The sequence below is a fragment of the Nocardia alni genome (assembly GCF_019038435.1).
GTDB classification, from domain to species: domain Bacteria; phylum Actinomycetota; class Actinomycetes; order Mycobacteriales; family Mycobacteriaceae; genus Nocardia; species Nocardia alni.
The window spans coordinates 1-113,658 of the sequence record NZ_JAGPOX010000003.1; the positions used below are offsets into that span (position 1 = coordinate 1).

Below are 113,658 nucleotides of genomic sequence, written 5' to 3' on the forward strand. Positions count from 1 at the left end.
GGACGGGCGGGCGCCGCACCCGCGACCTCCCAGCGCACCCCGTAGTCACGACCCAGTACGGCCGCGATCGCGGACTGCACCGCCTCCAAGTACTTCGGATTCGACAGACGCTGTGCCAGCGGGGCGTGCTGATGTGCCAGCACGACGGTGTCCCCCTCGAGCCGAGCCACCGACGCCCCCGACAGCAGGGCGTGCACGGCCGCGCCGAATTCCCGCACCTTGGCGCGGATATCGCCCCAGGCGGCCTCGACCTGATGCAGCGCGGCATCTCCGGAGGGGCCACCGGATTCGGCCGCGTCTCGCGCAGAGTCGGCGATGGGTTCCGGAGCCGGTCCGGATTCGGATACGGGCGGCGCATCCACCGGCGAAGCGGCATCCACGGGCGGCATGTCGTCTGCGGGCGGTGCGGTCTCGGCGGGCAACACGACAGCCGGATCCGATATGCCCGCGTCCCGATCGGCGGCGCCTCGGATATCAGAATCCTCCGCCGGGGTCTCGTAGGCCACCGGGTCCTGTGGCGCGACTCCGTCTTCCGCCGAATCATCGTGCCGCGCAGCATCATCGGACGCCTCCACCGCGGGCGTTCCCGGCGCGAAGGCGAACTCCGCCGGAGCCGGAGCCATCGCAGCATCCGAATCCTGGTGCCGCGCGGTTGATTCCGTATCGTCGGACGTGCCCGATTGCGCCAGAGCGGGATTACCGCCGGACTCCTCGGTCTCGATGGCTGCGGGCGAGACCTCGGAATCGGGCTGTACACCGGATGATTCGGAGCGGGACGCCTGAGCCCGCTGGGCCGGATGCGGGCGCTGCTCCCCCAGCTGTGCGGCGTTCGAGCGAGCCGCGCCGGTGGCGCCGTCCGCCGCTGCCGTATCGGTGGACGCGGACGCCTGTGATCCCGGCGCCGATTCGGGCGCGACCGGGGCCGATTCCGGCGCGACCCGGGCCGATTCGGATGCCGCCGGGGCCGATTCCGGCGCGGCGGCCGGATGCTCCCCGGCCGGGCTCCCTGGGCGACTCTCCCGTATCGCCGCCAGGGCTTCCGCCCCTCGCCGCCGGGACGAACCCGACGGGGACCCGCTCGGCGCGGGCGCGGCGGGAGGCTGCTCCTCGGGCGCCGGGGCCGGATGCGGCGGACGGGAGGCACCGGGCGCGGCCGGGGCGACCACCCCGCCCGCCACGCGGCTCTCCAACCGCTCCAGGCGCTGCAGAGTGGCGGATTCGGTATCGGAGGCCCCGGGCAGCAGCATGCGCGCGCAGACGACCTCGAGCAGCAGGCGAGGAGCCGTCGCGCCGCGCATCTCCCCCAGGCCGGTATGCAGCAGGTCCGCGTACCGGGCCAGCGCGGCCGGGCCCACCCGCTGCGCCTGATCGCGCATGCGCTCGAGCACATCGCCCGGACCGGTGACCAGATTGCGCTCGGCCGCGTTGGGCACCGCGCGCAGCAGGATCAGATCGCGCATGCGCTCCAGCAGATCGCCGGCGAACCGGCGCGGATCGTGCCCGGCCTCGACCACCCTGTCCACCGCGCCGAACAGCGCGGCGCCGTCGGCCGCCGCCAGGGCCTCGACCGCATCGTCGATCAGGGCGATGTCGGTGACACCCAGCAGCGACAGCGCACGGGGGTAGGTCACGCCCTCCGGACCCGCACCGGCCAGCAGTTGGTCCAGCACGCTGAGGCTGTCGCGCGGCGAACCGCCGCCCGCGCGGATCACCAGCGGGTACACCGCCTCCTCGACCGGCACGTGTTCCTGTTCGCAGATCTTGCCCAGGAGCCCGCGCATGGTCGCGGGCGGGAGCAGCCGGAACGGGTAGTGATGGGTGCGCGAGCGGATGGTCGGCAGCACCTTGTCGGGTTCGGTGGTGGCGAACACGAAGATCAGGTGCGCGGGCGGCTCCTCGACGATCTTGAGCAGCGCGTTGAAGCCCGCGGTGGTGACCATGTGCGCCTCGTCCACGATGAACACCCGGTACCGCGATTCGGCCGGGGCGTAGAAGGCGCGATCGCGTAGCTCGCGGGTGTCGTCCACGCCGCCGTGACTGGCGGCGTCGAGCTCGATGACGTCGAGATTGCCGGGCCCACCCGGTCCGAGGGCCACGCAGGAGGAGCAGACACCACACGGACGCGAGGTGGGCCCCTCGGCGCAGTTCAGCGAGCGCGCGAGGATGCGGGCCGAGGAGGTCTTACCGCAGCCGCGCGGGCCGGAGAACAGGTAGGCATGACTGATCCGCCCCGTGTCCAGGGCGGTACTGAGGGGCTCGGTGACGTGCTCCTGCCCAACCACCTCTGCGAACGTTGCCGGTCGGTACTTCCGGTACAGAGCCACGGCCCGAGGGTACCGGCGAGCACCGACAGAGTCGGCGGTGACGGTGGAATGCGGCGATCGACCATCGCAGGCGCGCCCGATCCGACCATTGCGTCGCAAATCGCGGGCTACAGAACAAGGATTCCTCGGACCCGTTCATCACCGGCGCTACGAACTCCCGGGGACAACCGCGGGGCAAACTAATTCGAAATACAATCAAACGTCACCGAATACCAAGCTCAAACCAGCCGTCGCAGTAGTTAACAAACTGCATGCCCGTTTTATAGGGAAAAAGCAGGATATAACGATCTTGTCAAGCGATTGGCATCAAAGGCAATCGACTGGCTAACGTAGGTCTCGGCAACTTCGGTAGCCAAACCTTCATCAGGTTGGTGGCCCCGGTCGGTCCCTCATCCCGACCGGGGCACAACCTGGACCCCCATAGCACGCAGCGGGAGTTCATGCATCCCTCGTCGCGCTCCCGCCAGAAGTCCCGGAGGAAATGTCGACCGTGCAGTCGTGTGACGACATCGCCACCGCGTTGCTCTCGCATACCGAGTTCGCCGGAGATCCCGCCGCCGCCGGTCTGCTGAGCAGGGCGATCAGCCCGCAGGATTTCGCGCTCAACCGTGCCTCGCTGCCCGTCTCCGCGGCGGCGGACCCACGCACCGCCGCAACCATTCTCGAACTGCTCGAGCGCGGCCAGGTGCCGACGATGGCGGCCATTCGCACCCTGATCGTGCAGAACGAGGTCCGCGCCGAGGCCGAACGCATCGAACGCCTCGGCCGCCGGGCCCAGCGCAGCATCGACGAATTCGGCCGGGTGCTGGCGACCATGACCCACGAATATTGGGCCGAGCACGGAATCGGCCCGACCCGCCGCGACATCCTGCAGGCCGAACCGATGCAGGAGCTCATCCGCGAGCAGGTCGGCGATATCGCGCCCGGTGCGGTGAAACATCTCTGGGTGATCGAACGCGCGCAGCGGGCCGGGTGGATCGCCTTCAATCCGCTGCCCCGTTCGCTGTGCGCCGGGCGGCGATTTCATTCGGCGAAATTCGGCAACCGCGTTTCACAACGTCCGGTCAACGCGATCGGCACGATGGTCGCCGGATTCCTGCAGGAGTACCAGTCCGAGCACGATCGCCCGCCGCGCTGGTCGGTGCTCGCGCACGACCTGCGCGACGATCGCGGACGCCGGGTGTTCAACGACACGGCCGATACGCGCGCCCAGCAGCAGTGGCTGGTCACCGCCGAATGGCTGGCCCTGTGTGACGACCTGCCGGTGCCGGGGCCGCGCGGGCTGCGGGCATTGACGCGCAAGACCAAACGCAGGTCACCCGGGCTCGGATAGAGCCGCTGTGCGCATTCGGTAACTTCCATGCAACGCTTTGCCTCTGGAAGGAGCCACCCGTGCCCTCGACCATCGACCCCGCTGCCACCGCCTGGCTGCTGGCCAGCACCGCATTGGTGCTGCTCATGACGCCCGCCCTCGCGGTGTTCTACGGCGGCATGGTGCGCTCCACCGGCGTGCTCAACATGCTCATGATGAGCTTCGTCGCCATACCGCTGGTAACCGTCGTATGGCTACTGCTGGGCTACACGCTGGCCTTCGGCCCGGACGCCGGTGGCGGGGTGATCGGCAACCTCAGCCATATCGCGCTGACCGGTATCGATCCCGGCACCGTGCACAGCGTCGGTCCGCACGGCGGAATCCCCGAACTGCTGTACGTCACCTTCGAGTTGACCTTCGCCATTCTCACCGCGGCACTGGTCAGTGGCGCGATCGCCGATCGGGCCAAATTCTCCGCCTGGATGGTCTTCGTACCGCTGTGGACGCTGCTGGTGTACGCGCCCATCGCGCACTGGGTGTGGGGTCCGCACGGCTGGCTGGCCTCGTTCGGCGCGCTGGACTTCGCGGGCGGCATGGTGGTCGAGATCGCTTCCGGCGCTTCGGCATTGGCCCTGGCACTGGTGCTCGGCCCGCGAGTCGGGTTCAAGCTCGACGCGATGCGGCCGCACAATCTGCCGTTCGTGCTGCTGGGCGCGGGCATCCTGTGGTTCGGCTGGTTCGGGTTCAACGCGGGATCTGCTTTACAGCCCAACGGTATCGCCGCCGCGGTATTCCTCAACACCCTCGTCGCCGGATGCCTGGGCATGCTCGGATGGCTTGCGGTCGAACGGATTCGCGATGGTCGTCCCACGACGTTCGGTGCGGCGTCGGGCGCGGTGGCCGGCCTGGTCGCGATCACCCCGTCCTGCGGTTCGGTGAACACTCTGGGCGCTGTGGTCGTGGGATTGGTTGCGGGCGTGGCGTGTTCGTTCGCGGTCGGCTGGAAGTTCAAGGCGGGCTACGACGATTCACTGGACGTGGTGGGTGTGCACTTCATCGGCGGAATCGCCGGCACACTGCTGATCGGCCTGCTGGCCAACCGGGTGATGACCGGCGGTGCGCGCGGGCTGTTCTACGGCGGCGGTGCGGTGCAACTGGGCAAGCAGGCCGTCGGCGTGCTCGTGGTGGCGCTGTGGGCCTTCGCGGTGTCCTTCGTACTGGGCAAGATCATCGACCGCGTCATGGGCTTCCGGATCACCCGGGAGGACGAGGTCGCGGGCATCGACTTCGCGCTGCACGCCGAGACCGCCTATGTCGAGGGCGTGCACGGTCACGCCCCACGCGGGCTGTTCGGTCCGCACAACTGAGACGGCTCACACCGATTCCCTCTTGCGCGTTCATAGGTTAACAGCGTTACTATAACGTCGTTAACCTAACTGGACCGGGGGCTGCCATGTTGACCCGCATCGCATACTTCTCGACCCGCTACCCGCGCACGATCCTGCTCGCGGCGTTGGTGCTGGCCGCGTTCTGTGGATTGTTCGGCGCATCGGTGTCCGCACATCTGAAATCCTCCGGATTCACATCCAACGACGCCGAATCCACGCGCGCGGCGCAGGTGCTCGCCGAGGACTTCCACGGCGCACAACCGAATCTGGTGCTGCTGGTCCGCTCCGACGGCGGCGTCGACGACCCGGCGGCACAGCGGGTGGGCGCCGAGATCGCCGATCGACTCCAGGGCCGCGCCGACGTGGTCGGCGTCCGGTCGTACTGGACGAGCCCCGCGACCCTCCGCTCCGCCCTGCGCAGCACCGACGGTCACAGCGGACTGGTCGTCGCCTACCTCACCGGCGGTGACGACGCCGCCCAGAAGGCCGCCGGAACCATCGCCGAACAGTTCGCCGGGCTCGCCACCCCCGGGATCACCGTCCGGGCAGGTGGCATGGCGGCGATCTACCACGATGTGAACAACCAGATCACCAAGGATCTCGCGCTGGCCGAGGGTGTGGCGATCCCGCTGACGGCGATCGTGCTGACGCTGGTGTTCGGCAGCGTGATCGCCGCGGCGCTGCCACTGGCCGTCGGCCTGTTCGCGATCGCGGCCACGCTGGCGATCCTGCGTGGCTTCACCATGATCACCGACGTGTCGGTCTACGCGCTGAACATGACCACCGCACTGGGCCTGGCGCTGGCCATCGACTACAGCCTGTTCATCGTCAGCCGCTACCGCGAGGAACTGCGAGGCGGGCGCGCGAATCGGGACGCGGTGGTGCGGGCGGTGCAGACCGCCGGACGCACCGTGCTGTTCTCGGCGCTCACGGTGGCGCTCGCGCTCGCGGTGCTGAGCGTGTTCAACCTGTACTTCCTGAAGTCGTTCGCGTATGCGGGCGTCGCGGTGGTGGTGGCCGCCGCGGCGGCGGCGATCGTGCTGCTGCCCGCGGCGCTGGTGCTGCTCGGCGAGCGGGTAAACGCCTGGGATGTGCGGGCCGCGGTGCGCCGCCTGCTGGGCCGCCCCGCGCCTGTTCCGGTCGCGCCCGAGCGGTCGCGCTGGTACCGGACGGTGAGCTGGGTGATGCGGCACGCGCTGCCGGTGGCACTGGTGATCATCGCCGCGCTGCTGGCACTCGGATCTCCGTTCCTCGGCGTGAAATTCGGCTTCCCGGACGATCGGGTCATGCCGGCGGGCTCGGTGAGCCGGGCGGTGGGCGACGAGCTGCGCGCCCAATTCCCCGCGGCCGACGCCGGTTCCGGCACGACGATCGTGCTGCCGGGCTATTCCGGCGACGCGACGACGTATGCGGCGACGCTGTCGAAGGTCGACGGGGTTTCGGCCGTGCTGTCCGACGCGGGCGTCTACGTCTCCGGCGCCCGCATGGCGCAGTCGCCGCCCGGCATGCGCAGCAGTTCGGGCCAATACCTCAGCGTCACAACGACGATGGATCCGTATTCCGCGGCCGGGCAGCGGCAACTGCGCCGGCTGCGCGCCGTGCCCGCGCCCGCGCCGACGCTGTTCGGCGGTAACGCCGAGATCGATGCCGACGGCCTGCATTCATTGGCCGACCGGCTGCCACTGGCGGTGGCGCTCATCGCGCTGTCCACGTTCGTGGTGCTGTTCCTGTTCACCGGCAGCGTGGTGCTACCGATCAAGGCGATGCTGATCAACACGCTGTCGCTGACCGCGATGTTCGGCATGATGGCATGGCTGTTCCAGGACGGGCATCTGTCGAACCTGCTGGGCTTCACCGCGACCGGCTATCTGGTGCCGACGATGCCGATTCTGATGTTCTGCCTGGCGTTCGGCATGTCGATGGACTACGAGGTCTTCCTGCTGTCCCGCATCCGGGAGGCCTGGCTGGCCAGTGACAATTCCGAGCGCACCGCCGCGGACAACACCCGGTCGGTCGCGATCGGCGTCGAACGCACCGGGCGCATCGTCACCGCCGCCGCCGCGTTGATGGCTATCGTCCTGGGAGCCATGGTCTCTTCACAAGTGTCGTTCATCCAGATGTTCGGTCTCGGTCTCACCCTGACCGTGCTCGCCGACGCCACCGTCATCCGCGGGCTGCTCGTGCCCGCGCTCATGCGCCTGCTCGGTACCGCCAACTGGTGGGCGCCGCGGCCGCTGCGGCGATGGCACGAAAGATTCGGCTTCCACGAGGAATTCGCGACCCCGGCGCCCGAACACGTGCCGGTGGCTGTGCCGTGATGGCCCCTCGACGCCCGCGCTCGGCCCGCGGATCCGGTGCGCAGCTGCGCGAGGAGATCCTCGACGCCACCCGGGAACTGCTGGCGCGCACCGGAAATGCCGAGGCCGTGTCCATCCGCGAGGTGAGCAAGCTGGTCGGGGTCAGCGCGCCGTCGATCTACCGGCACTTCGCCGACAAGGACGCGCTCATCGATGCGACGGTCGCCCAGGTCTTCGAAAACCTGGACGCCGCAATGGGCGCCGCGGACGATCCCACGCGCTCGCCGATCATGCGGCTGCGCGATCAGGGCATGGCCTACGTGCGGTTCGCGCTGGCATATCCCGAGCAGTACCGCCTGGCCTTTCTGCCGACCACCGGCCGCTCCAGTGAGGTGGATCGGGTACTCGGCAGCGGCGCGGTCGTGCGATTCACCCAGACCGTCCGGGACGCGATGGATGCCGAACTCATCACCCCCGGCGATCCCACTCCGGTGGTGCTGGAGCTCTGGGCCACCGCGCACGGCCTCGCCATGCTGCTGATCAGCAAACCCGCTCTGCCGTGGGGAGATACCGACGTCCTGATCGAGCGGGTGCTGGGCGCCGCCTGCGTCGGGCACGTGATGCTCGACATCCTCGACGACGTACTCGGCGGCGAGGGCCCGGTGCCGGATCCGGAGCAGGCGGCGCGGTGGCTGGCCGGTCTGCGCACAGGGGATCCGGCGGGTTAACTCACGTCGCCCGGTACGGCGCTCCAGGTATTGCACTTCTGCACACGGTCGTTGACCTGCCCCGTGTAGTACCAGTCGCCGTAGTGCTGGCTGGTGCCATGGTCGTGCATGTCCACCTGCTGCAGTTCGTCTCCGCGCTCGTACTGATCCTTACGCACGTAATCGGTCTCGTCGTTGGTGTACAAGCCGGCGACGGTGGAGGATCCCACGAACATCCCCCCGAAGCACTGAGCCTCGAGTTCCAGCCGGCGAGACAGTTCCAGCCCCTTGTCCGACTCGGCGCCGGCATCCTCGCGCTGGGAATCCTCCTCGTCCATGATCCCGCTCATGGCCTGAACGTGGTGGCCGTACTCGTGCGCGAAAATCATCATGTAGATGTACCAGCGATCACCGTACGTGTCGGTCTGGATGTGATCCAGCGGCATGTAGATGGTGTTGTTCGCCGAGCAGTACACGGCGGCCCAGCTGGGATTGCCGCCGCTACAGGGATTGTCGGTGACCTCGGACTCGTGTGCCGGAGCCGAAATGGCGGGGCTGAAGAACGGCAGATGCTGCGCCGCCATCACCGGCTGCCACATCTTGTCCAGGCACGCCCTGGCCGCCGTGAAGAAGGCCGTGGCCGCGGCCTCGTCGGTGACCCATTGCGGGAGGCTGCATCTGATATTGGGCAGGCCGCTGTTCGCATTGCCGAACAGCGGATTGTTCGCCGTGGCCTGCACCGGCTGCGGTCCGGCGGGCGCGGTGGTCTGTTCGGCACTGGTCTCGGCGCTCGAGGACGTCGATGTGGAGGCCGCGTCGGATGTCGTTGTCGGGAAGGCCGATTCCGAGCTCGGGAAGGACGGGTAGGTGAAGCTCGGCGTGACGGTGTCCGCCGTCGTCGTCGAACTGCCGCCGCCCTGGATGGAGGCGAAAACCACCAGCGCTCCGACCAGGCCCAGCACGCCCAGCACCGACAGCACGGCGATGATCGCACCGCCGCCTCCGCCACCGGAAGTCGGTGGTCGTCCATAGAATCCGGGCGGCGGCAGAGGCGGAAGACCTTGGGGCCCACCGGGATATCCGGGAGGGGGTAGCGGCGCACCATAGGGCGGACGCGGTCCTGGCGGGATGGGCTGTCCGTAGCCGGGCCGCCCCTGCTGCCCCGGATAACCGGGTTGGCCGGGATAACCGGGCTGGCCGCCGGGCCCCGGCTGGGGACCGTATCCGGGCGGACCACCAGGGCCGGGTCGGGGACCACCGGGCGGTGGACCGTACGGCGGGCGTCCGGGCGGCGGATAGCCGGGGCCCGGCGGATACGGAGGCTGGCTCATGACTCGATCAATTCACTCGGACGGCAGGGCGGTGAAAGAGGTTGCGAGCCGCGAGTCGCGACGCACCGTGATCCACCGGCTGTTGTGGCACAACGTATCCCGGCCGTGCACGAACGGGCGCGATGACACCGCGCCCACAGGGTGATAAAGGCTCACTCCCCCGTGCCCCCGTTTCCATCAATGTGTTCTACAGCCGATGCCGAACAATACCAAGGTGTCTATGCTGTTGCCTCATGCGGATTTTTCGGGGGGTCGCCGTAGGCGGCTTGTTACTGGTCCTCGCCGGTACGCTCGCCACGGCGGCAGGTGCGCAGGCGCCGGCTCCATCTGTCGGCACGGCGATCAAAGCCGACGTGAAACTTACCAGAGATGGGAACCTTCAGGTCGCCGAATCGGTGACCGTACCAGCGGGCGGGCAGTTCCACATGGCGCTGCCGCTACGGGTCGCGCTGGGCGACAACGGCGAGCGCCGGTTCAAGGTCACCGACATCAGCAGTACCGGGCCGGGTTCCGCACAGGTGAACGGCGATCTGTTCACTGTGGACGCACCGCCCGGATCGTCCTCGTTCAAGTACACCGTGCACAACACCGTGAGCGAGTCGCCGGGGACACAGCTGTTCCGCTGGGACGGCATTCTGAACTCCGATGTGAGCACCTTCGACGCCACACTGATCAGCCCCAGTTACAAAATGGGCATCACCAGCTGCACGGTGGGCCCGCAGGGCACGACGCATCACTGCGACGCCAGTATCGAACCCGACGGGGTGCTGTCCCTGCACGAGACGGGTCTGGCCAAGGGCGACGTACTCGACCTGATCCTGCAACTGCCGCCGGGGACCGTACCCGCCAACGCAGATATCACCGACGGCAATTCCAGTGGCCCGTTCGCGCTCACGCCCGCCGCGCTCACCGCCTTCGGCGTCCTGATCGTGGCGCTCATCGCGTTCGGTGGCTACGTGATGTGGGCGCGACGCCTGGATGCCGCGGCGCTGTCGACGACAGAGGTCGTCGATCCGGTGCGCCGCAAGGGAAGTAAGGCCGAGTTCGTCTCCCCCGACGGCGTGCTTCCGGGCACGGCCGGACTGCTGCTGGACGGCGCGGTCGGCGCCGGCGCGCTCGCGGCGACCGTGGTGGATCTCGCTGTGCGCCGGTACATCTGGATCACGCCGGTGAGCGATTCCGATTGGCGCGTCACCCGGGTCAACCCGGCCGACGACAATCTGCGCGACTACGAGCGCGAGATATATCGGGCGGTGCTGCCCGACGGCGTCGAGTCGGTTCTGATGTCCGAACTGCGCGCACCCGGACGGGTCGCGATCGGACCGGCGCGCACCGCGCTGCGCGCCGATGCCCTCGAACGCGGCATCCTGGCCGACCGCAAGAGCCGTGGCCTGGCGTTCTGGCTGGGCGCGATACTCGTCGTCGGCGGCATCGCCGCGACCATCGCGCTGGCCCTGTCCGGTGGATACGCCCTGGTCGGTGTGGCGATCGGAATCGGCGGCCTGGCCCTGCTGCTGGGCCCGGTGTACCTTCCGGCGCGCACCGCGGCCGGACGCGCCCTGGCGACCAAGGTGCGCGGCCTGCAACACGGCTTGGACGCGCTGCGGGCCGATCAGGTGCCGCCGGCCGAGCAGCAGCCGGTGTTCTCCCGCGGGCTGCCGTACACGATCATCGGCGGCCGGGCCGACAACTGGATCCGGGTGTTCCGCGAGCTGAGCCTGGCCGGGCCGCAGCCGGGGCTGTACTGGTTCGGCGGATTCGAGCGCGATGCCGATCTGACCCGATTCGCCGGGCATTTCCCGTATTTCGCCACCGCGCTGGAGGGTTTGTTCACTGCGGCGTGACGGCTGCGCGGTCCGGGTGAGCGCGCAAACCATCCAGGATGATGTCCATCATCCGCGCCACCGCGTCCTCGTACGGTTCATCCGGGAAGACGAAGATCTGCAGGGTCATCAGCCGCGCGATCTCCATGGCACCGATATCCGTGCGCAGATCGCCCTCGGCCTGCGCCTGCGCGGTCATGGCCTCGACATGCTCGGCGACCCGGCCGCGTATCTCGGTCAGCGCGGGATCGCTGCGCATATCCGCGTGCAGCGTGGGTTCGAGGGCCGCCGCCATCGCACCCAGCCGTAATCCCGCGCACTCGCGCAGGAACCGGCACAGCGTCGGCCAGGCCCTGCTCTCCTCCCTGCGGGCGATAGCGGCCAGGTCGGCCAGGCCGGATAGATAGGCGTGCGCCGCCGCACTGATCAGCGCACCGCGATCGGGAAACCGGCGGTACAGCGTGCCGACGCCGACGCCGGCACGATCGGCGATCTCCTTCATGGACACCTCGACGCCCTGCTCCCGAAAGACGATCTGCGCCGCCGCGACGATCTGGTCACGGTTATTGCGCGCGTCGGCGCGTAAGCGCTCGGACATCCTCACCTCCGGAACGAGCGGTAAACAAGTGGACGAAATTCCTCCGCTTACTGTACCGTCGAATAAGCGGACGAAATTCGTCCGCTTGCTCTGGAGGTGTGAAATGGGCAGCAGCGTACTGATCTCCGGCGCCGGCGTCGGGGGCTCGACCTTGGCATATTGGCTGGCGCTGCACGGATTCGCGGTGACCGTGGTGGAGCGCGCCGCCGGGCAGCGCTCCAGCGGTAACCCGGTCGATGTCAAGGGTCCGGCGGTCGCGGTCGCCGAGCAGATGGGCATCATGTCGCAGTTGCGGGCCGCGGCGACAACCGTGAACCGGCTCACCTTCCTGGACGTGACGGGGCGTGAGCGGGCCGCGGTGAGCACATCGGCATTTCAGGACTCCGCGGGCGAGCGTGAGGTGGAGATCGCACGGGCCGACCTCGCCGCGATCCTGCTGGCGGCCGCGCGCGACCACGCCGAAATCCGCTGGGGCGACACGATCACCGGACTCACCCAGACCGGCGGTGGCGTCGAGGCGACCTTCGAACGGGGCGCCCCCGCACATTTCGATCTCGTCGTCGGCGCCGACGGGTTGCATTCGACCGTGCGGCGGCTGGCATTCGGCCCCGAATCCGAATTCGTTCAGCACATGGGCATGTTCGTGGCCACCCTGCGGGTCGATCGCCTGATCGCCGACGATCGCACCGTGGCAATGGTCAACCTGCCCGGCCGAGCCCTGGCCGTACACCCGACGACCGGTATTCCGATGGCGGCGTTCATGTTCCGGCATCCCGCGGTGCCCGGCTTCGACCATCGCGACCTCGCCCTGCACAAGCGCCTGGTCACCCAGGCGTACGCCGGACAGCTCGGCGGGTACGAAGAATTCGTCGACCAGGTGAACGCGGCCGAGGACCTGTATTTCGACTCGGTCAGCCGGGTTCGGTTGCCGCACTGGGCGAACGGCCGCATCACACTGGTCGGCGACGCGGCCTCGAGCCTGTCGCTGTTCGGCGACGGCTCCACGCTGGCGATCGCGGGCGCGCACACGCTGGCCGAGGAACTGGCCCGCACACCCGGCGATACCTCCGGCGCGCTACAACGCTACGAACAGCGCCACCGCGAGCTGGTCGCCTCGAAGCTGCGCGGGTTCGCCGTCGCGGGCCGGTTTCTGGTGCCGAGAACGCGTACGGCCATCGCGATGCGCAACACCGCGACACGTCTGCTGCGTCGTTAGGCGCGCCCCGCCGAACGCGTGGCCCGGCGCATGGCCGAGAGCGGATCGGCGTAGAAGACGCTCAGCGAGGTGACCCCGGCGGCATGCTCCTGGACCCGGCCGCCGAAACGGCTGATCCGCAGATCGGCGGGCGGCAGGGCGGTGTTCTTCGCGAATGCCTGTGCCACCCGGTCGACTCCGGGACGGTACCCGGTGAATGCCTGGCCGCCCAGCACGACCCGATCCGGATTGAACATGTCGCGGATCAAAGCGGCTGTGCGGCCCAGAATTTCGGCGCGCTCGAGCAGCAGTTCGCGCGCGGGCTCCGATCCGGACTCCGCGGCCCGATACAGGTCGGCGATCACCGGGCGGCGCGGCGCCTCCCGCTTGGGCACGATGCCCGCGCGCATGGCGCGCCCGAGCAGCGCGGCCTCACCCGCGGTGGCCTCCAGGCAGCCGGTCCGGCCGCAGGTGCATTCGACCGACGAGCCGGTGGGCAGGTGTGCGATCGAACCCGGGCCGCTGGCCGGGGTGTGCACGCGATCGTGCAGGGTGACCGCGATACCGGCGGTCTCACGGACGTAGATGTAGAGGCTGCTGCCCGGACGCTGTTCATCGCCCGGCCCCAGCAGCAGTTCGGCCGCCGCCATCGCCTCCACGTGTGCGGAGACCGAGACCGGCAGGTCCAGGACCGCGCCGAAGACCGCGGCGACCGGTGCGCCCTGCCAGCCGAGCCGCGGATGATCGACCACACCGGTGGCGGCATCGACCCGCCCGGCCAGCGCGACCCCGGTCCACAGCGGGCGGCGGCGCGGCAGGCGATCCAGGAAGGCCTTGGCGCTGCGGGCGATGATGGTCAGCGCGGCGTCCTGGCCGACCTGCGGGGTGGCGATCTCCAGACCGCCCAGGATGCGGCCGGACAGGTCGGCGGCGATGATCCTGGTCACCGTCGCGCCGATGTGCACACCGATGGTGGCGTAGGTGTCGGTATCGACTTCGAACGGTATGCGCGGGCGGCCGACCGCGCCGGATGCCGTGCGGTCGGCGCGTTCTCGCAATAGTCCGACCGAAAGCAGCGACGACACTTGGCGATTCACTGTGGCTATACTCAAACCCGTTGTCTGCGCGGCAGAGTCACGGAAGATCGGTCCACGTGTCGCGGATCGGAGCACCGCGGCCGCCGGGTTGTCGGCGATGCGCAGTTCCGGGGGCACCGCGGGCCGCGCGGCGCCACGGTTTTGATTGGCGCCACGGGTCTGTACAGCGGTGGAAGAGGAGGACGGACGCTCGAGGGTGGGGCTCGTCATAATACGGAATCCTTGTTGTGGTCCCGGGTCGCGGGACAGATCTGTCGAGGATCGAACAAGGCAGCCGGAAGGGCCCGAAACTGTCGAAACAGGGCGTGGAGCGGTTCTCAGCTGCGCGACCGAGAGCAACACAGCTCCCGCTGTCGCGGCAGCCGGACGCCGAGCGCGACGGTCATGTACGTGACCTCTGCGGCATTCGGTCGGCTGGGGGACATGGTTCAGAACGTTATCATCCCATGTCCGAAGGACGCCAGACCGGTCGGTCTGCATGCATTTCGCTCAGTGTGATTCGAACCTGCGCCCCGGGTCTGCGGGTGGCGCAATGGCCCGCCGCACCCCTGTCTACCGCAGGCCAGGGCCGAACAGTGGGCGGCGCAATCCCGGGCGCGTCCCGGCGCCGCCGCCGCGGGCGCCCGCCGCGCCGCGACACCCCCGATACAGTCACAAATCGCAGGTCAACGGCGGAAGGAGAGAACGTGACGCCGCAACCGGTGCCGCTGTCCCCACCCGTACGCCGGGCCGATCGGGCCCGCCAGGTCGCCGATGTGCTGCGCCAGCAGATCCACGGCGGAGCCTTCGATCACGCCCTGCCCGCCGAATCCGAACTGGCCGCGGAGTTCACGGTCTCCCGCAACACGATCCGCGATTCCCTCGCGCTGCTGCGGGACGAGGGCCTGATCGATCGCGCGCCCAAGGTCGGCACCCATGTGGCCCAGCGCAAGTACGAACACGGTCTGGACGCGCTGCGCGGTCTCAAAGAGACCCTGCGCGGTCACGGCGAGGTGCGCAACGAGGTACGGGTCGCGACACATGTGACGCCGCCGCCCGCGGTCGCGCGCCGCCTGCACCTGTCGCCGGGCGAGCAGGCCGTCTATATCGAACGGCTCCGCTACCTCGGCGATCTGCCGCTGAGCCTGGATCTGACCTATCTCGTGCCCGATATCGGGGATCCGGTGATCGCCCGCGACCTCGAGTCCAACGACGTGTTCGCGCTCATCGAACAGATCGCCGGCGGCCCGCTCGGCTCGGCCGATCTGGTGCTGGAGGCGATCACCGCCGACCCACACTCGGCCGCGGCGCTGCAGATGCCCGAGGGCGGTGCGCTGTTGCTACTGGAACGGCTGACCCGACTGGAGGACGGGCGTCCGGTGGATCTGGAGTACATCCGTCTGCGCGGCGACCGGATCACCATGCGCGGCAGCCTAGTTCGACCATCCGAAACCAGCGATTGGAGGCTGATCTGAATGGCCCTGGTGAACCAGCGAACCGACGTCCCGGTGACGATCGACGAATCCCTCTGTATTCAGGGCTGCACCCTGTGTGTCGAGATCTGCCCGCTCGATTCCCTGGCGATCAACCCCGATAACGGTAAGGCGTACATGCACGTCGACGAGTGTTGGTACTGCGGCCCCTGTGCTGCCCGCTGTCCCACGGGCGCCGTCACCGTGAATATGCCCTATTTATTGCGCTGATCGAGGAAAAACATGAAGTACCGCCATCGCTTTACCGTGGCGATCGCCGTTCTGGCACTGACGGCCGCGGGCTGCTCGCTGGACAACGCGACCTCCGGCAATACCGTCCGGGTCATCATCGGTTATCAGTCCAAGACCATCAATACCGTCACCGCGGGCACGCTACTGAAGGCGAAAGGCTTTCTGGAACAGCGCCTCGCTAAGATCACCGCCGGCGGCGGGCCGAAATATCAGGTCGAGTGGCAGGATTACGACACCGGCGCACCCATCACCGCGCAAATGGTCGCGGAGAAGATCGATATCGGCTCGATGGGCGACTATCCGCTGCTGATCAACGGCTCACGCACCCAGGCCGACTCGCATGCGCGCACCGAATTGGTCTCGGTCACCGGTTATCAGCCGCGCGGCTCGCTGAACATGATTGTGGAGAGCCAGGATTCGCCGATCAGATCGGTGGCAGACCTGGCCGGTAAGAAGGTGTCGTCGAGCGTCGGCTCGGCCAGCGACGGGCTGCTGCGGCAGGCGTTGAGCCGCAGCGGAATAAATCCCAAGTCGGGCGTCGAGGTGCTCAACCAGCAGCCGCAGATCGGTGCGTCGGCGCTGCAATCCGGCCAGGTGCAGGCATTGTCGCAATTCGTGGCGTGGCCGGGTCTGCTGGTATTCCAGAACAAGGCGAAGCTGCTCTACGACGGCGCGGAATTGAATGTGCCCACCTTTCACGGCGTGGTGGCCCGGCGCGATTACGCGACACAGCATCCCGAGGTGCTCGATGCCTTTTTACAGGCGCAGCTGGACGCCACCGACTTTTTGCATCGGCAGCCGCTGCAGGCGGCGAAACTCGTCGCCGACGGCTCCGGACTGCCGGAGGAGGTCGTCTACCTGTACAACGGGCCGGGCGGTATCTCGTTCGACGCCCCGCTGAAGCCGCAGCTGATCCAGGCGCTGAAGGGTGATCTGCCGTATTTGAAGTCGATCGGGGACTTCGCCGACCTGAACATCGACGGGTTCGCGAACGACGCGCCGCTGCGCAAGGCCTACACCGAACGCGGCCTGAATTACGACACCGCGGTGGCGAACTTCACCGATCCCGCGCCGATCACCGGCACCGACCCGATCACCGGCAAGCCCGTGACCGATCCGGCGTCGGCCTCGGAACTCTGGCTGGACGGACAGGACGCCACGCAGCCGTACGCCGACCCGACCAGCCTGCTGCGCGCGGTGAAACAGGCTCAGGCACAGGGCAAGAAGGTGCGCGCGGCGTATGTGCCCGACGCCGAACTGGGCACGCGGTGGTTCGCGGACAAGGCGCTGTGGGTGCGCGACGGGAGCACCTATCTGCCGTTCACCACGCAGGCCGCCGTGCAGCGGTACCGCACACAGCATCCCGGCGGGGTTCCCCTGTCGTACGAGCAGGCGGTCGGGGAGGTCGGAGCGTGAGCGGAGCGAACCCATCAATACAGCGCGCCTCGCGCACGACGGAGCCGAGCGCCAGCGAGGTGCAGTCGTGAGCGAAACCGCTGTACGCCCCGCACCGGGCGCCGACACGATTATCCCTGCCCCTACCCTGGAGAAGGATCCGGCGAGCGCCGAATTCCCCTCGCCCGTAACGGCCCCCGGCACTCGGGCTCGCAAATGGCAGTCCAGGACCATCCGCCTGGCCGCCGTCGTCGGAGCGATCGTGGTGTGGCAGGTGCTGACCGCCGACCATATTCGGCTCTGGGTGCGTTTCGACACCCTCCCGACGGTGACCCAGATCCTGCGCGCCTTCGAACATCAGCTCGGGACCCAGACGTACTGGCTCGATCTGGGGCAGTCGCTGATTCGTATTCTCACCGGATTCGTCCTCGCGGCCGCCTTGGGCGTGGTATCCGGTGTGGCGCTGGGCCGTTCGCGGCTGGCCGCCGATATCCTCGGGCCGCTCACCGAACTCGCCCGCCCGATCCCGGCGATCGCGATCGTGCCCGTGGCGATCCTGATGTTCCCCACCGACGAGGCCGGGATCGTGTTCATCACCTTCCTGGCCGCGTACTTCCCGATCATGGTGAGCACACGGCACGCGGTGCGGGCACTGCCGACGATCTGGGAGGACTCGGTGCGCACGCTCGGCGGCGGCCGATGGGACGTGCTGCTGCGGGTGGTATTGCCCGGCAGCCTGCCCGGTGTGTTCAGCGGCCTGTCGGTCGGCATCGGCGTCGCGTGGATCTGCGTGGTATCGGCCGAAATGATCTCCGGTCGTCTGGGTGTCGGGTACCGCACCTGGCAGGCCTACACGATCGTGGACTATCCGGGCGTATTCGTCGGCATCATCACCATCGGCCTGCTGGGCTTCGGCACCTCGGCCGCGGTGGAACTGCTCGGCCGCCGCGTGACGCGCTGGCTGCCGCGCGCGGGCGAGGTGGCGAAATGAACGCACTCGAACTGCGGTTGGACCGGGTCGAGCTGTCCTACGCCGGTCCCGCGGTCCTGACCGAGCTGACCCTGGAGGTCCGCCCGGGCGAAATCCTGGTGCTCACCGGACCATCGGGCTGCGGCAAGTCGACGGCGTTACGGGCGCTGGCCGGGCTGCTGCGGCCGCGATCGGGCCGGATACTCGCCGACGGCGCCGAGATCACCGGGCCCTCGCGCGATCGGGCGATGGTGTTCCAGGACAACGCGCTGTTGCCTTGGCGCACAGTACGATCCAATATCGAGCTGGCGCTGAAGCTGCGCGGCGTGCCGCGGGCCGGGCGGCGCGAACGGGCGCAGCGCTGGATCGAGGAGGTCGAGCTCACCGGCTTCGGCGATTACCTTCCGAAGAACCTCTCCGGCGGCATGCGCCAGCGGGTCCAGCTGGCCCGCGGGCTGGCCGGCGCCCCGCGCGCCGCACTGATGGACGAACCGTTCGGCGCGCTGGACACCCCGACCCGTGCGGCCATGCAGCGCCTGCTCCTGCAGACCTGGCAAACCCACCCGGTCACCGTGGTTTTCGTGACCCACGATGTGGACGAGGCACTGCTGCTCGGCGATCGAGTCGCGGTGCTCGGCGGCGGCGCGCAGGGACTGCGCACGCTGCTGGAGGTGCCGCAGCCCCGGGCCAGTGGCGTCGATCGGTCCGCCGCTCGCGCGGAAATTCTTGCCGCACTCGGGCATTCGGATGATCGAGCAGCCTGAGATCCATCCCCCTTCCAGGAGTGTGCCGATGAATATTCCCGACCTTGCCGATACCCTCCGGCTCGATTGCGATGTGCTGGTGATCGGCGGCGGCACCGCGGGCACCATGGCCGCCCTGACCGCCGCCGAACGGGGCGCGAATGTGCTGCTGCTGGAGAAGGCGCACGTACGCCACTCCGGCGCCCTGGCGATGGGCATGGACGGGGTCAACAACGCCGTCATCCCCGGCAAGGCCGATCCGGAGGACTACGTCGCCGAGATCACCCGGGCCAACGACGGAATCGTCAACCAGCGCACCGTCTATCAGACCGCGACCCGCGGCTTCGCGATGGTGCAGCGGCTCGAGCGCTACGGGGTGAAATTCGAGAAGGACGCCTACGGCGAATACGCGGTCCGGCGGGTGCACCGTTCCGGTTCCTATGTGCTGCCGATGCCCGAGGGCAAGGACGTGAAGAAGGCGCTGTATCGCGTGCTGCGGCAACGCAAGATGCGCGAGCGGATCCGGATCGAGAACCGTCTGATGCCGGTGCGGGTGCTGACCGAGGACGGCCGCGCGGTCGGCGCCGCCGCATTGCACACTCGCACCGGCGAATTCGTCGCGGTGGGTGCGAAGGCGGTGATCCTGGCGACCGGTCCGTGCGGGCGACTGGGTCTGCCGGCCTCGGGCTATCTGTACGGAACATACGAGAATCCGACGAATGCGGGCGACGGATACTCGATGGCATACCACGCCGGCGCCGAATTGTCGGGCATCGAATGCTTCCAGATCAACCCGCTGATGAAGGACTACAACGGACCTGCGTGCGCCTACGTCGCCAACCCCTTCGGCGGCTACCAGGTGAACGCGCGCGGCGAGCGGTTCGTCGACTCCGACTATTGGTCAGGCCAGATGATGAGCGAGGTCAAACACGAGATCGAATCCGCGCGCGGCCCGATCTATCTCAAGGTCTCGCACCTGCCCGACGAGACGCTCACCGCGCTGGAAGGGATTCTGCACACCACCGAGCGGCCCACCCGAGGCACCTTCCACGCCAATCGGGGCCACGACTACCGCACTCACGACATCGAGATGCACATCTCCGAAATCGGCTTGTGCAGTGGGCATTCCGCATCGGGGGTGTGGGTCGACGAACATGCCCGCACCACCGTGCCCGGACTGTACGCGGCCGGTGATCTGGCCTGCGTACCGCACAACTACATGATCGGCGCCTTCGTCTTCGGCGATCTGGCCGGCGAGGACGCCGCCGCGAGCTGCGCCGATGTCGCGGTACCGCAGGAACTTCCGGCGGACCAGCTGGCCGCGGCGCATGAACTGATCTACCGGCCGCTGCGCAATCCGGACGGCCCGCCGCAGCCACAGGTGGAATACAAGCTGCGCCGCTTCGTCAACGACTATGTGGCGCCGCCCAAGACGGCGACCAAGCTGTCGCTCGCGGTCGAGACGTTCGAGCGGATGCGCGCGGAGATCACCGCCATGGGTGCGGACACGCCCCATGAGCTCATGCGGTGCGCGGAGGTGAGCTTCATCCGCGACTGCGCGGAGATGGCGGCCCGATCGTCACTCACTCGCACCGAATCCCGCTGGGGCCTCTATCACGAACGGTCCGATCTGCCCGAACGCGACGACGCGCAGTGGAACTATCACCTGAACCTGCGCAAGCGGCACGACGGGACGATGGAATTCCTGAAGCGGCCCGTCGCACCGTATTTCGTCCCTGTGCCCGAATTCTCCACGCAGCCGAGCGGCGCGGACACCGTCGTGCCGGTCGCGCAGCCCGACCTCGTCACGGGTCCGGCACGCACCGCCTCCAGCGGTACCGTGCGCACTCGAGCCAAGGACGTCGCCGCAGCGCCGGTGCGCACCGCGCCGCGCATTGCGCAACTGCTGAGCCTGGATTCGCCGACGGTCGCAGAGTTGACGTCGTATCTCGAGGATCCGGATCCCCGGGTGCGCGCCACGGCGGTATCGGCGCTGACCGAAGGGACCCCCGAGGGGTTTTCCGAATCGCTCATCGCCGTGCTGGCCGACCCCGACGGCGCGGTGCGCGCCGCCGCACTCGCGGGATTGCGAGAATTGGTCGAGATCCTCCCCGCCACAACAGGTTTGGCCGACCACGCCGACTCCGTCGATCCACAGGTGCGCGCCGGAGTGGTGGATCTGTTGCGGGCGTTGCGATCCGGCTCGGCGGACCTGTTCGGCAAGGCCGTGACCGACACCGATCATCATGTGCGGATCGAGGGTGTGCGGGCGTTGGTATCCATCGACGACTGGAGCACGCTCACGACCGCGGCACACGACGAGAACCGCGAGGTCCGCATCGCCGCCGCCCTCGGCCTGGCGACCATCGGGCACGGCGGCGCGGATACGGTCCGGGCCCTGACCGTCGATCGCGATCCGCTGGTGCGGGCCGCAGCGCTGAGTGCTCTCGCGCGACTCGGCGGACCACAGGACGCGACCGCGCTCACCGCGGCCCTGGCCGATTCGGCCTGGCAGGTGCGCGAGGGCGCGGTCCGTGGATGGGCCGGTCTAGGGCCGGTCCTCGCGGCCGATCCGCTGCACGGGGCGCTGGCCGATCCACATCCCGATGTGCGCAAGGCCGCCGTGCTGACGCTGGGCGCCTGGCCACGGGACGAGGGCGCGCGCACCGCGTTACGACAGGCCGTCACCGATTCCGACGCCGATGTGCGCGCCTATGCGCGCCGCGCACTGGAATAGCCGGACCTGCGCATTTACCAGAACTCTAGCCTGCGTGTCATCCACAGACTGCCCTCAAAGTCGCGGGGTACGCTACCGCGCGGTATTCATTAGCCTTGCTAGGAAGCTTCCGGACCTAGGAGACACGCATGACCGGGAAACCCCACCGCATCCGGCGCGGCGCCGTCTTGGCCGCGACGTCGATCGCGCTGGGCGCCGCCGCCCTGGCGCCGCAGGCCGCCGCGGCGCCACTGCCCAGCAATCCGGTCGGTGCGCTGAACTACACCGTCGATGTGAACCAGCCCGGCGCGAGCCCGGGGTACATCTACTACACGACCGGTATGAGTGCGGCGGCGTTGATACCGGGATTGGGGGAGGCGCTGTCGGGTCTGCCCCAGGCTCAGCAGGCCAACGTCGTCATGGATGCCTCCGGGCACGAGGTCTGGCGCTATACCCCGCCCAAGGGACAGGGCGTGTCGAATTTCCGCACCCAGACCTATCAGGGAAAGCCCGTGCTCACCTGGTGGCAGGGCGACACGATCGGCGGGCACGGCTCGGGCACCGACTACATCGCCGACGAGCACGGGCATATCTTCGAAACCCTCGACGCCGGTAACGGATTGACCTCGGACGCGCACGAATTCCGATTGACCCCCGACGGGCGCGCGCTGATCACCTCGTACCGGGAGATCGACGGCGTCGACCTGAGCTCGATCGGCGGCCCGAAGAACGGCAAGATGTACGACACCGTCGCCTCGGTGGTCGACGTCGCCACCAAGAGGGTGCTGTTCCAGTGGAGCGCGGCCCAGCACGTCCCGCTGACCGACACCACCTCGGCCAGTTCGTCGCCCGGTTCCTCGGTCTACGACCCCTACCACATGAATTCGATCGCCCTGGATCCCCAAGGGAACCTGCTGATCTCGATGCGCGACACCTCAACGGTGTACGACGTCGACAGACACACCGGAGCGATCAACTGGCAGCTCGGCGGTAAGCGTTCGACCTTCGCACTGGGCCCCGGCGTCGAATTCGCCTTCCAGCACGATGCCGAATTCGCCGGCCCCGATACCGTACGGCTGTTCAACGACAACTCCAGCGGTGAACAGACCCTGGGTGTGTCCAGTGTGCAGTGGATCCACCTGGATCCCGCCGCGCACCGGGCGACCCTGGTGCGCAATCAGGTTCACCCGGACAACCTCGTCGCCTTCGCGATGGGCAACGCCCAGGCCCTGCCGAACGGCAACACCCTGGTCGGCTGGGGCATGGCGCCGCACATCTCGGAATTCTCCCCGTCCGGCGCGCTGGTCTACGACGTCGCACTGCCACTGGGCACGTATCGCGCCTACCTGGAGAATTGGGCGCCGAGCCCGGCCTGATTCAGCGGACGGGTTCGGCACAGGCGTATGCGAGCACCGAATCATCGCCGTTGGACGGAAGTTTCGCGCAGTGCCACTCGATCCACCGGTCGCGGTCATCATCGCTCGCGGTGATCAGGGCGAAGCCGATCTGGCCCCGTGCGGAGAGCCGGGCCAGGTCGGCGCATCGACAGCGCCTGGATCCAGAGCGCGCCCGGCGGCTTGTCGATGCCGTCGATGCCGTCGGGATCGAAGGCGAGCGCCAGAACCGCCACCGGACGCCCGCCGGCGCCTTACGCGGCGCGCACGTGCGTCAGGCCCCACTCGCGGGCCAGCAGGCGATGTGAGGCGAGGCGATCCTCGTGCCGGTACGCGACACTGGTCACGACCAGCTCGTCCGCACCGGTCAGCTGCTGCAGCGAGGTCAGCCGCTCGGCCACCGCACCGGAAGTGCCGACGAACTGGGTGCTCACCCGATCCTCCACCAGCTTGCGCTGCTGATCGGTCAGCGGCGCCGCGGTATCCGGGTCCTGATAATGCGCCGCGCCCGCCCCGCTGCGAATGCTGTACACCCAATGCCCGTAGGTCGAGGCCAGGTGTTCGGCCGTCGCACGGTCCTCGGCGACGACCACATCCGCCGAGACCACCACGTACGGCCTGGGGTACCGCTCCGAGGGGCGGAACGACTCCCGATATGCCGCAACGGTTTCCAGGATGGTGCCGGGCGAGACGTGATAGTTCGCCGCGAAGGGCAGTCCCAGACGTCCGGCCAGCCGCGCGCTCTCGCCACCGCTGCTGCCGAACAGCCACAGCTCCACCTGCGCACCCTCGCCCGGAATCGCGTGCAGTGCGACACCTTCGGGTGTCCGGAAGTCTCCGGCCAGCAGTGCGCGGATCTGCTCCACCTGTTCGGTGTACTCCACCGGCCGGGCGCCGGGCAGCGTGAGCGCGGCCAGACTCGCCGACAGCCGAGAGGTGTCCAGCATCTGTCCGGGCTTGAACGGCGGCGGGATCACCACACCCTCACGCACCTCGACGGGTCGATCCGGAATGCGCACCGGGGGCACCCCCGCCGACCGGAACTGATCGGCGCGATGACCGGATCGGCCCAGCCCCAGATCCACCCGCCCCGGATACAGCGCATCGATCGTCCCGAAGGCCTCCACCACCGAGGCCGCGGTGTGATGACCCAATTGCACGGCCGCCGAACCGATCCGGATGCTCGTGGTGGCGGCGGCCACCAGGCCGATCAGCGTGGCCGGCGCCGCGCTGGCGACCTGCACGAAATGGTGTTCGGCGAGCCAGAAGCGCCGATATCCCCAGGCCTCGGCGCGCTGGGCCAGGTCGATGGTGTTCCGGATGGCCTGCTGCGGTGTGGATCCCGCGCTGACCGGGGACAGATCCAGGACGGAGAGCGGAATGGTCATGACACGGGTACTCCTTCGCTGCTGTGGCGTTCGGGCATGGCGAGCTCCCGGACCGCGCCCGGGACCGCCGCGAGCAGTTCGCGGGTGTACTCGTGGCCGGGATGCTCGAACAGTGTTGCGGTGTCGGCGGTTTCGACGATTCGACCGGCGCGCATGACCGCCACTCGGTCGCTGACCCGGCGCACCACGGCCAGATCGTGAGAGATGAACAGGTAACTCAGGCCCAGCTCGCGCTGCAGTCCTTCCAGCAGATCGAGGATCTGCGCCTGCACCGAGACGTCCAGGGCCGATACCGGCTCGTCGAGCACCACCAGGTCCGGCCGCAGCGCCAGGGCACGGGCGATCGCCACGCGCTGGCGCTGCCCGCCGGACAGGGCCGCGGGCCGCCGATCCCGCAGCTCCGGCGACAGGGCCACCTGCTCGAGCAGTTCGGCCACCCGCTCGCGGCGATCACCGATTCCGAAGGCCCGCAGGGGTTCGGCGATACTCTGCCCGATACTCACCGCGGGATTCAGCGAGGCGTACGGGTTCTGGTAGACGACCTGCACGCGGCGCCGGAATTCGCGCAGCGCACCGCCGCGCAGCCCGGTGACGTCCCGGCCGTCGAGGGTTATTCGGCCCGCGTCGGGCCGCTCCAGCCGCGCCAGGATTCGGGCGGTCGTGGTCTTGCCCGAGCCGGATTCGCCGACCAGCGCGAGGGTTTCGCCGCGATCGATACGCACTGTGACCTCGTCGACGGCCGCGAGTTCGGTGCGCGGGCCGACCCGGAACGTCCGGCGCAGGTTCGTGGCCGCCAGCAGGGGCGTCGCCGTCGGCGGGCGCGGCGGCCTGGGCTCGGCGTGCAGGGTAGGCACCGAATCCAGCAGTCGCCGCGTGTATTCGTGCCGCGGATCGCCCAGCACCTGTGCGGTGGGGCCGGATTCGACGATCTCACCGCGGCGCATCACCACGATGCGATCGGCGCGATCGGCCGCCACGCCCAGATCGTGGGTGATCAGCAGCACCGCGGTACCGGATTCGGCGGTACGCGCGGCGAGATGGTCCAGGATGCGGCGCTGCACGGTGACGTCCAGGGCACTGGTCGGCTCGTCGGCGATCACCAGCTCCGGATGGCAGGCCAGGGCGATGCCGATCAGCACGCGCTGGCGCTGGCCGCCCGACAGGTCCTGTGGATATTGCCGCGCACGCAGTTCCGGCCGATCCAATCCGGCCGTGGTGAGGATCTCCACCGCCCGCGCCTTCCCCGTGCGCCGGGTCGCCAGGCCGTGGATGCGCAGTGCCTCGGCCACCTGATCGCCCACCCGCAGCACCGGATTCAGCGCCGTCCCGGGATCCTGCGGTACGAAACCGATTCGGGCGCCGCGTATCGCGCGCACGGTGCGCGCCGGCGCATTGTCGATTCGCTGCCCGGCGAAGGCGATTCGCCCGCCCGTGATCGTGCCCCCGCCCGGCAGGCCGAGCACCGCGTGCGCGAGAGTCGATTTCCCCGAACCCGATTCACCGACCAGGGCGACGGTCTCCCCCTGCGAGACCGTCAGCGACACTCCCGCCACGGCCGGGATCGGCCCGCCGTCGCGGTATTCCACGCGCAGATCCGCCACACGCAGCAGCGGCTCGCCCGCGAGCGATGCGGCGCTCATCGGTCACCGTCCCTGGCCAGGGCACGGCCGAGCCGTTGCGCGGCCAGCACCACCGCGACGATGACCAAGCCCGGCAAGGTGGTCATCCACCAGGCGACGGCCAGATAGTCCCGCCCGCCGGAGATCAGCGAACCCCACTCCGGCGTGGGCGGCGGCGCGCCGTACCCGAGGAAGCTCAGCGACGACACCGCCAGCACCGCCACACCGAACTCGATGGCGGCCAACGCCGCGACCGGCGCGTACGCGGTGCGCAGCACATGGCGGATCAGCACCGCGGGCCAGCGCACCCCCGAGGCGAAGGCCGCCTCGACATAGGGTGCGCGCCGCACCCGCACCACCTCGGCCCGCATGACCCGCGCGAAGGTCGGCACCAGCGCGACGCCGACCGCGATCGCGACATTGCGGGTGCCGAATCCGAGCGCGGTGACCAGTACCAGTGCGCTCAACAGCTCCGGAATCGACAGCAGCACATCGATGATCCGCATCAGCGCCGCGTCCACCACACCGCCGAGCGAACCGGCCAGCAGGCCCACCAGCGCACCGGCGATCAGGCCGATCGCGACCGCGGCAATCGTTGCGGTGAGGGATAATTCGGTGGCGTGCACGACCCTCGTGTAGAGATCGCGACCGAGATTGTCGGTGCCGAACCAGTGCCGCGCACTGGGCGCACGCAGCTTCTCCTCCGGAATGCCATGCAGCGGATCGCCTCCGGCGAACAGCGACGGGGCCGCTGCCCAGCCGAGCACTAGCAGCAGAAAGGCCGCGGCAAGTACGGTGAACCCGCTGGCACGCACACTCTTACCGACCCGCGCCGGATCGATGCTCAACACGTCACGAAACTCGCGACGTGCCGTCAAGACCGAATCACTCATCGCGGCACAGTTTCTCGATGAAGATCCCGTTCGCGGGCCACCGCGTTCGACTGCCGCGGCACCCGCTTGCGGCCGAGGTCCCGCGCCACACGGGGATCCACGATCGGGTGGATCAGGTCGACGGCGAGGTTGACGATCGCATACGCCAGCGCCGTCAGCATGACCACGCCCTGGACGACCGGAATATCCTCGGCCAGTACGGCCGTCTGCGTCAATCGCCCGATCCCGGCCCGCGAGAACACCGTCTCCACCACTACCGACCCGGCCAGCACCGTACCCACCCACACGCCGGCGACCGCCAGCGTCGGCGCCAGCGCGGGCCGCAGTACATGGCGCGTCTGCACCCACCAGCGCGAGGCGCCCTTGGCGAACGCCACCTCGACGAAGGGCTGACGCCATGTACCGATCAGACCGCTGTAGAGCACCTGCGCCATGACGGCGCCGACCGGTATCGCCAGCGTCACCGCGGGCAGCACGGTCCCCCGCAGTCCGGTGCCGCCGAATGCCGGAAAGAGCCGCAGCCGGAACGAAAATAGCTGTAGCAGAAGCAATCCCACCCAGAACGTGGGCGCGGAGGCGCCGATCGGCGGCAGCGCGGTGAGCAGCCCGCGCAGCCATTTCCGCTCGGTGTAGGCCGCGGCGAGCGCCAGCGCCCCGCCGAAGATCACCGCCAGGCACAGTGCCAGCGCGGCCAGCGCCAGCGTCGAGGGCAGTGCCTCGCCGAGCGCCCCGGTGACGGACTCACCGGTGCTGAACGAATGCCCCAGATCGCCGTGCACGGCATGCTCCAGCGCTGTCCAATACTGTTGCCACACCGGCTTGTCCAGCCCGTAGCGGGCCCGCATCGCGGCCACCGCGGCCGGATCGACGGGCACGCCCGGATTCGCGCCGGCCGCCAGCGCGACCGGATCCGCCGGCAGCAGGTACAGCACACCGAACGACACGGTGAACGCCGCCCACAACACCGCGATCGCCTGCGACAGCCGCGAGATCACATATCGGGCCGTGGAGCTCACCGCACCGCCCCCTCGGCGAGGTATCGCTCGAGACCCAGCGGCCGGCTCTTGATCCGTTGCCGCAGAACCGGAGCCACCTCGCCTTGGAACAGCTCGAGGCTGTCGCGATGCTGCGCGGGGGTGAACCCGTCGCCGTCGGCGGCGAGATGAATCACCTCGTGCCCGAATCGCTCGTGATAGCGCAACACCTTCTCCAGCACCTGCTGCGGACTGCCGATCAGTGCGGAGCTCCGGTCGACGAAGTCCTCGACGGAGTCGAACACGATCGGCAGATCGTGCTTGCGCGCCACGGCCTGCCGGGCCTCGAAGATCGGCCGATACGCCCGCACCGCCGCCTGCGAATCCCGAGCGACATGGAACCCGGCCGTCCCCGCCCCGATCAGCGCCTCCGCCGGGTCGTGGCCGTGCTCGGCCCACCGCTCCCGATAGTGGTCGATCAGTGCGGCATAGGGCTCGATCGGATGCGTCACATTGGCCGAGAACAGCGGATCGCCGTACCGCGCGGCCAACTCGACCGACTCTCGGCTGGTCGCGCTGCCGTGCCAGATCCGCAGTCGCCGCTGCAGTGGCCGCGGCAGCGCCTTGGCCTCGGTGAGCGAGGGCCGGAACCGGCCGACCCAGGTGACCTCGTCACTGTCCCACAGCCGCCGGAACAGCTCGTACCCTTCGCGATTGCGCTCCCACTGATCCTGCGCGGTGACATGGAACAGCTTCGCCTGTGCCGCACCGTTGCCCTTGCCGATGATCAACTCCAGCCGGCCGCCGGACAGGTTGTCCAGGGTCGAATAGTCCTCGAATGCCCGCACCGGGTCCAGCAGGCTCAGCGTGGTGACCCCGGTGAACAGCGCGATCCGCGAGGTCACCGCGGCGATGTGGCTGAGCACCACCGGGGGTGCGGCGGAGATGAACGGATCCTCGTGCCGCTCACCGACGGCGAAGCCGTCGTAGCCGAGTTCCTCGGCCAGCCCGGCAGTCTCGACTACCCGGCGAAGGCGCTGCGCCGGGCTCTCGACGGCGCCGGTCACCGGGTCGGGTTGATGCGTGATGAGGGTCAGCAGCAGGAATTTCACGTGACCACCTCCTCGGCCGGGCCGTGCGCCTCACAGGACATGGGACAGAAAGGCCTTCGTGCGCGGATGGGTGGGGTGGTCCAGCACCTGGCCGGGCGGCCCCTGCTCGATGATCGTCCCGGAGTCCAACAGCACCACGGTGTCGGCCACCTCCCGGGCGAATCCGATCTCGTGCGTGACGATCACCAGCGTCGAACCGTCGCCGGCCAGTCCGCGAATCACATCGAGCACCTCGCCGACGAGTTCGGGATCCAGCGCCGAGGTGGGCTCGTCGAACAGCACCACGTCGGGACGCAGTGCCAGGGCCCGCGCGATCGCCACCCGTTGCTGCTGCCCGCCGGATAGCCTGCGCGGATACTCATCGGCCTTGTCGCCCAGGCCGACCCGCTCGAGCAGCCGCACCGCCTCGGTCTTCACCGCCGTGCGCGCCCGTCCCTGTGCCGAAACCGGGGCCAGGACAACATTTTCCAGCACGGTCAGATGCGGGAAGAGGTTGAAGTTCTGGAATACGAAGCCGATTCGCGCACGCTGGCGCAGGATTTCGCGCTCGCTCAGTTCGTGCAACCGCGCACCCTTGCGGCGGTAGCCGACGAGTTCGCCGCCCACCCGCACGGTGCCCGCGTCGACCTTCTCCAGATGGTTGATGGTGCGCAGCAGGGTCGACTTTCCGGATCCCGAGGGACCCAGGATCACCGTCACCTCGCCCGGACGCACCGCGAGATCGACACCGCGCAGCACCTCGTGACCGCCGAAATGTTTTCGGACGCTGCGTAATTCGACGGCGAATTCGGATTTCGACTGTCGGCTCATCACCGCTCCCCCGTGACGCTCGCACCGGTGACACCGGCGGCGCTCGCACCGGTAACACCGGCGGCGCTCGCACCGGTGATCTCCGCGATCTTGCCGCGCACCCGCTGCCAGGGCGTCGGGGGCAGTTCACGCGCGGCGCCCTTCGCGAAATGCCGTTCGATGTAGTACTGCGCGACGCTCAGCACACTGGTGAGCACGATGTACCAGATCGTCGCCACCATCAGCAGCGGCACCACCCGGCCGTTGCGGCCGTAGATGACCTGGACCTGGTAGAACAGCTCCGCGATCGCCATCACCGAGACGATCGAGGTGCCCTTGAACAGGCTGATCACCTCGTTGGCGGCATTGGGCAGAATGCCCCGCATGGCCTGTGGCGCGACGATGGTGAAGAACTGCCGCCGCCAAGGCAACCCGAGCGATTTGGCCGCCTCGATCTGCCCCGAATCCACCGAGATGATTCCGGCGCGGATGATTTCGGCGGCGTAGGCGGCCTGATGCAGCGCCAGCCCGATGACCGCCGCGGTGAAGCCGCTGATCACCCCGTTCACATCGAAGCTGAAAAGGGCCGGCCCGAACGGAATCCCGAACGACATCCGCTTGTACAGGTAGGCGATGTTGAACCAGAACAGCAGCTGCACGATCAGCGGGATGGACCGGAACGCCCACACGTAGACCCACGCGATCACCTGCAGCACCGGGATTTTCGACAATCGCGCGATCGCCACCCAGATGCCGATCAGAAATCCGAACAGCGTGCCCCAGAAGGTCAGCTCCAGGGTCACCCGCAGCGCGGCCAGCACCGCCCGCGCGGTGAAGTATCTGCCGAACGTGGGCCAGTCCCAGCCGGGATTGGTGACCAGGCCGTGCGCGAACTGCGCCACCAGCACCAGGGTGACCACCGCCGCCAGCCAGCGCCACGGGTGCCAGGTCCGCGCGAGGCGCAGCTCCTGCTCGCCGGCGTCCGGGGACACCGGAGCCTCGACGGCGGCCGCGGTACTCATGCCGTACTACCCATCCGCTCGCTCATGAAATCCTCCATCGATACGCGCGGCTCGAAGATCGGGAGCCTCATCAGCCGATACGGCGACCACCCTGTCGACGCTAGAACCGCGGGGCCGCGATGTCCGCACTCCCGCTCAGCGTGAATTCAACTGTTGGCATGCGGTTTTCCCATCGATCACCGGGAAATCGCCGACCGCCCGTTCTCATATGTACACATATGTTCGCAATACTCTAAGGTGAACACCGTCGTTCCAGAGTCCCGTATGCCGAGCCCCGAGGAGTCCGCACATGAAAGACCTCGACGGACGCCTATGCCTGATCACCGGCGCAGCCAGCGGCATCGGCCGGGCCACCGCGGTGGCGGCCGCGGGCGCGGGCGCCCAGCTGTTCCTGACCGACATCGCCGCGGACGGCCTGGAGCAGACCGCGGAGCTGGTGCGGGCCGCGGGTGGCCGGGTGCTGGACGCGCGGGCGCTGGACATCCGCGACTACGACGCGGTCACCCTGTGGGCCGAACGAATTCACGACCAGTACGGCAGCCTCGACGCGGTGATGAATATCGCGGGCATAGCTATCTGGGGCACCGTGGAGAACCTCGAGCATCGCCATTGGCGTTCGGTCATCGATGTGAACCTGATGGGGCCGATCCACATCATCGAGAACTTCCTGCCACCGATGGTGCGCGCGGGGCGCGGCGGACATCTGGTGAACGTGTCCTCGGCGGCGGGCCTGCTCGCGCTGCCGTGGCACGCGGCCTACAGCGCCAGCAAATTCGGCCTTCGAGGCATCTCGGAGGTGCTGCGCTTCGATCTGGAGCGCCACGGCATCGGGGTGAGCCTGGTGGTTCCGGGCGCGGTACGCACGCCGCTCGTGGGCTCCGCGCAAATCGTCGGCATCGATCGCGACGATCCCCGGGTGCGGCGGCTGACAAGCCGGTTCGAGGGGCACGCCGTCGCACCGGAGAAGGTCGCCGAGCGCATCCTGGACGGCGTGCGGCACAACAGATTTCTCGTGCACACCTCCGCCGACATCCGGATCGGCTACTGGTTCGCCCGCAAGTTCGCGCTACCGTACGAGAAAGTCATGCGAACGGCGAATCGGCAGTTCAGCCGGGTACTCGAGGCACAACAGCGCACACCTCACGACACGACCCCGGAGCCAGCAAACCCTGGCGATGGATAGTTCGCTACGTTATTCCACGGCTTTTAAAATCTATTCCAGTACTTTTTAATCTATTTCTGCGCGACGCAGACCACGAAGTGACGCTGCTGATAGACCACGCCGTGGTTGGCGTCGGTGCACGTGTTCACGTCCGAGGTGCCGTGGTTGATCGACTGCACCCGAACCAGTCCGGGCGCCGAGTCGCTGCAATCGACCGGGGTCGCCGAACCGCCGGACATCGACATGCAACGGCCGACCTCCCAGTCGGTATCCATGCACAACTTGTCCCGCGCGCCGCCGGGCAGAGCCTGGGTGATCGAGCGGTCCGAATCGCTCGGGCACGAACTGCCTCCGCCCACCGTGCTGCTCACCCGATAGGCCGAATCCCCACTGCCACAGTCGGCGGCGGTGCCGGAGGCGCTCACGCAATCACCCGCACCGACCGGCGCCGCCGCGGGCGCGGGCGCGGTGCTCCGCTGATTCGCGTTGCTGTTGACCATGCCGGGTGTGGTCGGGGTGGTGGGCGCCGACGTGGTCGGCTTGGTGGTGGGCGTCGCCGACGTGGTGGTCGGCTTCGTCGTGGTCGGCTTGGCGGTGGTGGCCCGCGGCCGCTGCCCGGGCATCGTGAGCGTCGCGGGCACGCGGGGAACCGGGGCGGCGAGAGTCACCGTCGCCGTCGAGGTCGTCGCGGCGCTGACGCTGGTGTTGTGCGGGTGATGACCGCTCATCGACAGCGCGGCAAAGATCAGGCACGCCATCGCGAGTCCGGAGGCAACTACGAAGCCCCCCAGAATGACTCCGGCGTGGGCACGGCGACGCGGCACGGACAGATCCTCCAACAGCTGTAACCCCTCGGACCTGAAATCACTGGATCCGAAATCTGAACACACGTGTTTTGCGAACCCTTAGTGCATACACCAGTCGCACCCACTCGCGCGAATTGTGAAGCCCCGCATTTTTACTCATTCGTGACCCGGTTTGATCACACATAACAGTTCTGCAACGATACGAGCGCGGTATCACCATTTCGTCCGAACTGTCATAAAGCTTCCGACGCGATAGAGTGATCTGCCGTCCGGCCCATCCGTGCCGGTCGTCTGCTTCTGAAGGACAGCGCATGAAGTTCGGCAAGTTCGCCGCAACCGCTTTGCTCGCGGTTGCGACGGTGGGGATCGCCGCAGGGACGGCGAGTGCGAACCCACCGGTGTCGACTCCCCCCGCCCCCACCAAACACATCGCCAAGGACATCTCCGCCACCGGAGTCGATCACGGCGTCACGTATCACGCCACGTTGTCGGATCTGTCCCGCAAGCTCACCACCACGGTGACAGGCGGACGATTCGTCATGGCCCAGAACGGCACCGAGATCGATCTGAAGTCTGTCAACGGTGCCTCCCTCGCCAAGGTGCCGCTGACGTACAAGCTCGACGGCAGCACGGTTCACGTCGCGCAACAGATCAGCGCCGACGGCCACCAGCTCGTGCTGCAGCCCAAGGCGAGCGCCAAGGAGATCGGCTCGCTGCAGCCGGTCGACAAGATGGCCGTGCTCACCCAGCAGATCAACAAGAACATCGTCGGCGTGGTCGCCGGCGGCGTCATCGGCGGTCTCATCGGCGCGGTCTGCGGGCTGTTCTGGCTCAGCTGGCTCACCGGCCCGATCGGACTGCTCGTCGGCGCGCTCGCCGGCGGCTACATCATGGGCGGCATGCCGTTCATGAACGCGGTGACGCAGGTCGTTTAGCGATCGGCAGGCCGCGGACCCGCAACCCTCGGTTCGTGGCCTGTTTGGTTGCACGCCTGAGTAATTCGTGGCTCAATGCGATGGGGCGGTGTCCTACCGACCGCCCCGCCGCGACGAGCTGAGGATTTCGACTCATGACCGGGGACTGGCAGCAGCAGTGGGCGCCCACGGACGACCCGGAAATGGTCGAACTGCGGGACCCGTTGTCGCAATGCGCGGTTCAGATCGCGCGGCCCGATTCCGCGGAACTGCCCGCCGAATTCCTGGTCGAGCTGGAGACTCTGGTGTTCCAGTGGGAGAACCCGGCGACCCAGGCGGCGGCCGACGCATACCTCGCCCTGCGCGGCGAGCGGGAGCATCTGGCTATTCTGCGCGGCCTCAGCTGGCTGTGCGCCCTGTGGGCGGTGGTGTGCGAGACACGTCTGGGCAAACCCGCCGACGCCATCATCCGGGATCTGGACTACCGGGGTGGGCGACGGGTCATCCACAGCGAGGATGAGGCGATCGTGTGGGACGGCCTGACCCACCGGGTTCGTCTGGGCGCACTGGCCGCGCTCACCGAGGACCCTCGCGCGGTCGCCGCGTACCGAGCCGCGTGCACGGATCCGGCCGACATCGCCCCGGCGCTGGTTCAGCACACGCTGATCCACCTCGACGGCTTCAGCCAGGACATGCAGCGGCACGATCTGACCGCGCGCGGGCTGGCCGCCGCGGTGATCACCAACACCGGTCCGGGGACGGGGCGACGCCGCAGGTTGTGTTTCCGTCCCGCACACCCGATGTGAATGTGTCGGTTATCACACTGCCGTAGGAAGCTCCTCGACGTGCAGGCGGCGGAACCGACTGCCGTGGAAGACGAGTGGATCCACATCCGCGCGAGTCGCCAGCCGGTGGACGCGCAGGATCACCACCTGATGGTCGCCCGCGGGGACCTGGGTCTCGATCGTGCCCTCGAGCCAGGCGGACGCGCCCTCGACGAATACCGCGTGCCCCGCTCCGTGGCGCAGCGTCAGGCCCGCGAATCGGTCCCCCGAGCGCGCGGCCAGCGAGCGCGCGGCGTCCTGCTGGCCGGTGCCGAGCAGGCTCAGCCCCAGATGGCTGGCCTCGGACAGCCGCGGCCACGTCGTGGAGCTGTTCTGCACACAGAACGAGACCAGCGGCGGGTCCAGCGACACCGGCACGAAGGTGCTCACCGCCAATCCGTACGGGGTGCCCCCGAGGTCGGCGCACACTCCCACCACACCACTGGGGAACGAGGCGAAGGCCCGGCGCAATCCGGCGCCGTCGGCGGGAATCTCGTCGAGTTCGGACATGGGGTACCTCTTTCACCAGGGCCGCCGTGGCGGGCTCGGTTACACCACGCCGTGTAACGGCGGCGGTGTGTCGTGTAGCAGGGCGCGGCCCAGATGCTGGTATTTCCAGCGCACCGGATCGTGCAGTGTATGGGTCCGGGCATTGCGCCAGAAGTGGTCCAGGTTCAGATCCGCTGCCGCACTGCGGGTTCCGCTCACCTCGAACAGTGCCGCCGGGACCTCGGTGGCCGCGCGATCGGCGACGGCCTTGGCCGCGGCGACCGCGAGCGAGGCGCGGGCGATCGGGTCGGGATCCGGATGATCGATCCGAGTCGCGGCATCGACGGCCAGACCGGCGGCGGTCAGTGTCGCCTCGGCGGCGGTCACGGACACCGACAGCTCGCCGACCCGCTGAATCACCAGCGGATCGTCGACCGCCCGCTCGACACTGGCCTCGAACCAGGGGCGACTGCGGGTGCGCACGAATTCCACCGCCGCACCGAGCGCACCGCGCGCGATGCCGGTATCGATCGCGGCGTGCAGCAGTTGTGCGAACGCGCCGTATCCGGTCGGCGCGCGCACCGCCTCCGCGCGGGCCACGACCTGATCGGGATCGACCAGCACACCGTCGAATCGAACGGTGCCGCTGCCGGTCGTGCGCTGCCCCACGGCATTCCAGTCGTCGATGATCTCCACCCCCGGCGCATCGGCGGGGAGATAGGCGATGTACTCACCCTGCTCCAACCCGCTGCGGCCCTCCGGATCGTCGAGCCTGGTCAGCACGGCCAGCAGATCGGCGAAAAGTGAACCGGTACAATAGAATTTGGCGCCATCGATGCGTAGGCGCCCGTTCTCGGGCCGAATCGTCGTCGCCACCTGCGCGACCGTGGTCCCGCCACGCTCGGACTGCGCGTTGGCGATCGTCGCGCCACCGAGCACCTGCGTGAAGTACCGCTTTCGCTGGTCGTCGGATCCGGCCAGCCGCAGCAGGTTCACGTACACGAAATGACTGTGCGGAATCTGGGCGATATTCGGATCCGCCGTCGCGAGGATACGGACCACCTCGGCCAATGCGCTGGGCGGCAGATCGGCCCCGCCATATGCCTCGGGCACGGTGGCGGCCAGCAAACCGCTCTCCGCCAACCGCCGCACCTCCGGATGGGGCAACTGCCGCAACCTGTCTCGCTCGGACGCGGCGACGGCGAATTCGGCCGCCAACTCCGCGGCCACCCGGAAGGCATCGTCGGCGGAGGTGATGCGCCGTGCCGTCACCGCCGTCATCACGCCACCGCGACGGGCTTGCGCTGTGCCTCGAGCTCACGCACCAGCGGCAGCACACGACTGCCGAAGTATTCGACCTCCTCCTGGAAGTGCAGGAAGCCCGCCAGGATCAGATCCACGCCGCGGTCGCGGTAGGCCACGATGCGCTCGGCGATCTGTTCGGGAGTGCCGATCAGCTTGGTCCGGAAGCCGTCGTTGTACTGCACCAGATCCTCGAAGGTGGAATCGGCCCACATCCCCTTGCGATCCGAGGTGGACGCGCCCGCCTGCTGGACCGCGTCGTGGAATCCCTGTACCGCAGGGCGATTGGCCTTGTCGATGATCTCGCGAAGGGTGTCCTTGGCTTCCTTCTCGGTGTCGCGGGCGATGATGAACCCGTTGAGCCCGAACCGAACCTCCCGGTCGTGCTCGCGGGCGACCGCGCGCACATCCTCCAGTTGCTCGGTGACGCCGTCGAAGTCCTTGCCGTTGGAGAAGTACCAGTCCGCGTAGCGCCCGCCGTTGCGGCGCGCGGCGCTGGAGTTACCGCCCTGGAACAGTTCGGGATTGGGCCGCTCCGGAGTGTTGAGCGGCTTGGGCTTGAGCGTGAAGTCGCGGATCCGGTAGAAGTCGCCGCCGTAGTTCACCGCGTCCTCGGTCCAGATCTTGCGGATCACCTCGAGGAATTCGCCGCTGCGCCGGTAGCGTTCGTCGTGTTCGAGCCAGGGTTCGCCCAGCGCCTGGAATTCCCCGGCGAACCAGCCCGAGACGACGTTGATCGCGAACCGGCCGCCGGACAGATGATCGGCGGTCGCCCCGAATTTGGCCAATACGGCCGGATGCCACAGCCCCGGATGAATGGCCGCGATGACCTTGAGCCGCTCGGTCGCGCCGAGCAGTGCCAGGCTGAACGAGGTCGACTCGTGCTGGTATTCCGCGCCGTACGAGGCGGTGTACCGGACCTGGGACAGCGCGTATTCGAAGCCGTTGCGTTCGGCGGTCTGGGCCAGCTTCTTGTTGTATTCGAAATCCCAGCTCGTGCGCTGCTCGATGTCACTGGTGACCAGGCCGCCGCTGACGTTGGGAACCCAGTAGGCGAACCGGGTCTGTTCGGCAATTTTCTCGGTGCTCACTCATGCTCCCAGTGGTATCCGTCGGAATCTGCGGCCGCCTCGGCCGGGCGCGCGGTGTGCCCCTCACTTCAGCACCGCGCGCTACCCGACACGAGGGTTTGAATCTGTGCGATCTCATCGATGGGACGGGGGACGGTAAGCCGGCGGGGTGGGTGAACTCAGGCGACTGCCTCGAACCGTGAGCGCTCGAAACGACCGGCAGGCTGGAACTGGCTCAGTAGTCCGGCTGCCTCCTGGCCGGTGACATGCTGGATATAAGCGTCCGCCGCATCGGTGGAGGCGATATCCAGGAACGGCTGCGGGCGATGCAGCAGGCCCACCAGCGCCGAGGCGAACTGCGGGTCCACCGTGGCGGCGGGAAAGAAGCGATTGCCGATATCGCCGAATTCCGGATCGCTCAGGAACAGCCGGGTGACCCGGCTGGCCGCGTCCGAGCGCGCACCCAGGAATTCGGCGTACCGCGTCTCGAGCCATTCACGATCGAACTGCCCCTCGTGCGTCGCCGCGGCCGCGACCAGCCGCTGCGCCTGAATCAGCCCGCTCTGCGCGCCCTGACCCGCGATCGGGTCGTACGCCACGGCGGTATCGCCCAGAGCAGCGACGAGGTGCCCGCCCGCGGTGGCGCCGACACCCGTGCGCACCACCGGCCGGACCGCGCCCTTGAGCCACGAGTGTGGATCCTCGGAGATGACCTGCGTGGCAAGGACTTCCGGCAAGTCCCAGTCGACGAAGTCACGGTAGAGATCCTGCACGATCCGATGCGCCGACTCTGCGGAATCGGCGGCGGCGAAACGCTTTTCCCAATCACTGCCGGGCCTGGCCCACCCCAGGAACGCCCACGACGGTCCGGCGTCCTTGTGCAGATACGGACCCCACCATGCCTCACCCTGCTCGGCGAGGATCGAGAATCCGCTGTGTGCGCCACCGTCCAGGCTGCGATGTGCGAAAACCTCAGGGCCATAGCCCAATCCGGTGACGGTCACGGTGAGCAGCCGGCGTTGCGGCTCGGCGTACACCGTGCGCACGGGGTCGATCTCGAACAGATCGGCCAGGCCACCACGCCCGGTGGCGACCAGAGTCAGATCATTGGCGGCCGCGATCGGATCGAGCGTCTCGGGCGTCACCGACTGCACGACGAACCGGCCGCCGCGCTCCTGGAATCGGGTGAGTCGCTCGTCGGCCTTCAGGCGGGTATCCACGGCGAGCCCGACATATCCGTCGAAATTGCCGTCGAACGCGATCAATTCGGCGCTCTCCGGTCCAGCTATGCGCACACTCAGCCCGGAATGCCTGGGCGCCCGGTCGACAAAGGTATCCAGGCCGAGCGCGGACTCGGCGCCCTGCGCCTCGCCGAATTCCAACGCCGTGCCCGTGGCGGGCACATCATCGCGCAGCGCGCGCTGATCCCGATCGCTGTAGACGGTCACCTCGAAACCCGCGTCGAGCAGACCGAGTGCGGCGGTCACACCGGTCTGCCCCGCGCCTACTATCGCTGCCGTTCGGCTCGAATTCTGTTTTGTCATAGGGAAATTCTGATGCCCCCGACCGCCATATCGGAGTATTGCGCTCAGCGAGAACGGATCCCCCTAGGATCGCGCGGCGACCGTATCCCCGGACCGCCGCACCGACGCGGGCAACGCGGTCGAATCCGGGCCATCCAGCCGATATCGCGCGCCTCGATGCTCGCTCGGGAGCCTGTCTCCCCGGCCGAACAGGGCGTTGCGCAGTGTGCCCGGCACATATTCGGTCGGATAGACGCCGCGCTCGGTCAGCACCGGAATCACGTGCCGCATGACATCCTCGAAACTGCCCGGCGTTATCGCGTACGCGAGATTGAATCCGTCCACATCGGTATCGTCGACCCATTCCTGCAACCGGTCTGCGACGGTACTGCCGGATCCGACGAATACCGGTCCCATTCCACCGATCGCGCCCCAGCGCCCGATATCGCGGACCGTCCATTCCCGCCCGTCGTCGTCGAATTCTTGGAATGCGGCGACGGCCGATTGGATCGCATTGCTCTCAACCTGGCCGATCGGATCGTCCAGATCGTATTCGGACAGGTCTATTCCCATCCACCCGGACATGAACACCAGCCCGCCCTCCACGCTCGCGTATTCGAGATACTCCCGATGCTTGTGCTCGGCCGCCTCGTCGGTGGCGTCGGTGATGACGGTGGCCAGGGCGTAGACGCGCGCCGAATAGGGATCGCGCCCGGCCTCGCGCAGCGCCTGGCGAATCCGCGCGACGGTCTGCGCCACAACCCGTTTCGACGGCCCCGCGATGAAGATCGCCTCGGCGTTCTCGGCGGCGAACCTGGTGCCGCGCGGCGAGGCGCCCGCCTGATAGATCACCGGCGTACGCTGCGGCGACGGTTCGGACAGGTGGATGCCGGGCACGGTGTAATGCGTGCCGTGGTGCCCGATGTGGTGCACCTTGGCCGGATCGACGTAGACTCCCGCCGCGGCATCGCGCACGACCGCGTCGTCCTCCCAGGAACCCTCCCACAGCTTGTAGAGCACCTCCAGGTACTCGTCGGCCTGGTTGTATCGCTCGTCGTGGTCGAGTTGATCCGCGGCGCCGAAATTCCTTGCGGCCGAGGGCAGATAGCCGGTCACCACGTTCCAGCCCAGGCGTCCGCCGGTCAGGTGATCGAGCGTGGACAGGCGCCGGGCGAACGGATACGGATGCTCGAAACCGGTGCCGGTGGTGATGCCGAAGCCGAGATGCGTTGTCACCCCGGCCATCGCCGATACCAGCAGCAGCGGATCGGCGACCGGAATCTGCGCGCCCTGACGCAGGGCGGCGGTATCGTCGCCGCCGTATACGTCGTAGGTACCCAGGACGTCGGCGATGAAGATCCCGTCGAATCGACCGCGTTCCAGTAGTTTCGCCAGATCGGTCCAGTAGCCGAGCTCCTTGTAGCGGTGTGATTGATCCTCCGGATGCCGCCACAGCCCCGGGGACTGATGCGCGACACAGTTCATGTCGAAGGCGTTGAACCGGATTCGGCGGGGCTCGCTCATCGCGCGACCCCCTGGGCCGTCCGCTCGCCCGCGCTCCAGCCGAACGGCAGCTGTGTGCCGTTGAGCAGGTGATCACCGATCGCCCTGGCCTTCTGGATCGCGGGATTGTGCACCGAGATGGTCCGGGCGTTGCGCCAGTGCCGATCCAGGCGCAGTTGTTCGGACACGATCGACGCACCGCCGACCTCGAACAACCGGGTGGTGGCCGTCAGCACGGTGTCGATCACGGTGAGTTGCGCCTGGGCCGAGACGAGTTCCACGCCGATCAGTTCGTTCTCATCGCTCGCACCGGCGTCCAGCACGGCGTCCAGACGATCGGCGACCGCGAGCACACTGGCCCGCGCCGAGAACGCCGCGGCCGACAACTGGCCGATCACCTGCTGCACCAACGGATCCTGCCGGGGCAGGTCCGCGGCGGCGTGCGTGTACGCCCGGGTGCGCTCGGCGACCCAGGCCCGCACATCGCTCTCCGCCCGGCGGGCGATCCCCGCGAGCACCGCCAACTGCACCAGCTGGAGATAGGCCGTGGCGTAGGTGGGCCCGGATACGCCGTAGCCGGGACCGAGAATCCGATCCGCCGCGATCGCCACGTTGTCGAATTCCGTTGTCCCGCTGGCAGTGAGACGCTGCCCGAAGCCGTCCCAGTCGTCGTGCCGGCGCACGCCCTCGGCCGCGGCGTCGACCAGCACGCCCACCCGCTCACCGTCGCGATCGGCCGCGGCGACGATGTAGTCCGCGTACAACGAGCCGGTGCTGTAGTACTTCACGCCGTTGAGCCGCCAGCCCGCGCCGTCCGGGGTCAGGCGCGTGCGGTACCGATCCACCGCCCCCACACCCGGTTCGGTGATCGCGTTGCCGACCAGGGCGCCCGATCCCGCCGCGCGCAGCCACTGCTCGCGCGCTGGGCCCGGCTGGGCGAGCAGCTGATCCTCGACGAAGGAGAAGTGCACCCGGAGCGCCTGCGGCAGATTGGATTCCGCGGCGGCCAGGTCGATCAGCAGCCCGAACAGCTGACGCACACTGGCGCCGTGACCGCCGTATTCGGCGGGTACCCGCAGGGCCCCGAAGTTGGCCTCACGCAGCCAGCCCACCTCCTCGTACGGCAGGCGGCGGTCGATCTCGCGCTGGACCGCGCCGACGGCGATCCGGTCGAACACGGGCGCGAAGATCTCGTCGAGTTCGCGATCGGATACGGCATGTGGAGCAGTGGAGGTCATCCTCCGACGATCGCGCGAGCACGGACTTTGCTCACGGGTTACGCGCATCGGGATCGAAACGCCCCCACACGACGACCGTGCTACCAGAACGCCGGAACCAGCCCCCAGGCGCCGAACTCCGCCCGCACATGGGCGCGCAGTGTTGCGGTGGACGGGAAGGCATCCGGGTCGGCGCCGATCACGGCGAGGGTGACCTGCTCGTCGTCACTGGACCAGGACATGCTCAGGCCGATCTCGGTCCGGCGGAAGAACTCCGTGTCGCGCGGCCGGATGATCGGCCGCATGACCACCCTGCGGGCCCGGACCCCGCCGATGGTCGCGACGGATTCGGTGGCGCTGCCGAGGTTGGTACACAGGCATATCGGCGCTTTCGATGTGCGCACGAATCGACGGGCGATGACGTCCGGGATCACCATCTGCAGGGGTTGCAGGTGTTGCAGCGGAGGTGTGGAGGCCGGATCGTCGTAGGCCGTCATGGCCTGTTTCGTCATCGCCCGGATCAGCGCGAGGTCGGCCGATTCGCCCTCGGTGTAGGGCACCGAGATCGGAATTCCGGTGGTGGCGTTGCCCCGCGGGTCATCGGGCCCGCGCATCATGCGCGGGATGTCGACGCGGACCGATGCCCCGTCGCCGAGGCGGCCGGACCGCCCGAGGATGCCGACCGCGGTGCCGATCATCAGCCCGTTGGCCGTGCCGCCGTATTTCCGCGCGACCGAATTCCACTGCACTAGCGGAACATTGACGATCAGCTGGGCGGGCGCGTAGTGATCGGACGGGTAGTGGGGAGGCTGGGGATCGCGGGGTATGCGACCCGGCTCGGTCACCCCGCGAGCACGGTAGGCACCGGCGATCCCCTTGCCGATGGCCCACACCTGCCCCGTCGCATCGGCGAGGTCTGCCCGCCACCGCCCACCCTCGGGCCGGTCGCGGACGTGGCGACCGGAGCTGTCGGACCGGCTCGGCTCGAGCCCCCGGCCGAGCCGGTCGAGCGCGTCGGACAGGGCGACGAGCCCGGCACTGCCGTCCGCTCCCACGTGGGACGCCACCAGGGACACCACCATCCCGCGCCCGACCGGCGCCGCCGACAGCCGCCACAGACTCCCGTCCGCCGGGTCGAAGTCGACCTCACCCTGCTGCGACAGCCACTCGATGACCCGGTCCTCGGCCACCGGCTCCTGCTGCCAGGTGAGCGGGACGGTCGCCGTCGACGGCTCCCACCACGGCCGGGCGAACGGCACCCGGCCGCGCACGACCCGGCGGGCCAGGAATCCGTGCGCCAGGTGCCGATGCAAGGCGGTGAGGGTGTCGCGGTCGAGCGGTTCGTCGAACCACCAACCCATCTGGTTGAGCAGCACCGAGCCGAACAGCCGGTGCACCTTCCAGAACAGGTCGTCGTCGGCGGTGAGGCGATTCACCCGCGCCGCGGCCCTCATCCGTACACCTGCGCGCGGACCCGCTGAACCGGCCGGTAATCACCGGTGCGCGCGATCTCGGCGAGGACATGCTGAATCCGGTCCGCGTAGCCGGACAGCCGTTCCCATGTCGCCGGCGCGTCGGGCGCGCCCAGTGCCAGGAAATACTCGGTGGCGTTGCGCCCCAGCCATATTCCTAATGAGGACGTGACGCCTTCGGCGGAGAACAACCGGGTGTCGGCGGTCTCCGGCGCGGCGGCGGCCGGCCGGCGCAGATCGAGCACCGTCACGAAACCCGGGTCGCGCGTGGCGATTTCACGACCCGATGCCACCAGTCGCCCGATCGCGCCGTGCGCGGGCACCCGCGCCAGCGTCCGGTTGCGCTCCAACGCGGCCCGCACGACCGGCACGAGCGCCGTGAAACTCGCGTTCGGCGGCACCTGGAACGACAGCGGAACGAAATTACAGAACCAGCCCTGGGCCCGGGCGAACCGGTTTCCGCAGCGTGTCGCGACGACGTTCAAGGTCCAGAATCGCTCCTCGGCCGTCAGCTCGTACTGTGCCAGCGCAAGCGCCGCGAACAGTGCGACGGACAGCGATGCGTCGAGGTCGGCGAGCACGGCGTCGAAGGCGCGACCCTGTTCGGCGTCGAGCAGGGTCCGGCTGCGGATGGTGCGGGAATGACGCGTGCCGTGCTCGATGCCCAGATCGATCCCGGCAGCCGGAAGACGGTAGCCGACCTGGGCCAGCTCACGATCCCAGAGCGGGAACAGGGCTTCGGCCAGCGCATCGTCGGCGCGGGCGCGCTCGTCGATCGCGTAGTCGGCGCTCGAATCACCGGAGATCGCCCGCTCCTGGACCCGTCCGGCCAGCGCGGCCGCATACCGGTCGGTGAGTTCGAGGGATGCCAACGCCTGGGACATGCCGTCGCTGAAGGCGTGATCGGCGACGAAGACCACCTCGAACCCCGCCGGGCGCACGATGGCGGCCACACTCAGGCCGGGCCAGTCGAACGGTGTGATCGTGGTGGCGAAGTAGTTCGCCAGGGCATCGGTCCATTCGGTGCCGCCGGTCGGCTCGGTGAGCTCGGCGGCCTCCAGTTCCACGCCGTCCGGCTCCAGCACATGCCGGACGAATCCGTCGCCGGTGGGCTCGAACCAGGTACGCAGGCCGTCATGGGCCTGCACGAAACCGGTGACCGCCGCGACCAGCGCATCGGCGTCCAGAACGCCGGGAATATAGGTGACGACACCGAGATACGTCGACTCGGTCGGAAATATCAACGCCGCCTGTAGATGGTCGTGCTGGAGAAAGGTCGGCGGCACGGCGGACGCCGGCGCGGACCGGGCCGCCGCCGCGGAAACGACCGTGGGCCCCAGGACAATCGGGCGATCGGTCACCTCGAGAGTTTCGCGCAAACCACCGATTCGCATCAGGCCACCTCGTTGTGCACTGCCGCCAGTGGGGCATACGGTTCCATGGGCAGGGCATCGGCCCCCGCACCGCGCAGGACGGCGGTGAATTCGTCGACGAATCGCTGTACCGCCTCGGGCGGATACGATGTGCAGAAACGGGCGGATATATTCAAACCCGCTGCGGCCCGGACGATCCAGAAATAGATTTCGCCGCTTCCGTAGGCGTCGGCACGCAGGGCCCGGCCGCGCAGGCCGGTGATGAGTTCGTTGTCCGGAAGCCTGGTGATGTCGACGAACGATACGACGAAGCGCGGAGCATCCTCGACACCCAGCAAATCGAATACCCGGGTCGCGGGCGCTGCGGCGAGCGCCCTGGTCCGGCGCAGACTGGTATCGGCCGCGGCCAGCGCGGCCGGGAATTCCCCGCCTGCCTCGCCGACCGGACCCACCGAGATGGTCAGCGGGACGATATTGACGAACCAGCCCATCGATTCCGACCAGCGCAGATCGGGCCGGGTGGCCACCGGCATGATCGCGCGAAAAATCGGAGATCCGCTCGTCGCGCGCGCGGCGAGCGCGAGGGCCGCGAAGATCGCGGGCGTGAGCCGGTAGCCGGCCGCCGCCGCGGCCGTTTCCACGACGCGGATGTCGGAATCGTCCAGCAGCCACCGGGATACGCTGGTCTGCGGCCCTGTCACCGGTTCGGCAGCGTCCCCGAGGTCGCCGGGTACCGGCTCGAAGCGGGGAAACCGGCCGCCGGACTCCGCGAGGAATTCGCGCCAGAGATCGACCGCCGGGCTTTCGGGAGTCAGCGCGTCCGCGGCCTGCCGCTCGAGCGCGGCGTAATCCGCCGCGCTGGCGAACGTGTCGGAGCGGCGGCACGCGGTTCCGTTGAGCAGGGCGCGATAGAGCGCACGCAATTCGGGCACCAGCAGCACCTGACCGTAGGCGTCCATGACCGAATGGTCGGCGGCGACCAATACCGTGAAATCACCGGTGTTTTCGTGCTCGATCGTGGCGATGAGGCAATGCGGCCAGGTCAATGCGGACAGCCGCTGTTCCAGGATCGTATTCAGGTAATCGTTGATTTCCGCGGAGGCGGTCACCTCCGGGATCCACTCGGCGACAATGGTGATATCCAACGCGGCGCAGGTCGATCGCGGGGGTTCGGTCTCACGGTTCACCATCGGTGCGACCGTCGTGCGCAAGCCCTCGTGGCGCGCATGCCACATCCAGGTCAGATCGCGGATCAGGCGCCGGTCGAACGGCGCGTCCATTTCGAAGACGGTACCGATCCAGCGGCCTCTGCCGGGTGCCGGATCGGCGGCATCGAGCTCACGTAGATATTTTGTGTGACCGCAGGTCAACGGACGGTCGTCCGCCTGCCACCCGGTGCCGGGCAGTAACGCGGCGCTCCACAGCGTCAGGGAGCCGGGTCTTATATCGAAATGGGACAGCACAGTGTATTCCATTGTTCCCTCGGTTATTTCAACGAACCATGGACGGGTCTGCGCTGACCGGTCGTCGTGACGATGTGAATTTTTCTGGCAACGACAGTAATTGTGTTACCCCCAACGAATGATAGCCGGGTGATCACCCAGCTACCAGAGTGTTAACCATCACATTCAGTCCTTGCGAGGACAACTTAATGAGCAGTTAAGAATTGATGAACTCCCCTGTCGCAAACGGTATAACACCAGTTGATTACCTCTACTAACGAGCGAAGTGGCGGCACACTGGAAGCTCTCGGCGTAATTCTGACGCCGATAATCGAATACTGCAGAATTACTGCATCATCGAACTGGCACACTCCTGGCACACAACCCACGGAAAGCAGGTCTCACCCGGCGGGAGCTGGACCGGACCAGCACGGCCGGTAGCAACGTGCAAGTCGTGAGCACTCCGCGACCGTCCGGCCAGGTTAAGAAACACAGAGATTTCAACCAGTGACCAGCCCACCCGGGGTTGGCAGCATCGGATGTTGGATCGCCGACCTTCGGCCCCACCAACCTGTCCACATCACCGCATGAGGTACCGCGTTGTCTTCGACTACCCTGCGGCCGACATCCGTTCGCCCGCGTCATCTGCCATCGGCCCGCTGGGCCCGGATGGTCAGTCCGGTGCTGATCGTGGTGGTGTGGCAGCTCGCCAGCAGCACCGGCATCCTGCCGCAACGCCTGCTCACCGCCCCGACGACCGTGGTCAGCACCGCGATCGACATCACACGCGACGGCACGCTGCCGCACGCGATCGTGATATCCCTGCAACGCGCGGTGATCGGCTTCGGCATCGGCGCGGTGGTCGGCATCGGACTGGCCCTGATCGCCGGGCTGAGCCTGATCGGCGAGCAGATCCTCGATCCGCCGCTGCAGATGCTGCGCATGCTGCCGTTCTACGGGCTGATCCCGCTGTTCATCCTGTGGTTCGGTATCGGTGAGCTGCCCAAGGTCGTACTCGTGGCATTCGGTGTCGCGATCCCGTTGTACATCAACACCTTTGCCGGAATCCGCAGTGTGGACGGGAAACTCGCCGAACTCGCGCAGGTGCAGCAGCTGTCGAAATTCGGGCTGATCCGGCACATCGTGCTGCCCGGCGCGCTACCGCAGGCGCTGGTCGGCCTGCGGCTGGCACTCGCGGCCTCCTGGCTCGCCCTGATCGTGGCCGAACAGGTCAATGCCGATGCGGGCCTGGGCTATCTGATCGACAACGCCCGGGATTTCCTGCGCACCGACATCATCGTCGTCGGACTGCTGGTCTACAGCCTGCTGGGCCTGATCACCGATTCGATTGTGCGACTCATCGAAAGAAAGGCGCTGGCATGGCGACGCGGATTCTTGGCGAGCTGAGCGCGACGGCCGCCGCCCCGGAAACTCCCGGCCCGGCGCCCGTCGCTCGAATCCGGGGCCTGACCAAGGCATTCGGCGATCGAACGGTACTGGACGGCATCGACCTGGACATCGACCGCGGCGAGTTCGTCGCACTGCTGGGCCGCAGCGGCACCGGCAAGTCCACCCTGCTGCGCGCGCTGGCCCGCCTGGACACCACCCACGAGGGCGAGCTGAACGTGGACGGTGACGTCGCCGTCGCCTTCCAGGAACCACGCCTGGTGCCGTGGAAGCGGGTGCACGCCAACATAACGCTCGGGCTGCGCCGCCCGAATCCGCAGAAGGCGGCCCGGGAAGCGCTGGCGGAGGTCGGTCTGACCGAGCGCGCGGACGCCTGGCCCCTGACGCTGTCCGGCGGTGAGGCACAGCGCGCCTCCCTGGCCCGGGCGCTGGTCCGCGAGCCGGATCTGCTGCTGCTCGACGAACCATTCAGCGCCCTGGACGCATTGACCCGCATCACGATTCATTCGCTGGTGCTCGAGCTGTGGTCCCGGCACCGTCCGGGTGTGCTGCTGGTCACCCATGATGTGGACGAGGCGCTGCTGCTGGCCGATCGAGCCCTGGTGCTGGGCTCGGGCCGCATCGCCAAGGAGATCACGGTCGACCTTCCTCGCCCGCGCCGCCGCGAACACCCCCGATTCGCCGCCCTACGCGCCGAATTGCTCACCGAACTCGGCGTCAGCGCCGAAGAAGGATTCGCATGATCACACGCAAACTGTTTGCCGCGCTTGCGCTGACCGCCGCTCTGGCCACCGCCGCATGTTCGTCGAACGACGGGTCCGATGCCGCGGTCCGCACCGACGGCAGCGTCGACCTGTCGAAGGTGACGCTGAATCTCGGTGATCAGAAGGGCACCGGCCTCCAGGCCCTGCTCCAGGCCTCCGGTGAGCTGAAAGACGTTCCGTACCACATCAATTGGTCGCAATACACCTCCGGCCCGCCGATCCTGGAGGCGATCAACTCCGGTGCGGTCGACTTCGGGGCCGTCGGCAACGCACCCCCGGTGTTCGCCGCGGCGGCGCATTCGGCGATCAAGATCGTCACCGGCTACGCACAGGGACTCGGTGGCCAAGATATTCTGGTACCCAAGGATTCGGCCATTCACACCCCGGCGGACCTGCGCGGCAAGAAGATCGCGGTGGCCAAGGGCAGCTCCGCGCACTACCACCTGCTCGAGGTGCTGGCCAAGAACAACCTGAAATTCGGGGACGTTCAGGCCGAATACCTGCAACCGGCCGACGCGCTCGCGGCGCTGTCCACCGGGCGTGTCGATGCCTGGGCGATCTGGGACCCCTACTCGGCGCAGGGACAGCAGCAGGCCGGCGCGCGAATCCTGGTCGATGGCAACGGCTATGTCGGGCCGGACTCGTACGGCGTCGCGGGTACCAAGGCGCTGGCGAGCAAGGCCAAGACCGCGGCCCTGCACGATCTGATGCAGCGCATCTCCAAGGCGCACGGCTGGGTGGACGCTGATCCGGACCAGTGGGCGCAGACCTACGCCCAGACCTCCGGGTTGCCCCCGTCGGTCGCCACCGTCGCGGTGAAACGCGACCTCTACACCGATCATCCGTTGAACGCCGCGTCCATCGCCTCCGAGCAGCAGGTCGCCGACGCCTTCGCCGGTGCCGGGCTGATTCCGGGCAAGGTGACGATCTCCGACTACGTCGACACCCGCTTCAACGATTTATTCCCCACCACCCCCTGAACGGAGCGTGCCTCGAATGAGCCTGTCCTTCCACTGGTTTCTGCCCACCTACGGCGACTCGCGCAATCTGATCGCGGGCGGCCACGGCACCTCGATGCGGGGTGACCGCCCGGCCTCGCTGCGTTATCTCAACCAAATCGCCGGCGCTGCGGAGGAAAACGGATTCGAGGGTGTACTCACCCCGACCGGCGCCTGGTGTGAGGACGCCTGGCTCACCACGGCGATGCTCGTGGAGACCACCGAGACACTGAAGTTCCTGGTGGCGTTCCGGCCGGGCCTGGTCAGCCCGACGCTGGCCGCGCAGATGGCCGGAACCTTCCAGCGGCATTCGAACGGGCGGCTGCTGCTCAACGTCGTCACCGGCGGCGAGCCGCACGAGCAGCGGGCCTACGGCGACTTCCTGGACAAGGAGCAGCGTTACGAGCGCACCGGCGAATTCCTGCATGTGGTGCGCGAACTCTGGTCCTCGCGGGAGCCGATCAGCTTCGAGGGCAAGCATCTTCGCGTGCAGGACGCCCTGCTGAACAACCACCCCGACCCGGTGCCCCCGGTGTTCTTCGGCGGTTCCTCCGCCGCGGCCGGTCCGGTGGCCGCCCGCTACGCCGATACCTATCTCACCTGGGGTGAACCGCTTTTCGCGGTGAGCAAGAAGCTGGAGTGGATTCGCAGCCTAGCGGTGGACCACGGCCGCAGGCTCGATTACGGCCTGCGCATCCACGTCATCACCCGCGACACCTCCGAACAGGCCTGGGCCGAGGCGGATCGGCTGCTCGAGTCGATCGATCCCGCGGAAATCGAACGCGTCCAGTCGAATCTGGCCCGCTCCGACTCCGAGGGGCAGCGCCGGATGACCGAACTGCACGGCGGCAGCACCGATCGACTGGAGATCGCCCCCAACCTGTGGGCGGGCGTCGGCCTGGTCCGCGGTGGTGCGGGCACCGCCCTGGTCGGCTCGCACGAAGAGGTGGCCGAGCGCCTCATCGAATACTCCCGCCTGGGCATCACCCAGTTCATCCTGTCCGGCTACCCGCACGTCGAGGAGGCGTACTGGTTCGGCGAGGGCGTGCTGCCGATCCTGCAGCGGCGCGGCCTGTGGAAGCCCGCCATCGAGCGCCCCGCCGGCCCGACCGGAACCCCCTTCGCCGGAACCTTCACCGAGGCCGCCGCCAGCAGCAGCTGACCAACCGGGGCATAAAGGTTCCGGTGGCGTTGACGCCGCCGGAACCTTTGCTTTTCCAACGGCATTCAGCATTCGCTTCAGCCGGACGAAAGTCCGACATAGTACCGCGAAAATCGACCTTCTCAGAATTGGGAATACCCCGCCGGGGACGACATCTGATCCACCCCGTCGACAGAGGCCATTTCGCTGTCTTCTCCGTCACAAGAGCGAGAGACCGGAAGTATGTAATGCTCTGCGGCAGGGCGGCGCCGGAGCATCGCGGGGATACGAATCCAACCGACCGACAACATGATTCGTCATCATCTTCAGCGCCCGGAGTTTATCCGAAACGCCAGCACTTAACTGTGGGCCGGGTCTCGATAGGATTCGAGCCACGTTGATCCTGGTCAGACACCGGATTAACGTTCCAACTGCAATGAGCACCGACGCCGTTGCAGCCGTTCATTGTAGGAAATTCACCGCACGTGTACGAACTCACATACTTTCGCACAGTGCGATGTAAAAATCGGTTGGAATAATGATCTCTTCGACAATTTGGCAGGTAAGCGATGATTCAGCAGGCCAAACCGCACTCGAGCGGCGGCCCAATTATATTGCGGTACAGGCTGGTTCGGCACCCTGGCCCGGCACGGGCGCGCCTGGCATGGGCGAAATAGCCGCGGCCTTCGCGGGGGCGCTCGCCGTCGTCCTGATGTTCCGTCCGTGGCTGACGGCATCCGGCCCGAAAGGCCGACTGAGCTCGAATGCTTTCGGCCAACTCAACGGCGCGAGCGAGAGTTTCACCAGCTGGCTACCGGGCGGCGGTAGTCAGGCGCAGATCAGTGGTTGCTGGGCGATCCTCGCCACTCTCACCGCGATGGTGACGATCACGGCCGTGGCGCTGAATCTGAAATATCGCAGCAGCGAACTGTCTTTTCTGGTGCTGTGTTCGGCCGTCGCCACCGCGATTTTCGTGCTCGCCGATCTGTTGTACCTCGGCGGCGAGACAACGGACCTGCGCACAATGGTCGAGAGCGATCAAGGGGGCACCGGCGGCATCATGGGACTGTTCCAGAGCAACGACACATCGCAGCAGAGCACACAGATCACGAGCGCGGGTCTCGCCGCCGCCGCCCTGCTCGGCGGCGCGATCGCATTCGGCGGCGCGCTGACGGCGGTCGCCTCGAGTCTTCGCAAGCGCACCGGCGCACAGGCTCCGATCGAACAGCAAGGGTGAGCAGCACTCGATGATCCAGGCACGTAGGCCCGATGCCGGAGCTATTTCGCTTTGGCCGCAGCCTTCGCCTGCTTCTTGAATTCCCTTACCTGCGAGAGCGATTCGGCGTCGGTCACGTCGGCGACCGACCGTCGCGAACCCTTGTCTCCGTAGGCCCCCGCCGCCGCCTGCCATCCCTTCGGCCGCACCTCACGCTGTTTTCCCAACAGCGCCAGGAAGATTCGCGCCTTCTGATCGCCGAACCCGGGCAGCGCCTTCAGCCGCTTCAAAACCTCTTTGCCGTCGGGATCGCCGTCGGTCCACAGGTTTTCGGCCTGCCCGTCGTAATTCTCCATCACATATCGGGCCAGCTCCTGCACCCGCCGCGCCATCGATCGCCCGTACCGGTGAATGGCCGGCGGCGTGGCGCCGAGCTCCTCGAATTCGTCCGGATCGGCCTCGGCGATCCGCCGGATATCGAATCCGTCCATTCGCTCGGCGAGCTTGCGCGGCCCCCGGAACGCGTGCTCCATCGGGAACTGCTGGTCGAGGAGCATTCCGACCAGCAGGGCGAAATTGTCGCGAGAGAGCAACTCGTCCGCCTCCGGCTCCTGCGCAAGACACAGCTGAGTGACCATGGCCGTAATTATGACGCCTCGCACAATGAAACCGGCGGGTAGCCACCCCTGGCACGTAGGCTCTGCGCATGCCTGACACTCTGGTGAGACCCACAGTGGACATGGCGCCGACAGATAGAACGGCAAGAGATATGGCGCCCACACACAGCACCGCAACTCCCGCCCGCCGACCGGACCGGTTCGACCGCGACGGGCACGACCAGCTCATAGACGTCCGCGACCTGCAGGCCGCGCTCCCCGGAATTCACGGACTGCGGTCCTGGGCCCATGAGGCCCTGGCCGTCGCGCCCGGGGAGAGCGCGGTCGATATCGGCTCCGGCAGCGGATCGGAGGTCCTCGCCTTCGCCGAGGCGGTCGGACCCACCGGCCATGCGGTCGGCGTGGAACCCGACCCGAATCTGCTCGCCGCCGCCGAACGCCGCGCCGCCGAGGCCGCCTCGACCGCGAAATTCGCCACCGGCGACGCCTACGGCCTGCCCTTCGGCCCGGAGTCCTTCGACGCCGCGCTGTGCGAGCGGGTCCTGCAGCATCTGACCGCGCCCGCCCGGGCCGCCGCCGAGATCGCGCGTGTGCTGCGGCCCGGCGGCCGGGTCGTGGTGATGGACAGCGACTGGGGCACCGCGATCGTGCATCCCGGCAACCGCCAGGTGGTGCACCAGGTGATCGAGACGCTGGTCACCAACACCACCAACCCGTTCTCCGGCCGCCGCTTGTCCGGGCTGCTGCACCGGGCGGGCTTGGTGATCGATGAGGTCGGTTCGCACGCGCTGGTACAGGACGCCGGCTTCGGGGCCGGTGCACTGGTGGCCCGCATCTCCGCTATGGCGGTGGCGCGCGGCGCGATCACCGAGCAGCAGCGCGAGGATCTGCTGACCGATCTGGAACGCGGCGCCGAGTCCGGGGACATCCACCTGTCGGTGACCATGTTCGCTGTCTTGGCACACAAGCCGGAATAGATTCCGACGACGCAGGAGGCCGCCCCGCGCGATATCGAGCGGGACGGCCTCGTGTCGACGGGATCCTACTTCTCGATCAGCTTCTCGGTCGCCGCGAGCAGTACGCAGGTGGCCAGCCCGTCCATCGCCTTCTCCAGATCGGCCAGCGGCGGGAAGCTGGGCGCGATGCGAATGTTCTTGTCCTCCGGGTCTTTTCCGTAAGGATAGGCCGAACCCGCCGGGGTCAGCGCGATTCCGGCCTCCTTGGCCAGGGCGACGACCTTGGCCGCGGTGCCCTCGAGCACATCGAGGCTGATGAAATAGCCGCCCTTCGGCTCGGTCCACGACGCGATCTTGGACGCGCCGAGGCGCTCCTCCAGAATTCGCAGGACCAGCTTGAACTTCGGCTCCAGGATCGCCCGATGCTTCTGCATGTGCGCGCGGACACCGTCGGCGTCCTTGAAGAACTTCACGTGGCGCAGTTGGTTGATCTTGTCCGGGCCGATGCTCTTCTTGATGGCATTCTTCAGATACCAGTCCAGGTTGGCGGTGGAGCCGCCGAGGAAGCTGACCCCCGAACCCGCGAAGGTGATCTTCGAGGTCGAGGCGAAGACGATGGGGCGGTTGGGGTTTCCGGCCGCCGCGGCCATGCCGAGCACATCGAGCGAGGGCTCGGCGGTATCGGTCAGCGGGTGTACCGCATAGGCGTTGTCCCACAGGATCCGGAAGTCCGGAGCCGCCGCGGGCATCGAAACCAGTTGGCGCGCACTCTCTTCGGAAATGGTGACGCCGGTGGGGTTGGAGTAGTTCGGCACCACCCACATGCCCTTGATCTGCGGATCGGTCGCCACCAAATCGGCGATGGTGTGCACGTCCGGGCCGTCGGGGCCGATCGCGATCGGGATCATCTCGATGCCCAGCGACTGCGTCATCGTGAAATGCCGGTCGTAGCCGGGGTACGGGCACAGGAACTTCACGACCGGCTCGTCCACCCAGCGACGCGCGGAATCGGGGGTGCCGTAGAGCAGTGAGAAGGTCACGATCTCGTGCATCAGCTCGAGGCTGGAGTTGTTGCCGGCCAGCAGATTGGCCACCGGAATGCCGAGCAGCTCGCCGAAGATCGCGCGCAGCTCCGGAAGTCCTTGCTGACCACCGTAATTGCGCAGATCGGTACCCGCGGCATCGCGGAATTCACCGCCCGGCAGGGTGAGCAGATCCTGGGATAAGTCGAGCTGCTCCGGCGAGGGCTTGCCTCGGGTCAGATCCAGCGTGAGCTTCTCGGTCTGGAGCTTCGCGTAGTTCGCGGTCTGCGTCTCGTGTTCGGATACGAGTTCCGCATGGCTCATCAAACCGATCTGCGTTTGCCGGGGCATCACTCAACAGCCTTTCCAAGCAGCGACGTGGGAGATTCAAGGACGGGGCCGAGCCAGTCCAGGCGTCCACGTTACTCGGGAACCGGGCAGATGGGGCAAGGGGAATTGTGACACCCGCTCCACCCGGCGGGTTCGCGGTGAATGGGATATAAGGGGACCCCGCGCACCCGGCAGAGCCCGTTGACCCTTGCTGCCTTCCGGCCCTGGGGGAGTTCACAGGATGCGCGCCGCGCGGGATCCGTCCGAAAGTGTAGCGGTTCGCCCCGCACCGGTTCTACAGGGGGGTTCGGGAAGGCGCCCGGACGGGTGCGGTCGTGCGGAAAATCGTGCGCGACGTCACGCTGTCGACTCGCTACGATCTCTCAGACGTTTTCTCCAGGGGGCTTCGGCGCCATGACCGAGGGATGAAGTGTGACAGACAACCCGCCGCAGGATCCGCCCGACGACGAATTGCAGTGGTGGTCCACGCCCGCGACCAGTAGTTCGGGCGCCTCGGTCACCGGCGCGGACCCGACCATCCTGGGCGCGGGTCACCAGTTCGGCACGTCGGGTCAGCAGTTCGGCGCCCCGGGTTACGCACAGCCCTACGCCCAGCAGCCGCACTCCCAGCAGTCCTATCCACAGCAGAGCTACGCACCGACGTCGTACGTGCAGCCGACACCGGGGCCGCAGCCGATCGCGCAGGCACAGCCCGGATACACCGGTCAGCAGTATCCACAGCCGCCCCGGCGCAACAACAACGCGCTGTGGATCATCGGCGGCGTGGTCGGCGTGGTGGTGATCATCGCGGTCGTGCTCGTCATGGTCACCGTGCACGCGACGAACAACGCCACCAACTCGCTCCTGGGCACCAAGAAGATCGACGGCAACTACGCCATGAGCAACGTCACCAACGCGTGCAGCCTGGTCGACCTGACCGTGCTGAGCCAATGGGCGCCCACCCCCAAGCCCAATCCGGAGCACACCGAACATGCCCCCGACGGCACGATCGGCGGCGGTTCGCTGGAGTGCAACGCCAACTACCAGGGCGCCGGGCAGTACAGCACCAACGGCGCCGAACTGGATCTGGACGTCGAATTCCAGAGCTCCTTCGGCTCGCCGGACTACAACATGTGGAAGGACGAGGACACCAAGACCACTGGCACCGGCCGCGACTCCGGTACCCTCACCGGCCTCGGCGAACAGTCCTACTACGCCACCTACGAACAGGACTACTCCAGCTTCGACGTGCTGGAATACACGTGCGCCACGATGGACTCGAACCTCTCGGCCAAGATCAGGTTCCGGGTCGAGTCCGACAACCCCGCCAACAAGACCGACCTCGCCACCACCTGCAAAACCCAGTTGAAGAAGGTCCTGACCGGCCTGCACAAGTAACCGTGTATCGCGGCGATTCCACCCCCCTGACAGGCCCGTTTGGTAACCGACGGGGGTAAACCGGTATATTGCTCGACGGAGGATTCGCCTAGTGGCCTATGGCGCTCGCCTGGAACGCGGGTTGGGTTAACGCCCTCAGGGGTTCAAATCCCCTATCCTCCGCCAGCACGCGGCCCGGGTCGGAGCAGTGATCACTGTTCCGACCCGGGCCGTAGTCGTTCGCGAGGACCGCCAGGTTGCCCCGTGCGCACACCTCCGTCAGGCGCGTCGGTCCCGGACCTGCATCAGTGCACCGAGCAGGATCATCGCCGCGCCCAAGGCGGCCGTGATCCACAGGGAGGCCCGCAGTCCGCCGGTGAGATCGTCGGCGGCGAGCGTGCCGAATAGTGCTACGCCCAGGGCGCTTCCGCACTGGCGGGCCGAATTCAGTAGGCCCGAGGCCAATCCCGAGCGGGACGGGTCGACGCCGGCCAGTGTTTCGGACGTGATCGCGGGGACGAGCGAACCCAGTGCGAAGCCCAGAACCGCCAGTGCGACAGCAAGTGTCGGGTACCCCAGGTCGAGGGCCAGCGCGAGCGTCAGGGCCGCGGCGGTCGCCGCGGCGGTGCTCATCTGCAACACCCGCGCCGGACCGAATCGCCGGATCACGCGTGCCGCAATCAGATTCGCCGCGACGATCCCTGTCATCAACGGCAGGAAGGCGAGTCCGGCGGATTCGGCGGAATAGTGCCGGATGTTCTGGAAATACAGCGCGAACACGAACAGCAGCCCGTACACGCCGATGTTTATCAAGAATCCGACCGCCACCGAGATCGTCAGCCGATGTGACCGGAACAGTCCGAGCGGCACCATCGGATCAGACGATATGCGTTCGGCCGCAATGAATCCGAACAAGGCGAGGATAGCTGTCGCGAACAGTGCGACGGTACTCGAACCACCCGTATCCCCCATCCGGATCACCGCCGCGACCAACGCTGCCACGCAGAGGGCGATGAGGATCTGGCCGGGCAGATCGACGCGGCGGCGGGCGATCGCCGATTCACGCACCGTCATCGACGTGAGCACGATGCTGACGGCGACAACCGGCACATTGATCGCGAAAACGGCTCGCCAGCCGAGAGTGTCGACCAGGACGCCACCCACGATCGGACCGAGCGCCATCGCGGTGCTGCCGCCCGCGGCCCAGAGGCTCACCGCCTGTACCCGGCGTTCGGGTGCGACATTGTGATTGAGCAGCGTCAGGCTGGCCGGGAACAGCATTGCCGCACCGATCCCCTGGCCCACTCGCGCCGCGACCAGTTCGCCCATGTCCGGCGCGAGCGCACAACCGATCGAGGCCACCCCGAACAACACCATCCCGGCGATGTAGATGCGGCGGGCGCCCAGGAGATCACACAGCGCACCGGCGGTGAGCAGCAGTGTCGCCAATGTCAGCGTGTAACCGTCGATCACCCACTGCAGTGCGGCGACGGAGCTGTGCAAGTCAGCGTGGATGGCGTGGGTGGCGACATTGACCACACTGACGTCCAGCTGGACCAGGACCACGCCGAGGCTGAGCGCCGCGAGCATCCACGGCCGGGTGGCCGGCGGCGCGGTGGTGATCGGAACAGAGCGAGCGAGCACGGGCAGGGACCTTTCGAGTCGGGCCGATCCTCCATTGCGTCCCAACTCTGCCCCGAGAACAGTTCGGCGAGTGCCGAACTATTGCGTCTTCGCTGTTCGAACGGCTGCATGCACCCAGATGATCGGTGCCGCACATCCGCAGAATCGGGCGGTCGAGCGGGATGTGCGAGAAGTCCCTGGGCGGCACGGCGCCGAGCAGGCGTAAGAGGCCCGGACTCCACTCAGCCGCGCAGCGCGGTGACGGTTTCGGTAAGGGCGGTGTTCACGAGGTCCGCGTACACATCGATATCGGGTAGGACGGCGGGATCGGCGTGAACGGACACCGTGACCGTCGCACCCAATCCGTGCACACCGTGAGTCAGGTGCATCACCGCGCCGAGCGCCGGGAAGCCGCCCGTGAAACGGACGGGACCGCCACCGAAGCTCAGGTCGGCGGGTCCGCGGTTCACGCTCGAGATCACGGTGTTGCCGGACAGGGCGTCGGGTACCAGGTCGAGGGGGTAACCGGCGATGTCGCGGCGCAGCAGTGAAGCCGGAATCACCTCGCTCACCCGAGCCTGCGCCCGCAACAGCGGATGGTCGGCACGGGTGCGACGGGCGGTGAGTTCGGCGGCGATCCGATCGGCGCGCCGGCGCGGATCGGATTCATCCACAGGCAGTTCGATGCCCAGGTCGACGTAGTTGTTGCGTACCCGATCGGTCTTCTTGTCCACAGGTCGTGCCATGGACACCTGTGCACCGAGTCGTTCGGCCGGCGCGCCGTGCTGTCTCAGATATCCGGACAGAGCCGCCGCGATCGCCGTCAATGCCACCACCGTCACCGTGCGGCCGGGCACCCGCAGGTCGTCGCGAACGATCATGCGCACCGCATGCGCGGTCGGCGGCGGCGGGCGGTTGAGTGATGTCGGCGGGAAATTCGTTGCGGGCGGGGGTATATCACCGCGCCCAGTAAGAACCTCCAGCATCCGCCGGGCCCGCTCGGCCGCCAGGCCACGCAGGATCGTGCGGATCACCCGGACCGGCAGGCCGACAAGCGCGCGCATCTCGTCCGGCAAGTCATTGATCGGCACGGATCCGAATACGCCTCTGTTCACATCGCCACCCGTGGAGCGCGTCACCCGCATCCGATCCACGAGCGCCGACGTGGACGAATCATCCCCAGCCGCTCTCGGGTCACCGCACTCGTCCGGCGTCGTCCACAGCGCCCGCGCGATCGCGGCCGCACGCTGACCATCCGCCAACGCGTGCGAGACCTGAAGCACAGCGACGAGCGCAGGGGCATCCTCGCCAGGGGCCGACCGCACCCCGCGGAACAGGTGCAGCCGCCACGGCTGTACATCCGCCCGCAGCCCGTCAGACAGCAGACCACCAACCGCGTCGACAACATTCGACCAGGTTGCCGCCGGCAGCTCATGGTCGACGACCTGATCCTCGCGGATATCGCACGACACCCACGCCGGATACGCCCAGCGCCGCTCCCGCACCCGTACCCACAGATCCGCGACCGTCGCGGAGCGCGCGAGCACATCGGCCCGCAATCGGTCGAACGAGCGGCCGGTATCGGTGAAGCAGTACAGCAGGAACAGATCGTCGCAGGCGCGCCGAGACAGCCAGAACCTCGTCGCATCCTGCGGTGCCAGCGAATCCACGCGGACGACGATAGCTATGCCCCGGCGATCCACGACAGCCCGGCTGCTCGTTCGGGGGCACGCGACGGCCGGCAAATAATACGCGAATGCCGTGAATCGCTACCGAATATACGGTCTCGTTCGACCTATCGATTCGCGCACCACCGAGTGCTACGCTGCGTAGTAGAAGCCAGATCAGAACAATCTATCCCGGGGCGGGGTGACTGTCGTGGCAGTGCGCAATGGCCTCATCGGCCGCAAGCTCGCCGAACAGGCGGATTCGGCGGATCAGCGATATCGGGCGGCCAATTTCGTCAAGAGATCCATCAACAAGGTCTTTCCGACACATTGGTCGTTCCTGCTCGGCGAGATAGCGCTGTACACGTTCATCATTCTGCTGCTGTCCGGCGTGTATCTGACCCTGTTCTTCGACCCGTCCATGGGCGAGGTCACCTATAATGGCGCCTATCAGCCATTGCGCGGTGTGGGGATGTCCCGGGCCTACGAGTCGGCCCTGAACATCAGCTTCGAGGTGCGCGGCGGACTATTCGTCCGGCAGGTACACCACTGGGCCGCACTGCTTTTCACCGCATCGATGATCGTGCACCTGTGCCGGATCTTTTTCACCGGCGCGTTTCGCAAACCGCGCGAAGCGAATTGGGTGATCGGCTCGATCCTGTTGATCCTGGCCATGTTCGAGGGCTTCTTCGGCTATTCCCTGCCCGACGACCTACTCTCGGGCACCGGCCTGCGCGCGGCTTTCAGCGGCATCATGCTCGGCACCCCGGTGATCGGGACCTGGCTGCACTGGCTGATCTTCGGCGGGGATTTCCCGGGCACGCTCATCATTCCGCGCCTGTACATCGCGCATGTGCTGTTACTGCCCGGGATCATGCTGGCGCTGATCGTCGCCCATATCGCGCTCGTCTGGTACCAGAAGCACACACAGTTCCCGGGTCCGGCACGCACGGAGCGCACCGTGATCGGCACCAGGATCGTGCCGGTCTTCTCGATCGATCAGGGCGCGTTCTTCATGTTCACCCTCGGTGTCGTCGCGGTCATGGGCGGCGTACTGCAGATCAATCCGATCTGGAATCTGGGCCCCTACAACCCCTCTCAGGTCTCCGCGGGCACACAGCCCGATTTCTACATGATGTGGACCGACGGATTCCTGCGCCTGCTACCGCCGTGGGAGCTCTACATCTTCGGCCACACGATCCCCGCCGCCTTCTGGGTCGCGGTCATGATGACGCTGGTCTTCATCGTGCTGATCAGCTATCCGTGGATCGAGAAACGCCTGACCAAGGACGTCACCCGGCACAATCTGCTGCAACGACCGCGCGACGTCCCCGTCCGCACCGCGATCGGCGCCATGGCGCTGACCTTCTACGGGACGCTGACCCTGGCCTGCGTCAACGACATCATCGCATTCAAATTCGACATCTCGCTCAATGCGACGACCTGGTTCTTCCGGATCGCCCTGCTGCTCGCGCCGCCCCTGGCCTATACCGTCGCCTACCGGGTGTGCATCGCGCTGCAGCGCAGCGATCGCGCGGTGCTCGAACACGGCATCGAATCCGGTATCGTCCGGCGACTGCCGCACGGTGAGTACATCGAGCTTCATCAACCGCTGGGACCGGCGGACGGGCACGGACATCCGATCCCGCTGGAATATCAGGGCGCGGCCGTGCCGAAAAAGCTGAACAAATTGGGCCTGTCCGGCAAACCGGGCCTGGGTAGTTTCTTCCGCGCCGATCCGCGACCGGAGATCGAACAACTCACCGAGGTCGAACGCACTCAGGAACACGAACAACTCGCGGTGCTGCGCAGCCGCCAGGACGGCGAGGGCTGAGTTCACATCCGGCGCCGGATTCCGGGACGGACCCGCGAAGACCCCGAGCCGTATCGACCCGGGGCCCGTTGCGGCAGTCTGTCGGGCTCGTCCCGACAGCTACCGTGTCACCCCCGCGACAAACGCATCCCATTCACCGGAGGTGAATCCCAGCACGGGCCCACGCCCGTGATCCTTGGTATCCCGAACAGCGACATTGCCGTCGAGCAGAAATGCGACCTCCACGCAGTTTCCGTCGGGACCACTGTGTCTGCTCTTACGCCATTCGGCGCCGGTTGTCTCAACCTTCACGGAACTTGCTCCTTTGCTGCATCGAGACGAGAATTAACTGGCTCATCCGTTGTGCTGCGGGATCACGCCATTGGCTCCCGCCACCAGGCCCACTTCGGACATGGTGCTCAACTCATGACGCGCGGTGCATGTCCACTTCGTGCACCTTGCCGGGGAATTGCCCCGCTGAGCACAGTAGCAGGTTTCCGCAAAGTTGCGCCGACCTCTTTTCGATTTCAAGTATGCGCAACCTACCAGTACGGAACGGTTAAATTTGTTTGCGGAAATATAACCAGCAAACTTTTATAGGCACGCCAAACATAATGCGGTACATAATTCGGTTAAAACTCCGGCGGCGCCTACCGCCCGGGCAATCACCGGCGACCGCGACCATGGATCATGGAACCGTGGTGGAACGAGATCGAGATGACGCCGGAATTGCCCGCAATGCCCGGCCCAGGGACCGTTTCGGGCGTCCGCTACCGCCCGGCAGCCCTGGCGTCGAGCGGATTCCGGACAACCTCGACCTGACCGCCGAGGAGACTCTCGACTACGCCCAGCGCCTGCTGGACGACGGTCTGGCCTTCAACGCACACGAGGTGCTCGAGGCGGCATGGAAGAACGGGCCGTTCGCCGAAAGGATGCTGTGGCAGGGTCTGGCCCAGTATGCCGTGGGTCTGACCCATCTCCAGCGAGGCAACGCGAAGGGCGCACGGACCCTGCTCGAACGGGCCGTAAGCCGCCTGGATGCCTCTAGGCCGTGGCCGTACGACATCGACGGTCCAGCACTGATGGCATACGCCGAGCGACTTTTGGACAACCTCGACACCGGACGTGAGATCGATATCGACCATCTGAATCCGCGTCTACGGGGCTGAACATGGTGACCGCACGCGGCGGCGGCCGCTTCGCCCCCAGCCCGTCGGGCGATCTACATCTGGGCAACCTGCGCACGGCGCTGCTGGCGTGGTTGTTCGCCCGCTCCACCGGGCGCGCCTTCGGCATCCGGATGGAGGATCTGGATCGCGTGCGCCCCGGCGCCGCCGAACGACAGCTGGCGGATCTGGCCGCCCTCGGCCTGGACTGGGACGGCCCGGTGGTTCGGCAGTCCGAGCGCACGGCGCTGCACCATGCGGCCATCGATCGGCTCTCCGCGGCCGGAATGACCTACGAATGCTATTGCACCCGAAGGGAAATACTGCAGGCTGTCACGGCGCCGCACGGACCGGTCGGCGCGTATCCGGGCACCTGCCGCGATCTCACCGACGCCGAACGTGCCGAGCGACGGGCACAGGGTCGCCCCCCGGCACTGCGATTGCGTTCACGGACAACCGAATTCGAGATCGTCGACGAGCTCTGCGGCGCATATCGGGGCCTGGTCGACGATTTCGTGCTGCGCCGCGGCGACGGCATGCCCGCCTACAACCTGGCGGTCGTGGTCGATGACGCGGATCAGGGGTTCGACCAGGTAGTCCGCGGTGACGACCTACTCGCCTCCACACCCCGTCAGGCATATCTGGCCACCCTGCTCGGGTGGGAGGTGCCGCATTACGCGCATGTCCCACTTGTGCTCAACGTCGAGGGGAAGAGACTGGCCAAACGCGACGGCCCGGTCACTCTCGCCGACCGGTTGGCGCTGGGTCAGACTCCACGCCAAGTGTTTTCGCTGCTCGCAAGGTCGTTGGGGTACAACGCGACCGGTCCGGATCAGCTGCTCGCTCATTTCCATCCGGAGCATTTGCCGACGAAACCCTGGACACTCACCCCTGGGAGTGTGGTGTAACCGCGCGGGAGTCCGTAACGTACGGCCCAACCACAAAGCTACGACCACTCCACAAGGAACGACAACACACATGACCAGCGGTGGGTACGACCCCAACCAATATCCTCAAGGCGGGCAGCCGTACGGCCAGCCGTATCCGCAGCCTGGCCAGCCGAACCAAGGGCAACCGGGGCAACCCGGACAGCCGCCGTACGGGCAGCAGCCCTACGGCCAGCAGTATCCACAGGGTGGGCAACAGCAGCCCTATCCACAGGGTGGTCAGCAGGACCCGTACGGCCAGCAGCCGTACGGCGGTCCGGGTGCGGCTCCCTATGGGCAGCCGCAGGACGCCTACGGGCAGCAGGGCTACGGCCAGCCCGGCTACGGGCAACAGGGTTATGGGCAGCCCGGCTACGGCCAGCAGCAGCAGCCCTACGGCCAGCCCGGATTCGGAGCGCCGGGCCTGCCGCAGGGGACACGACCCGGCGAGCTGTGGCTCCGTTTCGCGGCGAGGTTCATCGACCAGCTGATCGTCGGGATTCCCGTCTCGATCATCTTCGCCCTGATATTCAGGTTCGGCAGCATCGAATTCAGTCTGCTGGAGGGTGTGGTGTCCACACTCCTGGTGTACGTGTACTTCATCGCCCTGGAAACCTCCATGGGGACCTCGCTGGGCAAGAAGATCCTCGGCCTGCGGGTAGTCGGACCGGGCGGCGGACAGCTGGACGCCGGGGCCTCGGCCAAGCGCAATCTGTTCCTCATCGCCTCGCTGATCCCGTGCCTGGGATGGCTCGTCGCCCTGGGCCTGTGGATCTACATCGCGGTGACCATCGAACAGGACCCGCTCAAGCAGGGCTGGCACGACAAGTTCGCCGGCGGCACCCTGGTCGTCAAGGGCTGAGCCGAAGCCTCGAAATACCAAGGGGCGCACCCATTGCGGGTGCGCCCCTTATCTGTTCCCGGGCTCAGCTGGTCGAGCTACTGTGCGTCGCGACCACGATGATGACAACGAAATAGACGATCCACAGCACGATCAGGCCCACGCCGACCCAGATCGCGGACAGGGCCAGCCCACGCCCGTTCTGGCCGCGCTGCTTGATCTGATTCATCGCGATGATCCCCAGGATGATGCCCACCAGCGAGGTGACCCCACAGGTCAGCAGCCCGCACAGGGATGCGACGAACGCACCGATCGCCAGGCCGTTCGTCGAGCGCGCCTGTGGATAACCATACGGCTGGTAGCTCGGCGCGGGGCCGTACCCTGCGGGTTGTGCATAAGGCTGCGGCGGAGGGGTCGCCTGTGGATAACTCGGGTACGACTGCACCGGCGGCGCCATCGGCTGGGCTGGATACTGCGGATTCGAGGGGCTCGAGGGGTATGTGGGATACGACGGTGTGGACGGGGGTGGCGGCACCGATGCTGTGGCCCCCGATTCCGACGACACGCCCTCACCGCCGTACTGCTTCCACCATTCGTCGGAATCGCCAGGATTCGTCATCAGCTCAGACTAGTCTGTGAGCCGACCTATTCGAAGTTCGATAACGGCCGGTATCGTCCCTTGCTCGTGAGTGAGACAAGACAAACAGAAGATAGCGACACCTCTGGACGCCCCCCGGCCGAGCACGCAGCGTTCGCCACCGGTGCGGGGGGTCAGCATTTCACCATCGTCGTGGCCTTGTTCGTCACGGTGCTGATGATCTCCAATATCTGCGCTACAAAGGGCGTGCAGTTCTTTACCCACAGCCATCTGACGCTGGGCCCGCTCAACATCCTGCCGATCACCACCGACGGCGCCTTCTTCATGTTCCCCCTCGCGTACGTCATCGGTGACGTGCTCAGCGAGGTGTATGGCTTCAAGGCCGCCCGGCGCACCATCTACATCGGCTTCTCGATGCTGGCGCTGATGGTGATCTGCTTCGAGATCGCCATCCGGCTGCCCGCAGCCAACTTCTACCAGGACCAGGCAGCGTTCAAGGCCGTGGCCGGGACCACCCCGCAACTGGTGCTGGCCGGGTTGGCCGGGTACGTCATCGGCCAGTTCCTGAACTCGATCACGCTGATGCTGATCAAGGAGAAGACCAAGGAGAAGCATCTGTGGGCCCGCCTGCTCGGGTCGACCGTCGCCAGCGAATTCGGCGATACCCTGGTGTTCTGCTCGATCGCCGCGACCGCCATCGGGATCAACACCTGGGGTGATTACTTCAACTACGTTCTCGTCGGCTTCATCTGGAAGACGCTGGTAGAGATCATGATCATGCCGATCAGCTATCGCTGGATCGCCTTCCTGAAGAAGCGCGAGCCCAGCTACGCGCCTCTCGCTCGCGCGGCCATCTACAGCTGATCGACCATCCATCCGACCACCGCGTTATACCGGCCTGCCATCCCGTCATCCCGGCCTGCTTCTCAGTCGGGGTCCATCACCGTAACCCGTTACGCACCTGTGGATTCCGGCCAAATGCACGCCGGAATGACGAGGATGGCAGCCGGAATGACAGGGGACGGCCGAATCCCTAGGGCGTCTTGATCCGCCCCTGCCAACGCCCGAGCGCATCGGCCTTGAAATCCTCGTAGTACTCCCCCTCGATGCTGGCGCGAATGTCATCGACGAGCCGAATCGTGAAGCGCTCGTTGTGAATTGTGCACAGCGTCGCCGCGAGGATCTCCTTCGCCTTGAACAGGTGATGGATGTAGGCGCGGGTGTAGTGAGCGCAGGTGTAGCAGTCACAGTTCTCGTCGATCGGGGTGAAGTCCCGCCGAAACCGGCTGGTATTGATATTGAATCGGCCCTCGCGGACATAGATGGCCGCATTGCGCGCCACCCGCGACGGGTTCACGCAGTCGAAGGTGTCCGCGCCGTTCTCGATCGCGACGAAGAAATCCTCCGGCTCGCTGATGCCCAGCAGGTGGCGGGGCTTGTCCTCGGGCAGTTCATCGCAGCACCAGCCGACGATGGCGCCCAGATTGTGCTTCTCCAGGGCGCCGCCGATGCCGTACCCGTCGAATCCCGTTCCGGCGCTTCCTCGCATCGCATCGAGATCACGACATGCCTTGCGGCGCAGGTCTTCATACTGTGCCCCTTGGATGACCGCGAACAGCGCCTGATAGGGCCGATGCGCGCGCTCGACGGTCAGGCGCTCGTGCTCGTCGATGCACCGCTGTGCCCAGTCATGCGTGCGCTGCAACGACTTCTCTTGGTAGCCACGGGTATTGAGCAACGTGGTGAGCTCGTCGAAGGCGAACATGATGTCCGCGCCGAGTCGGTGCTGTATGCCCATTGACACCTCGGGGGTGAACCGATGGCTCGATCCGTCCAGGTGCGAGCGGAAGGTGACGCCGTCGTCGTCGACCACCGCCAGGCGCTCCTTACCCTTGGCGATCACGTCGTCGTTCTGCACGCCGACGGCCTCCATCGCCAGCACCTTCTTGAACCCCACCCCGAGCGACATCACCTGGAATCCGCCGCTGTCGGTGAACGTCGGCCCCGGCCAGTTCATGAACCGGCTCAGCCCGCCGGCCTCGTCGACGATATCGGCCCCCGGCTGCAAATACAGGTGATAAGCGTTGGCGAGCAGCGCCTGCGCCCCGATCTCCCGCATCGTCTCCGGCAACACCGCCTTGACCGTCGCCTTGGTGCCCACCGGGACGAACGCCGGTGTGGCGATGCTGCCGTGCGGCGTGGTGAGCAGCCCGGACCGACCGTGCCGCCCATCGAGGCGGGTACCGATGGTGAACGAGGTATCAGCGGGATCGGGCATCCAGCAATAGTGCCAGGTCAGCCGAGAGCGCCTACACCGCCTCGACCGTCTCCTCGTCGACCAGGCCCTGATCGACTGCGGCTCCGGTGAATTGGGCGTTGTAGAGCTTGCGGTACGCCCCGCGCGCGGCGAGCAGCTGTGTGTGGGTGCCCTGCTCGACGATGCGGCCCGATTCCATGACGATGATCAGATCCGCATCCCGAATGGTCGAGAGACGGTGCGCGATCACGAAACTGGTGCGGTCGCGCCGCAGTGCCGCCATGGCCTGCTGCACCAGCAGTTCGGTGCGGGTGTCGACCGAACTGGTCGCCTCGTCCAGGATCAGGATCGACGGCTTGGCCAGGAACGCCCGCGCGATCGTGATCAGCTGCTTCTCGCCCGCGCTGACGCCCGAACCCTCCTCGTCGATCACCGTGTCGTACCCGCCGGGCAGCGAGTGCACGAACCGGTCGACGTAGGCGTCGCGCGCAGCCTCGAGGATCTCCTCCTCGGTGGCGCTCGGGTTGCCGTAGGCGATGTTCTCGCGGATGGTGCCGTTGAACAGCCAGGTGTCCTGCAGCACCATGCCGATGCGCGAACGCAGGCGGTCGCGGGTGATGCGGGTGATGTCGACGCCGTCGATGGTGATGGCGCCCTCGTCGATCTCGTAGAAACGTTCGAGCAGATTCACCAGCGTGGTCTTGCCCGCACCGGTCGGGCCGACGATGGCGACGACATGTCCGGGCTCGGCGACCAGCGACAGATCCTCGATGATCGGCCGCTCGGGCTCGTAGCGGAACGAGACGTTCTCGAACGCCACCCGCCCCCGATCCAACTGCCGCGAATCCTCCTGCTCGGGATCGGCGATCTGTTCGGGTGTGTCCAGGACCTCGAAAATCCGCTCGGCCGAGGCGATCCCGGACTGCAGCAGATTGACCATCTGGCCGATCTGCGTGAGCGGCTGGCTGAAGCCGCGCGAGTACTGCATGAACGCCTGCACCTCACCGAGGGACAGGTTGCCCGTGGCCACCCGCAGCCCGCCGACGACGGCGACCAGCACGAAGTTGAGGTTTCCGACGAACATCATCACCGGCATGATCAGCCCGGAGATGAACTGCGCGCGGAAGCTGGACTCGTAGAGCTTGTTGTTGCGGCGGTCGAACTCGCGCCCGACCTCGTCGACCCGGCCGAAGGCGGTGATCACCTCGTGGCCGGTGTACGCCTCCTCGACCTGGGCGTCGACCAGACCGGTGTACCGCCACTGGTTGACGAAGTGCGGTTTGGATCGCTTGGCGATCTGCGCTGTGACGATCACCGCGACCGGCACCGTGATCAGCGCGATCACCGCAAGCAGCGGCGAGATCCAGAACATCATGATCAGGATGCCGATCACCGTCAGCACCGCGGTCACCATCTGGCTCATCGTCTGCTGCAGGCTCTGCGACATGTTGTCCACGTCGTTGGTGACGCGACTGAGCAGATCGCCCCGGGGATTGTTGTCGAAGTAGCTCAGCGGCAGCCGGTGGATCTTTTCCTCGATCTCGCCGCGCAGCCGCTTCACCACCCGGTTGATGACGGTGGTGAGCAGGTACGCCTGGAGCCAGCCGAAGACCGCGGCTGTCGCGTACAGCGCGATCACCAGCAGCAGAACGTGGCCGACCGCACTGAAATCCACCCCGACGCCGGGGGTGACGTTCATCCCGGCCAGCATGTCGGCCATGCGGCCCTGCCCGGCCTGACGCAGCCGCTCGATCGCCTGATCCTTGGTCAGGCCCGCGGGCAACTGCTTGCCGATGACGCCGTTGAAGATCAGGTTGGTGGCCTTGCCCAGGATCTGCGGACCGACCGTATTGAGCACGACCGCGATCACCGCGAGCAGGAAGATCACGACGACATAGGCCCTGTCGGGCGCCAGCCGCCGCAACAGCCGCTGTAGCGACGGTCCGAACGATTTCGCCTTCTGTCCGGGCGCTCCCGGACCCGGCATGCCAGGCCTCATCGAGCTGCCTCCTCCGGGCTGTACTGGGATTCCACGATCCCGCGGTATTCGGCGCAGTCGCGCACCAGTGACTCGTGCGTGCCGAGCCCGACCATCGCGCCGTCTTCCAGCACGACGATCTGATCGGCCTCGCGGACGGTCGAAATGCGTTGTGCCACAGTGATGACCGCCGCGTTGGTTACCTCCGGCCGCAGCGCCTCGCGCACCCGGGCGTCGGTGGCGACGTCCAGGGCGGAGAAGCAGTCGTCGAACAGGTAGATCCTGGGCCTGCGCACCAGGGCCCGGGCAATGGCCAGGCGCTGGCGCTGGCCGCCGGAGACCGTGGTGCCGCCCTGGGCCATCGGGGTGTCGAGGCCCTGCGGCATGGCCCGCACGAAATCCGCGGCCTGGGCGATCTCGAGGGCCTGCCACATCTCGTCCTCGGTGGCTTCGGGCTTGCCGTAGCGCAGATTGTCCGCGACCGTGCCGGAGAACAGATACGCCCGCTGCGGCACCAGGCCGATCTGCGAGCGCAACACCTCCAGGTCGATGTGGCGCACATCGGTGCCGCCCACGTACACCGCGCCGCCGGTCGCGTCGATCAGCCGGGGAATGAGGTTGACCAGCGTGGTCTTACCCGCACCGGTGGATCCCACGACCGCGGTGGTCTGGCCCGGCTCGACGCGGAACCGAATCCCCTCGAGCACCGGCTTGTCCGCGCCCGGGAACTTGAATTCGGCGAAGGCGATATCCACCGACCCCGGATCGCCCTTGAAACCCTGCGGCGCGCTCGGGGGCACCACCGAGGATTCGGTGTCCAGCACCGCGGAGATGCGTTCGGCCGAGACCGCCGCGCGCGGGGCGATCATGCCCAGGAACGAGGCCATGGTCACGGCCATCAGGATGTACATGATGTACTGGATCATCGCGGTCAGCGAGCCGATCTGCATGGACCCGTTGTTGATCGAATGCCCGCCGAACCACAGCACCGCCACCGAGGTGAGGTTGCTGACCAGCATCACCGCCGGGAACATCAGCGCCGACAGGCGCCCGACGAACAGCGATGCCTCGGTGAGTTCGGTGTTGGCCACACCGAAACGCTCGGTCTCCTGCCGCTCCCGCACGAACGCGCGGACCACCCGGATACCGGTGATCTGCTCGCGCAGCACCCGATTGACCACGTCGATGCGGGCCTGCATGCGCCGGAACCCGGGCACCATCCGGGAGATGATCAGCGTCATGATCAGCACCAGCACGGGCACCGCGATCAGCAGGATCCACGACAAACCCAGCGCCTGCCTCAGCGACATGACGATGCCGCCGATGCACATGATCGGCGCCATGACCAGCAGGCTCACACTCATCACGATCAGCAGCTGCACCTGCTGCACATCGTTGGTATTGCGGGTGATCAGCGACGGCGCACCGAACAGGCCGACCTCACGCGCGGAGAAGCCGCCCACGCGGTGCACCAGCGCCGCGCGAATATCGCGACCGGCGCCCATGGCCGCCTGTGCGCCGAGGTAGACCGAGCTGAACGAGGCGAGGATCTGCACACCGGACACCAGCAGCATCCACAGCCCGGTGGTCCAGATGTATCCGATATCGCCCTTGGTGACGCCATTGTCGATGATGTCTGCGTTCAGGCTCGGCAGGTAGAGCATCGCGATCACCGAGATCAGCTGAAGCACGACAACACCTACCAACTGCGTTCGGTAGGGGGCCGCATAGGTGCGGAGCAGTCTGATCAACATGATGCATGCAGGCTACCGTCAAACGCTGACAGGTTTGCCTGGATCCTCGGCCGAACCGGACACTTATCCACCGGCGCCGCCCGTGTTCGCCGCAAGACCGTCCCGCGAGATGTCTTCCGGCGGAATACCGTCGGGCGAGGCGTCGGCGTCCGGCCCGCCGCGCCGCTCCCACGCGCCGGGGTCCGCGGTCAGCTCATCGATGAATTCGGGCAGGTCGCCGGTCGCGATCTGGCCGATCGACACCTGCTCGAGGACCGCGCGGATATTGACCCGCAACGCGATCCACACTCGCTGCAGCGGTTCGCCCACACCGGAATAGGTCACGTCCTCGGGCCGCTGCCCGCGGACCGACGCCAGCGGGCCCTCCATCGCACGGATCACATCGGCGATGCTGATCTGTGCGGCGGGCCGGGCCAGCCGGTAGCCGCCCTCGGGCCCGCGGCGGCTGGTGACCAGGCCCGCCCGGCGCAACTGCGCCGCGGTCGCCTCGAGAATCTTGGGCGGGATCGACTGCGCCGCAGCGATGCTCTCCGCCTTCAGACTCGCCTGCTCGACGCCCGGCGCGTCCGGTTGCGCCCGGGCGATCTCCAGCAGAATCCGGACGGCATTGTCGACCCGCGGCGAAATATGCACGTCTCACTCCCCCGCCAGCACGCCGAGCGCGGCGTCCAGCAGCACCCGCTCGATCAGCTCGTCGTCGGCCGCCGGGGCCAGCTCGTGCGACCACAGCACCGCGCCGAGCACCTCCAGGGCCGCACTGGCCCGCAGCCGGGTCGCGTCGTCGGCATCGGGACCGACCAGCCATGCGCACAGCCGCCGATGCATATCGATCATGTCCGGATACCGATCGCCGATCGCGTTGATGATCGCGACCGTATCCCGCACGCACATCACTCCCGCCCTGCGATGGTGCAGGAACACCCGCATACGGCCGGTGAGCACCGCACGGACGGCCTCGGGAGTCGGTTCGAGTCGTTCCGCGCGATCCACGACATCGTTCAGCTCATCGAAGATCGGCTCGATGATCGCCAGCAGCAAATCCAGCTTCGAGGCATAGTGGTAGTAGAGCGACGCCTTTGTGATCCCTACCGCATCTGCGACCTCGCGAAGGCTCGTTTGTTCGAAGCCTTTACTGGAAAAAAGCCGGATCGCAGCCTCTCGAATTGCCTCTTTAGTTCTTCTACCTGCGACAACCGATCCGGAGGCATTACGAACTGCCATAGTGCGATCCTCTCATCGAATCCCAGGTGAGCGTACGAGAGTGACGAAGTCGAGGTTGTTACTCCGCTTACCCGCTCGGTAGTCTACCTACCGCACGGTAGGCAGAAAAACGTCAGCGAAGACGGCTAAGGGCCGCAGGCGAGTGCTGTCTACGCCATCTCGCTACACAAATCGGCGAACGCAAGGAGAATCCTCGTGTCCGTATACCTCTACCGGTGGGGCAAGTTCGCCTACCGCCGAAAATGGATCGTGCTGCCGGTCTGGCTGCTGATCTTCCTGATCATCGGCGGTCTGGGGGTCGGGCTCAAAAAGCCCGTGAAGGATGATTTCAACATCCCCAACATGCCGTCCCAGCGTGCGACGGACATCCTGGACAAGCAGTTCCCCGGCATGTCCGCGCAGTTCAGCTTCGACGCGGTCACCGGCACCTATGTGATCGGCGCGCCGGCCGGGCAGAAGCTCACCGATCCGGCCAACCGCGATGCGATCACCGAACTGGTGCAGAAGCTCGGCGAGATGAACATCGTCGATCACAGCAAGCCGCTGATGGATCCGATCGCGGCCACCGACAAGATGGGCTGTCTGACCGGCGACCGGGGCGATCCGGCGTTCGTCGCGCGCTGTGGCCTCGCGCCGCTGAACGTACTCGGTAAGGGCAATGCCACGACCGCGCCCGCGGATTCCGTCGCCTATATGCAGGTTCCGTTCTCGATCAAGAAGTTCTCGGATATCACCGCCGCCGACCGAAAGGCCGCGTACGACGTGGCCGACGTCGCGCGCAACGCCGGACTGACCGTCGAGATGGACGGCACGATCGCGACCAACAACGCGATCAGTACCGGCGCCTCGGAGATGATCGGCTACGTCGTCGCGTTCATCGTGATGATGATCGCGTTCGGCGCACTGCTGGCCGCGTTCGTGCCGATCCTCACCGGCATCGTGGGCGTGGGCTCGGCCTCGGCGCTGATCATGGCCGGTACCTCGATCGCCAACATCCCGAGCTTCACCACGATTCTGGCCTCGATGATCGGTATCGCGCTGTCCATCGACTACGCGCTGTTCATCGTCTCACGATATAAACACGAACTGGCGGTGCAGGATTCGCCCGAGGAGGCGGCCGGTACCGCGATCGGCACGGCCGGCTCGGCGGTGGTGTTCGCCGGCCTGACCGTGATCATCGCGCTGTGCGGGCTGAGCATCGTCGGGGTCAGCTTCCTGACCTGGATGGGCCTGGGTGGTGCGCTCGCGGCCGCATTCGCGATCATGGTCGCGCTGACGCTGCTGCCCGCGCTGATGGGCGCGTTCGGCAAGTATCTGTTCAAGCCGAAGCTGCCGGTGGTCGCCAAGCACGACCCGGAGGATCCGTCCTCGGTCACCAACGGCATGCGGTTCGGCCGGTTGATCGGGCGGATGCCCGCGGTGACGCTGGTGCTGAGCATCGTGGTGCTGGGCCTGTTCGCGCTGCCCGCCACCAAGATCAGTCTGGGGTTGCCCGGTGAGGACAGCCAGCCCGCCACGTCCACCGTCCGCAAGGCATACGACCTGCGCACCAACGGATTCGGCGTTGGCAGCAACGGAATCCTCACCGTGGTCGCCGATCTGAGCAAGGTAGCGCCGAATCAGCGTGCGGCCGCGGTGACGGCGCTGCACGACAAGCTGGCGTCGTATCCGGGCATGGACTTCGTGACCCCGGCGACCACCAACGTCGTCGATGCGGCCACGCATGCCGACAATTACGCGGCCTCGACCGGCGCGCGGCTGAACGCGGTGCCCAAGACCGGGCCGAACGACAAGGCCACCCAGGATCTGGTCAAGAAGGCTCGGGGTGCGGAAGCTCAGCTCGAGTCGCAGTACGGCATGGAATACGGCATCACCGGCACGACGGCCATCTACGCCGACGTCTCCGCCGCGCTGCTGGGCAAGATCGTGCCGTATATGGCGATCGTCGCCATCGCCGCGTTCCTGCTGCTGATGCTGGTGTTCCGCTCGATCCTGGTGCCGCTGACCGCCGCCGCGGGCTTCCTGCTGTCGATGGCGGCCACCTTCGGCGCGACCGTGCTCATCTTCCAGGAGGGCAAGCTCGGGCTGATCAAGGAACCACATCCGCTGATCAGCTTCCTGCCGATCATCCTGATCGGGCTGGTATTCGGCCTGGCGATGGATTACCAGGTATTCCTGGTGACGCGAATGCGCGAGGAGTACAAGCACGGCAAGTCGCCGAAGGAGGCGGTCGTGCAGGGTTACCACCACGGCGCCCGGGTGGTGACCTCGGCCGCGATCATCATGGTCTCGGTGTTCGGTGGATTCATCATGGTGCCGGACGTGACCGCCAAGTCGATGGGCTTCGCGCTGGCGGCCGGTGTGCTGTTCGACGCGTTCCTGGTGCGCATGGTGCTGATCCCGTCGCTGCTGGCGCTGCTGGGCCGCGCGGCCTGGTGGCTGCCGAATTGGCTGGACCGCATCCTGCCGGATATCGATGTCGAAGGCACGAAACTGCGTGCGCTGCAAGAGGCGGAGCGCGCGAAGGATGCCGAACCGGAGCCGGTCGGCGTCTGATCGGCAGAAACAGGCCGGGCCCCAACCATTCTCGGTTGGGGCCCGGCCTTTTGCGTTGTCGGCGAAGAGTTCTCGCCGGATGATCAGCCCAGTTGCGGGGCGACCTCGGAAGCGATCAGCTCGATGTGATCGAGGTCGGACAGGTCCAGCACCTGGAGGTACAGCCTGGTGATGCCGGTCTCCTCGCGGATGCGCCCGATCTTGTCGACCAGTTCGGCGGGGGTACCGGCCAGGCCGTTGGTGCGCAGCTCGGACACCTCACGGCCGATGGCGGCGGCGCGGCGGGCGATCTCGGCCTCGTCGCGGCCCACGCACACCACCTGCGCCAGCGAGCGGACGATCTCGTCCGGATCCCGCCCGATCTTGCGCGCGGCGGCGGCCACTCGCTCGAATTGTGCCGTGGCCGTGGCGGAGTCGACGAACGGCAGGTTGAACTCCTGCGCGAAGCGCGCGGCCAGCTCGGGAGTGCGCTTCTTACCCGCACCACCGATGATCACCGGCGGACGCGGGCGCTGCGCGGGCTTGGGCAACGCCGGGGAGTTCTCCAGGCGGTAGTGCTTCCCGGCGAAATCGAAGCTCCCGCCCTCGGGGGTCTCCCACAGCCCGGTGATGATCTCGAGCTGCTCGGCGTACCGGTCGAACCGGTCCTTCAGATCGGGCAGTTCGATGCCGTAGGCGGTGTGCTCATCGGCGAACCAGCCCGCGCCGAAGCCGAATTCCACACGGCCGCCGGACATCTGATCGACCTGGGCCACCGAGATCGCGAGCACCGACGGGTGCCGGAAGGTGGCTGCGGTGACCAACGTGCCGAGGCGAATCCGGGAGGTTTCCCGCGCCAGGCCCGCGAGGGTGATCCACGCGTCGGTCGGTCCGGGCAATCCGGATACGCCGCCCATCTTCAGGAAGTGATCCGAGCGGAAGAACGCGTCGAATCCCCCGTCCTCGGTCGCCTTGGCAACCCGTAGGAGATCATCGTAGGTAGCGCCTTGCTGAGGTTCAGTGAAGATCCGTAGGTCCACGGGCTCCAACGTACCGCGTTGCGCGAAACGCGCCGGATACGGCAGACATCAGAATTCGATCTCCCCCTCCCCTTCAACATATATCGCACACGGGGGCTTGCGGCAAGGCCCGGGTCATGCCGCAGAATGTTCGACCTGGGCCGCTCACCTGCGTAAATCGGCGCCACACCGAAGACGCGACGACCGGCCCGACGACAGCCATCGACGGAAGGACGAAATGTGTTCGATGTGATCATCGCGGGGGGCGGGCCGACCGGCACGATGCTGGCCTCCGAACTGCGGTTGCACGACGTCCGGGTGGTCGTGCTCGAGAAGGAATCGGAACCGAACCTCGCGCCCCGGTCGCTGGGGCTGCACGCGCGCAGCATCGAGGTACTGGACCAGCGCGGCCTGCTGGAAAGATTCCTCGCCCGCGGCACCAAGTACCCGATCGGCGGCTTTGCCGGCATCCGCAAGCCGGTGCCCGAGCTGGACACCGCGCACGGATATCTCCTCGGCATCCCGCAGAACATCACCGACCCGCTGCTGGCCGAGCATGCCGTCGAGCTCGGTGCGGAGGTCAGGCGCGAGGCCGGAGCCGAACTGGTCCGGCTGGATCAGGACGGCGAGGCAGTGAACGCCGAACTGGCCGACGGCACGCGTCTGCGCTCGCGCTACCTCGTCGGCTGCGACGGCGGGCGCAGCACGGTGCGCAAGCTGCTCGGTGTCGATTTTCCGGGCGAGCCCGCGGGGATCGAGTGGCTGCTCGGGGTGGTCGAGGTGACCGAATCACCGGAGACGATGGCGGCCCTGGCCACGGAAATCGGCTCTCCACTGCTGCGCTTCGGCCCCGCGCCGCACGCCGCCACCCCCGGTCTGTACAACATGGTTGCGCGCACTGCGGAAGTTGCCGAGGATCGCACGGCCCCAACCACTTTCGAAGAGTTCAGGCAGCGCGTGACAGCCCTGGCCGGAACCGACTTCGGCATGCACTCACCGCGCTCGATCACCCGCTTCGGCGACGCGACCCGACAGGCCGAGCACTACCGAGTCGACCGCGTGCTGCTCGCAGGGGACGCCGCACACGTCCACCCGCCGATGGGCGGGCAGGGCCTGAACCTCGGCATCCAGGACGCGTTCAACCTCGGCTGGAAACTGGCCGCCGAGATCCGCGGCTGGGCGCCGCAGGGCCTGCTGGACACCTACCACGCCGAACGCCATCCGGTGGGCGCCGAGGTGTTGAACAACACCCGCGCGCAGGCCGTGCTGATGTCCCCCGAGCCGGGCCCGCAGGCGGTACACCGTCTGATCTCGGAGCTGATGAATTTCGACGAGGTGACTCGCTATCTGGTGGAGCGGAACACCGCGATCGGAATCCGCTACGACTTCGGCGACGAGCACCCCCTTGTCGGCCGCCGGTTGCGAGATGTCGAGTTGAGCAGCGGCCACCTCTACGGGCTGATGCACGATGGACGAGGCATGCTGTTGGATCAGACCGGCCGGCTCTCGGTGGCCGGGTGGAAGGACCGCGTCGACCACGTCGTCGATCACATCGAGGGAGACCTCCCCTCTAATTGGGATGCTCCCGCCGCACTCCTGCGTCCGGACGGCCATGTGGTCTGGGTGGGCGAGGACCAGCAGTCCCTCCTGGATCATCTCCCTCGCTGGTTCGGCGCACCGCTGGATTGATCCGCGGCTCGGCCACCGTCGCGCGCCGCAGCCACGGGACAGGCCATGGCGCCCAGTAGGATCCAGATTCATGGCTCCGACCTTCGATGATGTCTACCGTGAGAAGTACCTGCTGCTGACCACCTTCACCAAGGACGGCACGCCCAAGCCGACCCCGGTCTGGGGGGTGCCCGAGGGCGGCAGGCTGCTGATCATCACCGACAACGGATCGTGGAAGACCAAGCGGATCAAGAACACTCCGCGAGTCACCATCCAGAAATGTGGAGTGCTGGGCAAGGTGAAGGGGGAGCCGGTCGAGGCGGTGGCGCGCATGCTGCCGGAGTCGGAGACGCGGCGAGTATTCGACAAGATCGTCAAGCGGTACTGGAACCACGCGTTCTACTTCGTCCCGCAGGCGATCCTGCGAGGCGGCATCGACAAGGTGCACTCCGCCATCGAGGTCGAGGCGGTTCCCCCCTCTTCGGAGACCTAGGAGCGCTGTTCGACTCGTTGTGTCGAGACTCTCGACGCGATAGACGAAATGTACTCGAACCTATGTTCGAATGCGGGTAGAGTGGCTGGATGCCTCTCGACCGCCACATCCAATTCGCGCAACTGTGGTTGGAACAGGTCCGCGACCGCCTCGCCGACGCCGCCGCCACCAGCGCCCCACTCCCGCCCGAACAGCTGAACATCATGTCCGGCAAGGTCACGGAGGGACTGCGCATCTTCACCGAACTAGCCCGAGCAGAGCACGGGTCACCGACAACCTGATCGTCTCTCGTGGCTGATTCGAGATAGTGACCGCTTGCGGAGTAGCCACGGTGGTTGGCCAGAAGCGGCGGCTGGCGTCACGCCAACATGGGACGGGGCTACCGTGGGGGAAAGGCGCGATGCTTGTTCCCTACGTCAGTGAGGAGCCCGCTGTGACCACCGCCGATCTGGATACCGATATCGCGACTATTCGCGATGCGCTGATCGACTTGTACAAGGATCTGCACGCACATCCGGAGCTGGGTTTCGCCGAACACCGTACGTCGGCCGAGATCGCCCGGCGCGCAACAACATTGGGTTATAACGTGGTATCTGGCGTTGGTCGAACCGGGGTCGTGGCCACATTGTCCAACGGGCCCGGGCCCACGGTGCTGCTGCGCGCGGATATGGACGCGCTGCCGGTGCGCGAACAGACCGGGCTGCCCTACGCCTCGACCGCGACCGATCCGGAGTCCGGCTCCCCGGTCATGCACGCCTGCGGGCACGACGTCCATGTGACCTGCCTGCTGGGCGCGCTGGAGATCCTCGCGCGCGCACGCTCGACCTGGTCGGGCACGCTGATCGCCGTCTTCCAGCCCAACGAGGAGCTCGGCGCGGGCGCCCAGGCGATGGTCGACGACAACTTCTTCGAGCGCTTCGGCACGCCCGACGTCGTCCTCGGACAGCATGTGATGCCACTGCCGGTCGGCATGCTCGCCATGCATCCGGGCGCGGCCATGGCCTCCACCGACGCCTGGAAGGTCACCCTGTACGGCCGAGGTAGCCACGGATCCCAGCCCGAACGCGCCATCGACCCGGTGGTGATGGCCGCGGCGACCGTGCTGCGTCTGCAGACGGTCGTCTCGCGCGAGATCGGTGGCGGCGACACCGCGGTCGTGACGGTGGGTTCGATGCGCGCGGGCACCCAGAACAACATCATCCCCGACCAGGCCGAACTTCAACTCAACATCCGCACCTATACCCCGGAGGTCCGCGAGCGGGTGCTGACCGCGGTGCGCCGCATCATCCAGGCCGAGGCCACGGCCTCGGGCGCGCAGCGCGACCCGGACATCGAGGTGATCGACACCTTCCCGATCACCACCAACGATCCGGGCGCGGTGGACCGCACCCTCGAAGCGCTCGGGGCCAGATTCGGCGCACACAACATCATCGACCCCGGCCCCGTCACCGGCAGCGAGGACGTCGGCATCTTCGCCACGGCCTCGGGCGCACCCCTGTGCTACTGGTTCATCGGCGGCACCGACCCCGCGACCTTCGCCGCGGCCCAGGAGAAGGGCACCACCGCCCAGGACATCCCGTCGAACCACTCCCCGCACTTCGCCCCCGTCATCGAGCCCACCCTCGACATCGGCGTCGCCGCCCTGATCACCGCCGCCCTGACCTGGCTCGGCGATCCCGCGAGCTGATCGCCTGCCCGGCAACGTGTTCGGCCATCCCGTGGTGACCTCGGCAACAGATCTCACAGCACGGTGAAGGCGTTACCAGGAAGGGCGTAGCCCGATGCCAGCCACCCCGCAGTCTCGCCGGGTTGGCTGTACTGGACCGCCCACCGAAAGGGACACCAGACATGGCGAAGACCACTTCCAGCCGCCGCATCATTACCCGCGTCGCCGTCGCCTCAGCCCTGATCATCGGCCCTGCCACCCTCCTGACGGCCCCTGCCCTAGCGGCGACGACACCCGCACAATCGGTCACCGCGACCCCCATCGCAGGCAACGGCGGAAGCGGTGGTCCCGGCGGCCACGGTGACGGCGGGGGTCGGGGCGGCGGTGGTTTCAGCGACCCCGACCCGGGTGCCTCCGGCGCCCCCGGCGGCAATTTCAGAGGCCCAGGCTGGGGCAACGGCCCCCAGGGACCCGGCTGGTATGCCCCCGTGCCAACCGGCAGCGCATAGCCGATACCAGCTATAGACCCCGGTACACGTCGCGCCGCCACCCGACCTTCACGACGAGAATCACAAGCGCGCCATTGTCGATGGTGTAGACGATCCGGTAACGACCCACCCGAAGCCGGTAGAGCGCGTCGTGTCCGGCAAGTTTGCGGATGTCGGGGCCTTCGATGTACGGGTCGTCGCCGAGCGTGGTGAGCGCCAGCAGAATGCGACGAGCGTCGGTGAGCGGTATATCCCGCAACTCCCGGCGGGCGGCCGGATCCCAACGGAAGGCGTACTTCACCGGGAATCGGCCTCCCCGAACAGGTCTGCGATCACTTCGGCCATCGACGCAGTCGGTTCGGCGGCATCGATGCGGGCGAGCGCTTCCCGGGCGAGCAGTTCGTCTTCGGCGCGGTCGAACGCTTCCACCATCTCGAGCGGTACCAGCGCGGCGGCAGGTTGACCATCCCGCAGGATGATCACCTCATCCCCACCTTGGGCATCGGTGACGTAGCGGGCGAGGTTGGCACGCAACTCGCGGATGCTGATCTCCGTCATACCCCAAGCGTACACGGGGGCGTGTACACGCCCTAGGAAACCGTCTCCAGGCAATAAAAAACCCTCTACCTGCGCTAACAGCTAGAGGGTAATGGCGGTGGCGGCGGGATTTGAACCCGCGGAGGGGGTAAACCCTCACACGCTTTCGAGGCGTGCTCCTTAGGCCGCTCGGACACGCCACCGCAGGTGACTGTACCGGAATGCGGCGGAGAACCGAAATCGCCTGGACGGCGGGGTTCAGGGGCGGTGGGTGCGGAAGAAGGCGTCGAGGGTTGCGGCGCAGTCGGATTCGAGGACGCCGCCGCGGACTTCGGGGCGGTGGTTGAGACGGCGGTCACGCACGACGTCCCAGAGGGAACCGACGGCGCCGGTGCGGGGCTCCCAGGCGCCGAAGATCAGGCGTCGCACGCGAGCCAGGACCAGCGCGCCCGCGCACATGGTGCAGGGTTCGAGGGTGACCGCGAGGGTCGCGCCCTCGAGCCGCCAGCCGTCGCCCGCCGCCGCGGCCGCGGCGCGCAACGCCAGTACCTCGGCGTGCGCGGTGGGGTCGCCGAGGGCCTCCCGGGCGTTGGCGGCGCGCGCCAGCTCCCGGCCGTGGGCGTCGAAGACCACCGCGCCGACGGGGACGTCACGCGGATCGGCCTGTTCGGCGGCGGCCAGCGCGGCGCGGATCAGATCCTCGTCGGGCGGCATTCAGCGATTCGGCAGCTTGTCCAGGACCGCGGCAAGCTCGCCCGAGAAACCCAGGCGCTGGGCGATCATGCCCAGTTGCTCGTCCGGGTACAGATCGGTCTCGGCGAGGATCACGCTCAATACCGGCTCGGGCAGGCCCAGATCGGACAGTACGCCCAGGTCGCCCTCCTCCCAGGGCTCCACCTCGTCGAGTTCGTCCGGGTCGATATCCGGAATCTCGACGTTCAACACCTCGAGCACGTCCGCCGCGATGTCGTAGTCGATCGCCGCCGTGGCATCCGAGAGCAGCAGGCGGGATCCGGTGGGCGCGGGCCGCAGCACGATGAAGAACTCATCATCGATATCCAGCAACCCGAACACCGCCCCGGTGCTGCGCAGAGCACGTAACTCGTTCTCGGCCTCGGTCAGGGAATTGAGTGCCGCTGGGCTCAACGGACTGCATCGCCAGGTGCTTTCTTCGCGGACGACGGCTACTGCGAACCCCTCCACGTCGTCGTACTCGTCCGACGCCGCCCTATTCGTGCCCGAGCGCTGTGCTGCCATGGGCGCAACGGTAGTCCGCTTCGGCTCAAATGTTGAAGTCGTATGCGAATCTGGTGTGATGACCCCCCGACCAACCGCCGGCCCGACCGGTAGCCCGACCCCCGGCCCGAATCCCGCGATCTGCGTGTTGGGTACGGGCCTGATCGGCGGATCCGTGCTGCGTGCGGCCGTCGGCGCCGGGTACGAGGCCTGGGGATACAACCGCTCGGCCGCGGGCGGAGCGGCCGCGCGCGCCGACGGATTCGACGTCACCGACGGCATCGAGGCGGTGCTGGGCCGCGCGGCGGAGGCCGACGCGCTGATCGTGATCGGTGTTCCGATGCCGGCCGTCGACGCGATCCTGTCCGACATTCGACTGTTCGCGCCCGGCTGCGCGCTGACCGACGTGGTGAGCGTGCAGGCGCCGGTGGCCGAGGCCGTGCACAAGCACGAGCTCGGCGCGCGCTACGTCGGCGGGCACCCGATGGCAGGAACCTCCGAATCCGGTTGGGCCGCATCGAGTTCCGATCTTTTCCGAGGAGCCGCATGGGCGGTCGGCGTCGATCCGGGCACGCATGCGCAGGTGTGGACGCGGGTGGCGCGCCTGGCTCTGGACTGCGGTGCGGACGTCGTCCCGGTGATCGCCGCCGAACACGACCGGGCCGTGGCCCGCGTCTCGCATCTGCCGCACGTGCTCGCCGAGGCGCTGGCTGTCGCGGGCGCGGGAGGCGGCGACCTCGCGCTGGGGCTGGCGGCCGGATCGTTCCGCGACGGAACCCGGGTCGCGGCCACCTCGGCCGAGCTGGTCCGGGCCATCTGCGAGCCGAACGCGACGGCGCTGCTGGACGCCCTGGACGATGCGTTGCGGCTGCTCGGGGCCGCCCGCGACAGCCTCGCCGCCGAGGGCACGCTCGGCGAACTCATCGACGCCGGATACAGCGAACGCGCCCGCTACGAGGACCTGCGACGCTGGGAGATCACCGGAATCCGCCCCGGCGACCACGACTGGCTGGAGAAACTGCGGGAGGCCGGGCAGCGCGGCGGGGTTCTGCGCACGCTCGACTGACCTCCCCGGTGGAAGGTCAGATCCGCTCGGCCAGGTCCGGGTAGTCGAGCAGGAAACCGTCCTGGTCCACCGTCACGGTCGCGCTGGACACCGGAGACAGCACATGGATGCCGTCGTGACCGGGCGAGTAGGTCAGGCTCGCCTCCTGCACCAGCAGATCGGGCAGCCGCACGTAGACCACCGGAACCACGACATCCTCGAGCGATCGGTTCAGCCCGTGGCGACGGATCGGCAGGGTGTTGAAGAACGGGCTCAGCACCACGTCGACATCGAGGGCCCCGGCGAAGGTGGAGCGCACATGGGTACCGCCGGTGTCGATCAGCCAGTAGTCCTCGGCGTCACGGGCGATCGAGGCCTGCCGCTCCCCCGCGGCGACGGTGCTGCGCAGCGAAAGCCGCTTGGTCGCCCCGTTCTCGTCGGTGATCAGGTCGTAGGAGGCGCTGAAGGCGGGATGATCGGCGCACTCGCCGCCGGTGATCCGGCCCGAGGCGCGAATCCTGTTGCCGGTGAGCACGACCCGCGCCGACTCCATCCGGCATCCGTTGTGTGCCCGCCAGGTGAGCACCGCCGGCCACCGCGACACCGCCGGTGCCTGATCCGGGTTCTCGGCGTTCGCCGGGGCGGCCTGCGTGTTGCCCTGGGCTGGATTCGTCACCCCTCTACGTTAAGCGACGACCGCGAACATTCGGCATGGGCGGGCATCGCCCCTCGGATACCGGGCGATGCTCCCCAGCAATTCTCAGGATTTACCGATACTTCCCACGGATCGCGTACAGGCACGGCTGGCACGGTGGTAGTCATGACAACGATGCTGGAGATTCTGGGTGTGACTCTGATGCTGGCGTTCTTCGCCATGATGGCCATGTCCGGCGCGATGGCCTCCTCGGCCCCGCGCTCGCTGGTCGCCGTCCGGGTCCGCAACCGTCGCTGAGCGGCCTACGGTCCCGTTGAGCCACGCTCGGCCAGCACTATCTGCACGGCCAGCGTCACCAACCACAACGAAATAGCTCCGACCTGAATGCGCTGCGCGATGCCCAGGGCGTAATTGCCCGGCAGATTGTCCGCGATCAGCATCCAAGCCGTCACCGCCGAGTCCACGATCACGATCGTCAGTCCGCTGTGACGCAGAATCGGCCAGCGCCGGTACCGGAACGCGGCCGCGCTGAACGCGATCATCGCGACGAAGATCGAGGTCACCGCCAGTGTGCTGGTGAACGCGTGCACCTGGTGTAACTGCGGGAACAGCCCGTCGTCGACCGGCGGGCAGGGATCCGGCCGACAGGTGCGCATCGGCCATCGCGCATCCGCCATCGTCGCGGCGCCGAAACTCGCCAGCGCGATCCAGCCGACGCGGGACAGCCTGCGGCGAGTGAAGACATACAGCCCCGCGATCCCCGCGACCAGCGCCAACACCCCTGTCACGGTGTCCGCGACCGAGAAAACGCCCGCGTACGCGCGCCCCTGCGCGTCCAGTTCACTGAGGAATGTGCGCACCGGATTCACCGCGATCGGCAGGACGAACTCCAGCACCCACGACGAGTAGCAGATCCCCGCCAGGGCGATCGCCACCGCGATACCCCGCCGCTCCATCCGCGAAATCAACGTCATCGGTGAACCGGGCGCCATCCGGGAATCCGGCGCCCGAGGATGTGACACCCGGCTATGCGCTCGCGGCGCGATCCCGCCCGCCCGCTCGATATCTTCTCGCTCGATCCACAGCATGGCCCTCGATTCGGTGCGTCGATGCCCCATCGCGTACTGAACGGCCTGATGTCGTAGCTACCGGTTCATCATCGCTGATCTCCGCGCCGGCACCCGGCGTCGACGCCGCGCTCGGTGCGAACTGTTATCAGCAGGACAGCACGGCCTGCACCCGATCGGCGGCCACGACCGGATCCTCGTGCTCCCACACCCGCACCACAGTCCACCCGGCCTCGATCAGGCGCGCATCGGTATCGCGATCCCGCGCGACGTTCCCGGCCAGCTTGTCCGCCCACCACTGCGCGTTGTTCTTCGGGAACGTGGCGTGCTGTGGACAGCTGTGCCAGAAGCAGCCGTCGACGTAGACGGCCACCCGCCGACGGGGAAAGATCAGATCCGCGCGGCGGCGCAGCCCGGGCAGCGGCGCCCGGTCGACGAAGAAGCGACGGCCGCGACGGTGCAGTTCCCGGCGCAGCGCGGTCTCCGGTTTGGTGCCCGTGCGGCGTTGACGAGCCATCCGGGCGCTGGTCGCCGGATCGGTCGCGGGTCGTGCCATGGCTACGCGGCCTCCTGTGGAAATCCTCCCATGCGCAGCAGATGATTCTCCATGTCGGCCAGGAAGCCGGGGGGAAAACGCAGACTGCCGCGCCCGGCCCGGCGCAGAAATCCGGCCGTGGCCCGGGCCGAGAGCAGTTGGGCGTCCTCCAGGAACCAGCGCAGATCCTCGTACGGCTCATGCACCGGCCACGTCGACACCGGCACCCGGTACGCGATCCCGGCCCGCCCCCACGCGGCGCTGGGCCAGCGTTGCCCCGACAGTTCGAGCTCTTCGGGAATCGGATCGTCGGCCGCGGTAGCCAGTCGACCGCCCGCCCAGTTCGCCATCCGCACGCTCACCGCATTGCCGACCAGCTTCCACCGATGCCCGGCCCGCACACCGGGCACGGCCACCGCGGGAGTCGTCCATCCCGGGGAGAAGCCTTGCAGCCGTTCGACATCGGTGATCCCGGGGGTCACGATCTCACCCGACGGCAGCCGCACGGCGGGCGGGCTGGCGATACCCAATCCGGAACCACCCTTCAGGGTCGGTACCGCGTTGACCGCCCAGCCCAGCCCGCGCACCCCCTCGGTCCAGTAGAACCCGCACGGATCGGTCTGCGCGTCACCCACCATGCGCGGCCCGGCGTCCGCGCCGAACAGAATGGGGCGCGGGTCCTCGGTCCGTGAGGCCAGCATCAGCACCCGCTCACGGCGCTGTGGCAGCCCGAACGCCCGCGCGTCCACCACCCGGTAAGCCCACGTGTAGCCGAGCTCCTCCAGCGCCGCGGTGATATGCCGCATCGCCTGTCCGCGTCCCAGCTGCAACATGAACGGGACGTTCTCGATCAGCAGCCACCGCGGCCCTCGCTTGCGGCGCACCAAGCGGAACACCTCGTCCACCAAACCCGAACGCGCACCGGTGATCCCGGCCGTCCGCCCCGCCTGCGACAGGTCCTGGCACGGAAATCCGGCCGCTACCAGCTCGATTCCGGACGGCAGTGCGCGCAACCGGGTCACGTCCCCATGCACCTCGACGTCCGGGAACCGAGCCGACAACACCGCCTGCGCACCGGTATCGATCTCACACAGCAATTCGGTCCGCCACCCGTGCTCGCCCAGCCCGAGCTCGAGCCCGCCGATCCCGGCAAACAGCCCGACCATGCTCGCGCCTGTCACAGCTGCCCTTTCGCCCGCGGATTCTCCGATGTCACCGCGCCTGGGAGTGCAGACTACTCGAGTCACCCGGACCAACCCGAGATCAACTCACCCGTCATATGTGAAACACCGCGAAACCCACCATCCGCCAACGACATCCGGCATAGCACATCGCCGGGGCCCGGACGGGCACCCTCCCGACCGGAAAGTCCGTTATGCGCGTCGGCGAATCACCCCGAGCCTGTCACACAGCCGTATATCCGGCGTCGAGTTCCCGGTGCAGTGTGACGCGGTCGATCGCGTTCTCCCACTTGCCGACGACGAGCGTAGCCACGCAGTTTCCGGCGATGTTGGTGAACACGAAGGCCGCCGACAGGACACTGTGAACGCCCAGCACCAGAGCGACGCTCGCCACCGGGATCGTGTGCGTGGCCGCCAGCGTCAAGGTCAGCACCGCGATCGCCGAGCCGGAGACGCCCGCGCCGCCCTTCGAGGTCAGCAGCAGCACGACCAGCAGCCCCAGCTGGGCCCGCCAGCTCAGGTCGGTGCCGGTGGCCTGCGCGAGGAACACGCTGACCGTGGCGAAGTACAGGCAGGTGCCGTCGTGGTTGAAGCTGTAGGCGGTGGGCAGCACAAGGCCGACCACGGGCTCGTCGACGCCCAGTTGCTCGAGTTTCGCGGTAAGTTGCGGAAAGACGCTCTCCGACGAACTCGTGCCGAGCACCAGTACCAGCTCCGCCCGGAAGTAGCGCAGCACCTTCCACAGGCCGACGCCGGCGTAGCGCGAGACCGGCCACAGCACCAGCACGAAGAAGAGCACCACGATCAGGTAGAACACGCCGACCAGCTCGGCGAGTGAAACCAATGTGGACAGTCCGTACTTCGACACCGTGAAGGCGATGGCGCCGAACGCCGCGAACGGCGCGAGGCGCATGACCTTCCTGATGATCCAGAACAGCGACTGCTGCACGGTGCCGACGATGTCCAGCACCGGCTGCGCCTTCTCACCCAGCGACGCGAGCCCGCACGCGAACAGGACCGAGAACACCAGTACCTGGAGGATCTCGCCTTTGGCGAAGGCGCCGACCGCGGAGGTGGGCACGAGACTCACGAGAAACTCGTCGAAGCCCTCCGACTTCGCCGGCGCCGCGGACGCCGGGGTGTGCAGCGACGACAGGTCGACGTGCATGCCGTCGCCGGGACGCAGCAGGTTCGCCACGACGAGGCCGATCACGAGTGCGATCGAGGTGATCACTTCGAAGTACACGATGGACTTCACCGCGATGCGCCCGACCTTGCCCAGGTCGCGCACGCTCGCGATGCCGTGGGTGACCGCGCAGAAGATGATCAGGGTCACGACCATCTGGATGAGGTGGATGAAGATGTCGCCGAGAAATCCGACGTGGCGGCCGACCGAGGGCGCGAGCGCGCCCACTAGTACACCGAATACGACGCCGGCGACGACCTGGACGGTCAGGTCGGTGTAGAAGCGTTTGGGCTTGCGGGCCTGTTCCGGGGCATCCGGGATACTCTCACTCATCGTCTTCCGGTTTCTCCGTTGAATTTCCGGCGCCGGCTCGTGCCGGGGCGATGTCAGACGTCGCCGAGGACGGCAGCGTCGATGTGGTCGGCTCCCGGATAGAACTCGGCCGCGGTTGCGCCGAAGATCTGCCGCAGGTCGGCGTCCGGTAGGACCGAGACGGTTTCGCGGGCCTCGGCGAGGAGATCGGGCAGCCGGCCATCGGCAGCGGGGAAGTTCGAGCCCCACGCGATGCGGTTGGCGCCGTAGGCCGCGACCAGGTCCGTGAGGAACTCCCGCACGGTCGACGCGCCCTTCTCCGCCGCGCTGAGGGCGCGATGGGTGAGCTTGAGATGGACGCCGGGGTAGGCGGCGAGACCGAACAGGTCCTCGGCCAGGTGGTAGGGGCGGCCGTCGGACAGGTCGGGACGCGCGCAGTGGTCGAGCAGCACACGGACATTCGGAAAACGGTCGAGCAGTGAGCGGAGCTTGGGCAGGCCCTGGATCGTCATCTGCAGGCACACCGGGATGTCGTGCCGATCGGCGTGAGCCCAGGCTGGGAACGAGTCCTCATGGCCTAGCCAGTCGGCTTGGCCGGGCATGGTCGTGCCGGTGGTGAACAGGCGGAAGCCGGAGAAACCCAGGCCCTGCCAATGGTCGATCCGCTCGACGGCGTCGGGGGCCATCGCATCGATCGAGTAGACGCCGGCGAAGCGATCCGGGTGGCGCCGCAGTGCCTCGGCGGCGTAGCGATTGTCGTGCCCGTAGACGGTGGACGCCTGCACGACAACGGCTCTCGCGATGCCGGCGTCGTCGAGGGCCCGAACCAGGCCCTCGATGTCCACGGGATGGACCTTCGACCACTCGGACTGCTTCCCGCCGATCGGGTCGACCGGATACCGCTGCGCGTCCGGGGAGATGACATGAGTATGTGTGTCGACGATGTCCATCGAACCTCCTGTGGCCGAAGGGACAGCGCAACATCAGATCCTCGGCGACCCGAAACCCGCGCGCTCCGGCAAATTCGGACGATACATGATTGTTAACAATCTCGTCCGAAATTTTGTGGGCGATTTCGTTGATAGGAAGGCGCACCCCGCCCCGGCCCAGGCCGGTGGTCTCCGGCGGTGCCGGGCAGATCGTCAAGTCGGTCGGTCGGCATCCCGATCCTTTCTCGATGCCAGATTATCTCAGCGGAGGACTTGCACTCATATGTGCGGAGTGCTAAAACAAATCTAAGTCAGATGACAGAGGTTATCTGATCTTCCTTCGAGAGAGATTGGAGTGAGTGGAGGTGGCGACCATGCTGATGCGCGCCGATCCGTTCCGGGATCTGGATCGCTTGACCCAGCAGGTGTTCGGCACGCCGGCCCGGCCGGCGTTGATGCCGATGGACGCCTGGCGCGAGGGTGACGAGTTCTTCGCCGAACTCGATCTGCCCGGCATCGACCCGGAGTCCCTGGATCTGGATATCGAACGCAATGTGGTGACCGTGCGTGCGTCTCGCCCGCAGTTGGACCCCAACCGGTCGATGATCGCCGCGGAACGCACCCGCGGAGTGTTCAGCCGCCAGTTGTTCCTGGGGGAGAATCTCGACACCGACGCCATCCGCGCGGAGTACCGCGACGGGGTTCTGCGCCTGGCCATCCCTGTCGCGGAGAAGGCCAAGCCCCGCAAGATCGAGATCGCCCGCCACCACGACAAGCAGGCGATCAACGCCTGACCCCGGCGGTATCACGGGAAAGCCCCGTGATGGTGTGCGTGATCCTCCGCGGACGGGTGAGCCCGGTCAGCTACGGGTCTTCCGGGCTCACCCGGCCCCGCACGATGCGCGGCAGCGCTGGCTGCGCTGCCGCTACCACACGCCGTAACCCGGCCGGGGCAGTCCGCCCTGAGCAATGCAGCAGCCCACCGACCGGTACTACAAGGACCACCGTGGACCACCGATCACATCGCATCCAGCCAGCCAGCCAAGCCCTGGAATTTTGCCCCACCCGCACGGCCACAACCGATTCCGACACCCGACAGATAGTGCGCTGGCCCGACCCCAGCCCCTTGGCCCACTGGTGGACCGAGGTCATGGACGGCGCCCTCACCCCGGTCGCCGCACCCCCGGCAAGGTTATGAGATCCATGCTCACCCTGCTTACGCTGCTGGTGCTCGTTCCCTCGCTCGCCGCCCTCGCCGGCTGGACATGCGTAGCCGCCACCTGCTGGCGCGAAATTCGCAACCACTACCGGCAGCCACCACCCGACAAGCCCGCAACCCGCACACCGGCACTCCGGTGACCAACTCCTCTGCGTGTTGTCCCGGCCGGCTACGCGATGGGGGCTTGATGCCACCGATCGCGGAGTGCCGCCTCGTGGCCCTGTATCAGTCGTTCCATTTATCGAGTGCGGCAACGAATTCTGACTTACCGGCGGTAGTCGAGGTAGTGGACAGTGGTCGCCGGTGTGAGTTCGCCTGGGCGGGGTAGTGCCGGGTCCATGGACGTGGACTCGTGCACTGTGGGGGTCGAGGAAGAATTTCTCCTGGTGGACAGGAGGGTCGGGGCGCCGACGGCCAGGAACGCCGAGGTGGCTGAGGCTGCCCGAGCCGCCGGGATCGATCTGCAGCTGGAGTTGACCAGTTGCCAGGTGGAGACCAACACAGGTGTGCACACTCGGACGGCGGAGCTGTCGAGGGAGTTACGCGCCTTGCGCAAGCAGGTCGCGGAATGCGCGGAGAAGAACGAGGCGTGCCTGCTCGCGGTAGGGGTTCCGCCGACGGTGCCCGACGGATTCCCGGTCACTCATACCGAGCGCTACCAGCGAATCGCACACGAGTTCGGGATGCTCGCCCATGAGCAGGGAATGTGCGGATGTCATGTCCACGTGGGTGTCCCTGATCGGGAGATCGCCATCCAGATAAGCAATTTCCTGCGCCCACGATTACCGCTGGTGTTGGCACTGACGGCGAATTCATCAATTTATCGGGGCAGCGAAACCGGTTTTGCCAGTTGGCGCAGCATCCTGTGGCGACGTTGGCCCAGTGCGGGGCCGCCTCCATACTTCGTGTCGAGCGATGAATACGACGCGATGGTTGCCATGATGCTCGACAGCGGCAGCATCCTGGACGAGAAGATGGTCTATTGGGACGTTCGGCCCGCTACCGCGTTTCCCACTGTCGAGGTTCGGGTCAGCGATGTCCCCGCGACGGTCGAGGAGACCGTGTTGTTGGCGACGCTGATACGCGCCGCGGTGCTGACTGCGCAAATGTCATTGGCGGAAGGAAGACCCGCCCCCGCGGTTACCGGCGAAGTGCTGCGTGCGGCGTACTGGAAGGCGGCGCGTTCGGGAATCGCCGGGCAGGCGCTCGATCCGATAGACGGCCGTGTGCTGCCTGCCTCCGAGTTGCTTGCCGAGTTCGTCGACTATCTGGCTCCAGCGCTGAAACAGTTGAACGATCAGGCGTTCGTCACCGATACAGTCGCCGCTGTGCTCGGGCGCGGCAATGGAGCGATGCGCCAGACCGAGGCCATGCGGGCGAGGGGCGAGGTCGGTGATGTCATCGAGGAAGCAGCCCGGGCGACTGTGCTGGGTTGTCACTGAGCCTCGCTGCCCGTGGCCGACTGGGACAGCCTGAACAGGGTTGGGCGTCGTTTCGGGGGTATACGGAGCGTGTGAATCCTGTCAGCGATGAAGACGAACTGGATGTGCCCGGAGCCCGCGGGCCGATATCGGCTGCGGTCCATGCACTGCTGGCTGGTGACCGGCAGATCGACTGGCCCGACATCGAGTCGGCCGACCCGTACGGCGAGGATCTGCACCTCGCGCTGCACAATTGCTATGAGCTGGCCTACCGTGGCTTCACGTCGGTCGATGCGGACATGGAATGGGATCTGGAGCTGCTGGAACTGCGTGCCCGGATGGAGAAGCACTTCGAATCGGCCCTACGCCGGGACGTGCCCGGCGGCGCGGACCTCGCCGCCGAACTGGAGACCCTGGTGACCGAACCCGCGGAAGCCGCCGGCATCAGCGAGTTCCTGCGTACCGAGGGTGAATGGTGGCACATACGTGAGTATTTCGCGCACCGGTCGATCTACCACCACAAGGAAGCCGACCCCTACATCTGGGCCGTGCCGCGACTACGCGGGCAGGCCAAGGCCGCGCTGGTCGCGGTCGAATACGACGAGTTCGGCGCCGGGCGAGCCGAGCGCGTACATGCCCGGTTGTTCGCCGAGTTGCTGGCCGGCGCGGGCTTGAACTCGGGCTACCTGCACTATCTGAACCAGGTCCCCGCCCCGATGCTGGCTTTGGTGAACATGATGTCGCTGTTCGGTCTGCATCGATCGTTACGGGGCGCTCTGGTCGGCCACTTCGCGACGGTCGAGATCACCTCCCCGCCGGGCTCGCGGCGCATGGTGCAGGCCCTCCGGCGACTCGATGCCGATCCGGCCTGCGTGCTGTTCTACACCGAGCATGTCGAAGCGGATGCGGTGCACGAGCAGATCATGCGCCGGGACGTGCTCGGTGACCTGCTACGCCGCGAGCCACAGCTGACCGAATCGGTTGTCTTCGGAATCCAGGTGACGAACCTGTTGGAGGACCGCTTCGAACAGCATGTGCTACACGACAACTGGCGGGCCGCTCGCACCTCCTTGCGCGAGCCACTCCCCGACCCTGACGCGCCGGCTCGCCCGCCCGTAGGCGCTGCTGATTAACTCGGCGGGAACGGGTATACGCCCGCCGTGATCATCTTGCCGGTGCCAGGGGTGTATCGCCCGCAGGCCGATACCCGACTATTGGTACAAGCCCTTCTCGACGCGCCGCTGCGGCCGGGTGAACGTGTGCTCGACGCCTTCACCGGCAGCGGCGCGGTCGCGATCCGCGCGGCCGCGGCCGGCGCCGGTCATGTGACCGCGGTGGACATCTCCCGCCGCGCGGCGGTCTCGGCGCGGTTGAACGCGTACCTGCATCGCCGCCGGGTGCAGGTGGTGCGCCGTGATATCACCGAGTTCGCTCGCGGAAAGCGTTTCGATGTGGTGGTAGCCAATCCGCCGTATGTACCGTCGCCTGGCGCACCGCCCACAACCGGGCCCGAACGTGCCTGGGACGGTGGGCCGGACGGCCGGGTGCTGCTCGACCGGTTCTGCCGGGCACTACCCGATCTGCTCGACCACCAAGGCTACGGCCTGATCGTCCATTCCGAGGTCTGCGGTTCGGAGTCGACTGTGCGAATGCTGCGTGAGGGTGGACTGAAAGCGGCCGTCGTGGTGCGGCAGCGAATTGCCTTCGGCCCGGTGATGAACGCCCGCGCGCGATGGCTGGAATCGGCCGGCCTGGTCGAGCCCGGCCAGCAACACGAAGAGGTGGTGGTGATTCGTGCCGACAGAACCCGGCCGTGATATTCGAAAGGTTACCCTCACCCGGGACGGCCCGGCACTGATCGAAGGGCCCGTCGAGATCGTCACCGACGACGGGCGGGCCGTCCGCTCGGACCGGTTCATCGTCGCATTGTGTCTGTGCCGCCGCTCGAACGACTACCCGTTCTGCGACACCAGCCACCGTCGCCGCCGCCGCACAGAATGAACCGAAATCAGCACGACGTTCGCACCCGCAACAGAACGGCTCGCGCAGTAGGCGACCACCGCATGCCCAACAGCTCCGCGGTGGTCGCCTACGCGGGTGATCCGGGCGAAGTCACGGACCGGCTGCCCGACACTACCTCGCCGCTGCGCCCGCGCGGCCACAAGCGTCGCGGCTGCGTGACCGCGCGCCTCGCCGGAAAGAGCGCTGGCCCGGCGAGCGGCAGGAGTCAAGCGATGGATGCCGCCGGCGCGTTACCAGCCGGTGGCACCGTGGTCTTGCTCCGCAAGAACGAAGCCGCCTTGACCGTCCGGGTCCAGTCCGGTGTCGAGGATCTTGTCGTCCAGGAGGGCTGCGGCCTGCTCGTCCAGGAAGATCCGCGACCCTTCGGTCGTAATGATCTGGTCCTGTTCGGCCGGTCTCGTGGCGACCGCCATCGATAGTGTATTGGCGCCGCCTGTCGCGGAGATCCGCAGTCCGGCGTCGGTCTGCGCGCCCTCGGTTGAGGTCAGGGTGCGAACTGCCTCTACGGCAGTGGGAGTGAGCATCAGCATCTGTCTGGTCCTTTCCGCTGTCGTGACAGCCCGCCACGGTGTGTAGCGCACTGCATTTCTCGCGGGCCAGTCTTCAGCCCCGATCGTCGACACGTGCCGTAGTCGGCACCGCACTGATCGTCCTCCCAAGCGTAGCCACGAACCCGGTTCACGCAACCACTCGTTCCGGTGCTGTTCCGGAAGCGACTGTGCCGCCACCACAAGGACGGACCGTTTTACTTGGGGACGAGGATGCCGCTCAAGTCCGCGTTGCGGATCGGGGTGTCCGGATTGGCTTGGACCTTGCACATGAGCCCGATAGCAGAAATAGCGCGCTCGACGGTCTGATCGTCTGGCGTCGAGGTCGTTTTGTCATCCTGCTGTAAGTATTTGCGGACCGTGATGTGCTGGGTGTTGTCGTCCTGCTTGGTGAATTCACTACAGGGCGTGTCGCCACCCTTATTGGTGATTTCCTGAGTTTTCTCGCAACCGGCCACAACGACCGATAAAGCGACACCGAGCGCGACGACGCCGTACCCCGATACCCGCATAGAATCATGCCCCTCTACATCTTGGTGAACATTGTCGTCCGGTGCCGCAGTACGTTTCCGCACCCACGTGTGTCCAATGCCCGGATCTGCGTGTGATCGCTGCGCGTGTAACGAGCAATGCGCCTCTCGGAGCGGGGCCCTTACACCTCAGCGCGGCGAGCTGCTTCGGCGCCCGAGCCGCAGGTGGATATGGGCGCGCCTACGGCCAGTTCGCCCTGCGCCGAGTGCGCGCCCGTACCGAGTGGTTCTAGAAATAGTGAGCTCGGCCCGCGACCGGCCGCCCCAGCGCTCCGAGAAGGGCAAGGACAACGCCGATTACAGCGGCAATAATGCCCAGCGTCCACAGGATCGGGATCGAGAAGATAAACCCGACCACCAGTAGAATAATACCGAGGATAATCATGGATACAGCTCCTTTACTCTCTTGCCGACCGTTACCACACTTAAGATGTCGAGTGAAACGACCAAGCTACAGCGATGAACTCCAATCGGCTATACCCGACACCTCCGGGGCCAAACAAGACAGCGGCATATCGCATGCCCACGTCCTCTTCTCAACGTTCTGAACACATCCCATGGCCTAAAAACTCGAGAAAGCAGGCTGAACACCGAGGCACGCCGCGAATACCGCCGCATCACCACCAGGTCACCGCGGGTCGCTACACCTCCCTGACGAACCTCACCGTGGACCAAGCGCGCACCTGGGTGGCGCGAACCTGACCCAGGCGGTGTTCTCGCAGCGTCGGATGGCACCACCGCTCGTCCATTGCGGGTTTCCGAGCGTGGCGGCAACAACGCAGGTAAGGCGCGACCCGGCGGGCCGCGACCAGCCTTGCCGAGACCGCGTCTCCCCGTCGACTACTTGCCCTACCGGAAAGGAGTATGTACTTTCTAGCTAGGCAAGTAGTCGATGGAGGCAGTGATGAACGAAGACCAGAACCAGCGCCACGCACAGGAAGCGCTCGCGTTGATGACGGCACATCAGGAGCGGACGAGGCGGGCAGCACGGGTGCCAGGCTGGTTCTACGTGGCGATGTTCGTTTTCTCCGTCGCAGCGACGGCGGCGAACGATGTGGTCGGGATCGGTGGCCGCAAGGTGATCGGGGCAGGGGTCTTGGTCTTGCTGCTGGCCACGTTGACGGTCAGGCTGTTCACCCGGTCGGCTCCGTTGAGCCTGGTGCGTGGGGTGGCTCCCCGGCAGTCGTCGCAGCCGCGGGTTTATATCGCCGTGTTGTTCGCCGCGGCGGTGCTCGGGTGGCTGATCGTGCGGTACGGCACCGGTCTCGCCCACTCCCTCGCCACGGCGCTCGGTGTGCCCGGTTATCCGAATACCGTTGCGGGCCTGCTGTATGCGGCCGCGGCTACCGGATTGTTCGCCCTGAGTCAGCAGCTGATGGCGCGGCCTTCGAGCCGATGAGTGGCCCGGAACTGGACCGGCTGCTCTCGGACCCGACGCGACTGACGGTGATGTCCGTGTTGTCCGCGGCGCAGTGGTGTGAGTTCGCTTTCCTGCGCGGTGCGGTCGGACTATCGGATTCGGCGCTGTCCAAACAGCTGACCACGCTCCGTAACGACGGCTATATCGAGCAGCAGCGCGCCTACTCCGGACGGGTACCCAAGACCACCGTGCGCGCCACCGACCACGGACGCCAGCGCCTCCACGCACACGCCCAGGCATTACAGGCGATCCTCGACCAAGCGGGCGCACCGCCGCGCGACCGGGCGTAAGGACGCTCGCGGGCAGGTGCCAGGCCCTGTGATCCGCCTCGCGCCACGTCGAAGCCCTGCGACGCATCCACCCAGTCCCAGCAGACCGGCGCACCTCGGGTAGTCGGAAACCCCACTGACCCAGCAGCTTCGTACACACAACGGGGCCTGCTGTAAAAACCGTCGTCGCGCGATCTCACGCGGTGCGGAATTCATATCGTTCGTTCGGATCGGAGTGACAAGTAATGAATAAGCGACTGGTCAAAGCCCTGGGTGTCGCCGCCCTCGGCATCGCAGCCACCGGACTGTTCATCCCCCAAGCCGCCGCCGACTCGGTCACCCATCTCGCACCGGGTGTCGATTGCGAAGAGTGGCAGTGCACCAACAACACCAACGACGAATACCAGATCGAGTACGACGCACACTGTCTCTATACCGGAACCGCCGAGGTGCCTCACCTGGTGGACCACGACGACTCAACCTTGATACTCCCGCACAAACAAGGAATCATCAGCCCGAGCTGCCCGCCCGAGTCGGATAAGAAGGGCAATGTCGTCGACGGCGTCCCGTTCGATGTGTACTACAGGTCAGCACAGGTCGACAACGTGCCGCCACTGCGACTGCCGACCGGCTCGGCTCACTGATCCCACAGGATCGCCTCCGGTACCGAATTCGATTGCCGCGCAGAGATTCCCGTCGGATGGGGAAGCTCTGGTTGAAGACCCGCGAGGATCGACTCGTTCGCGCCGATCTCATTGCCGAGTGGGAAGGATGCGAGAGACGACCCGGACCGATAACGGGACTAGCTAGCCCTCCGGGTAGAAGAGAAACAGCGTGCAGCCCGTAGTGGATGCGGGCACATGCCACGACCCCGCCGGGGCATGCAGAAACGTCCCGGCCGGGTAGTCGAGCGCGCCATCGTTGAATGTCCCGTCGACCACGTAGACCTCCTCCGGTCCGGGCTCATGGATGTCGCGGCGCGGCCACGACGTGCCCGGGTCCATCTCCAGCACGTTGGCGTGCGCGCCGCTCGGTCCCTTCCAGAGCGGACGTAGCCGGATCCCGGGGAAGATCTCGCGGACGGGGGACTCGGTGACGGATACGGAGGTGTAGCCCTCCTGGGCGAGGATCTCAGGGTCCATGTCTTCCACGGTGCCGTGCATGATCGCGTCGAGACAGTGTCGAGAAAGACGTCATAGGGTACTTTTCTGCCATGCATCGCGTGGTGGCCTTGGTGCGGCCGGTGCAGTCGACGTTCGAGCTCGGCTGCGCCGCGGAGGTGTTCGGTACAGTGCGTGCCGGGGTGCCGCAGCACTACGAGTTCGAGGTGTGCACGGAGACGCCTGGCCCGGTGCCGACATCGGCCGGGTACTCGATGGCCGTGACACGGGGCCTTTCGGCGCTCGCATACGCGGACACCGTGCTCATCCCGGGCTGGGCGCCAGTGGAGGCGCCGCTGTCGGCCCGCGTGCGCCGCGCGCTGCTGCAGGCACACGACCGTGGGACGCGGCTTGTCACGATCTGCTCTGGGGTGTTCGCCCTGGCCCGCACGGGATTATTGGACGGCCGCTCGGCCACGACACACTGGGCGCGCGCCGAGCAGTTGCGGCAGGAGTTCCCGCGGATACGCGTGGAGCCGGACGTGCTCTACGTGGACCACGGCGACGTCGCCACGAGCGCTGGGGCGGGAGCGGGTATCGACCTGTGCCTGCACCTCGTCCGACAAGACCACGGGGCCGCGCATGCTGCACTCGTCGCGCGCCACATGGTGATGCCACCGCACCGCGACGGCGGCCAGGCACAGTACGCGCCGCCCCCGCCGCCCGCGGACGCGCTGGACGGCCTGCTCGAATGGGCTGGCGCACACCTCGCGACACCGATGTCGGTCGGTGATATGGCCGCGCACCTCACCATCGCGCCCCGCACACTGGCACGGCGCTTCACCGACCAACTCAACACGAGCCCGGGAGCGTGGCTGCTGTCCCGCCGGATCGCTGCGGCACGCATCCTTCTGGAAGAGACAGACCTGCCAGTGGAAGCGATCGCGGCCCGCGTCGGACTCACCTCGGCGGTAAACCTGCGCCGCCGTTTCCGCGCTCAGGTGGGCACGACCCCGGGCGCCTACCGGCGAGCGTTCAGGGTCTCGTGACCGACGGAGATCGATGCATTCCGGGTCTCCGCCCGTCACCAACATCCTGCTACACAACAGCTGGTCCGGAGAACATTCCGGTGTTCGAAACCGAACTTCTCACTGCTCAGCGCACCGGTATATTTCATGGCATATTTTCACCCCCGTGGCGAACCTGCTGACTCTTAATCGGCAGGTTCGGGGTTCGAGTCCCTGAGCTCCGGTACCAGGACGGCACGGCCGTTAGAGGCTACCGCCAGCGGGTGTTAGGCGGTTCGATCGTCGGGGCCGGGGTCGAGTACGTCGGCCAGGACGCGTGCGAGGCCGGGCCTCGGCGGCCTCGGGGAGTTGGACGACATCGCCGGCCGGGAGCGGGTACGGCTGAATGATGGTCGTCTGTTCAGTGTCGGTCGGGGTCGGGGCGTTGGTCGAGGGTGTGTTGCAGGTCGGTGTTGACGCGTTGGGCTTCGGCAAGCTGGTCTTGCAGGATGACGATCTGGCAGGCCGACTCGAGGGTGTTACCGGCATCCACGAGTTCGCGTACGCGCCCGGCGATGCGCAACTGGTAGCGGGAGTAGCGGCGGTGCCCGCCTGCTGATCGTTGCGGGGTGAGCAGTTGCACCGCGTCCAGGCCGCGCAGAAATACTTGGGTGACACCGAGGATCTCCGCGGCCCTGCCCATGCTGTAGGCGGGGTAGGTGTCGTCATCGAGTTTGTCCGCGGCACTGGGGCCGTCGATGGGGTCAGGGTTCGGTGGGGACACAGCACCTCTCGGGTTCAACGCTGACAGGCCCCGGCGCGTGTGCGCCGGGGCCTGGGATCTACGAAGGGAGGGATTGATATCAATTCATTCCATCGGCCACGTGGGCCGATGTCCTACACCGCGCCCGCCATATTCCGGGACACGGAACCGATAAACGACTACTCAGTGAGCACCACCTCCTGGATCGACGGGTCCTGCCCTTGCGTACTTCGGTCTTGCTGTTCTTCCTTGCTTCTTCGTCCCCTTCCGGGCGGTCCGGCCGACTACACCGGATTAGCGCCTCCGCCGGAAGGGGACGGTCGAACTCGTGCTTCCGGGTAGCTCACCTACCCGGCCAACGTGCCTTCTCATCTGCAACGACAGTGACTGTATACCGGCCCACACCGAATGTCTACCCCCGACACCACAGATTTTCCTCTGTCAGTGTCGAGTGATTATTTCAGGCGAGGTAGACGGTTTCGGATCATCGCGACCGGGGGTAGATCCGGTACACCGGCGTCATCCTTCGTCGGAGACCTGCGCGTATTCGACGAGGCCGCGTATCGAGGTCTGACCCAACAGCATCATCGACACCGGAGTCGAGGCACCGTCTTCCGCGGCGTGGGTCAGGCGGGAGTGGCGCAGCTGATGCAACGTGTACGGGCCGTCGTGCAAGCCTGCGGTGTCTGATGCCGCAGCGCGCTGTGGTGCTGACCTGCCAGGGGTGCGAGCAGGCCACGGTCGTCATCGAAGAAACGGTCGACATCACTGGGGGACACACATCAGGGTGACGACGAAGCCGTTGCACTGGTGGCCCACACCCGGCAGTAACTCTGGTCCTCGCACCATGGTGAGAAGAGCAGGCCTCGTGGAACAGGTCGGGGGAGCGTGCGGTCTGCGGAGATCGAATAGCATCGTGAATCGGATCGACGAGAGACTGGGAGATTCAGCGATGAGGCCGCTGCCGGATTACGCCGCTCGCGATGATTTCGACGCCGTCATCGTCAGAACCGACTACGCGGATGACTCCGTGTGGCAGGAGGTGGTCAGGCTGCGGAGGATTTCTTAGCGTCTGCCCACGACGACCCGTGCCGGTTCTGGATCAAACTCGAAGTGACGAAGAACTATGCCGCGTAACGCGCCCGACTGACTGCATTCGTCAATTACGAACGCGGGTTAATCGTCCGATAAGAGCAATCGCCTCGACACGATTGGCCGCCCCGAACTTCTGCAGGACCGCACGGACATGGTGCTTCACTGTTGCGATTGACAGGACCAAGGAGTCCGAAATCTCCTTATTGCTCAAGCCTTTCGTCATCAGTTCCAGAATCTCGATCTGGCGTGGCGTAAAAATATCTTCAAAATTTACATTCTGTGGCGATTGTCCGATGGTCTGAAATGGCAGTGATCGACTGAACTCGACGTCATCGTTATTGCTCGCTAAGTCGATAAAACCCGCTGAGATATCTACGAGAGCTTCCGAAGCGGCTAGTGCTACCTGTTTCTGACGTTCCAAGACCTGTTCGAAATATATTCGTCGTCTCGCGATACCGGCAACCAGCGACATAGCTTGTTGAATCTGAATAGTGACACAGTCCGGTGTCGAGTCATGACCAACGTAGAGAAGGTCGACTTCCGCCGCTACATGTGGCGTCAGAGCCGAGACGGTAATCAGCTGGTGACCCGCCACGGAATAAAGTGGGTGTCCGGCGGGAAGTTGAACACACCCAGTTTGGTTGGCTACATCGAAATCGCCAGAAGTCGAGGACAGAATATTTAGGAGCGACCGATCTACGTCTCCGTCGTCCACCCCGAGCATAGTTACTTTATGGTCGGCGACACGGGCATGCCAAATCGTACGAGCGGACAGCCACTGCCTGCAGGAGGCAGCGATTCCGGTAATTAGTTCGTCCTCAGTAGAAACAGTTTCAAATGGTTCCGAACCGACCGATAGAAACTCATACCACCTCTGAAGTCCCTGTGCCGAGACAAGTGATTCCGAGGACGGGAACACCTGGCCGGGGCCCGTGGCTGGATCGGATGGAAAGCCGCCATCCTGGTTAGTCGGTCGCCGCCAGGTCGCTACGGCTGACCGCGAAGCAGTTGATTTAACCATCTGAGCGTTCTCGTAGTGCCGAATGGAAGCCTGCCACTGCGGCAGCGCGATTAGTCACGCGCATCTTTTTAAGTATTTGCCGAACATGCGTCCGGACGGTATGAATACTCACACACAACTCCGTTGCTATCGCCTGATTGGTCATTCCTTTGCTCAACTCCTGCAGAACCTGATACTCGCGTGCACTCAGGCGGGACATTGGAAGTGATTCGACTTGATTAAACTTTCTAGGGGCTGGACCGCTCTTATTCTGTTGAACCTCCGGCGAAACGAAACTTTGCCCGCCGCACGGCCGGAGCTCGTTCAGCATTAAAGAAACTCGATCGAAGTTTGTCTGTGTCCGCTTCTCTCGTCTGGAGGACAACGTGATGCTGTACATACCTGCAACAATCGATGCGTATCGATGGAGCCAGAGCATGTCGGTCTCGTTCGGAGGGCGAGCCTGAATCGCGCGATCGATGTGAAGAAACCCTGCAATACGTCCATCCACAAACAAAGGTGCTCCAGCATAGTCGGTGGCATTCGACAGTACGATCGGCGGCTTGTGAGTGTGGGGATCGGTAAGGGCATTCATCACGAGAAGCGGACGTCGGCGGCGCGCCATCTCTGCCTCCGGGAGACGACCCACCAGACGAATCACGGGGTTGTCTTTGAGATATTTATCCAACCGGATAGCGGTGATTTCCGATGGATCCTTTGCCCACATGGTGACCGGGATCCAGTGCGTGCCTTGGACTACCGAGAAAAGTACCTTCTGAAACCCGCAAATCTCTCCTATAATGCGAGGCACCTGCTCCAGGTATTCTCCTCGACGAAGATCTTGAAATTCAAGAACGGCCGCTTCCATCTCGTTTATCACGCGTGTGTTCGTTGCCCAGTCCTGCTGTAACGATCGCTCCCACTCAGATTCGAGAATACCAACATCGCTGCCAAAGGCAGGCGGCATTGTCTGGTGCCGAGGACTGGCGAGTTGGTCGATGGTCTTCCTGTAAGCGCGGAGATCCCGAGACCCAATCGCGGCACCGTTCTCAGAGGCTTCCGTACGAGCAGCGCGAATCCGCTCAGTTAGAGCCTTAACGCGCTCCTTGTGATCATCGCGGTCGTAGTGCATCGAGTGAAAATCTGGCATTGGAACTCACATTGTCGCAGGGCCGTTGTACGAAAGGAATCCCAGGCGCCATGGAGGGGTATCCAGCCCGAATCCTGATGTACAACAGTCCACTGTAGCTGGTCAGCGACGTCGTGTCAGCAACTCAATGGTATCGTGGTCTTGGACTTGTACGGTCGCTCGCTCGACCCATATGCGCCACATCTCGTCTCCTCGAGGTGTCCGTTTCACCTGGTTTGCTGCGAAAATTCCTGATTGCAACGAATAGAGGCTGTTAACTCGATAGTCTTGCCAGCATTCTTCGAGGCTATATCCTTCGACCCCGTTCGAGACGAGAGCTTCGTGATATTCCTTTACGAGGCCCTCCTCGTGCTGGCGCCGTACCTCGGTTTCCAGGGACAGAGTAAGGAAATGGCTCATGTCGATTGTGCCGCTACCATATCCAAGTGTTTGCCAGTCTAATACGGTAACCAATCCATTCTGATTACCCGCGTCGAAGAGAAGGTTGTCGGCTCGGAAATCGGAATGCCATAGACAGACCGGACGTTGAAGTACATCAATCCATGCTCGAGATGCAGAGAGTGATTTCTCGGCCACCTGGAAGCACTCCTCGGATACCACGTCTCCGAAGTTGCTTCGGAACATGTTCGTTATGTCAGAGAAGTTCTCGGTAACCTGAACAAAAGCTGACCCAATGCTTTTGAGCCAGGGAACCTGCTGAAGCTTCTTGTTTCCCCAGCTGCCGGCGTGCAGCATTGCGGCCTGTCGGACGACGTTTGCTGCATCGTCTGGGGTGCATCCCGCATTCTGGTCGACCGAACGTGTTTCGCCGATGTCCTCCATGACGAGCATGAAGTCGCATTCATTAGCGTCCAGTGCGGCGAACAAGGCCACCGGGGCACTGAGATCAAGTCCGGGTCTAATGGTTTGGTAAAACTCGATCTCGGACTTGTAAAACCCGTTGGCTCGCGCAAACTCGCGGCTTGTGGGATCCTCGGAAGGGAACTTGGCGACAACTGTCTTTGGACCGCTGGATGGCCGGTCGTAAGAGATTGAAAACCGATAGCTGTCCGCGAGCTGCCCGGTTCCGCAGGCAGAGTATTCCAGGTGGGTGATTTTATCGCCGTTGATCAGTCTCGCTTCGCGTAGCGCCTGTTCGAGCCATTCTGTGGTGACTTCGTTGACTTTGTATGCCGGTCGCAAGTTCGTGTACATTGGTTTTCTTGTGTCCTTCGTTTACTGTTCGGGTGAGGCGTTCAATATGGGTACCTGACGTATTACTGTTCGCGTTCGCGGAGATGGCTGAGATAATCTTTTGGCCAGGCCCAGTCGGCAAACCCGCTGCCAGCATTTCCGTCGATCTCAGCCCGGACGACGACGTCAAGGAGAGTGGTTCTCGGGCTGACCGGAAATTCGAAGTACGCGTACGGATCGCAGGTCACAGAGGTAGATCGTCCGGCTTCATCGATGACGTCGACTCGGGTGGATGTCTGGAAGTTTTGAGCGTTGTATTCGACGTCCCACTTTGCCGATTCGACGGGGGACGTAATGCCCTCTTTATGTACGTAACCCATAGTGGTTCGTTCGCCGAGACCATAAATGTCCAGGATGTGCACTGCCGTGGTGTCGGTCGTGGTTTCGAACCATTTGTAGTGCTGAATTGATTCCCAGTCGCGTATCCCCCAGGAGTGATCGTGATGACCTGAGGTATCGACAGTGATTTCTCGACCAGCAAACTGGAGAGTCCCGCGATAGGTTCCGGATTGCTCCAGGCGGTCGGTCGCGAAGAATGGTGGGCAGCCAAGCGGATGGCTCGAATACAGGTACGCGTCGTGGAACGGCGTAAACTCGAGGTCGGCCTGGAAGCTGTCGCCGGCAAATTTGACGGAGGTAACCAGCTGGTCTGGGGAATGATTAATCGTCAGGTCGAAAGCTTGCCACGCATCGAAGTCGGCATTTGGATCCACACTTGCGCCGTCGCGGTGTTCAAATATCGCACTTCCGTCAGAGTTTCCGCCGTAGACCCAGGCTGCGTACCCCGTCTTGTGGTCGCTGGTGACCCAGGTGTAGAAGGCGAGGCCGATACGTTCCGCCGGTAACTGGAACAGGAAAAGCAGAGATTCGCGGCCCAAGGGATCGTCTCCGAGGTTATGGCGACGATAGTCGGGATGTGCGGTGAGGGTGGAAGTCATCTAGTTGTTCCTTTCGGTCTCGGTTTCCATGAGTCGGGTTCACGTGACTCGGTATTTGCGTCACCGATCGGTTTGCGGCCCGGGTGTGCTGGGACCGAACCACTGGTTGTTTTGTGGTGAGGTGAAATGTATTGCGGACCATTTCCTTGTGGGAGTGATCTGCTCGTCAGCCCCATTGGTGGCCAGCTCCGGGAGTTGTCGGAGTGATCGTCGGTCGGCCTATTGTGACGGGAGTGGTTGGGGCGCCCGCCTGAACTCATACTCCGCTGACGTGTCGAGGATCACATCGACCCTTAGGGTGATTCTCGTCGCCCTCCCGGTGGGGCGCTGCTTGCGGTTGGTGGGAATCAGTTGCTGCCGGTTGGGTATGCCTATCCGCCTGCTGAGCGGGAGCCGGTAGCGGTGCTCGGCACGTTTGCGGGCGTAGTAGGCATGGCTGGCGGAGTCGTGAAGGGCGGCGAACGCGGAGGCGAAGAATGCTCTCTCGAGTCGGCGCGCGCCAGCGGATTTCGTGTCAGCGTAGGCGTGCGCCGCACTCTCCTGCGTGCAGCCTGAACCGAGCTGTGGTATGGGCGGTTTGCGCCCTGCTGCAACCGTTGGCAGTACACCAGCCTGGACCGTGCGGGGTTCTGGGCATGGGCGAGCACCATCCGCGCTGTCAGTTGGCCACAGCGACCGGAACCCATCCAATGGGGCAGGTCAACACTGCCCGATGATCGGCCCGATCGTGTGCTTCTCGGCCTCGTTCCGATCGACCAGTAAACCGACCACGATCCGCGGGTCGACACGGCGTTCTTCGGAGTAGCCGACCTTGCGCAGCCCGTCTTCGGTCTCGGCCTCGAAGTACAAGGTGGTGACGTCGTAGATCACCAATGCGAGCCCACCGGTGCTCGCGGCGTAGGCGAAACATGCCGCTGCTATCCGGTCGCGGTAATCGCCCGTGGCGCAACGGTTCAGCGCGTTGGCGTAGGTGTTGCGGTGCGTCGGTGACATCCCGAGCTCACCGGCGACGTCGCGGCCGTAGCGACGCTGCGCGACGGGGACCGTCGACCCGCGGCCGTCGGCTACACCGGCTGGTCCTGCGGGGACACCGCTCGCGGCTCCCCATCGCCGATCGACCAGCCCGCCCGCTCGGTGGCGACCGGGCGGGTGGAGCGGAAGCCGTCGATCAGGCGATGCCGGCGCAGGCCGATCTCCATCGGGAGCTCGACGCGCAGCTCCCGCCAGATCGCGTGGCGGTCCGCACCCGGCGCCCGCAGTGCCCGGACCAGTCCGCGGGTCAGCCGTGCCGGGTTGATGACAGCCTCGACCGGGCGCGCACGGTTGAAGGTGTCCGACAGGTTCGGTCGGTCGTCCCCGGCGAAGGTCCGGAGCACCTCGCGGACCAATGGACTGGTCGGGCCGGGGCGGCTCTCCCGGTTGCCCCAGTGGTACGTGGAGATGGTGTCCGCGTCGCGAGCCGCCTCCCACGCCAGCAGGGCTGCGTCCAACTCGACCGGATCGTGCAGACTCGCGGCCGCGGCCTCGCCGAGCAGCCGGCCGAACTTCATTGCGTCGCGCATGCCGTTGCCGGTCACCGGGTCCTTGAAATGGCCCGCGTCGCCCGCCAGTGCCCACCCTGGGCCCGAGGAGCGCCGGTAGTAGGACGACAGGTCCGTGGTGCTGCGCAGACTACTGAGGTTCGTCGCCCCGTCGATCCGTGCCTTCAACGCGGGATTGCGGTCGATCATGCGGGCCCATTCGCCCTCGACGCCCCGGCGGTACGCCGGGACCGCCTCCGCGGCGGTCATGTTCACCACCAGGGTCCGGCCCACGGGGCAGGACGGCAGGACCAGGACCTGGTCCCCCTCCGCCCGAAAGATCTGCAGCGCATCCGGCGCGTCGGGGCCCAGCGGGTCGTCGAGGTAGCGGAACACGAACCCGCGGCCGTTGCGGGACGCACGGTACGGCGTCCATGCGCCGACCGCCGCGGCCATCCGGGACCGCCTGCCGTCGGCGCCGACGATCAGGGACGCGCGGACCTCGTACTGCCCGTCTCGGTCACGGCAGCGCACGCCCACGACGCGGCCGTCCTCACGCAGGACGTCCTCGACGTGGGTCCGCTCCCGCACCTCGGCACCGGCCGCGCGGGCGGCCTCCACCAGAACCGCATCCTGCTGGTCACGCGGCACACAGATCGCGTAGTCGATGCCGCTGAACCGGCGGAACCGCTCGCGGACCTCCAGGTCCCCGTCCTGCAAGGTGAGATAGTGGCTGCGCGCGGGATTCAGCTTCAGGATGCCCGGCAACGCCCCCATGAAGGCCAGCTCCTGGACGCCGTTCGGGACCAGAACGTGGGTCGACATCGTGTCCGACGGGAACCGGGCCTTGTCCACCACGACGACGCGGTGCCCGGCCCTGGCAAGGGGGACGGCCGCCGCGGAGCCGGCGCAGCGCGCGCCGACGATGACGACGTCCACAGTCTCGGTACGCATCACGGCCCCCTCAGCCGAGCCCGATCGCCCGCAGCAGGGCGATGGAGTCGTAGAAGGCCTGGACCGACACCGCGCGTCCCTCGGAGTCGACCTCCCACACGTCGGCCCCATCGAGGACGAAGGAGCCGCCCGTGCCCGGCACACCGGGTGGGAACTCCCCGAGGTGCGTCCCGGTCATCCGCCACGCGGAGGCGACGCGTCCGGCCTTCGCGTCGACCAAGGGTGCACCCACGGCCTCGAACCGTAGATCCGGGAATCCCTGCCACGCACCCGCGAAGAAGGCGGCAGCCCCGTCGGCGTCGGTGAGGGGCTCGGGGAGAAGGGGGTCGACCCAGGAGACCTTCGGGTGCACGACCCGCAGGGCGGTCGCGATGTCCCGCTGATTCCACGCGTCGAGATAGCGCTGTGGATAGGCCGTGAGCGTATCGCTCGAAACGGTCGTCGTCATGGTGGTCCTTACTCGTCGGTGAGAGGTGGCAGCTGCCCGCCGGGGGCGGGAGGGCGCTCCGGAGACCATTCTCACAGGCCACCGGAGGCGCGCGCCTCGTCCCAATGGAGGGGGTTTCTCGCTGATCGGGAGGAAGTTCCTTGGCCGCGCCGCGGCTGGCCTGGTGGGCTGACGCTATGACCAACACCACCTCCCCCCTCGGCGACGCCGCCGGTGCGGGCGTGCTGCCGACACCAGCCGATGTCGGCCTCGCGGGCCTGCTGGAACGCCGGGCCCGGATCTCCGGCGAGCGGCCCGCCGTCACCTTCCGTGGCCGGACGGCCACCTTCGCCGACGTCCATGACCGAGTGCGAAGGCTGGCCCGGGTCCTCGCCGACGGCGGGGTGGGCAAGGGCGACCGGGTCGCCTACCTCGGCCTCAACCATCCCGCGATCCTCGACGCGCTGTTCGCAACGGCCGACCTCGGCGCGGTCCTCGTGCCGCTCAACTTTCGGTTCGCGGGCCCCGAGCTGACGTACGCGATCGACCACTCCCGGGTTCACACCGTGCTCGCCGACACCGCGCACACCGCTGTGATCGACGAGCTGCGCGCCGCGATCCCCGTGCGCCGCTTCCTTCGGATCGGGGCAGGTGACCCCGTCGCCGACTGGGAGGAGGCCGACGAGCTCGTCGCGGCCACTCCCCCGTTGGAGGAGCGCGTCCCTGTCGAACAGACCGACCCGGCCCTGATCATGTACACATCGGGGACGACCGGCCGTTCTAAGGGTGTCGTACTCACCCACGGCAACCTGTGGTGGCACAACATCGGCGTCATCCTGGCCCTGGACATCGCTTCCGACGACGTCTCCCTCGTCTGTGCTCCGATGTTCCATATCGGCGCGCTCAACGTGACCACCCTCGCGACCTGGATCAAGGGCGGACGACTCGTTATCCACGAGTCCTTCGACCCGGCCGCGGTGCTGGGCGATCTGGAGGCTGAGGGCGTGACGACGATGTTCGGCGTCCCGATGATGTGCGAGACCGTGTCCGCCCTGCCCGGGTTCGCCGACGCCGACCTGTCGACCCTGCGGCTGATCATCACCGGCGGCGCGCCCGTGCCCATCGGGCTGCTCCGCCGTTTCCAGGCCCGCGGGGTCGACCTGGCCCAGGGCTACGGGCTGACCGAGGCCGCACCGGTCGCGGCGTTCCTTACGGCCGAGCACGCCGAGCGGAAGCTGGGCTCGGCTGGACGTGCCGTGCTGCTGTGCGACCTGCGGATCGTCGACGCGGCAGGCACCCCGGTGGCCCCCGGGACCACAGGCGAGATCGAGGTCCGCGGGCCCACGGTCACGCCCGGGTACTTGGACGCCCCCGAGACCACCGCCCTGGCCTTCGACGGGGAGTGGCTGCGCACGGGCGACGGCGGCCACCTCGACGAGGAGGGCTTCCTGTTCGTCGCTGACCGGATCAAGGACATGATCATTACCGGTGGGGAGAACGTCTACCCCGCCGAGGTCGAGGAGGCCCTGTTCGACCATCCCGCCGTCGCCGAGGTCGCCGTGATCGGCACGCCCGACGAGAGGTGGGGCGAAGGGGTCTGCGCCGTCGTCGTGCCCCGGCCCGGCGCCTCGGTCGGCCTGGAGGAGCTCCGGTCGCACGCCGCTGAGCGGATCGGGCGCTACAAGCTACCGCGCCGGCTGGAGCTGCTGGACCGCCTGCCCCGCAACGCGGCGGGCAAGGTCCTCAAGACCGAGCTGCGCCGCCGCTACAACACGTTGTCGTAGCGGCGCGGTGCAACGGAGCGGCTCAGCCGCGCGATCGCCTCGGCCCGGTTGACAGCCCCGCCCGCCCGCAGGATCGCCCGCACGTGACTTTTCACCGTCGACACGGACACGACGAGCCGATCCGCGATCTCCGCGTTCGATAGGCCGGTGAGCAGCAACGCGAGCACCTCCCGTTGCCGGGCCGTGAGCTGGTCGCGCACAGGGCCAGGATCGACGCGAGGCGGCGGACCGGCCAGCTCCAGGGCAGAGTCCACGTGCCCGGTGAGCCTGGACGCCAGCCGTTCCAGTGCGCGTTCGATATCCTCCGCGCGCTGCCAGACCTCGGTGAGCGCGATCATGGAGGCGAGGGCGGCGGAGAAGGTGTCGAGGAGGTCCGGGGCGGGCGGCCGCCCCTCCGTGCCGCCGATCACCCGCAGCTCCCCATAGACCCGGCCACCTGCGGTGAGCGTGCGGCGGACACCGAGGCCCAGGTCGTCGAGGAGCGCCGACGGGCCGGCCCGGCTCCACATCCGCGGAACCACGCTCGGCTGCCCCACCGACGCCTCGGCGGTAGGCACGTCGAGGGCCAATACCTCGGCGGCGAGCGCCCCGGATCCCGCGACCGCGGCCGGCGCCGCGCACCGGGCCAGATCCTCCGCGGAGCGGCAGTCCCGCAGCACCGTTAGGGCGTCGTCGAGCCGCGCCCACCGGTCGGCCCCGGTCACCAGGGCCGGCCCGTGGCGCAGTACTGCGCCACCGCGGCACTGCGCGAGGTCACGCCGAGCTTGCGCAGGACGCTGCGCACATGCGTCTTCACTGTGTCCTCCGACAGGTGCAGTCGGTGGGCGACCATCCGGTTCGTGGCCCCCTCCGCGAGCAGTCCGAGCACCTCGCGTTCACGGGCGGTGAGCGGGGTGTCGGCGTGCCCCGGCGCGCTCGGCTCGAGCCGAGCGGCGTCCGGGGGCGGTGGCGCCGCGAGCCCCCACAGCACGTCGGCGGCCCGCCGCATCTCGTCGGCAGCCCAGCGGGTCCGCTCGGCAACACGCTCGGACCACCAGATGCGCTGGTAGAGGACGGCGAACTCGCTGGCGAACGCCCGCATGAGCAGCCGGTCCTCCTCGTCGACGATCCGAGCCTGTCCGATCCGGTCCGCGTGCAGAAAGCCGATGGTGCGGCCCTCCGCGACCACCGGCGCCGCCACATAGGCTGCGCTGCGGGCGACCTCGATGATCGGGCGGAACGCCCGCCGCTCGAGCAACCCGGGCGGCACCAGCACGGCGGTGCGCCGCCGGACCATCTCGGTCTCGGCGAGCATGGTGACGAGCGGGATCTCCGCACCGCTCGTCACATAGGAACGGAACGCCGCGGCCGCCGGGTCGAGGTCCTCACGCGTGTGCAGGCACAGCGGCACCCAGCGCGACCCTCGGACCGCCGACACCATTGCCCGGGTGAAGCCGCACGCGGCGGCGAGCTCGGCGGGCGCTCGCGACTGCAGTTCGGCGGTCGACCCGGCGGTGTCGAGTCGGCGTAGCGCGACCGTGAGCGCGGCCCGGGCGGCCGTGTGCTGCTCCGGACCGGGCTCCGGCCACGCCGCCGATGACCCGGCAGCCCCCGTCATCACTCCGGTCATCTCCACCTGCCTCATTGCTGGTGCCGATCGCCTGCCGAGGGTCTCTGCCGAGGCCCGCCGGTCCCGAAGCGCCGCCGAGCCGGGTTCACTAGTCAGTTGAACACTATAAACATCAGACCAATCGCGCGTTATAAATATCAGACCATGCAGATACGGCCGAAGGCAAGCCCTACCAACGAGTTCCCGGACGACCCGGTGGTGAGCCGACCGTTCGCGCTGGCCAACTGGTGATGTTCCAGTGAGCTGCAGGTGGAATGCGTGCTGACAACCGGCTCGGCTACGCATGCCGGAAACGCTCGCCCCAATTTCGGACCTGCCTGACCAGCTCTGGGGGTTCCAGGATTCGGAAATCGGCGTTGATCATGCCGAGGGCCATCGTGGGCCAGTCCAGTGAATCGGCGGTCATCGAGACCTGGCAGTGGGTCGGATCGAGTTCCTGGATTGTGCTCCAGCGACCTATCCGTTCGCGAATCGTGTCCGCGGGGGCGTCGACCAGGACCTCGATGAGGTAGGGCTTGGGCAGGTTGTCCAAGCCGGATCGGACGAACTCGGCGGCATCGGAGGCTGGGAGATCGCGGGGGCGGAAATGGGTACCGTCGCCTGCGAGGTCGGTGATTCGATCTACCCGGAAACTGCGCCAATCGTGGCGGACGAGATCGTAGGCCACGAAGTACCAGCGGCGGCCCAATGAGACCAGGCGGTGTGGCTCGACGTGCCGCTCGGTTCGGCGGCTGTCGGCTGCCGTATAGGTGAAACGTAGACGCTCGGTGTCACGGCAGGCCAGGGCGATCGTGGTGAGCACTGTGGTGTCGACGGCGGGGCTTGGTTGGCCGGGCCAGCTGCCTGCCAGGGTCATCGCCCTGAGGGCCTCCACTCGGCGTCGTAGCCGCAGTGGCATCACCTGCACGAGTTTGGCCAGCGCCCGCACCGATGATTCCGCCACGTCGGCCGCGGTCATACCGGTGGCGGCCTGGAGGCCGATCACCAGCGCGACCGCCTCTTCGTCGTCGACCATCAACGGCGGGAGTGCCGCGCCCACGGCGAGCTGGTAGCCGCCGTCGACTCCGCGGCGCGCATCCACCGGGTATCCCAGAGCACGCAGGCGATCGACATCCCGGCGGAGGGTTCGCGCCGAAACGTCGAGCCGCTCGGCCAGTTCGACGCCGGGCCAGTACTTGTGGGTTTGCAACAGGGACAGCAGGCGCAACGTCCGCGTGCTCGTATTCGCCATATTTTCGATTGTCGTTCTATTCAGGTCAAAAAGTGACCGCTATGGGACATAGCGTGGTTCTTGAACCAAACGAAACACCCCTCGATGGAAGGTGCACACCATGGCCGAGATCTCCACCCTCAGCGACCCGATGACCAGCCTCTCCGGCGAACGCGCCGACCTGCTCGTGGAGCTCGCGGGGGCCCGGCACTTCCTGCGTTTCACCACGCGCGATCTGTCGGACGCGCAACTCGCGGCGCGCCCGACTCCCAGCGAGTTGTGCCTGGGTGGGTTGATCAAGCACGTGACCTCGGTCGAGCGGGGGTGGACGGACCTCATCCTGGGAGGCAAGTCGATGAAGGACTTCGACGACATGACCGAGGAGGATTTCGCCCGCCGCGTCGACGAGTTCCGGATGCTGCCGGATGACACCCTGGCCGGAATACTGGCCGCTTACGACGAGGTGGCCCACCGGACCGACGGCATGGTCGCCACCCTCCCCGATCTGGACGCCACCTGCGAGCTGCCCGCGGCACCGTGGTTCCGCGACACCCACTGGTCGATCCGGCGAGTGCTGATGCACATCAGCGCCGAGACCGCCCAGCACGCCGGCCACGCCGACATCATCCGTGAGGCCATCGACGGGGCCAAGTCGATGGGCTGAAGTGCTTCGCGCAGTGTCGTTTTCGCGTTCAGTGCCGGGCGAGCACCCGTCGGCCGTCCCGCGTGTGCACGTACACCTCCGGCTCGCTGTCGCGGTGTGCTCGGGCGATCGCGAAGGCTAGTCCGTCGTCGCCTTCCATGATGATGACGAACCGAGCATCCTCGCTGTCCATCACGACGGCGGCGATGTTGTCTCGGGTCCGGATGGCGGTGGGGGTGAAGCATGCTGTCGCTGTTGCCGTCGTCGCGATCACCCGAGTAGTAGATCTTCGCGTCTCTCCCTGGCTGTGCCGCTGACACGGTCAGAGGAATTCGTGCAAGTCGATGGCGGTACACCGTGCTTCAGGTCTCCAAGAGTTCGCGAAGTATGAGTTCGGTTTTGGGAGTGAGGAGATGGGGTGGGTAGTACTGGGTGACGCAGTCGAGTGCTTCGTCCACGGAACGAAAGCCGGAGAGCCGGTAGAGATATTGCAGGTCTTCGGCGTCACGCTCGATGCGGGCGGCGGCAGCTTTCATGGCGAACAAGTAGGGAGGTGAGGCGACTCGGACACTGATGCCAGGGTGCTCGAATAGGGTGGTGGCGTTCGGATCGGTGCCGGGGAGGAATCCCTTGACGGCATCGTTGAGCCAGTCGGTTGCGAGACCGTGTGTGCGGGCGATGTTTTCGGCTGCCGCGTAGATGACTTGCTTGGGTTCGAAGACGGCATCGAGATCGCGGGTTGCGCGGCGAGTGCTGTATGCCAAAGCCATAGACTCGCTGCCGGCGAGAAAAAGGTCGGCGTGCTCGCCTTCTGCTGCTAATGCGTTACCGAGTTCAGTCAGCAGGGCGATTATGGCATCGCGGTCGAGTAGGCCGCTCATACGCTCACCAGGGACGATTGGTCGAGGAATACGCCACGACTGGACAGTTCCGGAGGTGCGGAGGTGAATGCGGCGACGGCCAAACCCGGCGCGGGTCGACCGAGGATATCTTCGATGACGAACCAGAACCGTTGGAGAAAGCGGCCGGGAGCAGTTGCCCATCCGGGGACCAGCAGGTTGGAGCGACGGCTTACGTACTCGGCGATGCCGGCCAAGAGTGCGTCCCAGCGACGATCACCGACAGTGTCAGGTTCGGTCATGATCGCATGCCGGACGGCCTGGTTGTCGAGTATTGCGATGTCGTCGAGGAATTGGACAACCTGTCGTAGTGCTTCGCTGGGGCCAGCGTTGGTGAGTGAAGTACGTACCTCGATGGCGGTGCGCTCCAACGATGGGTCATTGGCGGCAGTCTGCGTGTTCAGCTGGAGACCAACGACTTCGGAGTAACGAGCGATACTGCTCAAACGAGGATCTGCGGTCCCTGATTCGAGCCGGGCGATGGCAGATTGCGTCGTGCCGAGGCTCGCGGCGACATCAGCCTGAGACATGCCTCGCCATAACCGAGACTCGCGCAGGTTGGTCACCAGGTCGGGAGAATCGGAAGCCACATATCTATCATGGTGTATTCACTATTTCGAGGAACTGTCATTACGTGGATGCTGTGCGGACTCCTGGACGACCACAAGGGTAGTTCGGAGGCGCCGGGCAGGTGCGACGTCTTGGATCGAACCGGCTCGTACCAGTGCGGGATTGGGCTGGGATTCGTTGTATGAGTCCACGCAGAGCGATCTCTCTGTCGGGCCA

At 66.7% G+C, this 113,658-nt stretch carries 109 protein-coding genes, 2 tRNA genes, 1 other RNA gene and 1 pseudogene; 50 read left to right on the forward strand and 63 right to left on the reverse strand.

The features are described 5' to 3' along the window. The coding region (locus tag JZ791_RS01940; RefSeq protein ID WP_216892364.1) for a DNA polymerase III subunit gamma and tau at window positions 1–2,324 on the reverse strand (2,324 nt) is incomplete at its 3' end. 481 nt (window positions 2,325–2,805) lie between these two features. Between JZ791_RS01940 and JZ791_RS01945 the strand changes: the two genes are divergently transcribed. The 4 genes from JZ791_RS01945 to JZ791_RS01960 all read left to right on the forward strand — a co-directional run bounded on the left by JZ791_RS01945 (window position 2,806) and on the right by JZ791_RS01960 (window position 8,049). Beyond that, window positions 2,806–3,657: a hypothetical protein gene (locus tag JZ791_RS01945; protein ID WP_254205088.1), complete on the forward strand. Its 852-nt coding sequence runs from the start codon at window positions 2,806–2,808 to the stop codon at window positions 3,655–3,657. Between the two features lie 59 nt (window positions 3,658–3,716). Beyond that, the gene (locus JZ791_RS01950) at window positions 3,717–5,003 is read left to right on the forward strand and encodes an ammonium transporter (RefSeq protein WP_216892365.1); all 1,287 of its coding nucleotides are present in this window, start codon (window positions 3,717–3,719) and stop codon (window positions 5,001–5,003) included. Between the two features lie 86 nt (window positions 5,004–5,089). After that, window positions 5,090–7,342 carry an MMPL family transporter gene (locus JZ791_RS01955; RefSeq protein ID WP_216892366.1) on the forward strand — a complete coding sequence of 751 codons (2,253 nt, stop codon included), beginning with the start codon at window positions 5,090–5,092 and terminating at the stop codon, window positions 7,340–7,342. After that, window positions 7,342–8,049 carry a TetR/AcrR family transcriptional regulator gene (locus tag JZ791_RS01960; RefSeq protein ID WP_254205089.1) on the forward strand — a complete coding sequence of 236 codons (708 nt, stop codon included), beginning with the start codon at window positions 7,342–7,344 and terminating at the stop codon, window positions 8,047–8,049. The genes JZ791_RS01955 and JZ791_RS01960 overlap by 1 nt, the downstream gene beginning before the upstream one ends. Here JZ791_RS01960 and JZ791_RS01965 read toward each other — a convergent pair. Next, window positions 8,046–9,008 carry a neutral zinc metallopeptidase gene (locus JZ791_RS01965; RefSeq protein ID WP_216892368.1) on the reverse strand — a complete coding sequence of 321 codons (963 nt, stop codon included), beginning with the start codon at window positions 9,006–9,008 and terminating at the stop codon, window positions 8,046–8,048. The genes JZ791_RS01960 and JZ791_RS01965 overlap by 4 nt on opposite strands. A 584-nt stretch (window positions 9,009–9,592) precedes the next feature. Between JZ791_RS01965 and JZ791_RS01970 the strand changes: the two genes are divergently transcribed. Beyond that, window positions 9,593–11,203 carry a DUF2207 family protein gene (locus JZ791_RS01970; protein WP_216892369.1) on the forward strand — a complete coding sequence of 537 codons (1,611 nt, stop codon included), beginning with the start codon at window positions 9,593–9,595 and terminating at the stop codon, window positions 11,201–11,203. On the opposite strand, the gene JZ791_RS01975 is transcribed toward JZ791_RS01970, so the two are convergent. Beyond that, window positions 11,190–11,780, reverse strand: a complete 591-nt coding sequence (locus tag JZ791_RS01975; RefSeq protein WP_216892370.1) for a TetR/AcrR family transcriptional regulator — start codon at window positions 11,778–11,780, stop codon at window positions 11,190–11,192. The two genes, JZ791_RS01970 and JZ791_RS01975, sit on opposite strands and share 14 nt — an antisense overlap. A gap of 103 nt (window positions 11,781–11,883) precedes the next feature. On the opposite strand from JZ791_RS01975, the gene JZ791_RS01980 reads away from it, so the two are divergent. Further along, window positions 11,884–12,996 carry an FAD-dependent monooxygenase gene (locus JZ791_RS01980; RefSeq protein ID WP_216892371.1) on the forward strand — a complete coding sequence of 371 codons (1,113 nt, stop codon included), beginning with the start codon at window positions 11,884–11,886 and terminating at the stop codon, window positions 12,994–12,996. Here JZ791_RS01980 and JZ791_RS01985 read toward each other — a convergent pair. Then, entirely contained in the window at window positions 12,993–14,282 is a 1,290-nt protein-coding gene (locus JZ791_RS01985) for an ROK family protein (RefSeq protein WP_216892372.1), read from the reverse strand. The genes JZ791_RS01980 and JZ791_RS01985 overlap by 4 nt on opposite strands. Window positions 14,283–14,758: 476 nt before the next feature. Between JZ791_RS01985 and JZ791_RS01990 the strand changes: the two genes are divergently transcribed. The 7 genes from JZ791_RS01990 to JZ791_RS02020 all read left to right on the forward strand — a co-directional run bounded on the left by JZ791_RS01990 (window position 14,759) and on the right by JZ791_RS02020 (window position 22,975). Continuing rightward, a complete protein-coding gene (locus tag JZ791_RS01990; protein ID WP_216892373.1) occupies window positions 14,759–15,526 on the forward strand; it encodes a GntR family transcriptional regulator in 768 nt (255 codons plus the stop codon). After that, the gene (locus JZ791_RS01995; protein WP_216892374.1) at window positions 15,527–15,754 is read left to right on the forward strand and encodes a 4Fe-4S dicluster domain-containing protein; all 228 of its coding nucleotides are present in this window, start codon (window positions 15,527–15,529) and stop codon (window positions 15,752–15,754) included. It abuts the gene before it with no gap. Between the two features lie 12 nt (window positions 15,755–15,766). Further along, window positions 15,767–17,191, forward strand: a complete 1,425-nt coding sequence (locus JZ791_RS02000) for an ABC transporter substrate-binding protein (RefSeq protein WP_216892375.1) — start codon at window positions 15,767–15,769, stop codon at window positions 17,189–17,191. A 127-nt stretch (window positions 17,192–17,318) separates the two neighbouring features. Next, window positions 17,319–18,161, forward strand: coding sequence for an ABC transporter permease (locus tag JZ791_RS02005; RefSeq protein ID WP_216892510.1), 843 nt, complete (start codon window positions 17,319–17,321; stop codon window positions 18,159–18,161). Next, entirely contained in the window at window positions 18,158–18,904 is a 747-nt protein-coding gene (locus tag JZ791_RS02010; protein WP_216892376.1) for an ABC transporter ATP-binding protein, read from the forward strand. Before JZ791_RS02005 ends, JZ791_RS02010 begins: the two co-directional genes overlap by 4 nt. Before the next feature lie 28 nt (window positions 18,905–18,932). Continuing rightward, a complete protein-coding gene (locus JZ791_RS02015; protein ID WP_216892377.1) occupies window positions 18,933–21,620 on the forward strand; it encodes a fumarate reductase/succinate dehydrogenase flavoprotein subunit in 2,688 nt (895 codons plus the stop codon). Window positions 21,621–21,748: 128 nt separating this feature from the next. Then, entirely contained in the window at window positions 21,749–22,975 is a 1,227-nt protein-coding gene (locus JZ791_RS02020) for an arylsulfotransferase family protein (protein WP_216892378.1), read from the forward strand. Window positions 22,976–23,247: 272 nt separating this feature from the next. Here JZ791_RS02020 and JZ791_RS02025 read toward each other — a convergent pair whose 3' ends face one another. From JZ791_RS02025 to JZ791_RS02055, 7 genes are read right to left on the reverse strand one after another with little or no spacing between them, the layout of a single operon-like run. Then, window positions 23,248–24,381 (reverse strand): LLM class flavin-dependent oxidoreductase, encoded by a 1,134-nt coding sequence (locus tag JZ791_RS02025; RefSeq protein ID WP_216892379.1) that lies wholly within the window; start codon window positions 24,379–24,381, stop codon window positions 23,248–23,250. Next, window positions 24,378–26,021, reverse strand: coding sequence for a dipeptide ABC transporter ATP-binding protein (locus tag JZ791_RS02030; protein WP_216892380.1), 1,644 nt, complete (start codon window positions 26,019–26,021; stop codon window positions 24,378–24,380). The genes JZ791_RS02025 and JZ791_RS02030 overlap by 4 nt, the downstream gene beginning before the upstream one ends. Further along, window positions 26,018–26,893: an ABC transporter permease gene (locus JZ791_RS02035; protein WP_216892381.1), complete on the reverse strand. Its 876-nt coding sequence runs from the start codon at window positions 26,891–26,893 to the stop codon at window positions 26,018–26,020. Before JZ791_RS02035 ends, JZ791_RS02030 begins: the two co-directional genes overlap by 4 nt. Next, complete coding sequence (locus JZ791_RS02040; protein ID WP_308162720.1) at window positions 26,890–27,909, reverse strand: ABC transporter permease; 1,020 nt, start codon at window positions 27,907–27,909, stop codon at window positions 26,890–26,892. Before JZ791_RS02040 ends, JZ791_RS02035 begins: the two co-directional genes overlap by 4 nt. Continuing rightward, window positions 27,906–28,979 carry an LLM class flavin-dependent oxidoreductase gene (locus JZ791_RS02045; protein WP_216892382.1) on the reverse strand — a complete coding sequence of 358 codons (1,074 nt, stop codon included), beginning with the start codon at window positions 28,977–28,979 and terminating at the stop codon, window positions 27,906–27,908. Before JZ791_RS02045 ends, JZ791_RS02040 begins: the two co-directional genes overlap by 4 nt. A gap of 30 nt (window positions 28,980–29,009) precedes the next feature. Continuing rightward, a complete protein-coding gene (locus JZ791_RS02050; RefSeq protein WP_216892383.1) occupies window positions 29,010–29,789 on the reverse strand; it encodes an amino acid ABC transporter ATP-binding protein in 780 nt (259 codons plus the stop codon). Beyond that, a complete protein-coding gene (locus JZ791_RS02055) occupies window positions 29,789–30,790 on the reverse strand; it encodes an amino acid ABC transporter permease (RefSeq protein WP_216892384.1) in 1,002 nt (333 codons plus the stop codon). The genes JZ791_RS02050 and JZ791_RS02055 overlap by 1 nt, the downstream gene beginning before the upstream one ends. 289 nt (window positions 30,791–31,079) lie before the next feature. Here JZ791_RS02055 and JZ791_RS02060 point away from each other — a divergent pair, with 289 nt between their 5' ends. Then, window positions 31,080–31,973, forward strand: coding sequence for an SDR family oxidoreductase (locus tag JZ791_RS02060; RefSeq protein ID WP_216892385.1), 894 nt, complete (start codon window positions 31,080–31,082; stop codon window positions 31,971–31,973). A gap of 50 nt (window positions 31,974–32,023) precedes the next feature. Here the strand turns inward: JZ791_RS02060 and JZ791_RS02065 are convergent, their stop codons facing one another. Next, the gene (locus JZ791_RS02065; RefSeq protein ID WP_216892386.1) at window positions 32,024–32,452 is read right to left on the reverse strand and encodes an LppU/SCO3897 family protein; all 429 of its coding nucleotides are present in this window, start codon (window positions 32,450–32,452) and stop codon (window positions 32,024–32,026) included. Between the two features lie 7 nt (window positions 32,453–32,459). On the opposite strand from JZ791_RS02065, the gene JZ791_RS02070 reads away from it, so the two are divergent. The 3 genes from JZ791_RS02070 to JZ791_RS02080 all read left to right on the forward strand — a co-directional run bounded on the left by JZ791_RS02070 (window position 32,460) and on the right by JZ791_RS02080 (window position 34,478). Continuing rightward, a complete protein-coding gene (locus JZ791_RS02070; RefSeq protein WP_216892387.1) occupies window positions 32,460–32,669 on the forward strand; it encodes a hypothetical protein in 210 nt (69 codons plus the stop codon). Window positions 32,670–33,069: 400 nt separating this feature from the next. Further along, on the forward strand, window positions 33,070–33,693 hold the full coding sequence (locus JZ791_RS02075; protein WP_216892388.1) for a DUF8020 domain-containing protein: 624 nt from the start codon (window positions 33,070–33,072) through the stop codon (window positions 33,691–33,693). A 134-nt stretch (window positions 33,694–33,827) separates the two neighbouring features. After that, a complete protein-coding gene (locus JZ791_RS02080; RefSeq protein ID WP_216892389.1) occupies window positions 33,828–34,478 on the forward strand; it encodes a hypothetical protein in 651 nt (216 codons plus the stop codon). 12 nt (window positions 34,479–34,490) lie between these two features. Here the strand turns inward: JZ791_RS02080 and JZ791_RS02085 are convergent, their stop codons facing one another. From JZ791_RS02085 to JZ791_RS02125, 9 genes are all read right to left on the reverse strand, one after another. Beyond that, window positions 34,491–35,006: a flavin reductase family protein gene (locus tag JZ791_RS02085; RefSeq protein ID WP_216892390.1), complete on the reverse strand. Its 516-nt coding sequence runs from the start codon at window positions 35,004–35,006 to the stop codon at window positions 34,491–34,493. A 39-nt stretch (window positions 35,007–35,045) separates the two neighbouring features. Next, window positions 35,046–36,266, reverse strand: a complete 1,221-nt coding sequence (locus JZ791_RS02090; protein ID WP_216892391.1) for an SfnB family sulfur acquisition oxidoreductase — start codon at window positions 36,264–36,266, stop codon at window positions 35,046–35,048. Further along, a complete protein-coding gene (gene sfnG / locus JZ791_RS02095) occupies window positions 36,266–37,378 on the reverse strand; it encodes a dimethylsulfone monooxygenase SfnG (protein WP_216892392.1) in 1,113 nt (370 codons plus the stop codon). The genes JZ791_RS02090 and sfnG overlap by 1 nt, the downstream gene beginning before the upstream one ends. Window positions 37,379–37,536: 158 nt before the next feature. Beyond that, complete coding sequence (locus JZ791_RS02100) at window positions 37,537–38,901, reverse strand: styrene monooxygenase/indole monooxygenase family protein (RefSeq protein WP_216892393.1); 1,365 nt, start codon at window positions 38,899–38,901, stop codon at window positions 37,537–37,539. Between the two features lie 63 nt (window positions 38,902–38,964). Next, window positions 38,965–40,404: an LLM class flavin-dependent oxidoreductase gene (locus JZ791_RS02105; RefSeq protein WP_216892394.1), complete on the reverse strand. Its 1,440-nt coding sequence runs from the start codon at window positions 40,402–40,404 to the stop codon at window positions 38,965–38,967. Beyond that, entirely contained in the window at window positions 40,401–41,621 is a 1,221-nt protein-coding gene (locus JZ791_RS02110; protein WP_216892395.1) for an acyl-CoA dehydrogenase family protein, read from the reverse strand. The genes JZ791_RS02105 and JZ791_RS02110 overlap by 4 nt, the downstream gene beginning before the upstream one ends. 80 nt (window positions 41,622–41,701) lie before the next feature. Further along, window positions 41,702–43,054 carry a hypothetical protein gene (locus JZ791_RS02115; RefSeq protein WP_216892396.1) on the reverse strand — a complete coding sequence of 451 codons (1,353 nt, stop codon included), beginning with the start codon at window positions 43,052–43,054 and terminating at the stop codon, window positions 41,702–41,704. Continuing rightward, entirely contained in the window at window positions 43,051–44,466 is a 1,416-nt protein-coding gene (locus tag JZ791_RS02120; RefSeq protein WP_216892397.1) for a condensation domain-containing protein, read from the reverse strand. The genes JZ791_RS02115 and JZ791_RS02120 overlap by 4 nt, the downstream gene beginning before the upstream one ends. Further along, a complete protein-coding gene (locus tag JZ791_RS02125) occupies window positions 44,466–45,920 on the reverse strand; it encodes a condensation domain-containing protein (RefSeq protein WP_216892398.1) in 1,455 nt (484 codons plus the stop codon). Before JZ791_RS02125 ends, JZ791_RS02120 begins: the two co-directional genes overlap by 1 nt. Before the next feature lie 636 nt (window positions 45,921–46,556). On the opposite strand from JZ791_RS02125, the gene JZ791_RS02130 reads away from it, so the two are divergent. The 5 genes from JZ791_RS02130 to JZ791_RS02150 all read left to right on the forward strand — a co-directional run bounded on the left by JZ791_RS02130 (window position 46,557) and on the right by JZ791_RS02150 (window position 51,434). Then, a complete protein-coding gene (locus tag JZ791_RS02130; RefSeq protein ID WP_216892512.1) occupies window positions 46,557–47,294 on the forward strand; it encodes an ABC transporter permease subunit in 738 nt (245 codons plus the stop codon). After that, window positions 47,267–48,037, forward strand: coding sequence for an ABC transporter ATP-binding protein (locus tag JZ791_RS02135; RefSeq protein WP_216892399.1), 771 nt, complete (start codon window positions 47,267–47,269; stop codon window positions 48,035–48,037). The genes JZ791_RS02130 and JZ791_RS02135 overlap by 28 nt, the downstream gene beginning before the upstream one ends. Next, complete coding sequence (locus JZ791_RS02140; protein WP_216892400.1) at window positions 48,034–49,038, forward strand: ABC transporter substrate-binding protein; 1,005 nt, start codon at window positions 48,034–48,036, stop codon at window positions 49,036–49,038. Before JZ791_RS02135 ends, JZ791_RS02140 begins: the two co-directional genes overlap by 4 nt. A gap of 16 nt (window positions 49,039–49,054) precedes the next feature. Further along, window positions 49,055–50,218, forward strand: coding sequence for an LLM class flavin-dependent oxidoreductase (locus JZ791_RS02145; RefSeq protein WP_216892401.1), 1,164 nt, complete (start codon window positions 49,055–49,057; stop codon window positions 50,216–50,218). A gap of 643 nt (window positions 50,219–50,861) precedes the next feature. Next, the gene (locus JZ791_RS02150) at window positions 50,862–51,434 is read left to right on the forward strand and encodes a hypothetical protein (protein WP_216892402.1); all 573 of its coding nucleotides are present in this window, start codon (window positions 50,862–50,864) and stop codon (window positions 51,432–51,434) included. 41 nt (window positions 51,435–51,475) lie between these two features. On the opposite strand, the gene JZ791_RS02155 is transcribed toward JZ791_RS02150, so the two are convergent. Beyond that, window positions 51,476–52,051, reverse strand: coding sequence for an HhH-GPD-type base excision DNA repair protein (locus JZ791_RS02155; protein ID WP_216892403.1), 576 nt, complete (start codon window positions 52,049–52,051; stop codon window positions 51,476–51,478). Between the two features lie 131 nt (window positions 52,052–52,182). Here JZ791_RS02155 and JZ791_RS02160 point away from each other — a divergent pair, with 131 nt between their 5' ends. Next, window positions 52,183–53,007 carry a methyltransferase domain-containing protein gene (locus JZ791_RS02160; RefSeq protein WP_216892513.1) on the forward strand — a complete coding sequence of 275 codons (825 nt, stop codon included), beginning with the start codon at window positions 52,183–52,185 and terminating at the stop codon, window positions 53,005–53,007. 65 nt (window positions 53,008–53,072) lie between these two features. On the opposite strand, the gene JZ791_RS02165 is transcribed toward JZ791_RS02160, so the two are convergent. Both JZ791_RS02165 and ffs read right to left on the reverse strand, forming a co-directional pair. Beyond that, entirely contained in the window at window positions 53,073–54,359 is a 1,287-nt protein-coding gene (locus tag JZ791_RS02165) for an aspartate aminotransferase type Ic (protein WP_216892404.1), read from the reverse strand. 148 nt (window positions 54,360–54,507) lie between these two features. Beyond that, an RNA gene (ffs, locus tag JZ791_RS02170) (signal recognition particle sRNA small type) lies at window positions 54,508–54,602 on the reverse strand. A gap of 168 nt (window positions 54,603–54,770) precedes the next feature. Between ffs and JZ791_RS02175 the strand changes: the two genes are divergently transcribed. Next, entirely contained in the window at window positions 54,771–55,736 is a 966-nt protein-coding gene (locus tag JZ791_RS02175) for a hypothetical protein (RefSeq protein WP_216892405.1), read from the forward strand. A 77-nt stretch (window positions 55,737–55,813) separates the two neighbouring features. Beyond that, window positions 55,814–55,901 (forward strand) — tRNA-Ser (locus JZ791_RS02180). Window positions 55,902–55,994: 93 nt separating this feature from the next. On the opposite strand, the gene JZ791_RS02185 is transcribed toward JZ791_RS02180, so the two are convergent. Further along, entirely contained in the window at window positions 55,995–57,359 is a 1,365-nt protein-coding gene (locus JZ791_RS02185; RefSeq protein WP_216892406.1) for an MFS transporter, read from the reverse strand. Between the two features lie 221 nt (window positions 57,360–57,580). Continuing rightward, a complete protein-coding gene (locus JZ791_RS02190; RefSeq protein ID WP_216892407.1) occupies window positions 57,581–59,008 on the reverse strand; it encodes a WS/DGAT domain-containing protein in 1,428 nt (475 codons plus the stop codon). A 208-nt stretch (window positions 59,009–59,216) separates the two neighbouring features. Here JZ791_RS02190 and qcrB point away from each other — a divergent pair, with 208 nt between their 5' ends. Beyond that, entirely contained in the window at window positions 59,217–60,839 is a 1,623-nt protein-coding gene (gene qcrB / locus JZ791_RS02195) for a cytochrome bc1 complex cytochrome b subunit (protein WP_438804475.1), read from the forward strand. A 99-nt stretch (window positions 60,840–60,938) separates the two neighbouring features. Here qcrB and JZ791_RS02200 read toward each other — a convergent pair whose 3' ends face one another. Further along, entirely contained in the window at window positions 60,939–61,130 is a 192-nt protein-coding gene (locus tag JZ791_RS02200) for a DUF397 domain-containing protein (protein WP_216892408.1), read from the reverse strand. A gap of 386 nt (window positions 61,131–61,516) precedes the next feature. Here JZ791_RS02200 and JZ791_RS02205 point away from each other — a divergent pair, with 386 nt between their 5' ends. From JZ791_RS02205 to JZ791_RS02215, 3 genes are all read left to right on the forward strand, one after another. Continuing rightward, on the forward strand, window positions 61,517–61,987 hold the full coding sequence (locus JZ791_RS02205; RefSeq protein ID WP_216892409.1) for a DUF309 domain-containing protein: 471 nt from the start codon (window positions 61,517–61,519) through the stop codon (window positions 61,985–61,987). Between the two features lie 2 nt (window positions 61,988–61,989). Further along, the gene (gene gluQRS / locus JZ791_RS02210; RefSeq protein WP_216892410.1) at window positions 61,990–62,892 is read left to right on the forward strand and encodes a tRNA glutamyl-Q(34) synthetase GluQRS; all 903 of its coding nucleotides are present in this window, start codon (window positions 61,990–61,992) and stop codon (window positions 62,890–62,892) included. Window positions 62,893–62,962: 70 nt separating this feature from the next. Beyond that, a complete protein-coding gene (locus JZ791_RS02215; RefSeq protein ID WP_216892411.1) occupies window positions 62,963–63,772 on the forward strand; it encodes an RDD family protein in 810 nt (269 codons plus the stop codon). 64 nt (window positions 63,773–63,836) lie between these two features. On the opposite strand, the gene JZ791_RS02220 is transcribed toward JZ791_RS02215, so the two are convergent. Next, window positions 63,837–64,370: a DUF4190 domain-containing protein gene (locus JZ791_RS02220; RefSeq protein ID WP_216892412.1), complete on the reverse strand. Its 534-nt coding sequence runs from the start codon at window positions 64,368–64,370 to the stop codon at window positions 63,837–63,839. A 66-nt stretch (window positions 64,371–64,436) separates the two neighbouring features. On the opposite strand from JZ791_RS02220, the gene JZ791_RS02225 reads away from it, so the two are divergent. Beyond that, window positions 64,437–65,213 carry a queuosine precursor transporter gene (locus JZ791_RS02225; protein ID WP_216892413.1) on the forward strand — a complete coding sequence of 259 codons (777 nt, stop codon included), beginning with the start codon at window positions 64,437–64,439 and terminating at the stop codon, window positions 65,211–65,213. Window positions 65,214–65,382: 169 nt separating this feature from the next. On the opposite strand, the gene tgt is transcribed toward JZ791_RS02225, so the two are convergent. The 5 genes from tgt to JZ791_RS02250 form a co-directional block, all read right to left on the reverse strand. After that, the gene (tgt, locus tag JZ791_RS02230) at window positions 65,383–66,627 is read right to left on the reverse strand and encodes a tRNA guanosine(34) transglycosylase Tgt (RefSeq protein WP_216892414.1); all 1,245 of its coding nucleotides are present in this window, start codon (window positions 66,625–66,627) and stop codon (window positions 65,383–65,385) included. A gap of 31 nt (window positions 66,628–66,658) precedes the next feature. Continuing rightward, window positions 66,659–68,605: an ABC transporter ATP-binding protein gene (locus JZ791_RS02235; RefSeq protein WP_216892415.1), complete on the reverse strand. Its 1,947-nt coding sequence runs from the start codon at window positions 68,603–68,605 to the stop codon at window positions 66,659–66,661. Further along, window positions 68,602–70,338, reverse strand: coding sequence for an ABC transporter ATP-binding protein (locus tag JZ791_RS02240; protein ID WP_216892416.1), 1,737 nt, complete (start codon window positions 70,336–70,338; stop codon window positions 68,602–68,604). The genes JZ791_RS02235 and JZ791_RS02240 overlap by 4 nt, the downstream gene beginning before the upstream one ends. A gap of 63 nt (window positions 70,339–70,401) precedes the next feature. Next, window positions 70,402–70,971: an RrF2 family transcriptional regulator gene (locus tag JZ791_RS02245; RefSeq protein WP_216892417.1), complete on the reverse strand. Its 570-nt coding sequence runs from the start codon at window positions 70,969–70,971 to the stop codon at window positions 70,402–70,404. A gap of 3 nt (window positions 70,972–70,974) precedes the next feature. Next, complete coding sequence (locus tag JZ791_RS02250; protein ID WP_216892418.1) at window positions 70,975–71,559, reverse strand: TetR/AcrR family transcriptional regulator; 585 nt, start codon at window positions 71,557–71,559, stop codon at window positions 70,975–70,977. A 195-nt stretch (window positions 71,560–71,754) separates the two neighbouring features. Here JZ791_RS02250 and JZ791_RS02255 point away from each other — a divergent pair, with 195 nt between their 5' ends. Then, window positions 71,755–74,115 (forward strand): MMPL family transporter, encoded by a 2,361-nt coding sequence (locus tag JZ791_RS02255; protein ID WP_216892419.1) that lies wholly within the window; start codon window positions 71,755–71,757, stop codon window positions 74,113–74,115. Window positions 74,116–74,198: 83 nt separating this feature from the next. Here JZ791_RS02255 and JZ791_RS02260 read toward each other — a convergent pair whose 3' ends face one another. Then, window positions 74,199–75,134: an LLM class F420-dependent oxidoreductase gene (locus tag JZ791_RS02260; RefSeq protein ID WP_216892420.1), complete on the reverse strand. Its 936-nt coding sequence runs from the start codon at window positions 75,132–75,134 to the stop codon at window positions 74,199–74,201. A 219-nt stretch (window positions 75,135–75,353) separates the two neighbouring features. Between JZ791_RS02260 and JZ791_RS02265 the strand changes: the two genes are divergently transcribed. The 5 genes from JZ791_RS02265 (at window position 75,354) to JZ791_RS02285 (ending at window position 79,449) form a co-directional block, all read left to right on the forward strand. Further along, window positions 75,354–76,802: an FAD-dependent monooxygenase gene (locus tag JZ791_RS02265; protein WP_216892421.1), complete on the forward strand. Its 1,449-nt coding sequence runs from the start codon at window positions 75,354–75,356 to the stop codon at window positions 76,800–76,802. Window positions 76,803–76,872: 70 nt separating this feature from the next. Next, window positions 76,873–77,274 carry a PPOX class F420-dependent oxidoreductase gene (locus tag JZ791_RS02270; protein WP_216892422.1) on the forward strand — a complete coding sequence of 134 codons (402 nt, stop codon included), beginning with the start codon at window positions 76,873–76,875 and terminating at the stop codon, window positions 77,272–77,274. 89 nt (window positions 77,275–77,363) lie between these two features. Beyond that, window positions 77,364–77,555 carry a DUF6374 family protein gene (locus tag JZ791_RS02275; protein ID WP_216892423.1) on the forward strand — a complete coding sequence of 64 codons (192 nt, stop codon included), beginning with the start codon at window positions 77,364–77,366 and terminating at the stop codon, window positions 77,553–77,555. A gap of 119 nt (window positions 77,556–77,674) precedes the next feature. After that, complete coding sequence (locus JZ791_RS02280) at window positions 77,675–78,961, forward strand: amidohydrolase (protein WP_216892424.1); 1,287 nt, start codon at window positions 77,675–77,677, stop codon at window positions 78,959–78,961. Window positions 78,962–79,122: 161 nt separating this feature from the next. Then, window positions 79,123–79,449: a hypothetical protein gene (locus JZ791_RS02285; RefSeq protein WP_216892425.1), complete on the forward strand. Its 327-nt coding sequence runs from the start codon at window positions 79,123–79,125 to the stop codon at window positions 79,447–79,449. 10 nt (window positions 79,450–79,459) lie between these two features. Here JZ791_RS02285 and JZ791_RS02290 read toward each other — a convergent pair whose 3' ends face one another. The 5 genes from JZ791_RS02290 to JZ791_RS02310 form a co-directional block, all read right to left on the reverse strand. After that, entirely contained in the window at window positions 79,460–79,729 is a 270-nt protein-coding gene (locus JZ791_RS02290; RefSeq protein ID WP_216892426.1) for a type II toxin-antitoxin system RelE family toxin, read from the reverse strand. Further along, window positions 79,726–79,986, reverse strand: a complete 261-nt coding sequence (locus JZ791_RS02295) for a type II toxin-antitoxin system Phd/YefM family antitoxin (protein ID WP_216892427.1) — start codon at window positions 79,984–79,986, stop codon at window positions 79,726–79,728. The genes JZ791_RS02290 and JZ791_RS02295 overlap by 4 nt, the downstream gene beginning before the upstream one ends. Before the next feature lie 92 nt (window positions 79,987–80,078). Continuing rightward, window positions 80,079–80,168: transfer RNA gene (locus JZ791_RS02300), tRNA-Ser, on the reverse strand. A gap of 55 nt (window positions 80,169–80,223) precedes the next feature. Further along, on the reverse strand, window positions 80,224–80,679 hold the full coding sequence (locus JZ791_RS02305) for a nucleoside deaminase (protein WP_216892428.1): 456 nt from the start codon (window positions 80,677–80,679) through the stop codon (window positions 80,224–80,226). Beyond that, on the reverse strand, window positions 80,680–81,222 hold the full coding sequence (locus JZ791_RS02310) for a tRNA adenosine deaminase-associated protein (RefSeq protein ID WP_216892429.1): 543 nt from the start codon (window positions 81,220–81,222) through the stop codon (window positions 80,680–80,682). A 58-nt stretch (window positions 81,223–81,280) separates the two neighbouring features. Between JZ791_RS02310 and JZ791_RS02315 the strand changes: the two genes are divergently transcribed. Next, entirely contained in the window at window positions 81,281–82,267 is a 987-nt protein-coding gene (locus JZ791_RS02315) for a prephenate dehydrogenase (RefSeq protein ID WP_216892430.1), read from the forward strand. A gap of 16 nt (window positions 82,268–82,283) precedes the next feature. Here JZ791_RS02315 and JZ791_RS02320 read toward each other — a convergent pair whose 3' ends face one another. After that, window positions 82,284–82,850, reverse strand: a complete 567-nt coding sequence (locus JZ791_RS02320; protein ID WP_308162733.1) for a putative glycolipid-binding domain-containing protein — start codon at window positions 82,848–82,850, stop codon at window positions 82,284–82,286. A gap of 216 nt (window positions 82,851–83,066) precedes the next feature. Here JZ791_RS02320 and JZ791_RS45920 point away from each other — a divergent pair, with 216 nt between their 5' ends. Then, a complete protein-coding gene (locus JZ791_RS45920; RefSeq protein WP_256461790.1) occupies window positions 83,067–83,198 on the forward strand; it encodes a hypothetical protein in 132 nt (43 codons plus the stop codon). Between the two features lie 5 nt (window positions 83,199–83,203). On the opposite strand, the gene JZ791_RS02325 is transcribed toward JZ791_RS45920, so the two are convergent. The 5 genes from JZ791_RS02325 to JZ791_RS02345 form a co-directional block, all read right to left on the reverse strand. Continuing rightward, complete coding sequence (locus JZ791_RS02325; protein WP_254205092.1) at window positions 83,204–83,875, reverse strand: DUF998 domain-containing protein; 672 nt, start codon at window positions 83,873–83,875, stop codon at window positions 83,204–83,206. Between the two features lie 241 nt (window positions 83,876–84,116). Beyond that, window positions 84,117–84,524: a very short patch repair endonuclease gene (locus JZ791_RS02330; protein ID WP_216892432.1), complete on the reverse strand. Its 408-nt coding sequence runs from the start codon at window positions 84,522–84,524 to the stop codon at window positions 84,117–84,119. Window positions 84,525–84,526: 2 nt separating this feature from the next. Then, a complete protein-coding gene (locus JZ791_RS02335; protein ID WP_216892433.1) occupies window positions 84,527–85,669 on the reverse strand; it encodes a DNA cytosine methyltransferase in 1,143 nt (380 codons plus the stop codon). Window positions 85,670–85,907: 238 nt separating this feature from the next. Beyond that, on the reverse strand, window positions 85,908–87,203 hold the full coding sequence (locus tag JZ791_RS02340) for a cation:dicarboxylate symporter family transporter (RefSeq protein WP_216892434.1): 1,296 nt from the start codon (window positions 87,201–87,203) through the stop codon (window positions 85,908–85,910). Window positions 87,204–87,256: 53 nt separating this feature from the next. After that, window positions 87,257–88,132: an amidohydrolase family protein gene (locus JZ791_RS02345; protein WP_216892435.1), complete on the reverse strand. Its 876-nt coding sequence runs from the start codon at window positions 88,130–88,132 to the stop codon at window positions 87,257–87,259. A gap of 338 nt (window positions 88,133–88,470) precedes the next feature. Between JZ791_RS02345 and JZ791_RS02350 the strand changes: the two genes are divergently transcribed. The 6 genes from JZ791_RS02350 (at window position 88,471) to JZ791_RS02375 (ending at window position 92,752) form a co-directional block, all read left to right on the forward strand. Next, window positions 88,471–88,905, forward strand: a complete 435-nt coding sequence (locus tag JZ791_RS02350; protein ID WP_308162724.1) for an Hsp20/alpha crystallin family protein — start codon at window positions 88,471–88,473, stop codon at window positions 88,903–88,905. Between the two features lie 409 nt (window positions 88,906–89,314). Then, on the forward strand, window positions 89,315–89,470 hold the full coding sequence (locus JZ791_RS02355) for a hypothetical protein (protein WP_216892436.1): 156 nt from the start codon (window positions 89,315–89,317) through the stop codon (window positions 89,468–89,470). Window positions 89,471–89,668: 198 nt separating this feature from the next. Next, window positions 89,669–90,772: a glutamate--cysteine ligase 2 gene (locus tag JZ791_RS02360; RefSeq protein WP_216892437.1), complete on the forward strand. Its 1,104-nt coding sequence runs from the start codon at window positions 89,669–89,671 to the stop codon at window positions 90,770–90,772. Between the two features lie 71 nt (window positions 90,773–90,843). Further along, window positions 90,844–91,884, forward strand: a complete 1,041-nt coding sequence (locus JZ791_RS02365; protein ID WP_216892438.1) for an iron-containing redox enzyme family protein — start codon at window positions 90,844–90,846, stop codon at window positions 91,882–91,884. 30 nt (window positions 91,885–91,914) lie between these two features. Further along, window positions 91,915–92,568 carry a HemK2/MTQ2 family protein methyltransferase gene (locus JZ791_RS02370; RefSeq protein WP_216892517.1) on the forward strand — a complete coding sequence of 218 codons (654 nt, stop codon included), beginning with the start codon at window positions 91,915–91,917 and terminating at the stop codon, window positions 92,566–92,568. Continuing rightward, window positions 92,546–92,752, forward strand: coding sequence for a CDGSH iron-sulfur domain-containing protein (locus tag JZ791_RS02375; RefSeq protein WP_216892439.1), 207 nt, complete (start codon window positions 92,546–92,548; stop codon window positions 92,750–92,752). The genes JZ791_RS02370 and JZ791_RS02375 overlap by 23 nt, the downstream gene beginning before the upstream one ends. A gap of 251 nt (window positions 92,753–93,003) precedes the next feature. Here JZ791_RS02375 and JZ791_RS02380 read toward each other — a convergent pair whose 3' ends face one another. The 3 genes from JZ791_RS02380 to JZ791_RS02390 all read right to left on the reverse strand — a co-directional run bounded on the left by JZ791_RS02380 (window position 93,004) and on the right by JZ791_RS02390 (window position 94,236). Then, complete coding sequence (locus JZ791_RS02380; protein WP_216892440.1) at window positions 93,004–93,303, reverse strand: hypothetical protein; 300 nt, start codon at window positions 93,301–93,303, stop codon at window positions 93,004–93,006. Between the two features lie 215 nt (window positions 93,304–93,518). After that, window positions 93,519–93,833 carry a hypothetical protein gene (locus tag JZ791_RS02385; protein ID WP_216892441.1) on the reverse strand — a complete coding sequence of 105 codons (315 nt, stop codon included), beginning with the start codon at window positions 93,831–93,833 and terminating at the stop codon, window positions 93,519–93,521. 247 nt (window positions 93,834–94,080) lie between these two features. Beyond that, window positions 94,081–94,236, reverse strand: coding sequence for a hypothetical protein (locus JZ791_RS02390; RefSeq protein WP_216892442.1), 156 nt, complete (start codon window positions 94,234–94,236; stop codon window positions 94,081–94,083). Window positions 94,237–94,755: 519 nt separating this feature from the next. Here JZ791_RS02390 and JZ791_RS02395 point away from each other — a divergent pair. The 3 genes from JZ791_RS02395 to JZ791_RS02405 all read left to right on the forward strand — a co-directional run bounded on the left by JZ791_RS02395 (window position 94,756) and on the right by JZ791_RS02405 (window position 96,184). After that, window positions 94,756–95,250 carry a hypothetical protein gene (locus JZ791_RS02395; RefSeq protein ID WP_216892443.1) on the forward strand — a complete coding sequence of 165 codons (495 nt, stop codon included), beginning with the start codon at window positions 94,756–94,758 and terminating at the stop codon, window positions 95,248–95,250. Beyond that, the gene (locus JZ791_RS02400) at window positions 95,247–95,561 is read left to right on the forward strand and encodes a transcriptional regulator (RefSeq protein ID WP_216892444.1); all 315 of its coding nucleotides are present in this window, start codon (window positions 95,247–95,249) and stop codon (window positions 95,559–95,561) included. The genes JZ791_RS02395 and JZ791_RS02400 overlap by 4 nt, the downstream gene beginning before the upstream one ends. A 224-nt stretch (window positions 95,562–95,785) precedes the next feature. Next, complete coding sequence (locus JZ791_RS02405; RefSeq protein WP_216892445.1) at window positions 95,786–96,184, forward strand: hypothetical protein; 399 nt, start codon at window positions 95,786–95,788, stop codon at window positions 96,182–96,184. Window positions 96,185–96,346: 162 nt separating this feature from the next. On the opposite strand, the gene JZ791_RS02410 is transcribed toward JZ791_RS02405, so the two are convergent. Continuing rightward, window positions 96,347–96,682 carry a cupin domain-containing protein gene (locus tag JZ791_RS02410; RefSeq protein WP_216892446.1) on the reverse strand — a complete coding sequence of 112 codons (336 nt, stop codon included), beginning with the start codon at window positions 96,680–96,682 and terminating at the stop codon, window positions 96,347–96,349. 71 nt (window positions 96,683–96,753) lie between these two features. Between JZ791_RS02410 and JZ791_RS02415 the strand changes: the two genes are divergently transcribed. Continuing rightward, entirely contained in the window at window positions 96,754–97,689 is a 936-nt protein-coding gene (locus tag JZ791_RS02415) for a GlxA family transcriptional regulator (protein ID WP_216892447.1), read from the forward strand. Between the two features lie 379 nt (window positions 97,690–98,068). Here JZ791_RS02415 and JZ791_RS02420 read toward each other — a convergent pair whose 3' ends face one another. From JZ791_RS02420 to JZ791_RS02455, 8 genes and pseudogenes are all read right to left on the reverse strand, one after another. Continuing rightward, window positions 98,069–98,431 (reverse strand): helix-turn-helix domain-containing protein, encoded by a 363-nt coding sequence (locus tag JZ791_RS02420; protein ID WP_308162725.1) that lies wholly within the window; start codon window positions 98,429–98,431, stop codon window positions 98,069–98,071. Window positions 98,432–99,569: 1,138 nt separating this feature from the next. Beyond that, on the reverse strand, window positions 99,570–100,220 hold the full coding sequence (locus tag JZ791_RS46380; RefSeq protein ID WP_216892448.1) for a helix-turn-helix transcriptional regulator: 651 nt from the start codon (window positions 100,218–100,220) through the stop codon (window positions 99,570–99,572). Window positions 100,221–100,518: 298 nt separating this feature from the next. Beyond that, window positions 100,519–101,637, reverse strand: a complete 1,119-nt coding sequence (locus JZ791_RS02430; RefSeq protein ID WP_216892449.1) for a LuxR C-terminal-related transcriptional regulator — start codon at window positions 101,635–101,637, stop codon at window positions 100,519–100,521. 120 nt (window positions 101,638–101,757) lie between these two features. Beyond that, window positions 101,758–102,849, reverse strand: a complete 1,092-nt coding sequence (locus tag JZ791_RS02435; RefSeq protein ID WP_216892450.1) for an oxidoreductase family protein — start codon at window positions 102,847–102,849, stop codon at window positions 101,758–101,760. Window positions 102,850–102,911: 62 nt separating this feature from the next. Next, entirely contained in the window at window positions 102,912–103,826 is a 915-nt protein-coding gene (locus JZ791_RS02440; RefSeq protein WP_216892451.1) for a DUF7064 domain-containing protein, read from the reverse strand. Between the two features lie 705 nt (window positions 103,827–104,531). Beyond that, window positions 104,532–104,837: pseudogene (locus tag JZ791_RS47140) on the reverse strand (IS1634 family transposase); the annotation flags it as partial. Window positions 104,838–104,890: 53 nt separating this feature from the next. Next, window positions 104,891–106,300 carry an NAD(P)/FAD-dependent oxidoreductase gene (locus JZ791_RS02450; RefSeq protein WP_216892452.1) on the reverse strand — a complete coding sequence of 470 codons (1,410 nt, stop codon included), beginning with the start codon at window positions 106,298–106,300 and terminating at the stop codon, window positions 104,891–104,893. Between the two features lie 10 nt (window positions 106,301–106,310). Beyond that, window positions 106,311–106,748, reverse strand: coding sequence for an ester cyclase (locus JZ791_RS02455; RefSeq protein WP_216892453.1), 438 nt, complete (start codon window positions 106,746–106,748; stop codon window positions 106,311–106,313). A gap of 176 nt (window positions 106,749–106,924) precedes the next feature. Here JZ791_RS02455 and JZ791_RS02460 point away from each other — a divergent pair, with 176 nt between their 5' ends. Next, the gene (locus tag JZ791_RS02460) at window positions 106,925–108,511 is read left to right on the forward strand and encodes an acyl-CoA synthetase (protein WP_216892454.1); all 1,587 of its coding nucleotides are present in this window, start codon (window positions 106,925–106,927) and stop codon (window positions 108,509–108,511) included. Here the strand turns inward: JZ791_RS02460 and JZ791_RS46385 are convergent. The 3 genes from JZ791_RS46385 to JZ791_RS02475 all read right to left on the reverse strand — a co-directional run bounded on the left by JZ791_RS46385 (window position 108,493) and on the right by JZ791_RS02475 (window position 111,351). Further along, window positions 108,493–109,215, reverse strand: coding sequence for a LuxR family transcriptional regulator (locus JZ791_RS46385; protein ID WP_308162726.1), 723 nt, complete (start codon window positions 109,213–109,215; stop codon window positions 108,493–108,495). The two genes, JZ791_RS02460 and JZ791_RS46385, sit on opposite strands and share 19 nt — an antisense overlap. Continuing rightward, complete coding sequence (locus JZ791_RS02470; protein ID WP_216892455.1) at window positions 109,212–110,120, reverse strand: helix-turn-helix transcriptional regulator; 909 nt, start codon at window positions 110,118–110,120, stop codon at window positions 109,212–109,214. Before JZ791_RS02470 ends, JZ791_RS46385 begins: the two co-directional genes overlap by 4 nt. A 277-nt stretch (window positions 110,121–110,397) precedes the next feature. Further along, the gene (locus JZ791_RS02475; RefSeq protein WP_216892456.1) at window positions 110,398–111,351 is read right to left on the reverse strand and encodes a helix-turn-helix transcriptional regulator; all 954 of its coding nucleotides are present in this window, start codon (window positions 111,349–111,351) and stop codon (window positions 110,398–110,400) included. A 100-nt stretch (window positions 111,352–111,451) separates the two neighbouring features. On the opposite strand from JZ791_RS02475, the gene JZ791_RS02480 reads away from it, so the two are divergent. After that, on the forward strand, window positions 111,452–111,994 hold the full coding sequence (locus JZ791_RS02480; protein WP_216892457.1) for a DinB family protein: 543 nt from the start codon (window positions 111,452–111,454) through the stop codon (window positions 111,992–111,994). A 28-nt stretch (window positions 111,995–112,022) separates the two neighbouring features. Here JZ791_RS02480 and JZ791_RS02485 read toward each other — a convergent pair whose 3' ends face one another. From JZ791_RS02485 to JZ791_RS02495, 3 genes are all read right to left on the reverse strand, one after another. Next, window positions 112,023–112,247, reverse strand: coding sequence for a hypothetical protein (locus JZ791_RS02485; protein WP_216892458.1), 225 nt, complete (start codon window positions 112,245–112,247; stop codon window positions 112,023–112,025). Window positions 112,248–112,335: 88 nt separating this feature from the next. Continuing rightward, a complete protein-coding gene (locus JZ791_RS02490) occupies window positions 112,336–112,854 on the reverse strand; it encodes a hypothetical protein (protein ID WP_216892459.1) in 519 nt (172 codons plus the stop codon). Then, window positions 112,851–113,462 (reverse strand): helix-turn-helix domain-containing protein, encoded by a 612-nt coding sequence (locus tag JZ791_RS02495; RefSeq protein WP_216892460.1) that lies wholly within the window; start codon window positions 113,460–113,462, stop codon window positions 112,851–112,853. Before JZ791_RS02495 ends, JZ791_RS02490 begins: the two co-directional genes overlap by 4 nt. Window positions 113,463–113,658 lie beyond the last annotated feature (196 nt).

Bases quoted from the DNA above. Each gene is read 5' to 3' on its own strand.
- JZ791_RS01980 (WP_216892371.1), top strand. From the start codon at position 11,884: ATGGGCAGCAGCGTACTGATCTCCGGCGCCGGCGTCGGGGGCTCGACC.
- JZ791_RS02410 (WP_216892446.1), bottom strand. From the start codon at position 96,682: ATGGACCCTGAGATCCTCGCCCAGGAGGGCTACACCTCCGTATCCGTC.
- JZ791_RS02140 (WP_216892400.1), top strand. From the start codon at position 48,034: ATGATCACACGCAAACTGTTTGCCGCGCTTGCGCTGACCGCCGCTCTG.
- JZ791_RS02145 (WP_216892401.1), top strand. From the start codon at position 49,055: ATGAGCCTGTCCTTCCACTGGTTTCTGCCCACCTACGGCGACTCGCGC.
- JZ791_RS01995 (WP_216892374.1), top strand. From the start codon at position 15,527: ATGGCCCTGGTGAACCAGCGAACCGACGTCCCGGTGACGATCGACGAA.
- JZ791_RS02250 (WP_216892418.1), bottom strand. From the start codon at position 71,559: ATGGCAGTTCGTAATGCCTCCGGATCGGTTGTCGCAGGTAGAAGAACT.
- JZ791_RS02380 (WP_216892440.1), bottom strand. From the start codon at position 93,303: ATGCTGATGCTCACTCCCACTGCCGTAGAGGCAGTTCGCACCCTGACC.
- JZ791_RS02280 (WP_216892424.1), top strand. From the start codon at position 77,675: ATGCTTGTTCCCTACGTCAGTGAGGAGCCCGCTGTGACCACCGCCGAT.
- JZ791_RS02315 (WP_216892430.1), top strand. From the start codon at position 81,281: ATGACCCCCCGACCAACCGCCGGCCCGACCGGTAGCCCGACCCCCGGC.
- JZ791_RS02000 (WP_216892375.1), top strand. From the start codon at position 15,767: ATGAAGTACCGCCATCGCTTTACCGTGGCGATCGCCGTTCTGGCACTG.
- JZ791_RS01960 (WP_254205089.1), top strand. From the start codon at position 7,342: ATGGCCCCTCGACGCCCGCGCTCGGCCCGCGGATCCGGTGCGCAGCTG.
- JZ791_RS02335 (WP_216892433.1), bottom strand. From the start codon at position 85,669: ATGGTCGGGCTGTTTGCCGGGATCGGCGGGCTCGAGCTCGGGCTGGGC.
- JZ791_RS02105 (WP_216892394.1), bottom strand. From the start codon at position 40,404: ATGAGCGAGCCCCGCCGAATCCGGTTCAACGCCTTCGACATGAACTGT.
- JZ791_RS02325 (WP_254205092.1), bottom strand. From the start codon at position 83,875: ATGACGTTGATTTCGCGGATGGAGCGGCGGGGTATCGCGGTGGCGATC.
- JZ791_RS02430 (WP_216892449.1), bottom strand. From the start codon at position 101,637: ATGCACTACGACCGCGATGATCACAAGGAGCGCGTTAAGGCTCTAACT.
- JZ791_RS02240 (WP_216892416.1), bottom strand. From the start codon at position 70,338: ATGTTGATCAGACTGCTCCGCACCTATGCGGCCCCCTACCGAACGCAG.
- JZ791_RS02090 (WP_216892391.1), bottom strand. From the start codon at position 36,266: ATGACGGCGGTGACGGCACGGCGCATCACCTCCGCCGACGATGCCTTC.
- JZ791_RS02285 (WP_216892425.1), top strand. From the start codon at position 79,123: ATGGCGAAGACCACTTCCAGCCGCCGCATCATTACCCGCGTCGCCGTC.
- JZ791_RS02450 (WP_216892452.1), bottom strand. From the start codon at position 106,300: ATGCGTACCGAGACTGTGGACGTCGTCATCGTCGGCGCGCGCTGCGCC.
- JZ791_RS02135 (WP_216892399.1), top strand. From the start codon at position 47,267: ATGGCGACGCGGATTCTTGGCGAGCTGAGCGCGACGGCCGCCGCCCCG.
- JZ791_RS02470 (WP_216892455.1), bottom strand. From the start codon at position 110,120: ATGACCGGAGTGATGACGGGGGCTGCCGGGTCATCGGCGGCGTGGCCG.
- JZ791_RS02400 (WP_216892444.1), top strand. From the start codon at position 95,247: ATGAGTGGCCCGGAACTGGACCGGCTGCTCTCGGACCCGACGCGACTG.
- JZ791_RS02360 (WP_216892437.1), top strand. From the start codon at position 89,669: ATGGACGTGGACTCGTGCACTGTGGGGGTCGAGGAAGAATTTCTCCTG.
- JZ791_RS02110 (WP_216892395.1), bottom strand. From the start codon at position 41,621: ATGACCTCCACTGCTCCACATGCCGTATCCGATCGCGAACTCGACGAG.
- JZ791_RS01955 (WP_216892366.1), top strand. From the start codon at position 5,090: ATGTTGACCCGCATCGCATACTTCTCGACCCGCTACCCGCGCACGATC.
- JZ791_RS02295 (WP_216892427.1), bottom strand. From the start codon at position 79,986: ATGACGGAGATCAGCATCCGCGAGTTGCGTGCCAACCTCGCCCGCTAC.
- JZ791_RS02030 (WP_216892380.1), bottom strand. From the start codon at position 26,021: ATGAGCGCCGCATCGCTCGCGGGCGAGCCGCTGCTGCGTGTGGCGGAT.
- JZ791_RS02125 (WP_216892398.1), bottom strand. From the start codon at position 45,920: ATGGAATACACTGTGCTGTCCCATTTCGATATAAGACCCGGCTCCCTG.
- JZ791_RS02405 (WP_216892445.1), top strand. From the start codon at position 95,786: ATGAATAAGCGACTGGTCAAAGCCCTGGGTGTCGCCGCCCTCGGCATC.
- JZ791_RS02035 (WP_216892381.1), bottom strand. From the start codon at position 26,893: ATGAGTGATTCGGTCTTGACGGCACGTCGCGAGTTTCGTGACGTGTTG.
- JZ791_RS02100 (WP_216892393.1), bottom strand. From the start codon at position 38,901: ATGACAAAACAGAATTCGAGCCGAACGGCAGCGATAGTAGGCGCGGGG.
- JZ791_RS02355 (WP_216892436.1), top strand. From the start codon at position 89,315: ATGCTCACCCTGCTTACGCTGCTGGTGCTCGTTCCCTCGCTCGCCGCC.
- JZ791_RS02345 (WP_216892435.1), bottom strand. From the start codon at position 88,132: ATGGACATCGTCGACACACATACTCATGTCATCTCCCCGGACGCGCAG.
- JZ791_RS02085 (WP_216892390.1), bottom strand. From the start codon at position 35,006: ATGTCCGAACTCGACGAGATTCCCGCCGACGGCGCCGGATTGCGCCGG.
- JZ791_RS02490 (WP_216892459.1), bottom strand. From the start codon at position 112,854: ATGAGCGGCCTACTCGACCGCGATGCCATAATCGCCCTGCTGACTGAA.
- JZ791_RS02480 (WP_216892457.1), top strand. From the start codon at position 111,452: ATGGCCGAGATCTCCACCCTCAGCGACCCGATGACCAGCCTCTCCGGC.
- gluQRS (WP_216892410.1), top strand. From the start codon at position 61,990: ATGGTGACCGCACGCGGCGGCGGCCGCTTCGCCCCCAGCCCGTCGGGC.
- JZ791_RS02385 (WP_216892441.1), bottom strand. From the start codon at position 93,833: ATGCGGGTATCGGGGTACGGCGTCGTCGCGCTCGGTGTCGCTTTATCG.
- JZ791_RS02330 (WP_216892432.1), bottom strand. From the start codon at position 84,524: ATGGCACGACCCGCGACCGATCCGGCGACCAGCGCCCGGATGGCTCGT.
- JZ791_RS01970 (WP_216892369.1), top strand. From the start codon at position 9,593: ATGCGGATTTTTCGGGGGGTCGCCGTAGGCGGCTTGTTACTGGTCCTC.
- JZ791_RS02415 (WP_216892447.1), top strand. From the start codon at position 96,754: ATGCATCGCGTGGTGGCCTTGGTGCGGCCGGTGCAGTCGACGTTCGAG.
- JZ791_RS02475 (WP_216892456.1), bottom strand. From the start codon at position 111,351: ATGGCGAATACGAGCACGCGGACGTTGCGCCTGCTGTCCCTGTTGCAA.
- JZ791_RS02455 (WP_216892453.1), bottom strand. From the start codon at position 106,748: ATGACGACGACCGTTTCGAGCGATACGCTCACGGCCTATCCACAGCGC.
- JZ791_RS02015 (WP_216892377.1), top strand. From the start codon at position 18,933: ATGAATATTCCCGACCTTGCCGATACCCTCCGGCTCGATTGCGATGTG.
- JZ791_RS01975 (WP_216892370.1), bottom strand. From the start codon at position 11,780: ATGTCCGAGCGCTTACGCGCCGACGCGCGCAATAACCGTGACCAGATC.
- JZ791_RS02165 (WP_216892404.1), bottom strand. From the start codon at position 54,359: ATGCCCCGGCAAACGCAGATCGGTTTGATGAGCCATGCGGAACTCGTA.
- tgt (WP_216892414.1), bottom strand. From the start codon at position 66,627: ATGCCCGATCCCGCTGATACCTCGTTCACCATCGGTACCCGCCTCGAT.
- JZ791_RS02440 (WP_216892451.1), bottom strand. From the start codon at position 103,826: ATGACTTCCACCCTCACCGCACATCCCGACTATCGTCGCCATAACCTC.
- JZ791_RS02060 (WP_216892385.1), top strand. From the start codon at position 31,080: ATGAAAGACCTCGACGGACGCCTATGCCTGATCACCGGCGCAGCCAGC.
- JZ791_RS02435 (WP_216892450.1), bottom strand. From the start codon at position 102,849: ATGTACACGAACTTGCGACCGGCATACAAAGTCAACGAAGTCACCACA.
- JZ791_RS45920 (WP_256461790.1), top strand. From the start codon at position 83,067: ATGACAACGATGCTGGAGATTCTGGGTGTGACTCTGATGCTGGCGTTC.
- JZ791_RS01985 (WP_216892372.1), bottom strand. From the start codon at position 14,282: ATGACGAGCCCCACCCTCGAGCGTCCGTCCTCCTCTTCCACCGCTGTA.
- JZ791_RS02310 (WP_216892429.1), bottom strand. From the start codon at position 81,222: ATGGCAGCACAGCGCTCGGGCACGAATAGGGCGGCGTCGGACGAGTAC.
- JZ791_RS02155 (WP_216892403.1), bottom strand. From the start codon at position 52,051: ATGGTCACTCAGCTGTGTCTTGCGCAGGAGCCGGAGGCGGACGAGTTG.
- JZ791_RS02270 (WP_216892422.1), top strand. From the start codon at position 76,873: ATGGCTCCGACCTTCGATGATGTCTACCGTGAGAAGTACCTGCTGCTG.
- JZ791_RS02115 (WP_216892396.1), bottom strand. From the start codon at position 43,054: ATGAGGGCCGCGGCGCGGGTGAATCGCCTCACCGCCGACGACGACCTG.
- JZ791_RS02065 (WP_216892386.1), bottom strand. From the start codon at position 32,452: ATGGTCAACAGCAACGCGAATCAGCGGAGCACCGCGCCCGCGCCCGCG.
- JZ791_RS02160 (WP_216892513.1), top strand. From the start codon at position 52,183: ATGGCGCCCACACACAGCACCGCAACTCCCGCCCGCCGACCGGACCGG.
- JZ791_RS02460 (WP_216892454.1), top strand. From the start codon at position 106,925: ATGACCAACACCACCTCCCCCCTCGGCGACGCCGCCGGTGCGGGCGTG.
- JZ791_RS02055 (WP_216892384.1), bottom strand. From the start codon at position 30,790: ATGAGTACCGCGGCCGCCGTCGAGGCTCCGGTGTCCCCGGACGCCGGC.
- JZ791_RS02275 (WP_216892423.1), top strand. From the start codon at position 77,364: ATGCCTCTCGACCGCCACATCCAATTCGCGCAACTGTGGTTGGAACAG.
- JZ791_RS02130 (WP_216892512.1), top strand. From the start codon at position 46,557: ATGGTCAGTCCGGTGCTGATCGTGGTGGTGTGGCAGCTCGCCAGCAGC.
- JZ791_RS02020 (WP_216892378.1), top strand. From the start codon at position 21,749: ATGACCGGGAAACCCCACCGCATCCGGCGCGGCGCCGTCTTGGCCGCG.
- JZ791_RS02025 (WP_216892379.1), bottom strand. From the start codon at position 24,381: ATGACCATTCCGCTCTCCGTCCTGGATCTGTCCCCGGTCAGCGCGGGA.
- JZ791_RS02305 (WP_216892428.1), bottom strand. From the start codon at position 80,679: ATGCCGCCCGACGAGGATCTGATCCGCGCCGCGCTGGCCGCCGCCGAA.
- JZ791_RS02150 (WP_216892402.1), top strand. From the start codon at position 50,862: ATGGGCGAAATAGCCGCGGCCTTCGCGGGGGCGCTCGCCGTCGTCCTG.
- JZ791_RS02010 (WP_216892376.1), top strand. From the start codon at position 18,158: ATGAACGCACTCGAACTGCGGTTGGACCGGGTCGAGCTGTCCTACGCC.
- JZ791_RS02050 (WP_216892383.1), bottom strand. From the start codon at position 29,789: ATGAGCCGACAGTCGAAATCCGAATTCGCCGTCGAATTACGCAGCGTC.
- JZ791_RS02120 (WP_216892397.1), bottom strand. From the start codon at position 44,466: ATGCGAATCGGTGGTTTGCGCGAAACTCTCGAGGTGACCGATCGCCCG.
- JZ791_RS02390 (WP_216892442.1), bottom strand. From the start codon at position 94,236: ATGATTATCCTCGGTATTATTCTACTGGTGGTCGGGTTTATCTTCTCG.
- JZ791_RS01945 (WP_254205088.1), top strand. From the start codon at position 2,806: ATGTCGACCGTGCAGTCGTGTGACGACATCGCCACCGCGTTGCTCTCG.
- JZ791_RS02340 (WP_216892434.1), bottom strand. From the start codon at position 87,203: ATGAGTGAGAGTATCCCGGATGCCCCGGAACAGGCCCGCAAGCCCAAA.
- JZ791_RS02215 (WP_216892411.1), top strand. From the start codon at position 62,963: ATGACCAGCGGTGGGTACGACCCCAACCAATATCCTCAAGGCGGGCAG.
- JZ791_RS02395 (WP_216892443.1), top strand. From the start codon at position 94,756: ATGAACGAAGACCAGAACCAGCGCCACGCACAGGAAGCGCTCGCGTTG.
- JZ791_RS02235 (WP_216892415.1), bottom strand. From the start codon at position 68,605: ATGAGGCCTGGCATGCCGGGTCCGGGAGCGCCCGGACAGAAGGCGAAA.
- JZ791_RS02075 (WP_216892388.1), top strand. From the start codon at position 33,070: ATGAAGTTCGGCAAGTTCGCCGCAACCGCTTTGCTCGCGGTTGCGACG.
- JZ791_RS02220 (WP_216892412.1), bottom strand. From the start codon at position 64,370: ATGACGAATCCTGGCGATTCCGACGAATGGTGGAAGCAGTACGGCGGT.
- JZ791_RS02080 (WP_216892389.1), top strand. From the start codon at position 33,828: ATGACCGGGGACTGGCAGCAGCAGTGGGCGCCCACGGACGACCCGGAA.